This is a genomic window from Streptomyces sp. NPDC001351 (assembly GCF_042896045.1).
Lineage (GTDB): Bacteria > Actinomycetota > Actinomycetes > Streptomycetales > Streptomycetaceae > Streptomyces.
Genome location: NZ_JBIAWS010000009.1, coordinates 171,935 through 285,547 on the forward strand (window position 1 = coordinate 171,935; position 113,613 = coordinate 285,547).

The 113,613-nt window shown below is 71.4% G+C and carries 99 protein-coding genes, 2 pseudogenes and 1 riboswitch (2 of these 102 only partly in view); of the genes and pseudogenes, 56 read left to right on the forward strand and 45 right to left on the reverse strand.

All coding sequences use genetic code 11. The annotated features are described in order from the left end of the window. Together ACFY1U_RS31400 and ACFY1U_RS31405 are read right to left on the reverse strand one after the other, a co-directional pair. On the reverse strand, positions 1 to 740 hold the 5' portion of the coding sequence (locus ACFY1U_RS31400) for a YegS/Rv2252/BmrU family lipid kinase (protein WP_390697506.1). It extends 142 nt beyond the left edge of the window; 740 of the gene's 882 nt are visible here — the first part of the coding sequence; its start codon is at positions 738 to 740; its stop codon lies beyond the left edge, outside the window. Between the two features lie 51 nt (positions 741 to 791). Next, entirely contained in the window at positions 792 to 2,390 is a 1,599-nt protein-coding gene (locus ACFY1U_RS31405) for an FAD-binding oxidoreductase (RefSeq protein WP_390697766.1), read from the reverse strand. A 95-nt stretch (positions 2,391 to 2,485) separates the two neighbouring features. Between ACFY1U_RS31405 and ACFY1U_RS31410 the strand changes: the two genes are divergently transcribed. The 4 genes from ACFY1U_RS31410 (at position 2,486) to ACFY1U_RS31425 (ending at position 6,545) form a co-directional block, all read left to right on the forward strand. After that, positions 2,486 to 3,085: a TetR/AcrR family transcriptional regulator gene (locus tag ACFY1U_RS31410; protein ID WP_390697507.1), complete on the forward strand. Its 600-nt coding sequence runs from the start codon at positions 2,486 to 2,488 to the stop codon at positions 3,083 to 3,085. Further along, entirely contained in the window at positions 3,082 to 4,662 is a 1,581-nt protein-coding gene (locus tag ACFY1U_RS31415; RefSeq protein WP_390697508.1) for a glycerol-3-phosphate dehydrogenase/oxidase, read from the forward strand. Before ACFY1U_RS31410 ends, ACFY1U_RS31415 begins: the two co-directional genes overlap by 4 nt. 102 nt (positions 4,663 to 4,764) lie before the next feature. Further along, complete coding sequence (locus ACFY1U_RS31420) at positions 4,765 to 5,046, forward strand: hypothetical protein (RefSeq protein ID WP_390697509.1); 282 nt, start codon at positions 4,765 to 4,767, stop codon at positions 5,044 to 5,046. 227 nt (positions 5,047 to 5,273) lie between these two features. Beyond that, on the forward strand, positions 5,274 to 6,545 hold the full coding sequence (locus tag ACFY1U_RS31425; RefSeq protein WP_390697510.1) for an MFS transporter: 1,272 nt from the start codon (positions 5,274 to 5,276) through the stop codon (positions 6,543 to 6,545). 44 nt (positions 6,546 to 6,589) lie between these two features. Here ACFY1U_RS31425 and ACFY1U_RS31430 read toward each other — a convergent pair whose 3' ends face one another. After that, positions 6,590 to 8,698, reverse strand: a complete 2,109-nt coding sequence (locus tag ACFY1U_RS31430; protein ID WP_390697511.1) for a DUF1996 domain-containing protein — start codon at positions 8,696 to 8,698, stop codon at positions 6,590 to 6,592. Between the two features lie 171 nt (positions 8,699 to 8,869). Between ACFY1U_RS31430 and ACFY1U_RS31435 the strand changes: the two genes are divergently transcribed. Beyond that, on the forward strand, positions 8,870 to 9,307 hold the full coding sequence (locus tag ACFY1U_RS31435; protein WP_390697512.1) for a class I SAM-dependent methyltransferase: 438 nt from the start codon (positions 8,870 to 8,872) through the stop codon (positions 9,305 to 9,307). A gap of 459 nt (positions 9,308 to 9,766) precedes the next feature. Here ACFY1U_RS31435 and ACFY1U_RS31440 read toward each other — a convergent pair whose 3' ends face one another. Both ACFY1U_RS31440 and ACFY1U_RS31445 read right to left on the reverse strand, forming a co-directional pair. Further along, on the reverse strand, positions 9,767 to 11,128 hold the full coding sequence (locus ACFY1U_RS31440) for a cytochrome P450 (protein ID WP_390697513.1): 1,362 nt from the start codon (positions 11,126 to 11,128) through the stop codon (positions 9,767 to 9,769). Positions 11,129 to 11,243: 115 nt separating this feature from the next. Continuing rightward, positions 11,244 to 12,023: a maleylpyruvate isomerase family mycothiol-dependent enzyme gene (locus ACFY1U_RS31445; protein WP_390697514.1), complete on the reverse strand. Its 780-nt coding sequence runs from the start codon at positions 12,021 to 12,023 to the stop codon at positions 11,244 to 11,246. A 349-nt stretch (positions 12,024 to 12,372) separates the two neighbouring features. On the opposite strand from ACFY1U_RS31445, the pseudogene ACFY1U_RS31450 reads away from it, so the two are divergent. Both ACFY1U_RS31450 and ACFY1U_RS31455 read left to right on the forward strand, forming a co-directional pair. Further along, positions 12,373 to 13,248: pseudogene (locus ACFY1U_RS31450) on the forward strand (chitinase); the annotation flags it as partial. Between the two features lie 417 nt (positions 13,249 to 13,665). Continuing rightward, positions 13,666 to 15,396: a dolichyl-phosphate-mannose--protein mannosyltransferase gene (locus ACFY1U_RS31455; RefSeq protein ID WP_390697515.1), complete on the forward strand. Its 1,731-nt coding sequence runs from the start codon at positions 13,666 to 13,668 to the stop codon at positions 15,394 to 15,396. Positions 15,397 to 15,420: 24 nt separating this feature from the next. Here the strand turns inward: ACFY1U_RS31455 and ACFY1U_RS31460 are convergent, their stop codons facing one another. Beyond that, entirely contained in the window at positions 15,421 to 16,053 is a 633-nt protein-coding gene (locus tag ACFY1U_RS31460; RefSeq protein WP_390697516.1) for a GNAT family N-acetyltransferase, read from the reverse strand. Between the two features lie 218 nt (positions 16,054 to 16,271). On the opposite strand from ACFY1U_RS31460, the gene ACFY1U_RS31465 reads away from it, so the two are divergent. From ACFY1U_RS31465 to ACFY1U_RS31495, 7 genes and pseudogenes are all read left to right on the forward strand, one after another. Continuing rightward, a complete protein-coding gene (locus tag ACFY1U_RS31465; RefSeq protein WP_390697517.1) occupies positions 16,272 to 18,806 on the forward strand; it encodes a SpoIIE family protein phosphatase in 2,535 nt (844 codons plus the stop codon). 278 nt (positions 18,807 to 19,084) lie between these two features. Beyond that, positions 19,085 to 21,715 (forward strand): SpoIIE family protein phosphatase, encoded by a 2,631-nt coding sequence (locus tag ACFY1U_RS31470; protein WP_390697518.1) that lies wholly within the window; start codon positions 19,085 to 19,087, stop codon positions 21,713 to 21,715. Positions 21,716 to 21,865: 150 nt separating this feature from the next. Further along, the gene (locus ACFY1U_RS31475; protein WP_390697519.1) at positions 21,866 to 22,714 is read left to right on the forward strand and encodes a chitosanase; all 849 of its coding nucleotides are present in this window, start codon (positions 21,866 to 21,868) and stop codon (positions 22,712 to 22,714) included. Between the two features lie 261 nt (positions 22,715 to 22,975). After that, positions 22,976 to 24,340, forward strand: coding sequence for an FAD-dependent oxidoreductase (locus ACFY1U_RS31480; protein ID WP_390697520.1), 1,365 nt, complete (start codon positions 22,976 to 22,978; stop codon positions 24,338 to 24,340). A 144-nt stretch (positions 24,341 to 24,484) separates the two neighbouring features. Then, entirely contained in the window at positions 24,485 to 25,651 is a 1,167-nt protein-coding gene (locus ACFY1U_RS31485; RefSeq protein ID WP_390697521.1) for an FAD-dependent oxidoreductase, read from the forward strand. A 71-nt stretch (positions 25,652 to 25,722) separates the two neighbouring features. After that, complete coding sequence (locus ACFY1U_RS31490; protein WP_390697522.1) at positions 25,723 to 26,688, forward strand: DUF1152 domain-containing protein; 966 nt, start codon at positions 25,723 to 25,725, stop codon at positions 26,686 to 26,688. A gap of 25 nt (positions 26,689 to 26,713) precedes the next feature. Beyond that, positions 26,714 to 26,957 (forward strand): annotated as a pseudogene (locus ACFY1U_RS31495) (hypothetical protein). Positions 26,958 to 27,006: 49 nt separating this feature from the next. On the opposite strand, the gene ACFY1U_RS31500 reads toward ACFY1U_RS31495, so the two are convergent. Both ACFY1U_RS31500 and ACFY1U_RS31505 read right to left on the reverse strand, forming a co-directional pair. Next, positions 27,007 to 28,008, reverse strand: coding sequence for a hypothetical protein (locus ACFY1U_RS31500; RefSeq protein ID WP_390697523.1), 1,002 nt, complete (start codon positions 28,006 to 28,008; stop codon positions 27,007 to 27,009). Beyond that, entirely contained in the window at positions 28,005 to 28,373 is a 369-nt protein-coding gene (locus ACFY1U_RS31505) for a PadR family transcriptional regulator (RefSeq protein ID WP_390697524.1), read from the reverse strand. The genes ACFY1U_RS31500 and ACFY1U_RS31505 overlap by 4 nt, the downstream gene beginning before the upstream one ends. A 305-nt stretch (positions 28,374 to 28,678) precedes the next feature. Between ACFY1U_RS31505 and ACFY1U_RS31510 the strand changes: the two genes are divergently transcribed. Further along, positions 28,679 to 29,848 (forward strand): hypothetical protein, encoded by a 1,170-nt coding sequence (locus ACFY1U_RS31510; protein ID WP_390697525.1) that lies wholly within the window; start codon positions 28,679 to 28,681, stop codon positions 29,846 to 29,848. 117 nt (positions 29,849 to 29,965) lie between these two features. Here the strand turns inward: ACFY1U_RS31510 and ACFY1U_RS31515 are convergent, their stop codons facing one another. Then, positions 29,966 to 31,003: a hypothetical protein gene (locus tag ACFY1U_RS31515; protein ID WP_390697526.1), complete on the reverse strand. Its 1,038-nt coding sequence runs from the start codon at positions 31,001 to 31,003 to the stop codon at positions 29,966 to 29,968. Positions 31,004 to 31,242: 239 nt separating this feature from the next. On the opposite strand from ACFY1U_RS31515, the gene ACFY1U_RS31520 reads away from it, so the two are divergent. The 3 genes from ACFY1U_RS31520 to tgmB all read left to right on the forward strand — a co-directional run bounded on the left by ACFY1U_RS31520 (position 31,243) and on the right by tgmB (position 32,867). Beyond that, positions 31,243 to 31,533, forward strand: a complete 291-nt coding sequence (locus ACFY1U_RS31520; RefSeq protein ID WP_390697527.1) for a YkvA family protein — start codon at positions 31,243 to 31,245, stop codon at positions 31,531 to 31,533. Between the two features lie 132 nt (positions 31,534 to 31,665). Further along, positions 31,666 to 31,857 (forward strand): putative ATP-grasp-modified RiPP, encoded by a 192-nt coding sequence (gene tgmA, locus ACFY1U_RS31525; protein ID WP_099933570.1) that lies wholly within the window; start codon positions 31,666 to 31,668, stop codon positions 31,855 to 31,857. A 17-nt stretch (positions 31,858 to 31,874) separates the two neighbouring features. Continuing rightward, entirely contained in the window at positions 31,875 to 32,867 is a 993-nt protein-coding gene (gene tgmB, locus ACFY1U_RS31530; RefSeq protein WP_390697528.1) for an ATP-grasp ribosomal peptide maturase, read from the forward strand. A gap of 11 nt (positions 32,868 to 32,878) precedes the next feature. On the opposite strand, the gene ACFY1U_RS31535 is transcribed toward tgmB, so the two are convergent. Further along, positions 32,879 to 33,097 (reverse strand): hypothetical protein, encoded by a 219-nt coding sequence (locus tag ACFY1U_RS31535; protein WP_390697767.1) that lies wholly within the window; start codon positions 33,095 to 33,097, stop codon positions 32,879 to 32,881. A 162-nt stretch (positions 33,098 to 33,259) separates the two neighbouring features. Further along, positions 33,260 to 33,499 carry a DUF5133 domain-containing protein gene (locus tag ACFY1U_RS31540; RefSeq protein ID WP_390697529.1) on the reverse strand — a complete coding sequence of 80 codons (240 nt, stop codon included), beginning with the start codon at positions 33,497 to 33,499 and terminating at the stop codon, positions 33,260 to 33,262. Between the two features lie 170 nt (positions 33,500 to 33,669). Between ACFY1U_RS31540 and ACFY1U_RS31545 the strand changes: the two genes are divergently transcribed. Beyond that, positions 33,670 to 34,005, forward strand: a complete 336-nt coding sequence (locus ACFY1U_RS31545) for a hypothetical protein (RefSeq protein WP_390697530.1) — start codon at positions 33,670 to 33,672, stop codon at positions 34,003 to 34,005. Between the two features lie 343 nt (positions 34,006 to 34,348). Here the strand turns inward: ACFY1U_RS31545 and ACFY1U_RS31550 are convergent, their stop codons facing one another. Further along, positions 34,349 to 35,206 carry an aldo/keto reductase gene (locus ACFY1U_RS31550; RefSeq protein WP_390697531.1) on the reverse strand — a complete coding sequence of 286 codons (858 nt, stop codon included), beginning with the start codon at positions 35,204 to 35,206 and terminating at the stop codon, positions 34,349 to 34,351. Positions 35,207 to 35,466: 260 nt separating this feature from the next. On the opposite strand from ACFY1U_RS31550, the gene ACFY1U_RS31555 reads away from it, so the two are divergent. Then, entirely contained in the window at positions 35,467 to 36,360 is an 894-nt protein-coding gene (locus ACFY1U_RS31555) for a Gfo/Idh/MocA family protein (RefSeq protein ID WP_390697532.1), read from the forward strand. Between the two features lie 84 nt (positions 36,361 to 36,444). On the opposite strand, the gene ACFY1U_RS31560 is transcribed toward ACFY1U_RS31555, so the two are convergent. Both ACFY1U_RS31560 and ACFY1U_RS31565 read right to left on the reverse strand, forming a co-directional pair. Beyond that, complete coding sequence (locus tag ACFY1U_RS31560) at positions 36,445 to 37,089, reverse strand: AAA family ATPase (protein WP_390697533.1); 645 nt, start codon at positions 37,087 to 37,089, stop codon at positions 36,445 to 36,447. Beyond that, on the reverse strand, positions 37,082 to 37,411 hold the full coding sequence (locus ACFY1U_RS31565) for a hypothetical protein (protein WP_390697534.1): 330 nt from the start codon (positions 37,409 to 37,411) through the stop codon (positions 37,082 to 37,084). The genes ACFY1U_RS31560 and ACFY1U_RS31565 overlap by 8 nt, the downstream gene beginning before the upstream one ends. 109 nt (positions 37,412 to 37,520) lie before the next feature. On the opposite strand from ACFY1U_RS31565, the gene ACFY1U_RS31570 reads away from it, so the two are divergent. Continuing rightward, the gene (locus ACFY1U_RS31570; RefSeq protein ID WP_390697535.1) at positions 37,521 to 38,633 is read left to right on the forward strand and encodes a PP2C family protein-serine/threonine phosphatase; all 1,113 of its coding nucleotides are present in this window, start codon (positions 37,521 to 37,523) and stop codon (positions 38,631 to 38,633) included. 686 nt (positions 38,634 to 39,319) lie between these two features. Continuing rightward, positions 39,320 to 39,526, forward strand: coding sequence for a hypothetical protein (locus ACFY1U_RS31575; RefSeq protein ID WP_390697536.1), 207 nt, complete (start codon positions 39,320 to 39,322; stop codon positions 39,524 to 39,526). A gap of 51 nt (positions 39,527 to 39,577) precedes the next feature. On the opposite strand, the gene ACFY1U_RS31580 is transcribed toward ACFY1U_RS31575, so the two are convergent. Continuing rightward, on the reverse strand, positions 39,578 to 40,708 hold the full coding sequence (locus tag ACFY1U_RS31580) for a sulfite oxidase (protein WP_390697537.1): 1,131 nt from the start codon (positions 40,706 to 40,708) through the stop codon (positions 39,578 to 39,580). Between the two features lie 261 nt (positions 40,709 to 40,969). Here ACFY1U_RS31580 and sthA point away from each other — a divergent pair, with 261 nt between their 5' ends. Next, on the forward strand, positions 40,970 to 42,373 hold the full coding sequence (gene sthA, locus ACFY1U_RS31585; protein ID WP_390697538.1) for a Si-specific NAD(P)(+) transhydrogenase: 1,404 nt from the start codon (positions 40,970 to 40,972) through the stop codon (positions 42,371 to 42,373). Positions 42,374 to 42,383: 10 nt separating this feature from the next. Here the strand turns inward: sthA and ACFY1U_RS31590 are convergent, their stop codons facing one another. Next, positions 42,384 to 42,887, reverse strand: coding sequence for a DUF5709 domain-containing protein (locus ACFY1U_RS31590; protein ID WP_390697539.1), 504 nt, complete (start codon positions 42,885 to 42,887; stop codon positions 42,384 to 42,386). A gap of 346 nt (positions 42,888 to 43,233) precedes the next feature. Here ACFY1U_RS31590 and ACFY1U_RS31595 point away from each other — a divergent pair, with 346 nt between their 5' ends. Together ACFY1U_RS31595 and ACFY1U_RS31600 are read left to right on the forward strand one after the other, a co-directional pair. Then, entirely contained in the window at positions 43,234 to 44,706 is a 1,473-nt protein-coding gene (locus ACFY1U_RS31595; protein WP_390697540.1) for an APC family permease, read from the forward strand. A gap of 11 nt (positions 44,707 to 44,717) precedes the next feature. After that, positions 44,718 to 45,680, forward strand: coding sequence for a hypothetical protein (locus ACFY1U_RS31600; RefSeq protein WP_390697541.1), 963 nt, complete (start codon positions 44,718 to 44,720; stop codon positions 45,678 to 45,680). A 13-nt stretch (positions 45,681 to 45,693) separates the two neighbouring features. Here the strand turns inward: ACFY1U_RS31600 and ACFY1U_RS31605 are convergent, their stop codons facing one another. The 5 genes from ACFY1U_RS31605 to ACFY1U_RS31625 form a co-directional block, all read right to left on the reverse strand. Next, positions 45,694 to 46,842 carry a HoxN/HupN/NixA family nickel/cobalt transporter gene (locus ACFY1U_RS31605; protein WP_390697542.1) on the reverse strand — a complete coding sequence of 383 codons (1,149 nt, stop codon included), beginning with the start codon at positions 46,840 to 46,842 and terminating at the stop codon, positions 45,694 to 45,696. Between the two features lie 142 nt (positions 46,843 to 46,984). After that, on the reverse strand, positions 46,985 to 47,839 hold the full coding sequence (gene prcB / locus ACFY1U_RS31610; protein ID WP_390697543.1) for a proteasome subunit beta: 855 nt from the start codon (positions 47,837 to 47,839) through the stop codon (positions 46,985 to 46,987). Positions 47,840 to 47,971: 132 nt separating this feature from the next. Continuing rightward, a complete protein-coding gene (locus ACFY1U_RS31615) occupies positions 47,972 to 50,308 on the reverse strand; it encodes a glycoside hydrolase family 65 protein (RefSeq protein WP_390697544.1) in 2,337 nt (778 codons plus the stop codon). Next, on the reverse strand, positions 50,305 to 51,057 hold the full coding sequence (locus tag ACFY1U_RS31620; protein ID WP_390697545.1) for an HAD family hydrolase: 753 nt from the start codon (positions 51,055 to 51,057) through the stop codon (positions 50,305 to 50,307). The genes ACFY1U_RS31615 and ACFY1U_RS31620 overlap by 4 nt, the downstream gene beginning before the upstream one ends. A 54-nt stretch (positions 51,058 to 51,111) precedes the next feature. Further along, positions 51,112 to 51,507, reverse strand: a complete 396-nt coding sequence (locus ACFY1U_RS31625; protein WP_390697546.1) for a YybH family protein — start codon at positions 51,505 to 51,507, stop codon at positions 51,112 to 51,114. Positions 51,508 to 51,613: 106 nt separating this feature from the next. Here ACFY1U_RS31625 and ACFY1U_RS31630 point away from each other — a divergent pair, with 106 nt between their 5' ends. Continuing rightward, complete coding sequence (locus ACFY1U_RS31630; RefSeq protein ID WP_390697547.1) at positions 51,614 to 52,270, forward strand: nucleoside/nucleotide kinase family protein; 657 nt, start codon at positions 51,614 to 51,616, stop codon at positions 52,268 to 52,270. Here the strand turns inward: ACFY1U_RS31630 and ACFY1U_RS31635 are convergent. The 6 genes from ACFY1U_RS31635 to ACFY1U_RS31660 form a co-directional block, all read right to left on the reverse strand. Then, positions 52,260 to 54,083, reverse strand: a complete 1,824-nt coding sequence (locus ACFY1U_RS31635; RefSeq protein ID WP_390697548.1) for a hypothetical protein — start codon at positions 54,081 to 54,083, stop codon at positions 52,260 to 52,262. The two genes, ACFY1U_RS31630 and ACFY1U_RS31635, sit on opposite strands and share 11 nt — an antisense overlap. Before the next feature lie 13 nt (positions 54,084 to 54,096). Further along, positions 54,097 to 55,803 carry a hypothetical protein gene (locus ACFY1U_RS31640; RefSeq protein WP_390697549.1) on the reverse strand — a complete coding sequence of 569 codons (1,707 nt, stop codon included), beginning with the start codon at positions 55,801 to 55,803 and terminating at the stop codon, positions 54,097 to 54,099. A 2-nt stretch (positions 55,804 to 55,805) separates the two neighbouring features. Further along, positions 55,806 to 56,708 (reverse strand): carbohydrate ABC transporter permease, encoded by a 903-nt coding sequence (locus tag ACFY1U_RS31645; RefSeq protein ID WP_390697550.1) that lies wholly within the window; start codon positions 56,706 to 56,708, stop codon positions 55,806 to 55,808. Beyond that, complete coding sequence (locus ACFY1U_RS31650) at positions 56,705 to 57,616, reverse strand: carbohydrate ABC transporter permease (protein ID WP_390697551.1); 912 nt, start codon at positions 57,614 to 57,616, stop codon at positions 56,705 to 56,707. Before ACFY1U_RS31650 ends, ACFY1U_RS31645 begins: the two co-directional genes overlap by 4 nt. Before the next feature lie 117 nt (positions 57,617 to 57,733). Continuing rightward, positions 57,734 to 59,065, reverse strand: a complete 1,332-nt coding sequence (locus tag ACFY1U_RS31655; protein WP_390697552.1) for an ABC transporter substrate-binding protein — start codon at positions 59,063 to 59,065, stop codon at positions 57,734 to 57,736. A 274-nt stretch (positions 59,066 to 59,339) separates the two neighbouring features. Further along, the gene (locus ACFY1U_RS31660) at positions 59,340 to 60,473 is read right to left on the reverse strand and encodes an ROK family transcriptional regulator (protein ID WP_390697553.1); all 1,134 of its coding nucleotides are present in this window, start codon (positions 60,471 to 60,473) and stop codon (positions 59,340 to 59,342) included. Positions 60,474 to 60,701: 228 nt separating this feature from the next. Between ACFY1U_RS31660 and ACFY1U_RS31665 the strand changes: the two genes are divergently transcribed. The 7 genes from ACFY1U_RS31665 to ACFY1U_RS31695 all read left to right on the forward strand — a co-directional run bounded on the left by ACFY1U_RS31665 (position 60,702) and on the right by ACFY1U_RS31695 (position 70,465). Then, on the forward strand, positions 60,702 to 61,601 hold the full coding sequence (locus ACFY1U_RS31665; protein WP_390697554.1) for an N-acetylglucosamine kinase: 900 nt from the start codon (positions 60,702 to 60,704) through the stop codon (positions 61,599 to 61,601). Between the two features lie 198 nt (positions 61,602 to 61,799). Beyond that, the gene (locus ACFY1U_RS31670) at positions 61,800 to 63,725 is read left to right on the forward strand and encodes a phosphatase PAP2 family protein (protein ID WP_390697555.1); all 1,926 of its coding nucleotides are present in this window, start codon (positions 61,800 to 61,802) and stop codon (positions 63,723 to 63,725) included. A gap of 42 nt (positions 63,726 to 63,767) precedes the next feature. After that, positions 63,768 to 65,510 (forward strand): ArnT family glycosyltransferase, encoded by a 1,743-nt coding sequence (locus tag ACFY1U_RS31675; protein ID WP_390697556.1) that lies wholly within the window; start codon positions 63,768 to 63,770, stop codon positions 65,508 to 65,510. Positions 65,511 to 65,609: 99 nt separating this feature from the next. Continuing rightward, positions 65,610 to 66,533, forward strand: coding sequence for a MurR/RpiR family transcriptional regulator (locus tag ACFY1U_RS31680; protein WP_390697557.1), 924 nt, complete (start codon positions 65,610 to 65,612; stop codon positions 66,531 to 66,533). Positions 66,534 to 66,970: 437 nt separating this feature from the next. After that, a complete protein-coding gene (locus tag ACFY1U_RS31685) occupies positions 66,971 to 67,342 on the forward strand; it encodes a hypothetical protein (RefSeq protein WP_390697558.1) in 372 nt (123 codons plus the stop codon). 59 nt (positions 67,343 to 67,401) lie between these two features. After that, positions 67,402 to 67,968 carry an antibiotic biosynthesis monooxygenase gene (locus ACFY1U_RS31690; RefSeq protein WP_390697559.1) on the forward strand — a complete coding sequence of 189 codons (567 nt, stop codon included), beginning with the start codon at positions 67,402 to 67,404 and terminating at the stop codon, positions 67,966 to 67,968. Positions 67,969 to 68,170: 202 nt separating this feature from the next. After that, positions 68,171 to 70,465, forward strand: coding sequence for a SpoIIE family protein phosphatase (locus ACFY1U_RS31695; protein WP_390697768.1), 2,295 nt, complete (start codon positions 68,171 to 68,173; stop codon positions 70,463 to 70,465). Between the two features lie 20 nt (positions 70,466 to 70,485). Here the strand turns inward: ACFY1U_RS31695 and ACFY1U_RS31700 are convergent, their stop codons facing one another. Continuing rightward, complete coding sequence (locus ACFY1U_RS31700) at positions 70,486 to 71,181, reverse strand: peptidoglycan-binding protein (RefSeq protein ID WP_390697560.1); 696 nt, start codon at positions 71,179 to 71,181, stop codon at positions 70,486 to 70,488. 194 nt (positions 71,182 to 71,375) lie between these two features. On the opposite strand from ACFY1U_RS31700, the gene ACFY1U_RS31705 reads away from it, so the two are divergent. After that, entirely contained in the window at positions 71,376 to 72,041 is a 666-nt protein-coding gene (locus tag ACFY1U_RS31705; protein ID WP_390697769.1) for a TetR family transcriptional regulator, read from the forward strand. Between the two features lie 154 nt (positions 72,042 to 72,195). Next, the gene (locus ACFY1U_RS31710; RefSeq protein ID WP_390697561.1) at positions 72,196 to 72,609 is read left to right on the forward strand and encodes a Zn-ribbon domain-containing OB-fold protein; all 414 of its coding nucleotides are present in this window, start codon (positions 72,196 to 72,198) and stop codon (positions 72,607 to 72,609) included. A gap of 7 nt (positions 72,610 to 72,616) precedes the next feature. On the opposite strand, the gene ACFY1U_RS31715 is transcribed toward ACFY1U_RS31710, so the two are convergent. Next, positions 72,617 to 73,960: a Gfo/Idh/MocA family protein gene (locus ACFY1U_RS31715; RefSeq protein WP_390697562.1), complete on the reverse strand. Its 1,344-nt coding sequence runs from the start codon at positions 73,958 to 73,960 to the stop codon at positions 72,617 to 72,619. Positions 73,961 to 74,146: 186 nt separating this feature from the next. On the opposite strand from ACFY1U_RS31715, the gene ACFY1U_RS31720 reads away from it, so the two are divergent. Then, positions 74,147 to 76,924, forward strand: a complete 2,778-nt coding sequence (locus ACFY1U_RS31720; RefSeq protein WP_390697563.1) for a hypothetical protein — start codon at positions 74,147 to 74,149, stop codon at positions 76,922 to 76,924. A gap of 64 nt (positions 76,925 to 76,988) precedes the next feature. Here ACFY1U_RS31720 and ACFY1U_RS31725 read toward each other — a convergent pair whose 3' ends face one another. From ACFY1U_RS31725 to ACFY1U_RS31735, 3 genes are read right to left on the reverse strand one after another with little or no spacing between them, the layout of a single operon-like run. After that, positions 76,989 to 77,375 (reverse strand): PPOX class F420-dependent oxidoreductase, encoded by a 387-nt coding sequence (locus ACFY1U_RS31725; RefSeq protein WP_390697564.1) that lies wholly within the window; start codon positions 77,373 to 77,375, stop codon positions 76,989 to 76,991. 35 nt (positions 77,376 to 77,410) lie between these two features. After that, entirely contained in the window at positions 77,411 to 78,154 is a 744-nt protein-coding gene (locus ACFY1U_RS31730) for a type 1 glutamine amidotransferase domain-containing protein (protein ID WP_390697565.1), read from the reverse strand. Between the two features lie 55 nt (positions 78,155 to 78,209). After that, entirely contained in the window at positions 78,210 to 79,388 is a 1,179-nt protein-coding gene (locus ACFY1U_RS31735; protein WP_390697566.1) for a MalY/PatB family protein, read from the reverse strand. 158 nt (positions 79,389 to 79,546) lie between these two features. Between ACFY1U_RS31735 and ACFY1U_RS31740 the strand changes: the two genes are divergently transcribed. After that, positions 79,547 to 80,377, forward strand: coding sequence for an SAM-dependent methyltransferase (locus tag ACFY1U_RS31740; protein ID WP_390697567.1), 831 nt, complete (start codon positions 79,547 to 79,549; stop codon positions 80,375 to 80,377). A 115-nt stretch (positions 80,378 to 80,492) separates the two neighbouring features. Beyond that, a complete protein-coding gene (locus ACFY1U_RS31745; RefSeq protein ID WP_390697568.1) occupies positions 80,493 to 81,875 on the forward strand; it encodes a S1 family peptidase in 1,383 nt (460 codons plus the stop codon). Positions 81,876 to 81,879: 4 nt separating this feature from the next. Here the strand turns inward: ACFY1U_RS31745 and ACFY1U_RS31750 are convergent, their stop codons facing one another. The 3 genes from ACFY1U_RS31750 to ACFY1U_RS31760 all read right to left on the reverse strand — a co-directional run bounded on the left by ACFY1U_RS31750 (position 81,880) and on the right by ACFY1U_RS31760 (position 84,257). Continuing rightward, positions 81,880 to 82,752: an EamA family transporter gene (locus ACFY1U_RS31750; protein WP_390697569.1), complete on the reverse strand. Its 873-nt coding sequence runs from the start codon at positions 82,750 to 82,752 to the stop codon at positions 81,880 to 81,882. 59 nt (positions 82,753 to 82,811) lie between these two features. Then, positions 82,812 to 82,997, reverse strand: a complete 186-nt coding sequence (locus ACFY1U_RS31755; protein ID WP_390697570.1) for a hypothetical protein — start codon at positions 82,995 to 82,997, stop codon at positions 82,812 to 82,814. A 99-nt stretch (positions 82,998 to 83,096) separates the two neighbouring features. Next, a complete protein-coding gene (locus tag ACFY1U_RS31760; RefSeq protein WP_390697571.1) occupies positions 83,097 to 84,257 on the reverse strand; it encodes an ROK family protein in 1,161 nt (386 codons plus the stop codon). Between the two features lie 168 nt (positions 84,258 to 84,425). Between ACFY1U_RS31760 and ACFY1U_RS31765 the strand changes: the two genes are divergently transcribed. From ACFY1U_RS31765 to ACFY1U_RS31780, 4 genes are read left to right on the forward strand one after another with little or no spacing between them, the layout of a single operon-like run. Then, complete coding sequence (locus ACFY1U_RS31765; RefSeq protein WP_390697572.1) at positions 84,426 to 85,391, forward strand: carbohydrate ABC transporter permease; 966 nt, start codon at positions 84,426 to 84,428, stop codon at positions 85,389 to 85,391. A gap of 19 nt (positions 85,392 to 85,410) precedes the next feature. Continuing rightward, positions 85,411 to 86,328: a carbohydrate ABC transporter permease gene (locus ACFY1U_RS31770; RefSeq protein WP_390697573.1), complete on the forward strand. Its 918-nt coding sequence runs from the start codon at positions 85,411 to 85,413 to the stop codon at positions 86,326 to 86,328. Positions 86,329 to 86,338: 10 nt separating this feature from the next. Further along, the gene (locus ACFY1U_RS31775; RefSeq protein ID WP_390697574.1) at positions 86,339 to 87,688 is read left to right on the forward strand and encodes an ABC transporter substrate-binding protein; all 1,350 of its coding nucleotides are present in this window, start codon (positions 86,339 to 86,341) and stop codon (positions 87,686 to 87,688) included. 44 nt (positions 87,689 to 87,732) lie between these two features. Continuing rightward, positions 87,733 to 88,932 carry a Gfo/Idh/MocA family protein gene (locus ACFY1U_RS31780; RefSeq protein WP_390697575.1) on the forward strand — a complete coding sequence of 400 codons (1,200 nt, stop codon included), beginning with the start codon at positions 87,733 to 87,735 and terminating at the stop codon, positions 88,930 to 88,932. A 25-nt stretch (positions 88,933 to 88,957) separates the two neighbouring features. On the opposite strand, the gene ACFY1U_RS31785 is transcribed toward ACFY1U_RS31780, so the two are convergent. Both ACFY1U_RS31785 and ACFY1U_RS31790 read right to left on the reverse strand, forming a co-directional pair. Next, positions 88,958 to 89,656, reverse strand: coding sequence for a L,D-transpeptidase family protein (locus ACFY1U_RS31785; protein ID WP_390697576.1), 699 nt, complete (start codon positions 89,654 to 89,656; stop codon positions 88,958 to 88,960). Between the two features lie 201 nt (positions 89,657 to 89,857). Further along, positions 89,858 to 90,655: an SDR family NAD(P)-dependent oxidoreductase gene (locus ACFY1U_RS31790; protein WP_390697577.1), complete on the reverse strand. Its 798-nt coding sequence runs from the start codon at positions 90,653 to 90,655 to the stop codon at positions 89,858 to 89,860. Positions 90,656 to 90,704: 49 nt separating this feature from the next. On the opposite strand from ACFY1U_RS31790, the gene ACFY1U_RS31795 reads away from it, so the two are divergent. Continuing rightward, a complete protein-coding gene (locus ACFY1U_RS31795) occupies positions 90,705 to 91,253 on the forward strand; it encodes a hypothetical protein (protein ID WP_390697578.1) in 549 nt (182 codons plus the stop codon). Here ACFY1U_RS31795 and ACFY1U_RS31800 read toward each other — a convergent pair. The 4 genes from ACFY1U_RS31800 to ACFY1U_RS31815 form a co-directional block, all read right to left on the reverse strand. After that, positions 91,244 to 92,158, reverse strand: coding sequence for an SDR family oxidoreductase (locus ACFY1U_RS31800; protein ID WP_390697579.1), 915 nt, complete (start codon positions 92,156 to 92,158; stop codon positions 91,244 to 91,246). The two genes, ACFY1U_RS31795 and ACFY1U_RS31800, sit on opposite strands and share 10 nt — an antisense overlap. A gap of 104 nt (positions 92,159 to 92,262) precedes the next feature. After that, entirely contained in the window at positions 92,263 to 92,670 is a 408-nt protein-coding gene (locus ACFY1U_RS31805; RefSeq protein WP_390697580.1) for a hypothetical protein, read from the reverse strand. 154 nt (positions 92,671 to 92,824) lie between these two features. After that, entirely contained in the window at positions 92,825 to 93,454 is a 630-nt protein-coding gene (locus tag ACFY1U_RS31810) for an MBL fold metallo-hydrolase (RefSeq protein ID WP_390697581.1), read from the reverse strand. Continuing rightward, positions 93,454 to 94,539 (reverse strand): S-(hydroxymethyl)mycothiol dehydrogenase, encoded by a 1,086-nt coding sequence (locus tag ACFY1U_RS31815; RefSeq protein ID WP_390697582.1) that lies wholly within the window; start codon positions 94,537 to 94,539, stop codon positions 93,454 to 93,456. Before ACFY1U_RS31815 ends, ACFY1U_RS31810 begins: the two co-directional genes overlap by 1 nt. A 171-nt stretch (positions 94,540 to 94,710) precedes the next feature. Here ACFY1U_RS31815 and ACFY1U_RS31820 point away from each other — a divergent pair, with 171 nt between their 5' ends. Continuing rightward, on the forward strand, positions 94,711 to 96,462 hold the full coding sequence (locus ACFY1U_RS31820; RefSeq protein ID WP_390697583.1) for an ABC transporter ATP-binding protein: 1,752 nt from the start codon (positions 94,711 to 94,713) through the stop codon (positions 96,460 to 96,462). 86 nt (positions 96,463 to 96,548) lie between these two features. On the opposite strand, the gene ACFY1U_RS31825 is transcribed toward ACFY1U_RS31820, so the two are convergent. Further along, positions 96,549 to 97,391 (reverse strand): (2Fe-2S)-binding protein, encoded by an 843-nt coding sequence (locus ACFY1U_RS31825; RefSeq protein ID WP_390697584.1) that lies wholly within the window; start codon positions 97,389 to 97,391, stop codon positions 96,549 to 96,551. Between the two features lie 209 nt (positions 97,392 to 97,600). Between ACFY1U_RS31825 and ACFY1U_RS31830 the strand changes: the two genes are divergently transcribed. From ACFY1U_RS31830 to ACFY1U_RS31870, 9 genes are all read left to right on the forward strand, one after another. Further along, positions 97,601 to 98,593, forward strand: a complete 993-nt coding sequence (locus tag ACFY1U_RS31830) for a FecCD family ABC transporter permease (RefSeq protein WP_390697771.1) — start codon at positions 97,601 to 97,603, stop codon at positions 98,591 to 98,593. Further along, the gene (locus ACFY1U_RS31835) at positions 98,590 to 99,639 is read left to right on the forward strand and encodes a FecCD family ABC transporter permease (protein WP_390697585.1); all 1,050 of its coding nucleotides are present in this window, start codon (positions 98,590 to 98,592) and stop codon (positions 99,637 to 99,639) included. The genes ACFY1U_RS31830 and ACFY1U_RS31835 overlap by 4 nt, the downstream gene beginning before the upstream one ends. Continuing rightward, positions 99,636 to 100,445 (forward strand): ABC transporter ATP-binding protein, encoded by an 810-nt coding sequence (locus ACFY1U_RS31840; RefSeq protein WP_390697586.1) that lies wholly within the window; start codon positions 99,636 to 99,638, stop codon positions 100,443 to 100,445. Before ACFY1U_RS31835 ends, ACFY1U_RS31840 begins: the two co-directional genes overlap by 4 nt. A gap of 34 nt (positions 100,446 to 100,479) precedes the next feature. After that, on the forward strand, positions 100,480 to 101,499 hold the full coding sequence (locus ACFY1U_RS31845) for an ABC transporter substrate-binding protein (protein WP_390697587.1): 1,020 nt from the start codon (positions 100,480 to 100,482) through the stop codon (positions 101,497 to 101,499). Positions 101,500 to 101,581: 82 nt separating this feature from the next. Next, positions 101,582 to 102,757, forward strand: a complete 1,176-nt coding sequence (locus ACFY1U_RS31850) for an acetyl-CoA carboxylase biotin carboxylase subunit family protein (protein WP_390697588.1) — start codon at positions 101,582 to 101,584, stop codon at positions 102,755 to 102,757. Continuing rightward, positions 102,754 to 104,457 (forward strand): IucA/IucC family protein, encoded by a 1,704-nt coding sequence (locus ACFY1U_RS31855; RefSeq protein WP_390697589.1) that lies wholly within the window; start codon positions 102,754 to 102,756, stop codon positions 104,455 to 104,457. Before ACFY1U_RS31850 ends, ACFY1U_RS31855 begins: the two co-directional genes overlap by 4 nt. Continuing rightward, positions 104,454 to 105,656, forward strand: coding sequence for an MFS transporter (locus tag ACFY1U_RS31860; RefSeq protein WP_390697590.1), 1,203 nt, complete (start codon positions 104,454 to 104,456; stop codon positions 105,654 to 105,656). The genes ACFY1U_RS31855 and ACFY1U_RS31860 overlap by 4 nt, the downstream gene beginning before the upstream one ends. Continuing rightward, positions 105,656 to 107,428: an IucA/IucC family protein gene (locus tag ACFY1U_RS31865; protein ID WP_390697591.1), complete on the forward strand. Its 1,773-nt coding sequence runs from the start codon at positions 105,656 to 105,658 to the stop codon at positions 107,426 to 107,428. The genes ACFY1U_RS31860 and ACFY1U_RS31865 overlap by 1 nt, the downstream gene beginning before the upstream one ends. Further along, entirely contained in the window at positions 107,425 to 108,633 is a 1,209-nt protein-coding gene (locus ACFY1U_RS31870; protein ID WP_390697592.1) for a type III PLP-dependent enzyme, read from the forward strand. The genes ACFY1U_RS31865 and ACFY1U_RS31870 overlap by 4 nt, the downstream gene beginning before the upstream one ends. Before the next feature lie 84 nt (positions 108,634 to 108,717). On the opposite strand, the gene ACFY1U_RS31875 is transcribed toward ACFY1U_RS31870, so the two are convergent. Beyond that, positions 108,718 to 109,011, reverse strand: a complete 294-nt coding sequence (locus ACFY1U_RS31875; protein ID WP_344401393.1) for a hypothetical protein — start codon at positions 109,009 to 109,011, stop codon at positions 108,718 to 108,720. Between the two features lie 172 nt (positions 109,012 to 109,183). On the opposite strand from ACFY1U_RS31875, the gene ACFY1U_RS31880 reads away from it, so the two are divergent. Further along, positions 109,184 to 109,549, forward strand: coding sequence for a nuclear transport factor 2 family protein (locus ACFY1U_RS31880; RefSeq protein WP_390697593.1), 366 nt, complete (start codon positions 109,184 to 109,186; stop codon positions 109,547 to 109,549). 244 nt (positions 109,550 to 109,793) lie between these two features. Next, a riboswitch (ZMP/ZTP riboswitch) is annotated at positions 109,794 to 109,877 on the forward strand. A 23-nt stretch (positions 109,878 to 109,900) separates the two neighbouring features. Next, the gene (locus ACFY1U_RS31885; protein ID WP_390697594.1) at positions 109,901 to 110,749 is read left to right on the forward strand and encodes a bifunctional 5,10-methylenetetrahydrofolate dehydrogenase/5,10-methenyltetrahydrofolate cyclohydrolase; all 849 of its coding nucleotides are present in this window, start codon (positions 109,901 to 109,903) and stop codon (positions 110,747 to 110,749) included. Here ACFY1U_RS31885 and ACFY1U_RS31890 read toward each other — a convergent pair whose 3' ends face one another. Together ACFY1U_RS31890 and ACFY1U_RS31895 are read right to left on the reverse strand one after the other, a co-directional pair. Continuing rightward, positions 110,750 to 111,724 (reverse strand): CU044_5270 family protein, encoded by a 975-nt coding sequence (locus tag ACFY1U_RS31890; protein ID WP_390697595.1) that lies wholly within the window; start codon positions 111,722 to 111,724, stop codon positions 110,750 to 110,752. After that, positions 111,717 to 112,277 (reverse strand): RNA polymerase sigma factor, encoded by a 561-nt coding sequence (locus ACFY1U_RS31895; RefSeq protein WP_390697596.1) that lies wholly within the window; start codon positions 112,275 to 112,277, stop codon positions 111,717 to 111,719. The genes ACFY1U_RS31890 and ACFY1U_RS31895 overlap by 8 nt, the downstream gene beginning before the upstream one ends. A gap of 105 nt (positions 112,278 to 112,382) precedes the next feature. On the opposite strand from ACFY1U_RS31895, the gene ctaD reads away from it, so the two are divergent. Next, on the forward strand, positions 112,383 to 113,613 hold the 5' portion of the coding sequence (gene ctaD, locus ACFY1U_RS31900) for a cytochrome c oxidase subunit I (RefSeq protein WP_390697597.1). Its footprint extends 377 nt past the window's final position; the window shows 1,231 of its 1,608 coding nt (coding positions 1-1,231); the start codon lies at positions 112,383 to 112,385; its stop codon lies off the right edge, out of view.

Sequence of the window (113,613 nt, forward strand, 5' to 3'; positions counted from 1 at the left end):
CGGTTGACATGGCTGCCCGTCTTCAGTTCGTTCATCAGGGCGAAGAAGAGCCGCCGGGGCGCCTCGCTGATCATCACCACGTCCAGGAGGCCGTCGTCCACGCGGGCGTCGGGGGCGATGAGGCGGCCGGAGCCGTAGTAGCCGGAGTTGGCGGCCACCACGGTGTAGCCGGTGTGGTGGTGTTCCTTGCCGTCGACGGTGACCCGGTAGCGGGCGGGGCGCCAGCTGGTGACCGCGCGGAGGCCGCCGGCGTAGTAGGAGGCCGCGCCGCGCAGGAGTTTCGCGTGGTTGGCGTGGCGGTTGGCGAGGGCGTCGACGCCCGCGTACACGCTGCCGAGGACGACGGTGCGGTCGTGTACGGCGGACGCGACCTCGATGGTGTCGACCGCGCGCGGCTCACGGTGGAGCAGCACCTCGGCCAACTCCTTTGGCTGCGTGGGAAGTTCGAGTGCCCGGGCGAAGTCGTTGCCGCGGCCGGCCGGGACCAGGCCGAGTACGGCTCCGGTACCGCTGAGGGCGCCGCCGATGCCGCCGGCCATGCCGTCCCCGCCGACGGCGAGCACCACCCGGCCCTGGCCGCCCGCCTGCCTGGCGAGTTCCTGGGCGTGGGCCAGGCTGCGGCTGTACTCGGTCCGCAGCTCGGCGCCCGCCTCCCGCAGCGGCCTGGCCACGGCGAGCAGCGCGGCGGCCGAGGTGGATCCGCCCGCGGTGGGGTTGACGACGGCGGTGAACTGTCGCATCGGTGTGCCTCCGAGGACGGACGGGTCGGTACGGCCGGACAGGGGTGACGGTCAGTCGTCGAGGGGAAGCAGGATCCCGGGGTTGAGGAGTCCGGCCGGGTCCAGTCGCCGCTTCACGGCGCGCAGGGCCTCGACGGCCAGCGGGCCGGCCTCGCGGACGTACCAGTCCCGGTGGTCGGTGCCCACGCCGTGGTGGTGGGTGATGGTGCCGCCGGCGGCGAGGATCGCCTCGTTGGCGGCGTGCTTGGCGCGGGTCCAGTGCGCGAGGGGGTCCTCGCCCTGGGCGGAGACGACGGTGAAGTACAGCGAGGCGCCGTTCTCGTAGACGTGCGAGATGTGGCACATGACCAGAGGCGGTGTGCCGGCCTCGGTGAGGGTGGTGGTGAGCGCGTCTCGTACGGCCGAGTAGAGCTCGGGGACGCGGGACCAGAAGGTCGCCGTCTCGAGCGTTTCGGCGAAGGCGCCGGCGTCGAGGAGGGCGTCGCGCAGATAGGGCGCCGAGTAGCGGCCGTGCGCCCAGCACTCGCCGGGCTCCTCGCCGAGCGGCGTGCCACCGCACTCGCGCAGCACGGCCCCAGCACGCTGCCGACGGTACGAGACGTCCTCATCCGTGCCCTCGTATCCGGCGATCGCCGTGCATCCGGCGGCCGCCTGGGCGTCAAAGGAGCCGATCGCGTCCGGCTGGGCGAGACCGATGAGGGTCTCGGTCTCGTCGGACAGGCGCAGCACGGTCGGGCGCGGCCCGTCCTGGGCGAGGCGGCGCAGTGCGGCGGCGCCCTCCTCGAAGGAGGGGAAGCGCCAGCCTTCGTGGACGCGGGTCTGCGGGACGGGGCGGATGCGGACCGTCACGGACGTGATCACGCCGAACGCTCCCTCCGAGCCGAGGACGAGCTGGCGCAGGTCGGGTCCGGCGGCGGAACGCGGGGCGCGGCCCGTGTCGATGGTGCCCTCGGGGGTGGCCAGGGTGAGGCCGAGGACCATCTCGTCGAAGCGGCCGTAGCCTGCCGAGGCCTGGCCGCTGGAGCGGGTGGCGGCGAAACCGCCGACGGTGGCCCATTCGTAGGACTGCGGGAAGTGGCCGAGGGTGAAGCCGTGTTCGGCGAGCAGCGCCTCGGCCTGCGGGGCGCGCAGGCCCGGTTGCAGGGTGGCGGTGCGGGAGACGGGGTCGAGGGCGAGCAGGCCGTCCATGCGCCGCAGGTCCAGGGCTACGAAGGTGCCCTGCTGCCGGGGGGCGAGTCCGCCGACGACTGAGGTGCCGCCGCCGAACGGGACGAGCGCCAGGCCGTGTTCGGCACACGCGCGCAGCACGGCGAGTACCTCGTCGTGGCCGGCCGGGAGCAGCACGGCCGCCGGGGTGTCCTCGACGTCGCCCTCCCGGATGCGCAGCAGATCGGGGGTGGACTTGCCGCGGGTGTGCCGGATGCGGGTCTCCGCGTCCGTGCGCACGTACTCCTCACCGCCCACGGCCGCCACCAGGGCCTGGTGCACCGCAGGCTCCAACTGCCCTTCCGGCACGGCGATGTCCGCCAGGCCGACCGGCTCCGCGCTGCGCGGCTTGACGCCGAGCAGATCGCGCAACAGCCCGATCACCGTGCCGGGCAGCGGCGTCGCCCTGGCCGGGTCGCCCCAGCCGCTCCACAGCATGTCCATGACTGTCGTCCTCACCGGTCGATTCGAGCGATTCCGTTCGAGCTGTTCCGTCTTCCGACGACCCTGCGGGGCGCCGAGGCGTTACACTGTGACACATGACGCCTATTCGTCACAACAGCTCGGACAGTGATGCGGTGCTCGACGCGGTGCGGGACTGCGTGCTGGCCGTCGGGGTCCGCCGTACGACACTCACCGACGTGGCCCGCCGCGCGGGCGTCTCCCGGATGACGCTGTACCGGCGCTGGCCCGATGTGCGCACCCTGGTCGGAGACCTGATGACCCGGGAGTGGGTCGACGTGGCCACGCGGGCGATACCCGAGCGCAGACCGGAGGCGAACGCGCGCGGCCTGCTGGTGGAGGGACTGGTGGCGGGAGTGGAGTCCTTCCGCGCCCATCCCCTCTTCCGCAAGATCGTCGACGTCGATCCCGAACTGCTTCTGCCCTATGTCCTGGACCGTCGCGGCGCCAGCCAGATCGCGCTCCTGGAACTGCTGGCCGACGGCCTGAAGCAGGGGCACGCCGACGGGTCGGTCCGCGTCGGCCATCCCGAGCGCCAGGCCCGCTCGCTGCTGCTGATCGTCCAGTCCTTCACCCTGTCCCTGCGGACCATGACCGACGAGGACGACGCCGAGCTGTCCTCCGCGGCCTTCCTCACGGAGCTGCGCTCCATCCTGGAGAGGACCCTCACACCATGAGCCCCAGCCCCGCAGCTCCCGAATCGTCCCTGTCCGCCGCCCGGCGCTCGCGCGAACTGGCCGAGACCGTCGGCGGCCCCGCCGTGGACGTCCTCGTCGTCGGGCTCGGCGCCACCGGTGCCGGAGCCGCCCTGGACGCCGCGGCGCGCGGCCTGAGCGTCGCCGCCGTCGACGCCCACGACCTGGCCTTCGGCACCTCCCGCTGGAGCAGCAAGCTCATCCATGGCGGGCTGCGCTATCTGGCCTCGGGCCAGCTCGACGTCGCCCACGAGAGCGCGGTCGAGCGGGATGTGCTGATGGAGCGCACGGCACCCCACCTGGTCCGCGCGCAGCCGTTCGTCCTGCCTCTGACCCCGCTGGTCTCCCGCGGTCAGGCGGCGCTCGCCTGGGCCGGCTTCCGGGCCGGCGACACCCTGCGCCTGACGGCCCGCACCGCCCGGGCCACGCTGCCCGCGCCCCGCCGGCTCTCCGCCCTGGAGACCCGCCATCTGGCCCCCGCCCTGCGCACCGACGGACTGCGCGGCGGCCTGCTGTCCTGGGACGGCCGCCTCGTCGACGACGCCCGCCTGGTGACCGCCGTCGCCCGCACCGCGGCCGCCCACGGGGCACGCGTCCTGACCCGCGTCAGGGCGCTGGAACTCACCGCCTCCGGTGCCCGCGTCCGCGACGAACTCACCGGTGAGGAGGGCGAGATCAGGGCCCGCGCGGTGATCAACGCCTCCGGTGTCTGGGCGGGCGGCCTGGTGGAGGGCATCCGCATCCGCCCCTCCCGCGGCACCCACCTGATCCTGCGCTCGGACCACCTCGGCCCCCTCCCGGCCGGCCTGCACATCCCCATCCCCGGGGAGACGAACCGCTTCGTCCTCGTCCTGCCGCAGGACGACGGCCGCGTCTACGTCGGCCTCACCGACGAACCCGTCGAGGGCGACATCCCCGACGTGCCCGAGGCGCCCGAGAGCGACATCGGCTTCCTCCTCGACGTCCTGGGCTCGGTCCTCGACGTCCCGGTCCGGCGCGAGGACGTCGTCGGGGCCTTCGCGGGGCTGCGCCCCCTGCTGGACACCGCACCGCAGGCCGGGTCCGGCGCCGTGGCCAGGACCGCCGACATCTCCCGCCGGCACGCGGTGCTCACCTCGTCCGAGGGCGTCATCACCGTGGTCGGCGGCAAGCTCACCACCTACCGGCGCATGGCCGAGGACGCCGTGGACGCCGCCGTCGCCGCCCGCCGCCTCCCCGCCGGCCCCTCGACCACGGCCGTCCTCCCGCTCGTCGGCGCCGCGTCCCCCCGGACGCTCGACGCGGTGCGGGCACCTCGCCATCTGGTACGGCGCTACGGCATCGAGGCACCAGCCGTCCTCGCACTCGGCGCGGACGCCCCCCGGCTCGGCGAGCAAGTGCTGCCTGGGCATCCGGTGACTGCCGCCGAACTTGTGTGGGCGGTGCGCCACGAGGGCGCCCTCGACGAGTCCGACATCCTCGACCGCCGCACCCGGATCGGCATGGTGCCGGCAGACCGTGCCGCGGCGCTGGACACCGCGCGGGAACTGCTCGGGGAGGCCTTGTCCCGGAAGGGCTGAGAGCCCGCGGCCCGCCCGCCGATCCACTCGGCTCGGCGGCGCCGGCTCGGCTCCCCGGGCTCGGCGCGCGGCATGGCAAATGTGCGCCTATGCTCCATTTGCGTGACACATACCTTCGACGAGCTGGTCGAGAAACAGCGCGCAGCCGACGAGGCGCACCTCCGGGTCGAGGAGCTGCAGCACTCGTACGGCCCGGTGACCCAGCCCGGTGGCTGGAGCGGACAGCAGGCCGACACCTATGAGACCGCCCGCCGCGCCTGGCGCGACCTGGCCCGCGAGGCGCGGACGTCGGTGACCGAGTATGCGAAGGAGTCCGGCAAGTCTCGGAACGAGGTCGAGGCGGAGGTCGAGCGGGCGGTACGGCAGTCCAAACAGAGGAGCTGACCGGCCGCCGCCTGCTATGATCTTGCGGGTTTCCGGAACCCCCTCGCTCACACTCCGCCTCCGCGGACGTCGCGGGCCGCCATCGGAGCGGCCGGTTCCGTCTCGAAACGCACCGCACTCCATGTGACACCCCATCAGCACCCTGCTGATGGGGTGTCACGCGTTTTACGCCCGGTTCCCGTTCCAGGCGCCGGACGACACCTCACCGAAAGGACCCTCCGACCGCGATGACCTCCCTGCCCCGCAAGGACACAGGCGAACCGACACCCGAAGCACCGGACATCCCGCTGCGCCGGATCCCCGACTTCCGCTGGTTCTGGCTCTCTCGCGTGGTCTCCGGGCTGGGATCCGCCGTCACCACGGTGGCCCTGCCCGTGCTGGCCTTCCAGGAGACCGGCTCGCCGCTGATCGTCTCGCTGGTGGCGGCCTCGGCGACCCTGCCCTACGTGGTCTTCGGGCTGATCGCGGGCACCGTCGCGGACCGGACCGACCGTCGCCGCCTGATGATCCTCACCGACTGGCTCAACGCCGCCTGCATCGCCTCCGTACCGGCCGCCTCCGCCCTGGGCATCCTGACCGGCGGCCAGGTTCTCGTCGTGGCCTTCGCCTCGGCCGCTCTCGGCCTCTTCTTCGACGCGGGGGTGTACGGCTTCGTCCCCGACATCGTCGGCAAGGACAAGCTCACCGAGGCCAACAGCGCCGTGTACGGGGCCGAGACCGTCGTACGCATCGCAGGGAACGCGGTGGCGGGAGGTCTGATCGTCCTGTTCCGCCCGGCCGGCACTCTGGCGCTGGACGCCCTGTCCTTCGCCGCCTCCGCCCTGCTCATCAAGGCGGTCACGTACACCTCCCTGTCCGACAGGCCGGCGGTGAAGCGGCCGGGATTCAGGGAGTCCGTCCGGGAAGGAGTCCGCTTCCTCCGCAACCACTCGACGCTGCGCCTGATGACGGTGGTCGGCACCCTGCAGTCCTTCTCCGGCGGGGCCGTCATCGGCCAGCTCGTCGTCTTCGCCGACCGCGTGCTGTCCATCCACGGCTCCGACGGGCGGATCGGCCTGCTGTACATGGGATGGAGTGCCGGAGGCATCGGCGGATCCTTCCTGCTGCCCCGGCTGCGGCACCGTTTCGAGGCGTTCCCCCTTCTCCTGGGGGTGCTTCCCGCCGGGGCCCTGCTCGGCCTGTTGGTCGTCCTCAGTTCGGACTGGCGGGTCACGCTGGTCGCCCTGACCGTATGGGGGTCGGCCTACCTCGTGGTCCTGGTGAACACGATGACCTACTCCCAGGAGGTGACGCCGCCCGAGCTCCAGGGCCGGGTCAACACCACGCGCCGGATGCTCTCCTCAGGTCTGGGTGTTCCGCTCGGCGCCCTGGTGGCCGGCACCCTCACCGTGCGGATCGGCGTCCGGGCCGGGATGTCGACGGCCGTCGTCTCGATCGCCCTGGCGGCCCTGCTGGTCTGGGGTGTCCAGGCGCGCAGGCGGCTGCGGGCAGCGGCGTAGCAGCGGTGCCGGGGCCCCTGGAACGGCACCAGGGGCCCCAGGTGTCAGCGCAGGTAACTGCGCCGTGTACGGGTGAGCAGGAACAGCCCTGCGAGCAGCAGCACGGTGCCGACCGTGGCCGGCCACAAGGTCGTGCCGGTCTCGGCCAGCGCGCCGCTCCGGGTCGCCTGCGGTTCGGTCTGATTGCCGGCGGCGGGGACGTTCCCGCCTGTGGCCTGGGGCTGGGTGGAGTTGTCGCCGGTGTTGGTGCCGCCGTTCGCCGGGGCGGCAGCGGCGCTGTGGGAGGCCTTGGACGTCGCGTAGACCCTCGGTTCCGACGTGCTGGAGATCGTGGGCTCGTCGCCGTTCGCCGGCTGCCCGGTTTCCGGAGCCGTGGTCGTGGGCTGCCCGTTCTGGTCACCGGATCCGCTGCCGGAGTTCCCCTTGCCGGACCCGTCGCCCGAGTTGCCGTTGTCGTTCCCGGCGGGCGGCGTGGTCGGGTCGTCGGTGGGCTGGGCGGTCGGCTCCTGGGTGGGCTGGGCGGTGGCAGTCGGCTGGTCGGTGGCAGTCGGCTGGTCCGTGGGCTGCCCGCTGGGCTGGTCCGTCGGATTCCCGGTCGGCGGCTGGGTCGCTCCCCCGCCGGAGCCCGGGTCCTCGCCGGTGCCCGCACCGCACTCACGGCCGCCGTTGATGCAGGACACGACCTCCTTCATGAGGCCCTCGTCGAAGACGTTGATGAAGTCGCCGTGGTCGGTGACCGGCTTGTGGAGCTGCTCGGGGAAGGAGTCCACCGCGAACAGCGGGGTCGTACGGCCGCCGTCCTGCAGGCTCGGTGCCTTCACGTCGTAGACGATGCGCTGGACCAGTTGCGGGATGGCCTTGAAGCCGTTCGGGCAGTTGCCGGAGGCGTCGGCGAACGCCACGTGGGTGCGGTGGTTGGCGCTGTCGATGTTGCGCCCGTCCCAGCAGCTCTGGAACCGGAAGGTGCGGACCACGTCGCTGCCCTGCGGGCACAGCGGGTACTTGTCCTTCAGCTGCCGGTCCTCGAACCCGGTGCAGCTCCAGGAGGCGTTGGCGTTGGCCGGTCCGTTGACGAACGCCTTGGCGTCGCCGGTGATGATGCGCAGCAGCCGGGGCATCTCCGTGACCTGGCTGCGCGGGCTGCCGATGAACGTCATCGTGACCTGCTTGGGCGTCACGATCTGGCCCGCGTTGCCCTCGATGCCGCCGCCGGGCGAGTTCGCGTCCTTGTCCTGGGTGCCGTTCTGCAGCCGCAGCACCGGCCAGTAGTACGTGGACTTGTCGCCGGGGTTCTCGCAGCTGGTCTGGGCGTTCGCGAGGTCGTTGTCGCTGGCGAAGGCGTTGTTGGACTGGTTGCCGACGTAGTCGTGGAAGTGGTGGGCGCCGTTGGTGACGCCCGGGGCGACGATCACGTTGTCGGAGTTGCGCAGGCCGTTCTCATTCACCCCGCAACTGGTGGTGAAGGTGCCCTTGGAGACGAAGGACTTGAGGTCCGGCGCCGGGGCGTTGGGCTGAACCGAGTTGATGTCCTGGTAGTCCGCTGGGACCGGTCCGTTGCCGGCCTGGCCCCCGTTGCCGCCCTGCTGACCGCCGCCGTTCTGCTGGCCGCCGTTCTGCTGGCCGCCGTTCTGCTGGTCTCCCTGCCCCTGCTGCTGGCCGCCCTGCGAACCCTGGCCGCCGTTCTGGTCGTTCCAGGTGCGCATCGAGCAGTCCGCCATGGAGTCGAGCCCGTCGGGACGCCGCCCGGCCTGGTCCATGGCGTTGCCGATGCGGTCGAGGGACCCGCTCCGCTTCTCCTCCAGCGGCTTCATGACCTGGTCGTCGGTGTAGCCGCTGTCCTGGCGCTGTTCCGGCGTCGCCGCCTGCAGCCGCTGGTAGGCCTCCGCTATCTGCTGGTCCATCGAGGCGAGTTCCTTGTCGACCTCACCCCGCGCCCGGTCCGGCACCTGCGTCAACTTGCTGCCGACGTCCGGGCAGTCGATCGTGCCGGCCGCGGCACTGCGCGTCTGCGCCCCGTCCGTGCCCGAACCGCCTTCCGTCGCGGAGGCGTAGACATTGACCGCCACCAGCCCGCCCCCGCCCAGCATCAGCGCGAATGCCGCAAAGGTTGCGCGGCGCGGGCCGGTTGGACGTCTGCGCGTGTTGCGTCCCACGAGAGTTCTCCTACGGATCACGGCGGTCGGGCATGGAAATCCCTCGCCACATACGGACGGCGGAACCAGCGTGTTCAAGCACCCCACGGATTCATACGAACCTCTCAGAAAGCGCGTGCCCCCACATCCCCACACGTGGCGCAAACCGGGACAGCACGGCACCGTGGAAACGTGGCCGGGCAGGACTTCGACGTGTGGAGCGCCGGGGACGCGTACGAGCGGTACATGGGGCGCTGGAGCCGTCTGGTGGCCGACGAGTTCGTGGCCCGGCCGGCGTGTGCGCCCGGAGCCCGGTGGCTGGACGTGGGCTGCGGTTCGGGGGCGCCTGCGTCGGCCGTGGCGCGCAGGTGCCGGCCCCGGACGCTGCTCGGGGTCGAGCCGTCTGCCGGGTTCGTGGCCGCGGCCCGGGCACACGGGCCCCCTCCCGCGCTCTTCCCCAGGGACGACGCGCGGGCCCTTCCCGTGGGCGACGCCGCGGTGGACGTAGCCATCAGCGGACTGGTCCTCAACTTCCTCGCCGAGCCCGGTGCCGCGGTCGCCGAAGCCGCGCGCGTGTCACGCCGGGCGGGCTGGTCGCCGCGTATGTGTGGGACTAAGCCGAAGGCATAGGGTTTCTGGGGTTTCTACGGCGCTTCTGGGAGGCCGTGGCCGCCGTCGATCCCGGGTCGGCGGCCCAGCTGGACGAGGGCCGCCGTTCCCGCTGTGCCGGCCGGCCCCACTGCGGCGGCTGTGGAGCGAGGCCGCGCTGGTCGAGGTGGAGGTCGTATCCCTCGAAGTCCCCACTCTCTTCGCCGACTTCGCCGACCTGTGGGACCCGTTCCGGGCCGGGCAGGGGCCCGCCCCCGGTTACGTCGCCTAGCTCGCTCCGGCCGCCGAGGAGCATCTGGGCAGGGGCCGACAGCTGACAGCCGGCCCGCGATACCGCAGATCGCCGCGCGGCTCAGTGACCCGCACGCCGTGGCCCCGCAGAGCCCCGACCAGGGGTACGGCCACGGAGGCGGATCGGCGACGCGTGAACGGCGTGTCAGGCACGCGCAGGGTACGGCCTGACCGCGGTGGTCCGTCGCCTCAGTCGGCCGCGAACTCCCCGCGTTCCCGCACGGTCATCAGCATCTTCCCGGGCCGTGCGGTGGCCCGGCCGACGGGGCGGACGACCTGGCCCGGGGCCAGCTCCAACCGCACCCGGCGCAGAATGGTGGCCAGGCTCGTGGTGAGCTCCGTCATCGCGAACCTGTCCCCCATGCACTTGTGCTTGCCCGCGCCAAAGGGGAGGAACCCGCCCGGCGGAGGCTTCTGCTTGTCGTCCAGCCACCGGTCCGGATCGAACTTCAGTGGTTCCGGGTAGTACTCCGGGTCACGGTGCAGGGCGTGCTGGCAGTACGCGAGTTCGGTGTCGGCGGGCAGGGTCCACTCCCCGAGCCGGGTCTCGGTGAGCGTGCGCCGGGTGACGATCCACCCCATGTGATGCAGCCTCAGGACCTCCGTGACGACCCGGTTCAGGTACGGCAGGCCGGTGATGTCGTCGAAGGTGATGGGCCGGTCGCCGAGCACCTCGTGGAGTTCGGCGAGGACGCGGGCCTCGATGTCCGGGTTCCTGGCGAGTTCGTACATGGCCCAGGCCAGGACGGTGGCCGTGGTCTCCGTGCCGGCCACTGCGAGCGTGAGGATCTCGGAGCAGATCTGCTGGTCGGTCAGCGGAAGGCCGGTGTTCTCGTCCTTCGCCTCCATCAGCATGGAGAGCATGTCGCCGGTGTTGTGCCCGGTGGCGCGAAGGTCGGTGACCGCCTTGCTGACGGTGGCGTGCACGGCGTCACGAGCCCGCATGAAGCGGCGGTTGTACGGCAGCGGCAGGCGCTCGACCCAGTCGGGCAGGATGAGGCGCACGCCCACGCCGTCCATCACCACGACGATGTTCTGCTGCAGCCGGCGGAAGGTGTCAGCGTCGAGGCTGCCGGAGAAGATGGTCTGGGTGAGCATGTCCAGCGACAGTTTGACCATCGTCTCGCGGACTTCGATGCGTTGCCCCGGCTGCCAGCTGTCGACGGCCTCGGTCGCCTGCCCACGCATCACGTCGACGTAGCCGGCGATCTCGGCGCGCCCCAGGGCGGGTTGGAGCTGACGGCGCTTGCGTACGTGTTCCTGCCCGGCGACGGTGATCACCGATTCGCCCAGGAGTTGGCCCATCTTGTCGAACAGACGGCCCTTGTCGAGTGTGGGGGCCAGATCGGTGAGCATCGTCCTGATGAGGGCGGGTTCCTGCACGACCAGCGTGCGGGTGCCGGGTTGCAGGGTGATCTCGACGAGCGGGCCGTATCGCCGGCGAAGCGAGGTGGTGAAGGCGAGGTTGTCGCGCAAGAGCTGTATCGCGTGACCGAGCAACGGGAGTGATCCCGCCGCGCGTGGTATGGGGGGAGGCGCTACAAGCGTCACGAGGCGTCATGCTCCCTTCAAGGTGATCAATTCGCCTTTATGTCTGCCCAGGCGCGCACCTGGGGCAATCCGACGTGCCGCGTGTCCTCCGCCACGCCCGTCCTGCCCGTCCCTTTCACGCCTCCAGCCAGAACCCGGTGCGTTCCAGCCACAGTTCGAGCAGTTCCGCATCGCCTTCGGTGGCGACGGCGGGTGAGGGGCGGCGGTAGAGGAACAGGAGCAGGTCCGTCACAGGCCCCTTTACGGTCGCCGCGGCCGCCGCGCGCCCGCTGTGCCACACGGGCCGGTCGCCGCCGAGGTCGACGTGCCACTGTCCGGCACCGGTCGCCTCGAACTGGAGCGTACGACCGGGGCCGAGCAGGCCGGGCGCTCCCGGCCGGGGCTCGTACGCCTCGGGGACCGTCGCGAACTCCATCCACTCCTGCACCGCGTCCGCGGCCAGCTCGTCGTCGAGCGTGAAGGCGGCGCCGGTCGCCAGTGCGGCGTCGGCCCGGTGCACGACGGTCTCGTGCGTCATCCTCCTGGCCCAGAAAGAGGTTGTGTTCCGCTCGTGGGCCGGCGTCCACACCCGCGCATCGGGGCCGGCATCGCGCAGGGCGCCACCGAGTTGCGCGGCTCCCTCGGCGAGCCAGTCGTCCAGTGCACCGTCGTCCAGGTGGGCGTATGCGGCCGGGTCGTCGACGGGATCGCCGGGAACGGGTTCGACGGCTCGCGTGCGGACCACCTCCTCCGCCCAGCGATGGTCCCCGCCAACGTGCCGCAGCAGTCGGCCGAGATCCCAGCCGGGGCACGTGGACACCGGGGTGCTCGTGTCCGCCCCTCTGATCTGTGTTCGGAGCAGGTCGGTCTGGACGACGATTTCGCGACAACAGCGGTCGAAGGTCAGCGAAGTCATCCGCTCATCATGGGCGAACCGGCCCGTCCACCGCACTCGGATTCGGCGTGCACGCATTTCTTGAAGAGACGAAGCGGACTCGTGTCACCGAGACTTCACCTCTTGACGCCTTTGGTTCAGACCTTTAGGTTCCCGGTCACACAGCTTCACGAGTACGCCCAGCGTTCATCCACATGAACCACCCCGCGCTACCCCCACCCTCCGCCCTTCCCTGCCGGCGAAAGGCTGTGCCCCACCGATGAACCCCCAACCCCCCACCCACGGCGCCGCGTTGCGCGCCTGTCTGGCCCTGGCCCTGTCCGCCCTCTCCGCCGGAGCCCTCACCGCCGCGCCCGCCGACGCCGCCCCGGCCGCAGCCCCCATGGCCGTCGCGCCGTACCTCTACAACGGCTGGGGCAGCCCGCCCGACCCGTCCACCATCGCCAACGCCACCGGCGTCAAGTGGTTCACCCTCGCCTTCGTCCTCAGCAACGGACACTGCAATCCGCAGTGGGACGGCAGCCGCCCGCTCACCGGTGGCGTCGACCAGCGGACCGTCAACTCCGTGCGCGCCGGCGGCGGTGACGTCATCCTCTCTTTCGGCGGCTACAGCGGCAACAAGCTGGAGAGCTCCTGCTCAAACGCCGGGGAGCTGGCAGCCGCGTACCAGAAGGTCATAGGCGCCTACCGGCTCAAAGCGATCGACATCGACATCGAGGCCGACGCCTACAGCAACCCGGCCGTGCAGCAGCGCACGGTGGATGCGCTGAAGACCGTGAAGGCGAACAACCCGGGCCTGAAGGTGTACGTCACCATCGGCACCGACCAGAGCGGGCCCGACACCAGCCTGATCAAACGGGCGGCCGCGTCCCGGCTGTCGGTGGACGCCTGGGCCATCATGCCGTTCGACTTCGGGGGCGCCGGCCAGAACATGGGGACGCTCACCCTGAAGGCGGCCGAGGGCCTCAAGTCCGCGCTGAAGAGCGCCTACGGCTACGGCGACGACCAGGCCTACCGGACCATGGGCATCTCCTCCATGAACGGGATCACGGACCAGAACGAGAAGGTCACCGTCGCCGACTTCCGCGCCATCCTCGGCTACGCCCGGCAGCACCACCTCGCCCGGCTCACCTTCTGGTCCGCCAACCGCGACCGCCCCTGCACCGGCGGCGGCGCGGACAGCTGTTCCGGCGTCGCCCAGCAGGCCTGGGACTACACGCGCGTCTTCGCCCAGTACACCGGCTGAACTCCCCCGCACCCGTGCCTGCAGGCCATCCGAACCGGCGCTGTACGCATCCTCGTGCCCAGGCGCCCCCGCCCCGCATGTAGCGCCCGGATCCGGTGCGTTGGGCGGCGGACTGCAGCAGGTCGTCGTGGAAGCCGCCGACATCGAGATCCTCGCCTCGGTCGACCCGAGCAGCTTCCCGCTCGGCACCGATCCCGGCCGGCGCTGGTAGAGAGGTTCGCGAGCGAGACGCAGAACCGCTCCCCGCTCGACGGCCTGAAGTGGCTGGGCGGTACCGCGAGTTCACCCCCGCACGCGCACTCCTGAGCCGGTGCGCGACGGGGCCCCGACCGCCGCGCGGGTGCGGTCGGGGCCCCGCACCCCGCCCCGTCACCGGCTCCGAACCCGAACCGCACTGGCGTTCCCTACGATGACCCGGTGACGAGTGACACCCCCACACGGTCCGACGTCGACGAAGACGCCCGCGCGACCGCCGCGCCCGAGGCGACCCCCTGGGCGCAGCGGCTGCGGCGGTTCGGCTACCCGGCAGCCCCCCGCACCGACGTCCGTGCCCGGCTGGTGCCGCCCTTTCCCGAACCGGCCACGAGAATCTGGGAGTTGGTGGGCCTCGGCCCCCGAACGGCACGCCGCCTCGCGCGCTCCATGGGCTGGCTGGGACCGGTACTCGTCGCCGTGCTGGCGGGCGTGCTCAGGTTCTGGCGGCTGGGCCAACCACGGGCCGTCGTTTTCGACGAGACGTACTACGCCAAGGACGCCTGGGCGATGCTGCGGCTGGGCTACGAGGGCAGCTGGCCGGACCGCAAGATCGCCGACCCGCAGATCCTGGCGCACCCCCAGGTGATCCCGCTCTCCGACACGGGCAGCTTCGTCGCGCATCCGCCGATGGGCAAGTGGGTCATCGCCCTCGGGGAGGGTGTGTTCGGACTCGACCCGTTCGGCTGGCGGTTCATGACGGCGGCGCTCGGCACCCTGTCCGTGCTCATGCTGTGCCGAATAGGGCGCCGGCTGTTCCGTTCGACAGTGCTCGGCTGCCTCGCCGGTGCGCTGCTGGCGGTGGACGGTCTGCACTTCGTGATGAGCCGCACCGCCCTGCTGGACCTTGTGGTGATGTTCTTCGCGCTGGCGGCGTTCGGCTGCCTGCTGGTCGACCGGGACAAGGCGCGGGCCCGGCTGGCGGCCGCCCTGCCCGTCGGCGACGACGGCTTCGCGCGTCCCGATGCGCACATCGGCGAACAGGTCGGCACAGGCCTGCGTCCGTGGCGGCTCGCGGCCGGTGTCCTGCTTGGACTGGCCGCCGCGAGCAAGTGGAACGGCCTCTACTTCCTCGTCTTCTTCACCGCCCTGACTCTCCTGTGGGACGTCGGTGCCCGCCGCGTGGTCGGCGCGGGCCACCCGTACCGGGCGGTGCTGCGCAAGGACCTCGGCTGGTCGGCGCTCTCCCTGGTACCGGTCGCCGTAGTGACGTACCTGGCGACCTGGACCGGATGGTTCCTGTCCGACAACGGCTACAACCGGCACTGGGCGGACGGCCACGGCGGCACCTGGTCCTGGATCCCGGCTCCGCTGCGCAGCCTGTGGCACTACGAACACGCCGTCTACCAGTTCAACATCGGTCTCCACGCCCCGCACCGCTACCAGTCCAACCCGTGGAGCTGGCTGGTCCAGGGGCGCCCCGTGGCGTTCTACTACCAGTCGCCGAAGGCCGGGCAGCAGGGCTGTCATGCCGCCACCGGCTGCTCGCAGGAGATCCTCGGTCTGGGCACCCCGCTGCTGTGGTGGGCGGCCTGCGGCGCGCTGCTCTACCTGCTGTTCCGGTGGGCGCTGCGCCGCGACTGGCGCGCGGGCGCGGTCCTGTGCGCGGTCGGCGCCGGATATCTTCCGTGGTTCAACTACCAGGACCGTACGATCTTTTCCTTCTACGCCGTGGCGTTCGTGCCCTACCTGTGCCTGGCCGTCGCCATGATGGTCGGCGCCCTGCTCGGACCCTCGGGAGCGGACGAGCGGCGCCGGCTGGTCGGCGCGGTGAGCGCGGGCGTGCTGGTGCTGCTCATCGCATGGAACTTCATCTACTTCTATCCGCTCTATACGGGCACGACGATCCCGTACGGCGACTGGCGGGCCCGGATGTGGCTGGACACCTGGATTTGAAGCCGGAGTTGACGTGCCCGGCCGTCACAGGGTGTCCGATTCGCCTGTCGAGCGGCCGAGATACGTGACCGGTCCCGCATCGGGCACGTCGATCCGGTGGAAGCCCAGCCGGTCGTAGAAGGCTCTGGCCGGGGTGTTGACCGTGACCATGGAGAGGTGTACGGCGGTGACGCCCCGCTCGTGCAGGGCCCGCAGGAAGGTGCGCATCAGCGCGCGGCCGTGGCCACGGCCCTGCCACGCGGGGAGCAGGTCGATGTGCAGATGGGCGGGGTACGCGGCGACCTCGGGGACCAGCATCCGTTCCGGGTGGTGCAGCAGGGGGATCATGTGTTCGTCCGGGGTCCTCGGCGGCCCTGCGGGCTCCGGGTGGCGGTCGGCGACCAGCGGCAGCCACTTGGTGCGGAAGGCTTCGACGAAGCGGGGGGTGTCCGCGGTGCCGAGGATGTAGCCGACCGCCCGGCCGTGCCCGTCGTCCAGGACGAAGGCCAGCTCCGGCTCCAGCACGACGTAGGGCACCGCGAAGATCGTCGGGAAGATGCTGGGGTCCGCGTAGACAGGGCGGCTGTCCTGGCCGTTGTGCGCGGTGCGGATGCAGATGTCCTCGAGGCCTTCGCGGTCCTCGAAGCGATACGGGCGGATGGCGGGCGTGGAGGTCACCGCAGCATCCTGCACATCTGGGAGCGCTCCCACAAGGTTCTGTGCGACTCCGTGCCGTCCTCCCAGGCGCCGAGGAAGCGCGAGGGCCGTCGTGCATGCGACACCCGGGAGTCGTGATTCGTCTGCGGAGACTGGGACCGCCCAGGTGCGCCACACGCCCGTCGTGGCGCATTCTTGCTGTGTCGCCCGCTGGACGGCGTACGGACGAGGTAGGGCCGATGACTCGCGCGGAGTACGCACACCGGACGCCCGGGCAGCTGGCCGCACTGCTGATCGACGCCTCGACGGAGGCGATCGGCGCGGCCGGCGGGCACTCGGGAGGGGTCTATCTGCGCTCCGGCACGCCCGGACTGTTGCGGCTTGCGGTGCTCGCGGGGCTGCCCGGCCCGCTGTTCCGGCCCTGGTGGCGCCTGCATGTGGACCGCCCTTTCCCGGTGGCCGACGCCTTCCGGCTCGGCGTACAGGTGGTCCTGCCGAACGCCGCGGAGACGATGCGCCGCTATCCCCAGTTCGCGGCCGGGCTGCCCTTCCAGTTCGGGTCGATGTACGTACCGATCGGGTGCGGGTCGACGACCTTCGGTGTGCTCACGGTGCTGCGGCCCTCCACCGCGGACGCCACCGAACTGCTCCATCACCGCGATCGCATGGTGCGGCTGGCCGAGGACCTTGGCTGGGCCCTGCGGCGGCTGGAGGACGGCGGCAGGTCGTCGGTCGCCTGGGACGGGGAGCCCGTGTGCGTACGGCCGCCCGGCGCGCGCCCGCCCGCCGGACGTGCCGGGGGTTTCGCCTGGGATCCGGTGACGGACGTCGTGACCGTGGACGAACGCCTCCCCGCCCTGCTGGGGGTGCCGATCGACGCGTTCGCCACGTCCGTGGAAGCGCTGGCGGAGGCCGTGGCCCCGGCCGAGACACCGCGGGTCCTGGCCGCGCTGCGGGAGACGGCCGCGGGCAGACCGCCGCCCCTGCCGCTGTACGTGCGGGCCGAGGACGGCGCACTGCGCCTGGTGGAGCTGTGGAGCCCGTACGCGGCCCCCGCGCCGCCCGGCACTCCGTCCGGCGCGCATCCGGTCCGTGGATTCATCGTCGATCCCGGTCCCGGCGCGGCGGCCGACGCCGCCGCCGACCTGCTGCCCGACGGGGTGCTCTGCCTGGACCGGCTGGGGCTGGTCCTGTACGCCAACCCGCGCGCCGAACAGCTGCTGGGCTGCTCCCGGCGGAAGTTGCTCAGCCGTCCCCTGTGGGAAGGCATGCCGTGGCTGAACCAGCCCGCCGTCGAGGACCATCTGCGCAGCGCGCTGCTGTCCCCGGACCCGGTGCGCTTCCATGTCGCACGGCCCGCCACGGACGGCGCGCAGGACGAGGACCCCTCGTACGAGGGTGCCTGGCTCGACGTCTGTGTCTATCCCGGCCCGGATGTGCTGACCTGCACGTTCCGCCCGGCGAACCGGGTGGCGGACGCGGCCGCCGACCTCACGCGGGACCCCGCCACCGCCGCCTCGCCCGGGATCCCGTCGATGGCTCCGCTGTACCGCCCCATCGTGCTCGCCATCGCGCTGACGGAGGCGGTCACCGCACGGCAGGTGGCAGCCGTGGTCATGCGGGAACTGCTGCCCGCGTTCGGCGGTCGCCGCCTCGCCATCTATCTGCTGCAGGACCGGCACCTGTATCTGGCCTGGGAGAGCGGCTTTCCCAAAGGGTTTCTCAGCCCCTTCGAGGGGGTGGGTCTGGACGCCCATCTGCCCGGGGTCGAGACGCTGACCAGCGGCCGGCCGATCTTCTTCGACTCGATGGAGCAGCTGGCCGCCGCCTACCCGGGCATCCCGCTGGACGCGGACGAGGGGGCCCGCGCCTTCCTGCCGCTGATCGCCTCCGGGCGTCCGGTGGGCTCCTGCATCCTGGGCTTCGACCGTTCGCGCAGCTTCAGCACCGAGGAACGCACGGCACTCACCGCGCTCGCCGGGCTGATCGCCCACGCCATGGAGAAGGCCAAGCGCTACGAGAGCGAGGCGGCGCTCGCCCGCGGCCTGCAGCAGGCCCTGCTCCCCCGCCGGCTGTCGGCCCACCCGCAGGTGGACACGACGGGGCGCTATCTGCCCGGCACGCAGGGGATGGAGGTGGGCGGCGACTGGTACGACGTCGTGGAGGCGGGGGACGGTCTGGCGCTGGTGATCGGCGATGTGCAGGGGCACGGCGTGCAGGCGGCGGCCACCATGGGTCAACTGCGCAGTGCGGTAAGGGCGTTCGCGCTCGGTGACCGGCCGCCCGACGAGGTGATGAGCGGCACGAACCATCTGCTGATCGACCTCGATCCCGGACAGTTCGCGAGCTGCTGCTACATCCGGCTGGACCCGGCCTCGGGCCTGGCGCGGGCGGCCCGCGCGGGGCATCCGCCGCCGCTGCTGCGTCACCCGGACGGCCACACCGAGGTGCTGGATCTGCCCGGCGGTGTGGTGCTCGGCGTGGATCCGCACGCTCACTACCCCGTCGCCGAGCTGCACATCGAGCCCGGTGCCGTCCTCGCGCTGTACACGGACGGTCTGGTCGAGCGGCCCGGTGTCGACATCGACGAGGGCATCACCGCTCTGCGGGTGGCCTTGGCGAAGGTCGGCGCGCCTGCCACCCGCCCGGGCCGCCGTCCGCTGGCCGGGGTCGCCGACCGCCTCACCGCGACGGCCCGGCACTCCGCCGACCGTCCCGACGACATCGCGCTGCTTCTCGCCACGCGCCGTGCGGCGCAAGGGAACCAGCAGTGAACCCGACCACCGCCCGTGACATCGGCACGCGGACAGGGGGCGATCTCTGTCACCCGCTGTGACGCCTCTCGCCTCACGCGGCCCGGCAGTGTAGACATGGGCACATGGTCCGACTTCCGGACCGTTCCGGGACCCGGTCGCACCGCCGTCCCGGCGGTCCCCGTGCCCGCCGCGCGAGCGATCGTGCCCACGCAGCGCACGGGCGGCGCACGACGCGGACGCCGCACAGTGCGCACACCCGCCGAAGTGGACATCCGAGCGAGCCGGAACCGGGCCGCATGAGCGCGTTGCGGTCGGCGCTGACCGGGCGCAGCATCGCCCGGCAGGTGTTCGTCCTGCAGGTGGTGATCGTGCTGCTGCTGGTGGTCGCCGCGGTGGTGGCGCTGTATCTGCAGGTCCGGCGCGACAGCACTCAGGAGGCCCGCAACCGGTCGGTCGCCGTCGCCCAGGCGTTCGCCAATGCGCCGGGCACCCGCGAGGCGCTCGACAGCCCCCATCCCACGAAGATCCTGCAGCCGCGGGCCGAGGCCGCCCGCAAGGCGACCGGCGTCGACTTCATCGTCGTCATGAACACCGACGGCATCCGCTACACCCACCCCAAACCGAACCGCATCGGCAAGAAGTTCGTCGGGACCATCGAGCCCGCGCTGGCCGGCGGGACGGTGGTCGAGGAGATCAACGGGACGATCGGACGGCTGGTGCAGGCCGTCGTACCGATCAAGGACCCCCACGGCAAGGTCGTGGGGCTGGTCTCGGCGGGCATCACGACCGCGACCGTGGGCGGCACCGCCGACCGGCAGCTGCCCCTCGTCCTGTTCGCCGCGGCCGGGGGACTCGCCCTGGCCACCGGCGGCACCGCCCTGGTGAGCAGACGGCTGCTGCGCCAGACGCACGGCCTGGGCCCGCACGAGATGACCCGTATGTACGAGCACCACGACGCGGTGCTGCATGCCGTGCGCGAGGGCGTGCTCATCGTCAGCGGCGAGGGCCGGCTGCTGCTCGCCAACGACGAGGCGCACCGTCTGCTCGACCTGCCCGCGGACGCCGAGGGCCGGCACGCCCTCGACCTGGGCCTCGCCCCGGACACGGCCGAGCTGCTGGCCTCCGGGCGCGTCGCCACCGACGAGGTGCACCTGGTCAAGGACCGGCTCCTGGCGGTCAACCAGCGGCCCACGGATGTCCAGGGCGGCCCGCCGGGCAGTGTCGCCACGCTGCGCGACTCGACGGAGCTGCGTGCCCTGTCCGGCCGCGCGGAGACGGCACGGGAACGCCTCAACATGCTGTACGACGCCGGGGTGGGCATCGGCACCAGCCTGGACGTCACCCGCACCGCGGAGGAGCTGGCGGAACTCGCCGTGCCGCGGTTCGCCGATTTCGCGACCGTCGACCTGTTCGACGCGGTGCTGGGCGGGGGCCAGCCGGAGGCGGTGACCTCCTTGCGCCGCACCGCGTCGAGCGGGATCCGCGAGGACGCCCCGCTGTACAAGGTGGGCCGGCAGATCAAGTTCGTCGACTCCTCCCCGCACGCCCGCAGCCTGCGCTCCGGGCAGGCCGTGCTGGAGCCGGACCTCGGCGCGGCGCCGGGCTGGCACGCGCAGGATCTGGAGCGCACCGCGCAGGTCGTCGAGTACGGCATCCACTCGCTGATCACCGTGCCGCTGCGCGCCGGTTCGCTGGTGCTCGGGGTGGTCAGCTTCTGGCGCTCGGAGAAGCCCGAGCCCTTCGACCTGGACGAACTGGCTCTCGCCGAGGAGCTGGTGGCCCGCGCCGCGGTCTCCATCGACAACGCCCGCCGCTACACGCGCGAGCACAGCATGGCCGTGACCCTGCAGCGCAGCCTGCTGCCCCGCCGCCTGCCCGAGCAGACCGCCCTGGACATCGCCTACCGGTATCTGCCCGCGCAGGCCGGAGTCGGCGGGGACTGGTTCGACGTACTGCCGCTGTCGGGTGCCCGTGTCGCCCTCGTGGTCGGCGACGTCGTCGGGCACGGGCTGCATGCCGCAGCCACCATGGGGCGGCTGCGCACGGCGGTCCACAACTTCTCCGCGCTGGACCTGCCGCCCGACGAACTGCTCGCGCTGCTCGACGAGTTGGTCGGCCGCATCGACCAGGACGAGACGGCGGACGGCGGCAGCGCCCCCGTCACCGGCGCCACCTGTCTGTACGCGATCTACGACCCGGTGTCGCGCAGGTGCGCCATCGCCCGGGCCGGACATCCGCCGCCGGCACTCGTCCGGCCCGACGGCGAAGTGGAGTTCCCCGACGTGCCCGCCGGTCCCCCGCTCGGCCTCGGCGGCCTGCCGTTCGAGACAGCCGATCTTGTGCTGGAGGAGGGCAGCCGTCTCGTCCTGTACACGGACGGACTGGTCGAGGACCGGGAGCGGGACATCGACGAGGGGCTCGCCCTCCTGCGGGGCGCACTGGAGCGCGCGGGTGAGTCGCCGGAGGACACCTGCCGGGTGGTGCTCGAATCACAGCTGCCGGCCCGGCCGAGCGACGACGTCGCGCTGCTCGTGGCCCGTACCCGGGCACTGGACGCCGACCGGATCGCCGACTGGCAGGTGCCCAACGACCCGGCGGCCGTCGGGGAGGTTCGTGCCTCCGTCAGCCGCAGGCTCGCCGGGTGGGGGCTCGACGAGCTGACGTTCACCACGGAGCTCATCCTGAGCGAACTGGTCACCAACGCGATCCGGTACGGCGCCGACCCCATCCATGTGCGCGTGCTGTTCGACCGCACCCTGATCTGCGAGGTCTTCGACAGCAGCAACACCTCGCCGCACCTTCGGTATGCGGCGATGACGGACGAGGGCGGCCGCGGGCTGTTCCTGGTGGCTCAGCTCGCCGATCGCTGGGGCACCCGGTACACCCCCGCGGGCAAGGTCATCTGGGCGGAACAGCCGCTGCCCTGACTCACCCCCTTTTGGTCCGTACCTGATTCGTGCGTCCCTACGAACTTCTGCCGTGACGGGTGTGCGCCACACCCCTCCTCTGATAGGAAACCTTCCTATCAGTACCACCCACGGCCAACTCCCCACCCCCCACCACCACTTGGAGCCCTCGTGAGGCATCCCTCCAGCGACCCCGCACATCCCGCACGCATCGCACGCCGCACCGTCCTCGTGGCGGCCGGCGCATCCCTGGCCGCAGCTCCCTTCCTGCGGCCCTCCCACGCCTCGGCCACCCCGGCCGCGGCGGGCTGCGTGGACCTCGACGACCCGGCGAAGAAGGAGATCGCCATGAAGCTGGTGTCGAGCGCGGAGAACTCCTCGCTCGACTGGAAGGCCCAGTACAAGTACATCGAGGACATCGGCGACGGCCGCGGCTACACCGCCGGGATCATCGGCTTCTGCTCGGGCACCGGAGACATGCTCGACCTCGTCCAGCTCTACACCGACCGCAAGCCCGGCAACGTCCTTGCCAAATACCTCCCGGCCCTGCGCGCGGTGAACGGCTCCGACTCGCACGAGGGCCTGGACCCGAACTTCCCCCGCGACTGGCGCAAGGCGGCCCAGGACACCGCGTTCCAGCAGGCACAGAACGACGAGCGCGACCGCGTGTACTTCAACCCGGCCGTCCAGCAGGGCAAGGCGGACCGCATCGGGACGCTGGGCCAGTTCGCGTACTACGACGCCATCGTCATGCACGGCAACGGCGACGATCCCACCAGTTTCCGCAACATACGCAAGCGCGCCCTCAACAAGGCCAAGCCGCCGGCGCAGGGCGGCGACGAGGTGGCCTACCTGAACGCCTTCCTCGACGCCCGGGTGTGGGCCATGAAGCAGGAGGAGGCGCACAGCGACACCAGCCGGGTCGACACGGAGCAGCGGGTCTTCCTGCGCAACGGCAACCTGTGCCTCGACACCCCGCTCAACTGGAAGGTGTACGGGGACAGTTACCACATCGGCTGACCGGTGCGCCGGACTGCCGTACCGCCCCCCTCGCGGTACGGCAGCCGCCGGTGCGAGGGGCGGCCGCGATGCCGCGGCGGCCGAGGGCGTCCACCTCGTGGCGGCCTCCAGGCCGGGTGGCATGACCCGCGACCCCGTCATCAGCTTCTGTCATAAAGTTGATTTATGAGCTCATAGAGCGGACCCGCGTACCGACTTAGGCTTGCCTTAGCTTAGGCTTCCCGTTCGAGTCGCCTGTCATCGCTCGAAGGGAACCTGATCATGCCGCGCCCCCTGCGGGTAGCCATCGTCGGAGCCGGCCCCGCCGGGATCTACGCCGCCGACGCCCTGCTCAAGTCCGAGGTGGCCGCCGACCCCGGTGTGTCCATCGACCTCTTCGAGCGGATGCCCGCCCCGTTCGGCCTGATCCGCTACGGCGTCGCCCCCGACCACCCCCGCATCAAGGGCATCATCACGGCCCTGCACCAGGTGCTCGACAAGCCCCAGATACGCCTCTTCGGCAACGTCGACTACCCGACCGACATCAGCCTGGACGATCTGCGCGCCTTCTACGACGCCGTGATCTTCTCCACGGGAGCGACCGCCGACCGCGCGCTGCCGATCCCCGGCATCGACCTCGACGGCTCGTACGGCGCCGCCGACTTCGTCTCCTGGTACGACGGCCACCCGGACGTGCCGCGCACCTGGCCACTCGGGGCCGAGAAGGTCGCCGTCCTCGGTGTCGGCAACGTCGCCCTGGACGTCGCGCGCATCCTCGCCAAGACGGCGGACGAGCTGCTGCCGACGGAGATCCCGCCGAACGTCTACGACGGCCTGAAGGCCAACAAGGCGCTGGAGGTCCACGTCTTCGGCCGGCGCGGCCCGGCGCAGGCGAAGTTCTCCCCCATGGAACTGCGGGAGCTGGACCACTCCCCCAACATCGAGGTCATCGTCGACCCCGAGGACATCGACTACGACGCGGGCTCGATCGAGACCCGGCGCGGCAACAAGCAGGCCGACATGGTCGCCAAGACCCTGGAGAACTGGGCGATCCGCGACGTCGGCGACCGCCCGCACAAGCTGTTCCTGCACTTCTTCGAGTCGCCCACCGAGATCCTCGGCGAGGACGGCAAGGTCGTCGGCCTGCGCACCGAGCGCACCACCCTGGACGGCACCGGCAACGTCAAGGGCACCGGCGAGTTCAAGGACTGGGACGTCACCGCCGTCTACCGCGCGGTGGGCTACCTGTCGGACAAGCTGCCCAAGCTGCCCTGGGACCTCGACTCCGGCACCGTCCCGGACGAGGGCGGACGGGTCGTCCAGGAGTCCGGCGAGTACCTGCAGTCGACGTATGTCACCGGCTGGATCCGGCGCGGTCCGGTGGGCCTGATCGGCCACACCAAGGGCGATGCCAACGAGACCGTGGCCAACCTGCTGGACGACCACGCGAACGGCCGTCTGCAGACGCCGGGTTCACCCGAGCCCGAGGCCGTGGACGCGTTCCTCGCCGAGCGGGGCGTCCGCTTCACCACCTGGGAGGGCTGGTACAAGCTGGACGCCGCGGAGAAGGCGCTGGGCGAGCCGCAGGGCCGTGAGCGCGTGAAGATCGTCGAGCGTGTGGACATGCTCGGGGCGAGTGGCGCCTGACACGGACGAACGCCCGTCGTGCCACAGCCCGCAAGGGCCTGGCACGACGGGCTTCGCCTTCGCACGGAACCCCTGATGCCGCTCATGCGTTCCCCCTGAGTGCGTGCGACCGCGGGGGCCGTGCGGAGACGAGCGGGGTGGGGCGTGGCACGCGTACTGGTCATCGGCGGCGGAATAGCCGGCACGGCGGCGGCTCTGGCCCTGCGCAAGGCGGGCTTCGAGGTGACCGTGCACGAGGCGCATCCGGGATCGGCCGAGGACCTGGGCGCGTTCCTCACCCTCGCGAGCAACGGCATGCGCGCCCTCGCGCAGATCGACGCCTCAGCCGCGGTCACGGAGCTCGGCTTCCCGCTGACCTCGATGCGGGTCCTGGACGACGCGGGCGCCGAGCTTGCAGAAGTACCCCTCGGTGAAGCCGCCGATCCGCTCCTGCAGTTCCGCTGCCTGCGCCGCGGGGACCTCACCGCGGCCCTGCAGGCGGAGGCAGCACGCCGGGGAATCCCTGTCCGGCACGGCGCCCGCCTCGCCTCCGTCCAGGACGGCGCGGACGGCGTCACCGCGCACTTCACCGACGGCAGCACCGCAACCGGCGACCTGCTGCTCGGCGCCGACGGCCTGAACTCCGCGGTCCGCCGGCAGATCACCCCGCAAACCCAGCCGTGCTACGCCGGTCAGCGGGTCTTCTACGGCTACACCGGCGCCGCAGCGGGATCCGGACCGCAGGCGCGCATCACCATGGTGCGCGGCAGCGCGGCAGCCTTCGGCTACGCCGTCTCGCCCGGCGGGGAGACGTACTGGTTCGCGCGCGTGAGCGGCGAGCCCCTGGACGCCGACGAGATCGCGGACGGCTCGCCCGCCCACTGGTGTGAACTGCTCGTTCCGCTGCTGCGCAAGGACGCCACACCCGCCGCGGACATCGTCGAGGCAGCAGGCGAGGACCTCATGGTCACCAACGCCACCGAGATACCCGTCGGCACACCCTGGCGCTCCGGCCGGCTCATCCTCATCGGCGACGCCGCCCACGCGGCCTCTCCGGTGACCGGCCAGGGCGCGTCCATGGCGCTGGAGGACGCGGTGATCCTCGCGAAGTGCCTGCGCGACGCACCGGACACCGACACAGCGCTCGGCCTGTACGAGGACCTGCGCCGCCCGCGCGTCGAACACAACATCACGGTGAGCGGGAACATCTCCCGGGGTGCGCCCGCCGGACGTCCGGGCGCTTCTCCCGCACGGCCGGGCGAGGACGGACTGATACGTCTGTTGGAGTGGGAGCCCGACATCCTGGAAGAACAGTCGGCCGGGAACGCGTGAGTACGCCGGGCGCCGGCCGGCTGCCGGAAAAGGCCCGCCCTGACACCCTCTCAGCCTGTTACCGTCCCCCGGTGTTCTCCCTGACAGAGCCCCCTTTCTTCACCCGTCTCCGCGATGCCCGGCGGGTTCTCGTCGCAGGTGCGGGCGGCGGCTTCGACGTGTACGCCGGCCTTCCGCTGGCCCTCGCGCTGCGCTCGGCGGGCAAGGAGGTCCATCTGGCCAACCTGTCCTTCGCCGACCTCTACGGGCTGGACATGGACGTGTGGCTGGAGGCGGACGTCGCGGCCATCGGGCCGGACACCGCGGCGCGCGGCGACTACTTCCCGGAGCGCACGCTCGCCCGGTGGCTGGAAGAGCAGGGCCTGCCGGCCACGGTGTACGCGTTCCCGCAGACCGGGGTGCGACCGCTGCGCGCCGCGTATCGCGCGCTCGTCGACCATCTCGGCGGCGTGGACGCCGTGGTGCTGGTGGACGGCGGGACCGACATCCTCATGCGGGGTGACGAGCACGGCCTGGGCACACCGGAGGAGGACATGGCGAGCCTGGCCGCCGTGAACGGGCTGAACGAGATACCCCAACGGCTCGTCGCCTGCCTGGGTTTCGGGGTGGACGCCCACCACGGGGTCAGCCACTCCCTGGTGCTGGAGAACCTGGCCGCGCTGGACCGGGACGGCGCCTATCTGGGCACGTTCTCGCTGCCGCGCGAGAGCCGGGAAGGCGCCCTCTACCTCGACGCGATCGCCCACGCCCAGCGCGGCACACCGGAGTACCCGAGCATCGTCAACGGCTCCGTGGCGGCCGCCGTACGCGGCAACTTCGGCGATGTCCGCTTCACTCGGCGTACCAAGGACAGCGAACTGTTCATCAACCCGCTGATGGCCCTGTACTTCTGCGTGGACGCACCCGGCCTCGCCCGCCAGAACCTCTACCTGGACCGGCTGGAGAACACCGCGCTCATGCGCCAGATCAGCTCCGTCATCGAGGACTTCCGTGCCGGGCAGGCGCGCCAGCGGCCCCCGCGCGCCTACCCGCACTGAGCACAGACGGGCGACCGGACGGCGTATACGCCTCGTCGCCGCCACCGCCGCCGCGGGCACGCTCGCCGTGCTGGCCGCTGTCCCGGCCCACGCCACCGAGTACCGGTCCGCGCTGAAGATCAAGGGCGGCGGCCACGGCACCGACTCCGGCAGAAACAGCGTCGTCTACCGCAACAACTGCAACTTCATGTGGAACAACGACAAGGACACGATGTATCTATACAAGCAACGTCCCCGACGGCAACGGCTACATCACGTTCCACGGCTGACGACGCACGTCGGGGCCGGCGGACGTGCCGACCCCGGCCTCCGCTCGGGTCAGCGCCCGGCGAGGTCCCGCCTGGCCACCACCGTCAGCACCAGGGTCAGCAGCAGGAGCGCGGCCGTCTGGCCCAGCGCGGCACCGACGAAGGCGGCGGGGACGGGAAGGCCCAGCCACGGATACAGCGTGGCGATCCGCACCGCCAGGAGCAGCAGCCCCAGCGCGGCCAGGGCCATGGCGCCACAGGCAGGGCTCGCATCCGTGCGGCGACGGCGCAGCAGCAGCCAGCCGAGCGCCCCGAGGACGAAGCAGGTGGCCGGCGCCCTCACCGCGTCGGGCAGCGCGGGCGGCACGACCTCGGAGGCACCCATCACCACACCGCAGGCCGCGAAGACGAGGCCGGGTGTGCCGACGGGCAGCACGGCCGCGGGGGCGTCGCGGTGGTGGGCCGCGCACAGGGCGAGCGCCGGCAGCCAGGCGAAGAGCGCGCCGGCGGTGGCGAACCACGGGTCCCACGGCGCCAGTTCACTCACCAGCGGACCGGCGAACGGCCACAGCGTGGGCAGCGCGGCGAGCAGCACCGACACCTGGGCCAGGCGCCGGCGCTCGTGGACCAGAGCGAAGAATCCGACCGTCCACAGCAGCGGCAGCGTCCACTGGGCGGCCTCGACGATGCTCATGAGCCGACCGCGGCCGGTGAATCCCGTCCGGAACATGTCCCACTCACGTGCTCCGTGCGTGCCCGCCCAGGTCAGCTCCAGAACCCGGTCGACGACCGCTGCTGCGGCCTGCAGCAGCACGGCGAACAGGGCGAAGCGACGGATCGCCGACCCGAGCAGGACGTACGGCCGGGGCGCCCCGGTGGCGGCGAGCCTGCTGCGCACGGCGAGGGCGGCGATGCTCGCCACCTCACCCAGGGTGGGCCTGCTCTGATCCTGCATCTCCTGGTCGACGTCCCACAGGTAGACCTCGACCATCTCCTCCTCCCGGTTGCGCCGGTAGTAGGCGGGCAGCAGGCGCAGTACCGTGCGATAGCGCGTCTCGAGCAGCGTCGTCATGCCACGCCTCCTGCGAGTCCGGGGCCCGCGGACGGTTTCGCGACGGCGCCGGGGGCCCTGCGTCCCTCGGCGATGCGCGACTTGGCGGCGCTGGCGCCGGCCGCCATGCGCTCCGCCTCCGCGTCGAGGGCCTGCGTTCCCTCGTCGGTCAGGCGGTAGTAGCGCCGCAGCCGGCCGTCGTGCACCTCCTCGCGGTCCAGGACGATCAGCCCGTCCGCGGTGAGCCGGTCCAGGACGCCGTACAGAGTGCCGACGCGCAACTGCACGGCGCCGTCGGAGAGTTCCTCGACCTCCCGCAGAATCCCGTAGCCGTGCCGGGGCTGGTCGGCCAGGGCGGTGAGGACGAAGAACGCTGCCTGAGTCATGCTCCTCGATGCCATGCAGCCATGATATCTCGGCTTCCGATATATAACGCAAGGGCGAGTCATACGGCGTGGTGGGACACGAACAGGACCCGCCCCTAAGCGGATGGTGGGCGGGCCCTGTTCGCGGGCGCCATTGTGGCGGGCCCGGTACGCCGGGGATACGGGTGAACCGGGTGGCCTGGAGTGCACTCCTCGCACCCCGAGTGCACCGCGCGCCTCCCGTGCGAGCACCCCCCGGGGGCACCCCGCCGGCGCGCGGCGACGATACTGGTGGGATACACGTGCCCCCGCCCTCAGATGGACTCATGCGTACTTCGCCCTCCGTCCGACCGACCCCGTCCCCCACCCTGTGGCTGGCCCGCGGCCGCCATACCGGACCCGATGCCGAAGACGTCGTACGCCGGACGCTGCACCGGCTCAAGGACGAGGGGACCATCGACGACCATCTCGAGGTGGCCGCCTCCGAGGCCTCCGCAGGCAGTTCGGACTGCGTTTTCGAGGCGCGGTGGACGGTCGCCGAGTCGGTGACCGTGCGGGCCCGGCTGACCCTGACGCACGATGCCGACACCGGCGTGGAATGGGTGCTGGCGGCGGAGGCGGAACGCCCGTGGGAGCAGGGGTGGCCCTCCCCCGCCACCATGTTCTGGCCCGGGGAGCCGGACGCGTCCTGGGACCACCAGCCCGGCACGGGGTTGCGCCTGCGGGAGGTCAACCGTCTGCCCGCGGACGACAAGGACATCCGGCGTCTGCTCCGCAACTCCGTGCGCGGAGGCTGGCACATCAACCTCGTCGTGCACGAGGCGATGACGCCCGACGAGCGCGGCCGGCTGCCGCTCGGCCCGCTGCTGCCGCCGAGCCTGCGCCATCGCGTGCTGGAGCACCGTGCCGCACCGGACCAGCTGCGCATCGTCAACCGGGTGCTGCGCGAGTTCGGGGTGCAGGTCCCGCGCGGCGGCGCGGTCCTGCTGCCCACCACGCCGGCCCCGGAGGGCTTCGACGCGGACGACTTCTCCGTACGCACCGTCTTCCTCGACGGCTCACGGCCCGCGCAACTCGTCGACGCCCTCACCCGTTTCGCCGCACTGCCGCTTCCGCTGCCGGACGGCGCCGAGGAGGTCGTCACCGCCCTGCGGGACGACTGGCAGCTGAGGACGATCGAAGAGGAACTCGCCCATGCGCGGGGACTCGTGGCCATGTACGCCGAGGCGCTCGAGGCCATGACCAAGTCGCGGGATCTGTACCGCGAGGCCGCCGAGCGCGCGCACGAGGCGCTGGCCGTCTACCGCGAGAACGGCGACGGGCTGCCGGCCCGGCCGCAGCCGCCCGCCACGCCCCAGGGCTCGCCCTTCCAGCAGCTGACCCGGAGGCTGGAGCGGCTGAAGGACACCGCCAAGGCGCTGCGCCCTACATCCGCTCCGGGCAGCGGGCGGGAGGCGGACGGCGCGGTCGAGCAGCCGGACTCCTCCGGCCGCTGAGCACCTGGGCACAGGCCCGCCTGCGCGGGATCTGTCCACCGGCACCGAAGCGCCCGCGGTCCGGAGAACCGCGGGCGCGGGGCCACGACGCCGTGCGGGCGTCGGGGAGGCGGCGCATCAGTCCAGACGCCGCGCCGTGGCCAGAGGCCGGGCAGGAGCACCCCCCAGGGCGGGAGGGCGCGCTGCTGCGCGCAGGACCAGGGCCGTCACTGCCGTCAGTGCCGCGATCACGGCGACCAGGCCGGCGAGCCAGCCCGGGGCGAGCGTGAGGTCGAGCGCCCGGAACAGCGACCGCGAGCGGTACCCGCGGTACAGCTCGGCCCCGGCGAGCAGCGCCGGCAGCACGGCCGCGACCACGAGCACGGCCCGGACGGGACGCAGGGTCACCAGGACGGCCAGCAGGGCGTACAGGATCGACACCGCGATGCCGGAGGCGTACACCTGGACCGACGTGCCCGACTTGTACGTCGGGAACCAGAGCAGCGCGCACAGGAAGAGTGCGGCTGCGACGAGGAGGCCCGCCCACGGCGGGCGCTCGGCGGCGCGACGCGGCGCGCCCAGGGGTTGCCTCGGCATGGTGTCCCCGCCGTAGGAGGGCAGGACCGTCGGGAACGGTGGAAGGCCGGTGCCGGTACCTTCCGGGCGCCAGTCCGCCTCTCCGGCCTGCGGAAGCGACGGCTCCGTCTTCGGCGGGGCGGGGTGGGCACCGCGATCCGTGCTCAGCCGCCCGATGAGTTCCACGAGGTCCTCCACGGACCGTGCGGCAGCGACCGCCTTTGCGGCCTCCTGTCCGAAGCGGCGCTCCGTCGACGGCAGGTGCAGCAGCGCCATCAGCCGGGTCACTTCCTCCACCGGACGGTTCTCGGCCGCCGCCCGGATGACCTCGTCCGCACTGGAAGGGTCACGCGGAGGTTGGGTCAGCAGGGTGACCAGTCGGGTGACGTCCTCCACGGAGCGGTCCGTGCCGACCGCGCGCAGCGCGTCGATGGTGGCTCTCGCATACTCCGGGGACTGCTCCAGCATGGTGATCAGATTGGCGACTTCCTCCAGTGGCCGGTCCGCGATGGCGGCGTGCACCAGTGCGCTGGCCGGGTCGTCGTGCGCGCCGACTATGGAGGGGTCGTAGGGACGGGGTGATGAAGAGCGGATGCTCATGACTCTCCTCCATGGATACAGACGGAACGGTTCACCTGCTCTCGCATCTCCCGGCGCGTATCACGACGTTGCGATGCAGTGCCATTACTAGGTGCCGCTTCCGGTCCGTGCCAGTCGGGATGGGCCACAGGTGTGAGGCCCCGTCGCGCTTCTGACGGGGCGACGGAGGACGTACGAACGCCGGAAGGGGGAATCCAAGACAGGGGCGCGCCGTTCGGCACGCCGGATGGAGGAGGACCGTGAAATGGACCACAACGGTGATCGTGGTCGCCGTTGCCCTCGCGGCGCTCACCCTCGCCGTGGCCGTCGCCCTGCTGGTGCGGCTGGTGCGGGCGCGGCGCGACCTCAGACGTGCCGGCCTTCCGACCGGGCGGCGCTGGGTCTTCTGGGGTGCCGTCCTGTACTTCCTGCTGCCGACCGACCTGCTGCCCGACCCGGTCTACCTGGACGACATCGGCGTCCTTCTCCTCGCTCTGCGCAGCATGCGCGGCCCTTTGGACGGGCCGAATCGTCACGAATCCTCCCTGTGACTACGCAGAGTAAGGAAACCAATCACTCGTTCGATTCGTATAAGTGACTGGAAGGGCAATGCAGTCGGCGGACCGGGCGGGGCCGCGGGGAGCGGACCGCCGGGTCGGTGCTGCACTGACGAGGGAGACACGATGCAACCGTTCGCGCTCAACTACGCACGTCCGGCGGTGGAGTTGGAAGCCACGACTCCGTACGTCTACGACTCCGGGCTGCAGTTGAACGTGCTCATGGACGGCCGGGTCGCCGCCGGTGACCTCGCGCTGCTCAGGGAGTTGGGGACGACCACGTCCACCGCGGGCTCCAAGACACACTTCGACGACTGAACGCGGATCCGCCCACTATGACCGTGCTGATCCTGACTTGTGAAGAGGACGTGACCGCCGACATGGTGGTCGTGCACCTGAACGCGTCCGGGGTACCGGTGGTCCGCCTGGACCCCGCCGACCTGCCCGGCGGTGTCGCGCTGTCCGGTGAGTACGTGCACGGCCGCTTCCGCGGCCACCTCCAGTCCGCGGGCCGACTGGTGAGCATCGCCGGGCTGCGGTCGGTCTGGGTGCGCAGGCCGGGGGATGCGGCCGCGCGGGCGGCCCAGCCGTCCGCCTGGCTGACCGAGGAGTCCGCCCAGGCGCTCTACGGCATGCTGCGCGGCTCGGACGCCCGCTGGATGAACCATCCCGACGCGGCCCGCCGGGCCCGGCACAAGCCGTGGCAGCTGCGGCTCGCCCAGCGCTGCGGACTGCCCGTGCCGGCCACGTTGATCACGACGTTTCCGCAGGCGGCCCGGGAGTTCGCCGACCGCTATCCGGATCTGGTGGTCAAGCCGGTCTCCGGGGCGCATCCGCAGGATCCGCCCCGCGCGGTGCCGACCAGCAGGGTGGCGCCGGAGACGGACTTCTCCGCCGTGGCGTTCGGGCCGACGCTGCTGCAGCGGCGGGTCGGCAAGCGGGCCGACATCCGGCTGACCGTGGTGGGAGAGCGGCTGCTGGCGGCCCGCAAGGCGACCGCCGACGATGCGGATCCGGACGATCCCGGCGCGGTGGACGTGCGCTTCGCCTCGGGCGACATACCGTGGCGTGCGACCGACGTCCCGCCGCGCATCGCCGACGCGGTCCGCTCGTATCTGCGTGAGGCCGAACTGGCCTACGGTGCCTTCGACTTCGCCGAGGACGCGGACGGGACCTGGTGGTTCCTGGAGTGCAATCAGTCGGGGCAGTTCGGCTTCGTCGAGGTGGAGACAGGTCTGCCGATCGCCCGGACCATTGCGGAGTGGCTGGCCCATCCCGGGCCGGAGCCGCAGACACGAGTCAACGGCTCCAGCACCACGGTGTGTTGAGGACGGCGCGGTCAGTGGGGCAGCGAGCCGGGCAGCAGGGCGGTCCGCTGCCATCCGGCCCCCGGGGAGGAGTGACGGTCGGGGGCGGCGGGTACGGAGCCGAAGGACTGCAGCGGCCGCATGGCGTACTCCAGTTCCCGGCTCACGCGCTCGGCCTCCCGGCGAGCCTGAGTGGGGACGTCGCCGCGCTCGGCGACGAGTCGGTCGTAGATCGGGGAATCCTGGAACACCGACGCGCCTTTCGTGTGGTGGCCCATGCGCATGGGCACGGCTGTCGAGTGTATGCGCCCCGGGATACCAGGGTGTGAATTCTCCAGGAGCACTTGACGCCGGCACGGCGGTTGTGACTGTCCAGATGTTCCAGATGTACGTCATTCGAAGCTGTCGTCGCGTCAGACGGCCAGTGACAGGCCGCCGTCCCCGCCTGCGGCCCCTCGCGAGGCGATGAGCAGGGCGTCCGCCTCAGCGATCGCGTCCTCGACGCTCGCGGCTCCCATGGTGGCGCACAGCGCGCGGCTGACGTCCGCCAACTCCCGTGCCGCCTGCGGTTTCTCACGCTCCGCCTGCGCGATGCGCAGCGACGCGTATCTGGTGAGCAACGTTCTGACGACCTTCGGGTCCGCAACGAGCACGAAGTGCCCCTCTCTGTGGTTTGCGCCTCGCCTTCCCGGTCAGGCCCGGACCAATCGCATCTTCCGCGCCGCGGGCCTCAATTGACGCAAAACCGCCGTCCGACCCGATTCCCAGCGCGCCGCGAGGCGTTGAACAGAGGGTAACCCCCCCAGCACGAACGGTGAAGCACATGAACCGCTCCGGCCGCCTCCTCTGTACCCTCTACCTCACCACCAGCGCCGAACTCGCCTGGACCACGGTCCTCGAATTCCTCCAGGGCCCGCGGTGGGCCGCATGTCTGTTCGCCGCGGCGAGCCTGGTCCCGGTCATCGCCGTCGTCCGCGAGACCCTGATCCGCGACCTGCGCAGGGCCGCGGTCGTGGCACGCCACCCCGCGCGCACGGCCACCGACGAGATCGTGCGCGGTGAGCTGGACGCCGCGTGCTGCGAACGGTGGTGGACCAGCCTCGGCATCCACCATGACTCGACCTGCCCGCACGGCATGCGCCGCAGCAGCGCCGCCTGAGGAGGCGGTCGGTGTGAGCACCGCCCGGCTCCGCCCGGAGAAGGCCTCGCGATGCCGCGGGATCCTCCGTGGTGACCGGGGGGCCAGTCCAGGCTGCGGCCGTCGCCCGTCGCTGTGTCCAGGATCAGCCCCTTGGAGTCGCGGATCAGGGCGCGGGCGAACGGCCAGCCGCTGGCGCCGCCCGCCGGAGAGACGGGCGGCGCGCGCACCGAGCGTGAAATCGCGTACGGCGGGCCGGCCGCTGTCGTCGTACGCGTGGCCGACGCCGCAGAACCGGCCGGTGTGAGCCCCCGGGGAAGCCCTCGCGACGCCGCGGGATCCTCCGTGGTGGGCGGGGGGTCTGTCAGACGGCGTCGAGTTGCGCGAGTTCCTCGGCTTCGAGGGTGAGTTCGGTCGCGGCCAGGGAGTCGAGGATGGTCTCCGGGCGGCTGGCGCCGGGGATGGGGACGACCACCGGCGACTTGGCGAGCATCCAGGCCAGACACACGCGCTGCGGGCTGACCCCGTGGGCCTCGGCGATCCGCGCGAACGGCGCGTAGGCGGAGCCCAGTTCACGGGCCCTGGAGATGCCGCCGAGCGGGCTCCAGGGCAGGAAGGCGATGCCGAGTTCGTCGCACAGTTCGAGCTCCGGCTCGCTGGAGCGGAAGGCCGGGGAGAACTGGTTCTGCACGGAGACCAGCCGGCCGCCGAGGATCTCGTTCGCCTGCCTGATCTGGTCGGGGTCGGCGTTGGAGATGCCCGCCAGCCGGATCTTGCCCTCGTCCAGCAGGTCCCGGATCGCACCGACGGACTCGGCGTACGGCACCCTCGGGTCGGGGCGGTGGAACTGGTAGAGCCCGATGGCTTCCACGCCGAGCCGGCGCAGGGACGCCTCGCAGGCCTCCTTGAGGTGACGGGGGCTGCCGTCGAGGGTCCAGCTGCCGTCGCCGGGGCGCAGATGGCCACCCTTGGTGGCGACCAGGACGTCACGGCCGCGGTCGTGGGAGGAGAGGGCCTTGGCGATCAGGGTCTCGTTGTGGCCGACCTCGTGGGCGTCCCGGTGGTAGGCGTCCGCGGTGTCGATCAGGGTCACGCCGGCGTCGAGGGCGGCGTGGATCGTGGCGAGGGAGCGCGCCTCGTCCGGCCGTCCCTCGATCGACATGGGCATCCCGCCCAGGCCGATCGCGCTGACTTCGACGTCACCGATGCGGCGGGTCTGCATGTGCTCGTGCCCTCTTCCGGTTGTCGCGCGGTAGCGAATGATGTTCGGCCGGCCGCACATGGAGTGCGGGAAAGCCCAACCACATTCCACCCTGACCCGCCCACGGGCCGCAGGTCCAATAGAGGAAAGAGAACGCATTCAGCAGCCGCGCCACTGAATCGCCGCCTCCGCCGAATCTGCTTGCGCGACCGGCCGGCCGGTGTGCGAGGCTCGCTGGCGACCGATCGCCACAACGGGCGACGGAGTGGAGAGGCGGCGGCATGCGCATAGGACTTCTCGGTACCGGCCCCTGGGCGGAGCTGGCGCACGCTCCCGCCCTGCGCGGGCACGCGGAGCTGGAGTTCGTGGGCGTGTGGGGCCGCCGTACGGAGGCCGCGAAGCAGCTCGCCGACCGGTTCGGCACGCGTGCCTACGACGACGTCGACGCACTGTTCGCCGACGTGGACGCGGTCGCGGTCGCCCTGCCGCCGGCCGTGCAGGCGCAGCTCGCGGTGCGGGCGGCGCGGGCGGGGTGCCATCTGCTGCTGGACAAGCCTCTCGCCACGACGGTCGGGCAGGGGAGGGCCGTGGTCGACGCGGTCCAGGAGGCCGGCGTCGCCTCGGTCGTCTTCTTCACCAGCCGCTTCCTGCCCGAGACCGAGGCATGGATCACCGAACAGGCGGAAGCGGGGGGCTGGTTCACGGCTCACGCCCAGTGGCTGGGGGCGCTGTTCGGGGGTGACAGCGACAGCCCGTTCGCCAACTCGCCGTGGCGGCGGGAGAAGGGCGCCCTGTGGGACGTGGGCCCGCATGCCCTGTCCGTGCTGCTGCCGGTCCTCGGTGACGCCCGCCGTGTGGCGGCCGCGGCACCCGGGCCCGGGGACACGGTCCATCTGGTCCTCGACCATGCCGACGGCGCGTCGAGCACCCTGACCCTCAGTCTGTCGGCCCCGTCCGCGGCGTCGGGCGCCGCTGCCGAACTCCGGGGCACGGCAGGCGTGTCGGTGCTGCCCCAGAGCGCCGAGGGAGCCGTCACCGCGCTCGGGCACGCCGCCGACGCGCTGCTCGCCTCCGCCCGCACCGGGCGACCGCACGCCTGCGACGCCGCGTTCGGCCAGCGGGTCACCGAGATCCTCGTCGAGGCCCAGGCCCTGCTGGACAGTGCGGCTGGCTGACGTGGCGTCACACTCTGTCGCGCAGGGCCAATTTGGCCACGCCATCAAGGGGACCGACTCTACCGGCGCACCACTGACGCAGCGTCATCGTCTGCCCGGTGCAGTCTGCTTCGCCACCGTGGCGAGGACGGACTCGACCAGTGCGGGGACGGTCTGCCCGGCTCCGGCGTCGATGCGGTCGAGGCCCAGCCCGTCGAGGGCCGCGACCATGAGGCTCTGGTAGCGCTCCGTGCGGGCGAGGAAGCGGTCCATCAGCGTCCGTTCCTCGTCCGTCGCCGCCTCGTACCGTCCGCCCGCGTGCACCCGGGCGCGCAGCACGGCTTCGTCGGCCGTCAGCCACACGGCGCCCGTGTGCGGCACGTCCAGTCCGGCGACGCGGACGGGCCAGAGCGCCGAGCCCTCCAGGACGAGGCCCGTGCCGGCCCCGTCCTGCGCCGCATGGGTCGCGATCAGTGTGCGGATGCGGGGCCACAGCCGTTCGTAGTGGGCAAGAACAGAGGTGATCAGTTCGTCGACCGTGAGCGACGCATAGTGCTCGGCGACATGTGCGGGCACCTCCCGCTCCGGGGTTCTCCAGGGCCGCCCGGGGTGACGGGCCAGCAGGTCCGTCGACCGATACTCGAACCCGAGACGCTCCGCCACCGCTCGTGCGACCGTCGACTTGCCCACGTTCGACGTGCCCCCGATCAACACCACCCGCACTCCGGGCACCCCCGCGCCCCTACGCATGCTCGAACGGTTCGTCGCTCCAGCGGAACCAGGCGCGGTCGCCCTCGATGTGCAGCAGGAACTCGGGAACGGGTCCGTCCGGCGACGACAGGGACACCCGTCTGGTGATCTCGTCGTAGGCCGCTTCCCACTCCTGCCGGTGCTTCTCGTCGTCCCGCTCGACCAGGGCGAGCTCACGGGCGAACAGATCCCGGACCGCCCCGAAGGCCGGGCCGGCGGTGAAACGGCCGGACAGCCACGGAAAGTCCGCGTCGTCGATCAGGATCTCCCCGACCGGCTCCGCACCCGTGCGCACCTGCCAGACCTCGCCCTCGAACCCCACGCCGCATCCCCCGTCAGCCGCCGCCGATCACCGCCATGGACCAGCATGCCACCCGGCACCGACAGCGGCCCGGCGTGCGGGCCGCGGCCCGCCGTAGGAGCGTGGTGCTGTGGGAAAGGTGCACCTCCTGTCAGCGCGCCGGCAGGTCCACGACCGGCGGGGCTGGCTGCGGGGCGCGCCACCGCCCCGGCTGGTGCGGCTGCTCCCGCTCGGCCTGATCATGGCCGTCTGCGCGGCCACCCTGGCCAGCCACGAACCCCTCGACATCGGTTTTCTGCTGGGCGCCATCCCACCCCTCGCCGTCCTGTCGTACGGGCCGCTGGCGACCGCGGTCCTCGGCGGAGTCGTCGTCGCCGTGCTGAACACCCCGGCCTTCCAGCTCAACCACCCCGGCAACACCGACCTGTTGACGATCACCTTCGTCTGCGTGCTGAGCGTGTTCGTGTCCTATGTGCGCAGCCGCCGCGACGCCCAGCTGCATCTGGAGCGCACGGTCGCCGAGGCCGCGCAGCGCGCCGTCGTCCCCCCGCTGCCCGAGCGGGTCGGTCCGGTCCGCTGCGTGGGCCTGTACCGGGCCGCTCAGCGCGGCACGCTGGTGGGCGGCGACTTCTTCGACGTACGCGAGGGGCCGCACGGGGTCCGGGCCGTGATGGGCGACGTCCAGGGGCACGGGCTGGCGGCGGTCGCCACCGTCGCCTCGCTGCTGGGCGCTTTCCGGGAGGCGGTGCTGGACCAGCCGGACCTGGAGTCGGTCGCCGCCCGGCTCGACCGCAGGCTGGAGCTGGATTCGGCGTCGTCCCGGTACGCCGAGCTGTTCGCGACCGCCGTACTGCTGGAGTTCTCGCCCGATGCCCGGTCGGTGCGGATCGTGTCCTGCGGGCATCCGGCGCCCGTGCTGCTGCGCGGCCGGCAGGCCACCGAGATCGCGCTCGCCTCGTGGACGCCGCTCGGTCTCGGCCTGTCCGACGGCGGCCCGCACGCCGGGCTCACGCTGCGGCTGGAGCCCGGCCACAGCCTGTTCCTGGCCTCGGACGGCGTGAGCGAGGCACGCGACTCCTCCGGCGCCTTCTACCCCCTGACCGCCCGCCTCTCCGCCCTGGCCGACGACGACCCGGCCGTACTCGCGGACCGCGTGTGGGCGGATCTCGTACGGTACTGCCCTGCCGTCGACGACGACGTGACGATGCTCGTCCTCACGCCCGCGTCACCGGACGCCGACTGACGTCCGACGCGGGGCCTGCCACCTGCTCACCCTCGGCGTCGGCGTCGGCGTGCGGCATGATTCGGTCCAGCCAGCGGGGCGTCCAGCAGGCGTGCGGGCCCGGCAGCGTCACCGCGGCCGGAACCATCAGCGGTCGTACGACGGTCGTGACGCCCCCCTCTCGGCGTCGGTCTCGGCGACGGGACGCCGCAGTCCGAGCATGGCCGGGACCAGTGTCAGGGCGCCGATGAACGCCGAGACGACCGTCGTGGCGGCGGCCAGGCCGACCGGCGGCGATCACGCTGCCGACCGTCCTGCAGGACGATCCAGGCCCTGCTGGGAGTGCACGCCGGGCAGGGAGAAGTGGTCGGAGTGCTCCCCGCCGAGGGACCGATTGAGGGTCTACAGCGCCACGAGCGCCACCAGCCAGACCAGACCAGGCCAGGACGACGATCACGAAGTGCCTGGCGGACCTCCTCCAGCCGTCGCGGTATCCCTGCGGTGACAGCCCCCGCGCCCCCTCGCCAGTGTGGGTCGGTGACATGCTCTCGGTCTTCTCTGCCGGTCGAGACGGTCGTCGTTTCCCATTAGACGCCCGCCCTGTCACTTGGGCATCTCGGGTCACTCGCGTGTGCTTCCGGATGCACGCCGGGCTCCCGCGATGAATGGTGTTAGCAGTAGCGATCCGGACTCGAGGAGCAGAGATCATGCCGACGTCACAGCCCGACGTGTCCGGGCCGTCCGAGGACCGCGTCACCCCGGACGACCTGCTCCACACCCGCACCGGCACCGATGTGTCGCCGGAGGACCTGGTCCTTGCCACGGGCAGGGACATCACCCCGCACAACCTCGAATGGGCCAGGCGCAAGCTGGAGACGGAGGGCCCCGCCGCCCTGGAGAAACTGCTGCCGTAGAGCCGTACCCGTACCCGTTCCCGTACGCCCGCCTGGGGTCCCGGTGCCGGTTCAGTCCGTGTCGCCGGGCTCCAGGCACAGCACCGGCACCCGCTGGACCAGGTTGTTGGTGAAGCCGCCGCGGTTCCAGTGCTGCTCCAGCGGCTGGGTGTGTCCTTCGGCGTCGGTGGCCCGAGCGCTCAGCACATGCTCGCCGGGGGTCGCCGTCCAGTCGAGGTGCCAGCGGCGCCACGCCCACCGGCGCCCCCCGTCGGGCTCCAGTTCCGCCTTGTGCCAAGTGCGCCCGCCGTCCGTGCTCACCTCGGCCCCCGCGAGCGGTGCCCGCCCCGACCAGGCGCGGCCCTCCAGGGTCACCGGGCCCGGACGCACCACACGGGCGCGGGACATGAAGTCCGGGAAGCCGGGCGGGATCAGCAGGGCGCGCGGCTCGATCCGGGTGACCGGTCGGCCCTCGTCGGCGGGGTCCTGCCGGAGCCGGTAGGCCACGGCCTGCTGGAAACCCGTGAACGGCGCGTCGGTGACGGTGATCTCGCGCAGCCACTTCACGTGGGCCATGCCGTACCAGCCGGGCACGATCAGGCGCAACGGACGGCCGTGCTGGGGCAGCAGCGGGGCGCCGTTCATGGCGTACGCCACCAGTACCTCGGGCTCGGTGCCCATGGCCACGTCCACCGGAAGGGACCGCTGGTAGTCCTGTTCGACGCCACGTTCCACGCCGTGGTCGGCGCCGGTGAAGACCACCTCGACGGCGTCCGGTTCCACCCCGGCCTCTGCGAGCAGCAGCCGCAGCGGTACGCCCGTCCACTCGGCGGTGCCGACCGCCTCGACGAGCCAGGGCTGGCTGACCGGACGGGGCGTCAGCAGGGCCCGCCCGTTGCCCGCGCACTCCATGGTCACGCGCGTGGTGACCTGGGGGCGGGTCCGCAGTTCGGCCAGGTCCAGCTGCAGCGGACGGCGGACCCGGCCCCCGACGCTCAGTGGCCAGGGCGTGTCGTCGGGGACGTACGGGATGTCGTAGTGCGTGAGCAGGTAGTGCAGGCCCGGCGGGGTGACGTCGTAGCGCAGTGCCTCGAGCGGGAGGCCGTGGTTGCGGGTGGCGAGCGCCAGTTCGTCCCGGCCGATGCCCTCGTCGGGGGCGGCCAGCCGGGCGGGGGTGCTCGCGTCGGCGAGTCGGTGGCCCATGCCGGCATTATCGCTCCGCTGGGTCGTGCCGGGTGCGGCTTCGCCGCGGGCCGCGACATGCCGTCTGCCGGCTGCGGCGCCATCGTGGCTGGGCGCTCCCCCACTCTCGGCTTCGCTCGAGCGGGGGGACCCCCATCGCGGCGCAGCCGCACATCGATGCAGCCCCGCGCCCCTCACAGGGCTTGCGCCCCGTCACTTCGTGGACGGTTGTTGTCCGTTCAGTCTTTCGAAGCGGGGTCCGGGGCTGACAGACTCCGGAGGGTGCCCGACTTCGACATGCTTGTCATCGGATCCGGCCCGGGTGGCCAGAAGGCCGCCATCGCCGCGGCCAAGCTCGGCCGCCGGGTCGCCGTCGTCGACCGCCCCGACATGGTCGGCGGGGTCTCCATCCATACCGGCACCATCCCCTCCAAGACCCTGCGCGAGGCGGTGCTGTACCTGACCGGTCTCACGCAGCGGGATCTGTACGGGCAGAGCTACCGGCTGAAGGAGGACATCACCGTCTCCGACCTGACCTCGCGCACCGAGCACGTGGTCGGCCGGGAGGTCGACGTCATCCGCAACCAGCTCTCCCGCAACCACGTCTCCCTCTTCGCCGGCACCGGCAGTTTCGTCGACCCGCACACCATCGCGCTGCGCGAGGTCACCGGCAACGAACGGCTGCTCAGCGCGGATCACATCGTCATCGCCACCGGTACCCGGCCGGCCCGGCCGGACAGCGTCGAGTTCGACGGCCGTACGATCATGGACTCCGACAATGTGCTGGCGCTGGAACGCGTCCCGCGTTCCATGGTCATCGTCGGCGCGGGGGTCATCGGCATGGAGTACGCCTCCATGTTCGCGGCGCTCGGCAGCAAGGTGACGGTCGTCGAGAAGCGTGCCGGGATGCTCGACATGTGCGACGTCGAGGTCATCGAGTCGCTCAAGTACCACCTGCGGGACCTCGCCGTGACGTTCCGGTTCGGCGAGACCGTCGCCGCGGTGGAGCGGCATCCGCGGGGCACGCTGACCATCCTGGAGAGCGGCAAGAAGATACCGGCCGACGCCGTGATGTACTCCGCGGGCCGGCAGGGCCTGACCGACGAACTCGACCTGGACAAGGCCGGACTGTCCGCGGACAAGCGCGGCCGGATCACCGTGGACGAGCACTACCGCACGCAGGTGCCGCACATCTACGCCGTCGGCGACGTGATCGGCTTCCCCGCGCTGGCCGCGACCTCCATGGAGCAGGGGCGGGCGGCCGCCTACCACGCCTTCGGCGAACCGGTCGGCCAGATGCACAACCTCCAGCCCATCGGCATCTACACCATCCCGGAGATCAGCTTCGTCGGCCGGACCGAGGATCAACTCACCGAGGACTGCGTGCCGTTCGAGGTCGGCATCTCCCGATACCGCGAACTGGCCCGGGGCCAGATCATCGGCGACTCGCACGGCATGCTGAAGCTGCTGGTCTCCCCGGAGGACCGCACCCTCCTCGGCGTGCACTGCTTCGGCACCGGCGCCACCGAACTCATCCACATCGGCCAGTCGGTGATGGGCTGCGGCGGCACCGTCGACTATCTGGTCGACGCGGTCTTCAACTACCCGACGCTGGCGGAGTCCTACAAGGTCGCCGCCCTCGACGCCACCAACAAGCTGCGGCAGATCGACCGGATCGGCGACTGAGGGGCCGGCGTCAGCGGTCGTGCTCGGCATCGGGCAGCTGCGTGGTGTCCTCGACGACGTGGACGGCGGCCTCCTCGGCGCCGGCGGCACCACCGTCGATGCCCGCGTCGTCGGCGACCGTCTCCTTGGTCCTGTCGGGGTGGGCGCCCTCGTCCGGAGCGACCAGGCGGCCCGCGCGCTCCGTGCCGGCCTCCGGGTCGACGGGTTCGCCCTCACCTCCGGGGAGGTCGCCGACCTCGTCACCGGCGGGCACGGCCGCGTCGGGGACCTCCTCGGCGAGCCGTTCGTCGAGGCTCTCGCCGCTGTGCTGCTCAGCGGCCGTCGTGCCGTGTTTAGTGACGCCGAGCGGCTTCTCCGGTGGGGAGTAGCCCTCGTCGAGGGTGTCGTCGTAGGTGCGTTCGTCGACGGCGTCCTGCAGGTCGAGCGGCGCCGCGTCCTCCTGCTCCTCGTTGGTCCCGGTGGGCTGGTAGGCGTCGTCGGCCATCGGTTCGGGGCTCGTGTGTTCGCTGCCCATGAGTGCCTCCCTCGCGCGCTGCGGCGGGTCGTCTGTACGGTGTCCCGATCCGCGTTTCCCGTTGCGCGCCGTCCAACCACGGCCGTCGCCGGTGGCGCAGGAGGTTACTTCTTGGTCAATCTTGAAAGGTCAAGGAGTAGGGCTATCATCACTCGCACACACGGTGTGACCGAACGACAACGCAGGCAGCCGTGCGCCATCCACCACCCCATTTGTTTTTCGCTGCCCTTGATCTGCTCCGAGGCCAACCCTCGGGGATCCGGGGCGGGTTCCTCACCCCCCACCTCCCCCTACGCCGTCGGGGCGGGTCGCCCTCGCGTCGTGCAAGACGGAAAGCAGCGCAACCATGAGCAACAGCAGGGGCAGAGGGCTGCAGGCCAATGCCCTCGGTACGTTCGACACCGTGGTGATGGCCGTCGCGGGCAGCGCCCCGGCGTACTCGATCGCCGCGACCACCGCCGTCCTCGTCGGCGCGGTGGGCCTGGCCAGCCCGGCCGCGCTGCTGTACTGCGCGATACCCATGCTGGGCATCGCGCTGGCGTTCAGCTATCTCGGCCGTATCGACGTGAACGCGGGGGCCAGCTACTCCTGGGTGGGGCGCACCCTGCATCCCTTTCTCGGGTTCATCAGCGGCTGGGCGCTGGTCATCTCGGCGACCATCTTCATGGTGGCCGGCTCGCTGCCCGCGGGGTCGATGACGCTGGCCCTGTTCGACAGCGGCCTCGCCGACAACACCGCGCTGTCGACGGTGGTCGGCGCGGCCTGGTTCATCATCATGCTGCTCGTGGTGCTCGGCGGCGCCCGGCTCACGGTCCGCGCCCAGCTCGTCATGTCCGGCGTCGAGCTGGCGATACTGGCGCTGTTCGCGGTCCTCGCCCTCTTCCACACCGGCAACGCCCGCGTGTTCGACTGGTCCTGGCTCGGCTTCTCGCACTTCGACGGCGTGTCGGGTTTTGCCTCGGGCGCACTCGTCGCCGCCTTCTACTACTGGGGCTGGGACGTCACCAGCAACCTGAGCGAGGAGACCCGCAACAGCCGCCGTACGACGGGACTCGCCGGGCTGATCGGGGTGGGGATCGTCTTCCTGCTCTTCGAGGTGTTCACCATCGCGGTGAACGTCATCCTGTCCTCGAAGCAGATCGAGGCGAACGACGCCAACGTGCTGGGTGCCCTCGGTGAGGAGATCTGGCCGGGCTGGGGCGGCAAGCTGCTGATCGTGGCGGTGATGCTGTCGACCATCGCCACCCTGGAGACCACTCTCATCCAGGTCACGCGCTCGCTGTTCGCGATGGGCCGGGACCGTACGATGCCCTCCGCGCTCGGCCGGGTGCACCGCACCTGGAACACCCCGTGGGTGGCGATCACGGTGGTCGGCGCGGTGGCACTGGCGATGTTCATCGCCTCCAACGCGCTGGGCTCGGTCGGTGAGATCCTCTCCGACGCGATCTCGGCGATCGGTCTGCAGATCGCCGTGTACTACGGCCTCGCGGGCCTCGCGGTGGTCGTGGCGTACCGCAGGATGCTGCTGAAGTCGCCCGCCAACTTCCTGCTCGGCGGGCTGTGGCCGCTGTTCGGCGCCCTGTTCATGTTCTGGATCTTCGCCGAGTCGCTGAGCGAGCTCGACAGCGCGGCGGTCGCGATCGGCATCGGCGGGCTCGCCGTCGGGCTGGTCCCGATGCTCTGGTACTGGAGGCAGGGCAGCGACTACTACCGGCCCGCCCGCCTGGACGCCAGCCGCACCGTCGAGGCGGAGTACGTCCCCGACGACCTGCCCACCGCGAACTCCCGTGTCCACGAAGGTCTCTCCACCGACTTCTGAGGCAGACCCCGATGGCGAGAGACCGATTCACTCCCGACTACGACCCCGACTGCGGGGACGCGCCCCTGACCAACGCACGTCACGACATCGTCATCGGCCGCTGGCAGGGCCTGAGAGAACTGCTGCGGGACACCGGTCCGGACTGGCTCGCGCGCGGCCACCGCATCCGGCTGCTCGCCCAGGCCTGCGCGGGCAGTTCGACCGTGGAGTCCTGGCTGGCGGCCGAACCCCACAGCGGTGACGCGCTGGTGCTGCGGGCCGCGACGGAGACGGCCCGCGCGTTCAACCTGGCGATCGCCGCGGGCCGGGGGGTGCCGATCGACCCGCACCGCATCGACACCGCGGTGACGGCGTGTCTGCACGCCTCGGAGGCATATCTGGACGACCCGACGCCCTGGATCTCCCTGATCTCGGTGGCCCGGCTGTACTCCTCGGGGGTGCGCCGGCAGGAACTGTCGCGCTGGTGGGACGAGCTGCACCAGCGCGACCCGTACAGCGTGGAGGGCCACCTGCAGGTCCTGCACTACTACTCGGCCCGCTGGCACGGCAGCCACGGCCTCATGTACGACTTCGCCCGCGACGCGGCCGGAGTGGCACCCACGGGCTGCGCACTGCCGGTTCTGGTGCAGTACGCGCGGGTGGAGGAGTACCGCTACGCCCTCGACGTGGCGCAGGGCAGCCAGTCCGCGGTGGGCCTCGGGCAGCACTGGAACCACGACGGCGCGGTCAGCGACGTACGCCGCACCTGGCAGCGGTGGATCATGGGCCGCACGAACAGCGGCATCGCCCCCGGCGAACTGCGCGACCTCAACTACCTGGCACACGCCGCCTGCAACGCACACGTCCCGGAGGTCGCCGCCACCCTGCTGCGGATGCTGGGGCGCCGCGCCACACGGACTCCCTGGTCCTACACGGGGGATCCGGACCAGCAGTTCGTGAGGTGGCGCAAGGAGCTGAAGCTGCGGGGAGCCTGAACGGACGGCGGGTCTAGTCCGCGGGCCGCTGCGCGGGACGGGACAGGCCCGCCGTCCACTTCTCCTCGATGCGGCCCAGCTTCCACACCAGCAGCGCCACGATCCAGGTGGCGAAGAACAGGCCGACGATGGCGAAGCCGACGGTGTTGAGGTCGAGGCCGGCGATCCAGTCCCAGAAAGCGCCGTGCAGACCGAGCTTCTGGGCCAGCAGGCCGAGGAGTTCGACCGTGCCGATGAGCAGGGCGACGGCGACCGAGAGGCCGGTGATGGTGAGGTTGTAGTAGACCTTGCGGACCGGCTTGGAGAACGCCCAGTCGTAGGCGAAGTTCATGAACGAGCCGTCGATGGTGTCCAGGAGCGACATGCCCGCGGCGAACAGGACGGGCAGGCACAGGATCGCGTACCAGGGAAGTCCCGAGGCGGCTCCGGAGCCGGCCAGCACGAGCAGCGCGATCTCGGTGGCGGTGTCGAAGCCGAGGCCGAAGAGCAGGCCCAGCGGGTACATGTGCCAGGGCTTGGTGACCGACTTCATCACGCGGCCCAGCAGGCGGTTCATGAAGCCGCGGTTGCCCAGCTGCTCCTCCAGGGCCGCCTCGTCGAAGTCGCCGGATCGCATGCGCCGGAACACCTTCCAGATTCCCTCCATGATCACGAGGTTGATGATCGCGATGAGGTAGAGGAAGGTTCCGGAGACGGTCGTGCCGATCAGGCCGGTGATGTCGTGCAGCCGGGAGTTGTCGTCGCGGACCGGTCCGGCCACGGCCTTGACGCCGAAGGAGAGCAGCAGCGCCAGGGCGAAGACGACGCTGGAGTGCCCGAGCGAGAACCAGAAGCCGACCGACAGGGGCCGCTGCCCCTCGCCCATCAGCTTGCGGGTGGTGTTGTCGATCGCGGCGATGTGGTCCGCGTCGAAGGCGTGCCGCATGCCGAGCGTGTAGGCGGTGACGCCGATGCCGACACCGAAGGACTGCGTGCCGACGCTGTAGTGCTCGGGTGCCACGATCCCGACGAGCGTGAACCAGCCGATGAGGTGCAGGGCGAGGACGAAGGCGGCCATCCAGCCGATCCTGGTCCACTCCTCCCGTGTCATCGAGGTGCGGACACGGTGCCAGGCGGAGGCCTTGGCGGGGAGTGGCGGAGCGGTTTCGGGGGCGGCCGTCATACGGGGAGGTCTTCCTTCGGGTGCACAGCGGCTGCGGTCCGCAACCTTGTGCCATCCTCCTGCACTTGCAAACAATGTGCAGCAAAGGTCGCGACAGCTCTTCCCCATGGAAGGGGAAAGAACGCGAGTGCGGGACCCGCGGTCAGGGAGTGGCGGTCGGGCCGTCCGGCCGGCTGCGGCGCTGCTCCACCATCTCGCGGCTCAGCGCCTCCGTCTCGGGCTCCGACAGCCGCTCGAAGCCCTCCTCGGTGATCACCGACACGATGGGGAAGATACGGCGGTTGATGTCCGGGCCGCCGGTCGCGGAGTCGTCGTCGGCCGCGTCGTAGAGGGCCTGCAGGGCGGCCAGCGCCGCCTCGCGCCGGTCCATGCCCTTGCGGAACAGCTTCTTGAGCGCGCCCCGGGCGTACGGCGATCCGGAGCCCTCGGCGTGGAAGTCCGTCTTCTCGTACAGGCCGCCGGCGACGTCGAAGCTGAAGATGCGGCCCTTCTCGCCGTCCGGGGCCGTCTCGTCGTAGCCGGTCAGGAGCGGTACGACGGCGAGGCCCTGCATGGCCTGGCCGAGGTTCTGCCGGATCATGCCGGCCAGGCGCCTCGCCTTGGCGTTGAGGGTCATCGGGATGCCCTCGATCTTCTCGAAGTGCGTCAGCTCGACCTGGTACAGCTTCACCATGTCCAGGGCGAGTCCGACGGAGCCGGCGAAGGCCACGGCGGTGTAGTCGTCCGCGGGGTGCACCTTCTCCAGGTCGCGCTGGGCGATGAGGTTGCCCATCGTGGCACGGCGGTCGCCGGCGATCAGCACGCCGTCGCGGTAGGCGAGGGCCAGCACGGTGGTGCCGTGCGGGAACCGTCCGGGTTCGGCGCGGACGCCGTCGGGGAAGGGCGGCCGGGTGGGCAGCAGTTCGGGGCGGTGGGCGGCCAGGAACTCGGTGAAGGACGCGGCTCCCGGAGTGAAGAACTCCTCCCCCAGCTGGCCGCCGGTGTCGCTCGCTGTCATGCCACTCCCCCTTCTCGTCGGCCGGACATCCGACTCCTACCTGAACCGGGGGCCCGGGAAACGCCCGTCCCGCCACCGCGGCGCCGGTTCGGATGAACCTGCCGCCCGGCATGCGGCCGGATGGCTGACGCCCTAGCGCGGGCTGCGGTGCGGCGGCTGCTGCGGGGCCGGGCGGGCCGGGAGTGGGGGGATCGCGCGGACGACGGGGCCGTCGGCGCGCAGGGTCACGGGGGTTTCGTGGTGGCGGATGGTCAGGGTCGGGCCGGACAGCAGGGTGTACGTGGCCTTGTCGGGGCCGACCTCCACGCGCAGGCGGCGGCCGAGGAACTGGAGGGAGAAGGCCAGGCGGCTGAACCTCTCGGGCAGGCGCGGGGCGAAGCGCAGCGAGTCGCCGTCGCGGCGCAGTCCGCCGAAACCGGCCACCAGGGCCGTCCAGGTGCCGGCGAGGGACGCGATGTGCAACCCGTCGCGCGTGTTGTGCTGCAGGTCCGCCAGATCCATCAGCGCCGACTCGGCCGCGTAGGCGTAGGCGAGGTCCAGATGGCCGGCCTGGGCGGCGATCACGGCCTGGACGCTCGCCGACAGCGAGGAGTCCCGGACGGTGAGGGGCTCGTAGTAGGCGAAGTTGCGGGCTATGTGCTCGTCGTCGAAGTGGCTGCCGCAGGTGTACATCGCGAGCACCAGGTCGGCCTGTTTGACGACCTGTTTGCGGTACAGGTCGAAATAGGGGAAGTGCAGCATCAGCGGGTACTGGTCCGGGCGGGTGCGGGCGAAGTCCCAGCGCTGGTAGCGGGTGAAGCCGGCGTGCTGCTCGTGCACGCCGAGTTCGTGGTTGTACGGGATGTGCATGGCCTCGGCGGCGTCCCGCCAGGCCGCGCTCTCCTCGTCGTCGACTCCCAGCCGCGCGGCCCGATCCGGGTACCGCTTGCAGGCGTCCGCGGCCTCCAGCAGGTTCGCGCGCGCCATGAGGTTGGTGTACGTGTTGTCGTCGGCGACCGCGCTGTACTCGTCGGGGCCGGTGACGCCGTCGATGTGGAAGGCGCCCTCGTGGTCGTGATGCCCCAGCGAGCGCCACAGGCGGGCCGTCTCCACCAGCAGCTCGGTACCGGCGTCCCGCTCGAACTGCTCGTCCCCGCTCGCCGCCGCGTACCGTACGACGGCGTCGGCGACGGCGGCGTTGACGTGGAAGGCGGCGGTGCCGGCCGGCCAGTACGCCGAGCCTTCCGAGCCCTCGATGGTGCGCCAGGGGAACGCGGCGCCGTTCAGGCCGAGCTGGGCCGCTCGCTCGCGGGCGGCGTCCAGTGTGCTGTGCCGCCAGCGCAGCGCCTCGGCCACGGCCTCGGGCGCGGTGTAGGTGAGCAGAGGCAGCACGAAGGCCTCGGTGTCCCAGAAGGCGTGGCCGTCGTAGCCGGAGCCGGTCAGGCCCTTGGCGGGGATCGCGCGCTGTTCGGCGCGGGCGCCGGCCTGCAGGACGTGGAAGAGGGCGAAGCGGACGGCCTGCTGGATCTCCTCGTCGCCGTCGACCTCGACGTCGGCGCGCGCCCAGAAGTCGTCGAGATACGCGCGCTGTTCCTTTGCGAGGCCCGCCCAGCCGCCGACCGCGGCCGCCGCGAGGGCCGCGTCGACCTGGTCGCCCATCGCCGGTTTGGAGCGGGTGGCGGACCAGCCGTGGGCGACGAGCTTCTCCACACGCAGCCGCTCGCCCGGTTCGAGGACGGAGGTGACGGTGAGACGGGCGACGTCCTCCTTGCTCTCGCTGCCGGTGGTGGTCGCGTCCGGGCCGGTCACGACGTGGTCGGCGCCCACGGCGACGCGCTGACCGGTGCGCCGGGTGCGGTGCACGAGGCGCAGCCGGGACCCCTCGGCGAAGGCCTCCTCCGCCTCCAGGGGCGACTGCAGGGCCATGGCCGCCCGGGGGTCGCCCTTGCGCTCGGGCAGCTGCTCGTTGGCGACGAGCTCCGACTGGAGGACCACACGCGTGCGCGTGCCGACGGCCTCCACCTCGTAGGCCACAGCGGCGATCGCCCGCTGGGTGAGGGAGACGAGCCGGGTCGAGCGCACACGGATCGTCGTACCGGCCGGCGAGACCCACTCGCAGACCCGCTCCAGCACTCCCCTGCGCAGGTCGAGGGTGCGCTCGTGGGAGACGAGGCGGCCGTAGCGCAGGTCGAAGGGCTCGTCGTCGACCAGCAGGCGCAGGACCTTGCCGTTGGTGACGTTGATGACGGTCTGGCCGGACTCCGGGTATCCGTACCCGGCCTCCGCGTAGGGCAGCGGGTGCAGTTCGTGGACGCCGCCGAGGTAGGAGCCGGGCAGGCCGTGCGGTTCTCCCTCGTCGAGGTTGCCGCGCCAGCCGACGTGGCCGTTGGACAGCGCGAAGACGGACTCGCTCTGCGCCAGGACGTCGAGATTGAGCGCCGTCTCGCGCACGGCCCAGGGTTCGACGGTGTACGACCGGTCGGTGATCACGCCCGGCCTCCCAGTTCGGCGAGGTCCTTCACGACCACGTCCGCGCCGTGTGCGTACAGCGCGTCGGTCTGTCCCACGCGGTCGACGCCGACGACGTATCCGAAGTGGCCGGACCGGCCGGCGTCCATGCCGGCGAGGGCGTCCTCGAAGACGGCCGCTCGCGACGGCTCGACCCCGAGGTCATGGGCGGCCTCGAGGAAGGTGTCGGGGTGCGGTTTGCCGGGCAGTTTGCGCTCGGCCGCGACGACACCGTCGATGCGGACCTCGAAGAGGTCCTCTGCGTGGATCGAGCGCAACACGTCACGGGTGTTGGCGCTGGAGGAGACGATCGCGGTGCGCAGACCATGGGCTCGTACGGCCTCGATGTAGCGCAGGGTGCCCTCGTAGGCCTCGACGCCCTGGGTGCGGATCCTCTCCAGGAGCAGGACGTTCTTGCGGTTGCCGAGCCCGTGGACGGTGGCCTTCTCGGGCGGGTCGTCGGGGGATCCCTCGGGCAGTTCGATGCCCCGGGAGGCGAGAAAGGTGCGGACCCCGTCGGCGCGGGGGCGCCCGTCGACGTACTCGTCGTAGTCGGCCACGGCGTCGAAGGGCCGGAACTGCTCGCCGTCCCGCCCGCGCAGGAAGGCGTCGAAGGTCTCCTTCCAAGCGGCGGCGTGCACGACGGCCGTCCGGGTCACGACCCCGTCGAGGTCGAAGAGGCAGGCCTGGATGTCTTCGGGGAGACCGAGGGGCGGACCGAGCTGCGTCATACGGGTCCGGTTCCCCGTTCGGGGACATCCAGCTTGTGGCGCACGCCACACCGGTCAGTCGTGCGGGAACGAGTGGTGCTCGTGCGCCACCAGCCAGCGGTCGTGCTCCTTGCGCAGACCCAGCGTCAACCGCAGGCGGAGCGTGGGGTGTTCGGCCAGCTCCTGAAGCGTTCCACAGCGCAGGAGCGCATGCGCGTAGGCGACGTCGCTGCCGGCCGTGACGTCCAGGGACTCGATGTCGAAGCAGGCGCCCTGGGCCTGCCAGGCGAAGAACGGCGGCCAGGTCGCGCGATAGGCGGCGAGGCCGCGCAGGCCCTCGTGCGGCGGCGGGACGTCGTACATCACGATGTCCTCGGCGTGGTCGGCCAGGACGCCGTCCAGATCGCCGCGGTGGACGGCCTCGGCCCATTTCTCGATCAGTGTGCGGATCTGCGCTGCGTCGTCGGTCACGGCACCGGCCCCCTGCCTCGTCACGGACGTGTCCCCCGTACTCGGAGACGACTCCCCGCGCCGCCATAGTTCATCGCGCCGCCGCCCGGGTGACAGACTCTGCCGTGTGCCGCCGACTTTCGACGATCTGCTGACCCGTGCGCGCGCTCTGCCCCGCGGCGGGCGTCGCGCCGTCCTGGGCATCACCGGCAGCCCGGGCGCGGGCAAGTCGACCCTCGCGGAGAACCTCGTGCGGGAGCTGAACGCAGCGGCGGGAGAGCCGTGGGTCGCGCACGTGCCCATGGACGGCTTCCATCTCGCCGACGTCGAGCTGGAGCGGCTGGGCCGCCGGGACCGCAAGGGAGCGCCCGACACCTTCGACGCGGCCGGGTATGCGGCGTTGCTGGACCGCCTGCGCGAGAGCGAGGAAGGCGACGTGGTGTACGCGCCGGGGTTCGAGCGGGTGCTGGAGCAGCCCATCGCAGGCGCCGTACCGGTACCGCCGACGGCCCGGCTGGTGGTGACCGAGGGCAACTACCTGCTGCTGGACACGGGAGCCTGGCCCCGCGTGCGCAGCCGGCTCGACGAGGTGTGGTTCTGCGAACTGGACGAAGAAGAGCGCCTGCGCCGGCTGATCGCCCGGCACGAGGAGTTCGGCAAGGGGCACGACGAGGCGATGGCCTGGGTGCTGCGCAGCGACCAGCACAACGCGGAGCTGGTCGCCGCGACCCGCGACCGGGCGGACCTGGTGGTACCGGTGGGTGAACTCGACCTCAAGCAGTGAGCGTCAGCTGCGGCTCCCCGCGCCCGTCCGCCTCCCCGATCACCGCGGTGAAGGCGTCCGTCCGTACGGTCAGCCCCTGCTCATCCCACGTGGCAACGGCCCTGAAGGGCTCGGCGGAGCCGTACCGTACGGCGAACACATGCAGATCGTCCGGTGCACCTGGGATCGGCCCCGCCTCCAGGGCGGTGGAGCTCACCAGGTGGCGCCAGCCGTCGTCGGGGTTGCCGTAGCCGCGCGGGTCGGCGGCGAGTGCGAACGCCGCCTGTTCCTGGGTGAGTTCCGCGCGGGCGTCGAAGTGCTCCGGTCCCTGCGCCTGCGGGTGGGTCAGACGGAGGGTGCCGGCCGACGCCACCGCGCCCCCGGCCGTCCGGCGCACCCGGTCGCCGTCGTCGGCCGCGTAGGGCAGTCCCGCGAGCAGATACGGCTCGTTGGGCAGGCGTTCCACGGCGACGGTCGTCCACAGGCTCGTGCCGTCGGTGACGTAGAGGGACCGCACGTGCCGCAGGACGTGGTCGCGGCCGACCACCGGCTTGGTGACCAGCTTCGCCGCCAGGGCGCCGGTGCGCACGTCCCGCACCCGGACCTCGCCCATGGGACGGCAGAACACGAATCCGTCCAGCACCGGGCCGAAGCCGTGCTGGCGGTTCACGACCGCCGGCAGGTAGTAGGTGCCGCCCGCCTCGACGACCGACGGGGTCATACGGTCGTCGAAGGCCACCGAGACGGTGCCCGACCGCAGTTGGTGGCGGGCGGGCTCGGGCGAGGGCGTGCGGTGCCAGCGGGTGGGGTCCTGGATCTGCCAGACCAGCATCCAGGCGAAGTGCCCGTCGACGCCGCCGTCGGGCCCCGCCGCGTGCCGCCCCCAGCGGGTGTCGCCCCGGTAGCGGCCCAGGTCGGCGCCGATGCGGGCACCGAAGTAGCGCAGGCCCAGGACCGATTCGAAGGCGGAGTGCTGCTCGCTGTAGCGGGGGCCGCCGTTGTCGAAGCCGCCGTTCGTCAGCCGGGCGTCGATGTAGCGGGCGAGCGCGTCGCCGTCCTCGGCGAACATCTCCTCCCCGCTGACACGATGGGCCTGGGCGAGGAAGGACAGGGAGATCGGGCCGTAGTTGTTGTCGTAGGCGCCGCCGTGTTCCGGGGGCAGCAGGGCGCCCCGGTCGCGTACCCGGTGCGCACGGATCTTCTCGGTGTACAGGCCGATCGCCCGGGCGCGAACCAACTCCCCTTCGTCCGGCGGGAGATGGCGTGCCAGCATCAGGCCGCCGACGACGCAGCCGATGGCCTGGTTGCCGGCCTCCTGCGGGTTGAAGAAGGTCGCCTCGGTCAGCCAGCGCCAGTAACCCCGTGCCACGTCGAGCAGTTGGGCGCGCTGGTCGGCATCGACCAGGCCGTCCGGTGCGGCGAGGAGGTTGACCGCCTGGAGCAGCGCCCACACCGTGCTCGGCCAGTCGCCGATGGGGTGGGCGCCCGCCTCCAGGACGTAACGGGCGTACGGGAAGCCGGAGTTGCGGATCCTCAGGTTCGGGTAGCCGGGGTTGTCGTCGACGTAGACCCGCTCGCGCAGATGGAAGGCGAGGCTGCGGCGGACCGCCTCGGGCAGTCGGTCGTCCTTGGTGCGCTGCCAGGCGAAGGCGAGCAGGGACGTGATGCCGAGGGAGGTGTCGCCGATGTCGTCGACGCAGTCGGGGTGTTCGAGGTTGCCCTCGGGGGTGAGGCGCGCGAGGGCCTGCTCGGTGATGTCGGCGAGGACGGCGTCGTATGCCTCCGGGGTGTCCGGCAGGTCGTGCAGCGGCCCGAGCTGGCGTGGGAGGTGCAAGGAGATCAGCCCTTCATGCCCGAGATGTGGCGCGCAGTGTGAGGGTCAGTGTCTGCGGTCCGTGTCCGCCGAGGTAGACGCGGTTCCCGGTCGTCGCGTCGGTGCCGCCGGCCACGGTGTAGTCCTGCCCCGGGTCGTAGCGCAGTACGTCGCTGCGGTCCGGTCCGGCGAGCGGTTCGCCCGTCTCGACGGCGGCCTCGACCCGGATCTCGTCGTCGCCGACGCGGTAGGTCAACGGCTCGGTCGTCAGGCACCAGCGTCCGTCGCCGAGCGGTACGGCGCCCTGCGGCTCGCCACCCGGCCGGAAGGTCAGTTCGAGGGCCCAGGGCACCGATGGGCCGCTGATGTCGATCCGCAGGTCGGCCCCGTCCTCCCGCAGGTCGACCTCGACTCGGGTCGTGTGGGAGACCTCGTCCTGAGGACGGTCGGGGAACGCCATCGCCGCGGAGAAGCGGCCCTCGTCCACCAGACGGTAGGCGCCGTCGTCGCTCCTGAGGTCCTTCGGGAGCGGCTGGTAGTAGGCGGTGGTGAGGGTTTGGGTGAGCCGGTACCGGTTGTCGGCGAGCCGTTCCATGTCGGCGGCGCGGAACGGGCCCAGGTCGAAGAACACCCGTGAGAGGCGGACCGCGTCGAGGACTGCGGCACCGGCGAACAGGCGCAGGAAGGTGGGGTTGCAGGCGAGGCCCGAGCGGATGCGCCGGTGCTCGGGCACGTCGGAGCCGCCGTACACCACGGTGTGGGCGGTGGCCGAGGCATGTACGGCGAGGCGTGCGGTGGGGAGGTACCGGTCTCGCGGGAGCTTCTCCGCGTCCGGGGCCGGCAGGGCGCGGCACAGATCCGGGGTGAGGAGGGTCTGGGCGAGCAGGTCGGGGTCGTTGATGCCGTCGGCGGCCGCCAGGCGGGCCGCGCGGGCGAAGTCGCCCCGGCCGGTGCGGATCGCGAGCAGCCGGTAGTGCGGCAGGTAGGGCCACAGCGCGAACGACTGGCTCTGGTCCTGGCGGCGCGAGTGGACGGTCTCCACCGTGCCGTCCGGCCTGATCAGGTCCAGGGTCGCGGCGAGGTTGCGTTCGACGGCGTCCCGCAGGTCGCTGCGCCCGAGCACCTCGGCCAGCAACAGCAGCGACGGGTTGGTGACGATGGACGCGTAGACGGCGCTGCGTTCCGAGTACAGGCCGTCCGCGTCGATGTCGACGCCCTCGGCGAGCCACTCCTCGACACGGGCGAGCAGCCGGTCGTCCGGGAACGAACGGTGCAGCCGGGCCAGCGCCGCGGACAGCTCCCAGCGGTGGTTCGGGGTGTGGACCCCGCCGGTCAGGAGAGGGCCGGTGGCGGCGCCGGCGATCTCGGCGAGCGCCGCCGTGACGTCGTCCAGTTCCGGCCCCGCGCCCGCGGCGAGGACGTGCGCGTCGCACACGTCGTTGACGGTGAACGCGGAGTCCGGCGGCGACTGCACGTTGTCGCCGCCCGCAAAGAGGCCGGAGGCCGTCTGCAGGGACCGCAGGGCACGGAGGTGGGTCAGCGCGGCGGCGACGGCGCGCTCGCTGCCGTGCAGGGCCGACTCCGGCGAGCGGTACGCCGCGACCAGGGTCTTCACCCGCCGGGCCAGGGCGCGGTGCGGCCCGATGAATTCCGCCGACGGTTCCTCCGCGAGCAGGGCGGCCGACCCGTCGGCGGCGACCGCCGCTGCGCGGACGAACTCGTGGTCGAGCGGGGCGGTCAAGGTCAGTCCTTCAGTCCGGCGTTGATGTCGGCGCCCATGACGTAGCGCTGGAAGACCAGGAAGATCACGATCAGCGGGATCATGGAGATGACCGAGGCGCCGAGCAGGACCGACCAGTTGATGTTCTGTGCGCCGACGATGCTCTGGATGCCGATCTGCACGGTGAACTTGTTGGGGTCGTTGAGCATCAGCAGCGGCCAGATGTAGTCGTTCCAGCGCCACTGGAAGGACAGGATGGCGAGGGTCAGCATGATGGGCCGGGAGAGCGGCACCATGATCCGCAGGAAGATCGACAGTTCGCGGGCACCGTCGATGCGGGCGGCTTCCACGAGTTCGTCGGGAACGGTCAGGAAGAACTGGCGGAACATGAAGCATCCGGTCGCGGTGAGCACGGCCGGGAGGATGATGCCGGCGAACGAGTTGTAGAGGCCGAGGTTGCGGACCACCAGGAACTCCGGGGCCAGCATGACCTCGCCCGGCAGCATCGTGGTGGCCAGGATGCAGAGGAAGAACGCCTTCAGCCATCTGTTGTCGTACTTGGCCAGCGCGTACCCGGTGCAGCAGCTCACTCCCACCGTGAGGATCGTCGTGATCACACACACGATGGTCGTGTTGATGAAGAACTGGGAGAAGTTGGCACTGCGCCACGCCGTCAGGTACCCGGACAGGGTGGGGTGGTGCGGAACCAGTGTCAGCGGATAGGAGAACAGGTCGCTGGCCGGCTTGAGGGAGCTGAGGATGAACCACAGCACCGGCAGCCCGTAGAGGCACGCGAGGATCCACAGCAGGGTCGTCGCGGACACCGCCTGCCGGATCCCGCCGCTCGTCGCGCCGCGGGTCCGCTTCCTGGAAACAGTCCGTCCGGGACCGGTGTCGACCTTGCGGGGCATGTCTGTGGTTGTCATCGGTTCTCCACCCGCCGGTTGACGATCAGCTGGATGATCGCGACGGCCATCAGGATGAGCATGAGCACGAATGACGCGGCGCTCGCGTAGCCGATCTGGCCCCGTTGGAAGCCGGTCTGGTAGATGTACTGGACAAGAAGGTTGTTCGACGTTCCGGGTCCGCCGTTGTTGAGGGCGACGAACACCGGGTATTCCTTCATCGCGTTGATCGTGTTGAGCAGAATGACGATGAACGAGGTGGGCGCGATGCTCGGCAGTGTGATGCTGAAGAACTGGCGCCACGGTCCGGCGCCGTCGAGCGAGGCCGCCTCGTAGTACGACACCGGTACGTTCTTGATCGCCGCGATGAACAGCAGCATCGTGAATCCCGTCCACATCCAGGACGCCGCCATCACCACCACGAGCAGCGACAGGTCCGCGTCCGACTGCCACGGGACGGCACTGCCGCCGAGCTTCTCGATGACGTAGTTGACCAGTCCGAAGTTCTCGCCGAACAGCCACCGCCACAGGACACCCACGACGATGGGCGACAGCAGCCACGGGATGAAGAAGATGACGCGCGCGACCGACGCACCCTTGGCGTGCTTGTTCACCACCAGGTTGGCGGCGAGCAGCGAGAGCGCGAAGTTCAGCGGTACGAAGAGCACGGTGTACAGGAGCGTCCGGGTCAGCGCGTCGTAGAACGTGGAGTCCCCGAACAGGTTGTGGTAGTTGTCCAGTCCGATGAACTGGAACGCCCCCACGCCCGTGTAGTTCGTGAAGGAGTAGACGAGCCCGATCACCGCCGGCCAGACGAAGAACAGCGAGAAGAGCACGACATTGGCCGCGATGAGGACGAGCGGCGCAAGGGTGTACTTACTGCGTCTCCTGGGCGGGCTCGCGGACACGACCGAGGCGCGTTTTGTCATCTTCCTGACTCCGTGCTGGTGGAATGGGTTGCGGTGGGCTCACGCCGTGAGCCCGGCATCGTGTGGGCGTAAAGGGCCGGGGGGCGCTGTCGAGACACCGCCCCCCGGCCCTGTGGCCTACGATCCGCCGCCGACCTGCTGGTTGTAGCCGGCCACGATGTTCTCCAGGGCCTTGTCGGACGACTGCTGGCCGTTGACCGCCTTACCGAGCTCCGTCTTGGTCGGGTCGGTGGTGATGCTCTTGCCCTTCAGCGCCCATTCCGTCTGCGCACCGTTGAAGTAGCCGGAGATCGGGGCGTAGAGCGGGATCTCCTCGTTGTACAGCTTGAACGCCGACTGCGCCGCGTCGGACTTGAAGGGGTAGTTCGGGGTCAGACCGCTCTCGACGGGGAGGAACCCGGAGCTCTCGACCAGTTCGGTGTACTGCTTCGGGTCGTACACCCAGGTCATGAACTTCTTCGCGGCGGTGGCCGCGGCGCCGTTGTTGTTGAAGCCCACCATCAGGCCGCCGGCGTTGACGTCGCTGGCCTGCACGGGCTGGGCGGGGGTCGGGACGCTGGCCCAGTCGAACTTCTTGATGCTGTCCGCGAACGCTGCGACCTGCCACACGCCGGACCAGTAGGCGACCACGTCACCGCTCTGGAACATCGCGGACGGGTCGGCGCCGCTGGTCCACACCGACTTCGGCATGGTCTTGTCGTCGTTCCAACCGACGAAGGTCTTCACGGCCTTCTTGGTCGCGGCGTCCACGGAGAACTTGCCGGAGGAGTCCGCGTGGACGTACTTTCCGCCCATCTCGTACACCATGGCGCGCAGTCGCGACGGCGACTGGTCGAAGGTCAGGGAGTACTTGGCGCCGGTCTTCTCCCGGACCTTGTTCGCGGCCGCGATGAAGTCGGTCCAGGTCCAGGTCTTCGAGGGCGAGGTGGGGAAGGAGACGCCGGCCTTCTTGAAGAGCGTCTTGTTGATGTACAGGCCGGACGCGGTGACGTCCGAGGGGATGGCCAGCACCTTGCCGGAGGAGTCCTTCGCCAGGAAGTTGGCGTTGATGTTGTAGCTCTTGTTGCCGGCGATGGAGCTCAGGTCGATCAGCTTGTTCGACCAGATCGGGTCCAGCGACGGCACGGCCGCCACGTCGGGCAGAGCATTCGCCTGCGCCGAGTTGTGCAGCTTCGTGGTGTAGCCGTCGTAGGGGATGTTGACGAGCTTGACGGAGACGCCGTTTTCCTTCTTGTACTGCGCCACCAGCTTCTTCCAGCCCGCGTCCTGCCCGGGAACCGTGGAGATCCAGAACGTCAGCGACTTGGAGTTCCCGCCCGAGCCGGACCCCGACCCACCGCAGGCGGTGAGCAGAAGGGCACCTGCCGTGGCCACGGCAGCGAGGGGAACCACACGACGTATACCGCCGCGGCCGAGTCGGCGGGAGCGCCGCACACCCACACTGGTCATTTTCTTCCCTTTTCGTCGTACTGGACGGAGCACGGCGCCAGCCGAGGCGGCACGGGTGCATTTTGCAGGAAATTTCGCTTTCCGGGGCACGGCCTCGCCCGGCCGCGTCGCCTGGAGCGGGTGGAGTCCCCGGCCAATGAGGGCCGTCGTCGCACAAGCACGCCCTCGTGCGACTGCCGTACTTCGCGTACGGGCGGGAGGCTCACCCGGAGTCGGTATCCCGACCGACTTAGAAAGCGCTTGTCCGGACATTGGCACGTCGAGTCGGAGGCCGTCAATCCTTAGCCCCCGCGGCCTCGGTCACGGTTTGGACTCCTCGCGAAACCGCGAGCCGGGCGGCACCCACGACCGTGCCGAGATCGCCGACCGTGCTGCTGACGACTTCGGTCGGCCAGCTCAGCCGGGCCAGTTCCGCCCGTACACCGGGCAGTACCTGCGGGTCCGCGCCGGTGCTGCCGCCCAGGACGATCAGTCCCGGGTCCAGTACGGCGGTCACGGCGGCGGCGAGACGGCCGACGTCGGTGGCATGGCGGCCGATCACGGCGCGGGCCGCCGCCCGGCCCTCACCGGCCAGGGCGAAGAGCTGCTCGGCGGTGCGCGGGCGGGGCCCGTCCTCGTCCTGCCAGGCCTCGGCCGCCCGCCGCAGCAGCGAGCGGGCGCCGATGTACTCCTCCAGGGCCTCGTGGCGCGGCTCGCGGCCGTCGTCCCAGGGGTAGGGCAGCCGGGCCAGCTCACCGGCGGCGCCGTTGGCTCCGCGCAGCACCTGCCCGCCGACCACGATGCCGAGGCCGATACCGACGCCGATCCGCAGATAGCCGAAGGTGTGCCGGCCGCGCGCGGCGCCCTCGTGCAGTTCGGCGAGCGCGGCGCAGTTGACGTTGTTCTCGAGATGGACGGGGACGCCCGGCGGCAGGGCGACGGCCATGGCGTCGAAGACGGGGCCGGCCTTGGCCGTGGCGGGGCGCATGCGGGCGCCCTCCTTCTCGCGTGCGGTGACGTCGCCGACGGCGACGACGACGGCGCGCAGCGGGGCGCCTGCGGGGAGCGCGACGAGGGCCTCGCGCACCACGTCGGCGGCCTCGTCCCGGGTCCCGGTGGCCTGGGCGAGCAGGGTGCCGTCCAGGGCGCAGCCGCGCACCCGGGTCAGCGCGGGGCCGAGGTCGACGGCGAGCACGGCCCCGGCTGCCGGGCCGAGACCGTAGACGGCGGCGGAACGGCCCGTGCCGCCGGAGGCGGTGCCGGAGTGGGCCGCCAGCCGTGCGCTCTCCAGCTCCGCCACGGCGGAGGACACGGTGGGTTTGGACAGGCCCGCCAGGCTGGCGAGCTGCGGCCGGGTCGCGCTGCCCGCCGCGGCGAGCACGGCGAATACCGCGCTTGCGCTCTCGGTCAGACGGGGGGCTTCCGCCACGTCGTGTATCACAGTTCTCCCACGGGTCACGGGCCGCTCAGTGGTCGAGTGCGCGATGCCTCTTGACGCACTGTACTTCGTTAGTTAACTTCCTAACGAACTTCACGGTACTCGCCTGCCGTGTCCGTCTGAAGCCCGTCCCGGGGCTTCCCTAGTTCACCAACTCCCGTAATCTCAGGCACGGTTCGCCCAACCGTCGCGCCCCGCGCAACGACAAGAAGAGGTTCCGTGCAGGACTCCACGCCCCTCGTGGTCGGCATCGACGTGGGTGGCACCAAGACACAACTGCGTGCCTACGCCCATACGGAGCTCGTCGCCGACCACGTCCGGCCGAGCAGCGGCTGGCGGCCGCACGAGCCCGTGGCCGCCGCCGGCTGGCTGGCCGCGCTGGTCGCCGACGCGCTGCCGACGGGCGCACGCCCGGCGGCCGTCGCCGTGGGCGGCCACGCCTGTGAGACTCCGCGCCAGTGCGCCGAGATTCGTACCGCCCTGCAACAGCACTTCGACGCGCCCGCGCTGGTCGTGGGCGACGCCGAGCTGCTCGTGCCCGCCGCCGGACTGGACAAGGGGGTCGGCCTGGTCGCCGGCACCGGTTCCGTCGCGGTGGGCCGGCTCTCCGACGGGACCTGCCTCCAGGTCGGCGGCTGGGGCGCGGTCCTCGGCGACGAGGGCGGCGCGGCCGGCCTGGTGCGCGAGGCCGCACGGGCCGCATGGGCGGCGCACGATCGCGGGGAGGAGCCCGACGCACTCGCCCGGGGACTGCTCGCATCCTTCGGCGTCTCCGAAGTACCGGCGCTCGGCGCCGCGTTGGAGAGCGCCACGGACGTCTCCGCCCAGTGGGGCCGGCACGCTCCGGTCGTGTTCGCGGCCGCCGAGGCGGGCTCGTCGCTCGCCCGTGCGGTGATCACCGAGGCCGGCCGTTCGCTGGCCGCGCTCGTGGAACGGCTCGCCGCGCGCGGGGTCGTGGTCGACGACGTGGTGGTCGCCGGCAGCACCGTCCTCGCCCAGGCCTCCCTGTACGGCGCGTTCGCGACGGCGCTCGCGAGGTCCGTGCCGGGAGCACGCCCGCAGCCCCTGCGCGCCCCGCCCGTGGCGGGTGCGGTGGCACTGGCCCGTTCGATCCTGTGAACCGGTCGGCCCCCGTTCACGCACACGACACGTCACGGCCGCCGGGCCCTCGCCGACGGGACAGGACCCGGCCGTAGATCTTCGCTCAAAGCTTCACGGGACGCACCGGATTCGCACATCTCATGCGTCCCGTGGGACATCTCTGATCGCACGATCTCTCCCGGCCGCAGGGCCGCAGAACTGAAAAGAGGCACACGCATGCCGTCACCCGCCGGGCACCGCTCCTCGAACGCCGGTCGACCCACCGTCAACAGGCGGGGGTTCCTCAAGACCTCCCTGGGCGCCTCGGCCGGTGTGCTGGCCGCGCCCACCTTCGTGACGTGGCTGGGCGCCGCCGACGCCAAGGCCGCCACGGCGCCCGCGGCGTTCGTCGACGACTACAGGACCAACCTCCCGACGAACCTCACGCCCGAGACCAACGCGGTCGTCCGCGTGCTCGGCGGGTTCGCGCAGATATGGAAGACCGGCGGCGCCTGGAACACCGGCACGCCCCTGCGGCCCGAGATACTGCGCGCCAACATGCGCTACTGCGCCCGTATCACCGCCGCGCGCACGGACGCGCAGGCGAAGGAGGCGTTCCTCTACGACCGCCAGCACCAGAGCTACGCGATGATCGCGGGCCTGGGGCCGCTGTCCGACCTCTACAAGGCGGGCGCCAAGGCGGTCACGTCGATCACCAGCGCCCCCGACGGCACACCGCCCGCCAAGATCGACGACGCGGTCCCCGCGGACGCCCCGGCCGGCTCCGCGCTCGGCGCCGGCTCGCACGACTCCGCGCTCGGCAAGGTGGCCGAACTGGTCGACACCCTGCGGGGCAACTGGGCCTCGGGCAACCCGTCCAAGTACGCCTACCTGTACCCGCGGCCGTGGCGCATGAACGAGGACAGCGAGGTCGTCGACACAGGGCAGACGGACGCCCTCGGCTTCCCCGTCTACGACTCGAAGGTGGTCGTCGCCCCGCAGCTGCTGCGCCAGCGCAGCACCTCCCCGGCGGACGACGGCGGCTTCCCCAGCGGCCACACCAACGCCTTCCACCTGGCGGGCCTGGCGTACGCGTACGCCGTACCGGAGCGTTTCCAGGAGCTGGTGACGCGGGCCCTCGAACTCGGCCACACCCGGATCATGGCCGGCATGCACTCCACGGTCGACGTCATCGGCGGCCGCATCATGGCCACCGCGCTGGCCGCCGCCACCCTGGCCGACCCCGCGAACGCCGCCCTCAAGGCCGCGGCCCGCGCCCAGGCCCTCGCCTACTTCGAGGCACAGACCGGCACCACCGCCGACACCCTCTACGCCTACGCACACTCGGACACCACCGACCCCTACGCGGACCGGGAAGCCAACGCCCGTGCGGTGCGGCACCAGTTGACGTACGTGCTGACCCGCCACGGCCGCAGCGAGCCGCTGACCGTGCCGAAGGGCGCGGAGGTGCTGCTGGAGACACGGCTGCCGTACCTGGACGCGGAGCAGCGGCGCGAGGTGCTGCGCACGACCGCGCTGCCCTCCGGGTATGTGCTGCTGGACGGCTTCGAGCAGTGGGGGCGGCTGAACCTGTTCGCCGCGGCGGACGGTTACGGCGCCTTCGACTACGACGTGACCGTCACCCTCGACGCGGCGGCGGGCGGCTTCGGCGCGGCCGACAGCTGGCGCAACGACATCAGCGGCGACGGCGGTCTGACCAAGCGCGGCAGCGGCACGCTCACCCTGACCGGCCACAACAAGTACACGGGCGGCACCGTGGTGCAGGACGGCGTACTGGTCGCCGCCTCGTCCCACGCGCTGGGCCACGGCGAGGTCCGGGTGTCGGGCGGCACGCTGCGGCTGCAGCGGCCCGTGCGGGTGCACGGCGTCTACGCGCAGGAGTCGGGCGCGCTGGAGCTGACCCTGCGCTCGGGCCACGGACCCGCCCTCGAGGTCATGCGCCGGGCGGTGCTGGGCACGGGGAGCGTCCTGACGCTGCACCTCGACGCCGACAAGCCGCCGGCCGCGGGCAGCACCGTGCGCGTCCTGTCCGCTGCGGGGCTGCGCGGCCAGTTCGACCGCATCGAGCTGAACTCCGACCGGCTGCGGGCCGTACCCGTCTACACGACGGAAGGTCTGTCGGTACGACTCCTGAAGCGGTAACGCCCGGGAGGCGGGAGCTGATGAGAAAGTAGGGTCCATGGGATGGGCCCGGATCGCTCCCGCCCCCTCGCGGTCCGTGTCACCGCGGGGCGGATGATGGCGCACGAACAGCACTCGGTCCTCGAACCGGGCACCCACGACGACGAGGAACACCCGCCACCGGTGACGGCCCCCGAGCGGTCGCCCCGCCCGCGCGGGCGGTGGTTGCCGCCGCTCCTCGTCGTCGTGCTGCTGGCCCAGATGGCCGCGGCGATGGTCACCACCGCCGTGCAGCAGACCCCGACGATCGACGAGCCCGTCTACGTCGCCACGGCCGCCGACTATCTGCACGAGCACCGGGTGCGTCTCAACCCCGAGCATCCGCCGCTCGGCAAGCTGGTCATCGCCGTCGGGGTGGCCATCGCCGCTCCGCACGTCGACACCTCGTACCAAGGTGATCAGGGGCAGTTCGGGCGGCATCTGCTCTACGAGTCCGGAAACGATCCATGGCGGCTGATGTTCTGGGCGCGCCTCCCGATGATCGTGCTCACGCTGCTGTTCGGGCTCGTCGTGTTCGCCTTCGCCCGTGAACTCGCGGGCACGGTCGCAGGGTTGGCGGCGCTCGCCCTGTACGCCTTCTCCCCCGACGTGATCGCACACGGTTCGCTGGCCACCCTCGACGTGCCGGCGGCCGGGTTCGTGCTGACCTCGGCCTGGCTGCTGTGGCGGGCGCGCCGGCGGCCCCGGCTGTATGTGCCACTGGCCGGAGTCGCTCTCGGGGCGGGCCTTGCGACCAAGATGAGCGTGCTCCCGGCGGTTCCCGTGCTGCTGGCGCTGGGTGCGTGGTCGGTGTGGCGGGCGAGGCCCGGGGACCGGCGCGGGGCGGCTGCGCGAGCGGCACTCGGCGCCGGCGTGGTGGCGGTGGCCGCCGTCGCCGTCGTATGGGCGTCGTATCTGGTGGTCGACCCAAGGCTGCGGTGGACGCCGGAGCAGCCGGTGCCCGCGGTGGACGGGGTGAAGGGGCTGCTGGTGCGGCTGCTGCCGTTGCCGGCGTCGTACCGGGACGGGATGCGCATTCAGTTCGGTCTGGAGAACTACCCGTGGCAGGGCTTCCTGTTCGGGCATCTGTACACCGGCTCCCGCTGGTACTACCTGCCGGCCGCGCTGCTGGTGAAGACGCCGCTCGGCATGCTCGCCCTGTGGGTGGCCGGGGCGGCGGTGCTGGTGGCGGTGCGGCGGCTGCGGCCCGCGGCGCCGTATGTGCTGGTGCCCGCCGGAGTGCTGCTGGCCGCGGCCATGACCGGGTCGCGGGACTTCGGGACGCGGTACGCGATTTTCGTGCCGATGTTCCTGGCGGTGGCCGCGGGCTGTGTGCTCGCCGTGCGGTGGCGGTGGGCGCCGCTCGTGACGGGAGCGCTGGTGCTGTTCATCGCGGTCGGTTCGCTGCTGACGTATCCGTACTATCTGCCCTACTCCAACGAGGCGTTCGGCGGTCCCGCCAAGACCCATCTGCGGCTGCACGACTCCAACGTGGACTGGGGCCAGGACCTGGGCCGGCTCGCCGACCGGCTGCGCGAGCGGTACCGGGGCGAGCGGGTCTGGCTGGTGTACAAGGGCAGCGGAGTGCCGTCGTACTACGGCATCGACGCCTCCGATCCGCGCCAGGTGCCCCAGCGTCAGGTGCGCGGGCTGCTGGTCGTGTCGGACTCGGCGGCGGCCAAGGCGCGGGGACGGCTGGCCGCGTTGATCCGCAGCAGTCGTCCGGTCGACGACGTCGGGCATTCGATCACGATCTACCGCCGGTGACGGGGGCGTCCGGCGGCGCCGGATGCCCCCGTACAAGCCCTGGTCACGACGGTGTGTGGGCTATGTTGAAACACTGTGGGAGACAAAGGAGGCGCACCGGTGTCATCGCCGCAGCAGGCACGCGCACAGGCGTCCGCGATCACCTCGGGCAAGACGGCTCCGGAAGCCGAGGCCGCCCCGGCCTCCCAGCTCAGGACACTCTTCGACCGGCCCCGACTCTCCCCCGGCCAGCGGCGCATCGCCCAGTACCTCATCGAGCACATCACCGAGGCGGCCTTCCTGTCCATCACCGACCTCGCCGAACGCGTCGGCGTGAGCCAGCCCTCGGTGACGCGGTTCGCCGCGGCGGTCGGCTTCAGCGGCTACCCCGCGCTGCGCGAGAAGCTCCAGTCGATCGCCCTCGGCACCCTGGCCGGCGGCCCCGCCGCGACCGAGGAGAACGGCAGCAACGAACTGCAGGCGGCCGTCGACGCCGAGATCGAGAACCTGGAGAACCTCCGGCGCGACTTCGCCGACCCCGACCAGCTGATCGACCTCGGCCGCAAACTGTCGGCGTCCACACCCTTGACCGTCCTGGGACTGCGCATCTCGGTCTCGCTCGCGGAGTACTTCGCCTACGCCGCGCGCCGTATCCACCCGGACGTGCGGCTGGTGACGCGGGGCGGCAGCGTCGCCTACGACGCGCTGTTGCAGTCGCGTGAGGCGGGCGGCACCTGGGTGCTGGCCTTCTCGATGCCCCGGCACGCCCAGGAGACGCTCACGGCCGTACGGGTCGCACGCAGCGCCGGGCTGAAGGTCGCCCTGGTCACGGACCTGGCGCTGGGGCTCGTGGCCGACGAGGCGGACGTCGTCTTCGCCACCGGCACCGGCTCCCGCCTGGTCTTCGACTCCTACGCGGCGCCCGGCGTGATCGCCGCCGCGCTGCTGCAGGCCATGACCGACGCCGATCCCGAGCGCACCCAGGCGCGGCTGGAGGAGTACGAGCAGATCTCCGACCAGCACCAGTTCTTCCTGCGCGACTGATCCGGCGCGACCGCGACCCGCCCCGTACTCCCGGCCGATCCGGCGTTACAGCCAAATTACAAAAGGACCTTTCACAACAGACTGGGCATGAATGTTTTCATGCTTCTTGCAAACCGGACGGCATATATAAATACTTCTCACGGATCGCGCACCGGCCCACTCCGGGACACGTTCCGCACCCCCGTCCCCACCCGCATCGCCCGGAGAAAGCCGACGGTCCGCCCATGCGCCTGCACCATCCGCCGCGCCGGCGCCGTCTGCTCTCCCGGGCTCCTGCACGGACACCCGAAGCCGCCGTCCCCTACCCGCGTCGGCGCCCAGGGTGTTCGGTCGGGCCTCGCCTCTGCGAGCGCCCTTGGCGGCCCCGGTCATCCCCTAGACCGGGGCCGCCCGCCCACGTCGGACCACCCCCACACGACGCCGCACACCCGGAAGCGATGATCATGCAACTGACGACCACGCGTATCAGCCCGGACTGGCCGTGCCAGGTCAAGACGCCCGGCTCCTACGACTGGGAGCGCTCGGCGGCCAAGTGGCTGCGCGAACTGGTGCCGGCCCGCTACGGCAGCTACCCGGCCCTGATCCGCCACCCCGTGCTGCTGGCCCGCCATGCGCAGATACAGGTGCAGCACGAGATCCGGGTCGCGCGCACCGCGCTGCAGACAGCACGCGCCGATCTGCCCGCGCTCGGCATGCCCGAGTCGGTCATCGAGCACACGATCAAGCTGTACGCGGCGGAGGTGCTGCAGCTCCAGCACATCGCGCGCAGCGTCCGGGCGGTCGCCCGGGCCCTGGTCGACTCACGCTGACCGCGGCGGCCGGGGCTCGCACCGCATGATTCGCGCCACGCGTGGCACACGTGATGAACATGAGCACCGCCCAGTTGCGCAGGCGCGATCCGGTCACCACGGTGCTGACCTGGCAGGTGCGTCCCGGCCGGGAAGCGGAGTTCGAGAAGTGGACCCGTGGGATCACCCGCTGCGCCAGCCGGTTCCCCGGCAACGAGGGCGTCTCCTGGCTGCGGCCCGAGGACGGCCCCCGGTACCACGCGGTGCTGCGCTGGTCCGATCCGCAGCGGCTGGCGCGGTGGCTGGAGTCCGCTGAACGGGCCGAGTGGCATGCGCGGATCGAGGGGATCGCCACGGAGGTGGGCGACGAGCGCCAGTCGACCACCGGGATGGAGACCTGGTTCTCGCTGCCGGGGACCACGACGCGGTCCCCGCCCCGCTGGAAGATGGTGCTGACCACGTTCGTCGGCGCCTATCCCTTCACCCTGCTCATCCAGTGGCTGGTGACGCCCCGCACCACGGCCTGGCCCCTGCCGCTGAGGGCGGCCGTGTTCCCCGTCGTGCTGCTGCCCGTGCTGACGTATCTGGTCATGCCGCTGCTCAGCCGGTTGTTCCGGTTGTGGCTGTACCCGCCGCCGGACGACTGACGGGCCGGGCGGACCCGGCGTCCACTTCGACACGCCGGCTCTTCTCCTTTCGAGTGAAGCCAGGGCCGGATGGACCACGATCGCACCCGCCCTGTTGTGCGATGCTCGACGCGTGACGAGTAAGCCCGCCACGCCGACGGAGTCCAGCACCGCCGCCGACACCGTCGCCCTGGCCCAGGTCGTCGCCAGGCAGCGCGCCGAGATGGACCGGCTGCGCCACCTGGCGGCCATGTCGGCCGTCCTGGAGCAGGCCAAGGGCGTGATCATGGCACTCACCGGCTGCTCCGCCGGTGCCGCTGAGGAGGAGCTGCAGCGGCGGGCCGAGACAGCCGGCCGCACCGTGCTGGAGGAGTGCTGGATCACCCTCGGCAGCCTGCCGCCGCCGGGCGGTGCCGCTCCCGCCCCGGAGCCCGCCGTCCTGACCGAGTCCGCCGTGTCGCCCTCGCGGGACGCGGCCGCCGACTGGGGTGCCGCGGCGCTCGCCGCTCTCGGCAGGGAGCTCGTCCGTGTCACCGCACCGCAGGACCTCGCCTCCTGTCTGCTGGACCAACTGGCGCCCGAGGTGGGCGCCGACGCGGTCATGATCTATGCGCGACCGCCCGCCGGCGGGCTTGAGCTGGTCAGCCACGCCGGCATCGAAGCCACCCTCGCCGCCCAGTGGCAGCAGATCCCGCCGCTGAAGGGGTTCCCTGCCCTCGAGGCCCTGCGGGCGGGCGAGCCGCGCTGGCTGGAGGCCGCCGCCGAGGACCGGAAGCGTTACGTGCTGATCGGCGACCCTTCCGAACGCTGGGCGTCCCGCGCCTGGCTGCCGGTGCCGACCGGTGCCTCACCGAGCGTCTGCATCGGGATCCTGCGCACCCGCAGCGGGCCGTTCAGCGCGAGCGAGCGGGCTCATCTGCAGGCCGCCGCCCGGCTGTGTGCCGGACGTCTGCGGGACTTCTCCACCGGTCCGCAGGCCGCCGTCGACGCCACCGAGACCGTTCAGGCCATGCAGGCCGTCTTCGAAGCGCTGCCCGGCGCCGCCATGCTGCTCACTCCGCTGCCCGCCGCCTCGGGCGTGATCGACGACTACCGCATCGACGCCGCCACCGCACAGGCCGCCGACGTCGTCGGCGGCGCGTCCGACCTGGTCGGCCGACGCTTCCAGGAGGCCTGCCCGGCCCTGGCGGGCGAGCCGCTGTGGCAGGGCCTGCGCAGCGCACTGGCCACCGGAAAGCCGTATGAGAGCGCGCCGTTCGCCTACCAGGAGGTCGTGGACGGTGTCACGGAGCTGTCCACCTACACGGTGCGGGCGGCCCGGCTGGGCGACGGGCTGTTCGTGACATGGTTGCGGCACGGCTCCTCGGACCGGCAGGAACAGCGCCTCGCGGACGTGCAGCGGCTGGGGAGTCTCGGCTGGGCGAGCTGGAGCCTGGTCACGCACGAGGCCACCTGGTCCTCGCAGGTCTTCGAGCTCCTCGGCCGTGCCCCCGGCAAAGGCCCGGTCGGCCTCACCGACCTGCCCGGCCTTGCCCTGCCCGAGGACGCGCCCGTGCTGGCCCGTGCCATCGGCGAACTCCTGGGCACCGGCCGCCCCTTCGACGTCCCGTTCCGCATCAGGACGGCGGATGGGCTACGGCATCTGCGGGCCGTCGCCGAGGCGGTGCCGGACGCTGCAGGTAGGCCCGTCGAGGTGCACGGCGTCGTACAGGACCTCACCGCGCAGCGCAGCGCGGAGCTCGCCCTCGTCGAGAGCGAGCGGGCCGTCCTCACCCAGCACGACGTGCTGCGCGCCGAGCGGGCACTGGCCGGCCGGCTGCAGCATGCCCTGCTCCCCCTGCCCACCAGGCCCGTGCGCCTGGCGGGGCTGCGTGTCGAAGTGGCCTATCTGCCCGCCCAGTCGGGCACCTATGTCGGCGGCGACTGGTTCAGCGCCATCGAACTGCCGGACGGGGACGCCCTCTTCGTCGTCGGCGACGTGGCCGGCCACGGCATAGACGCGGTCGCCACGATGGCCCAGCTCCGCTTCACCGCCAAGGGCATGGTCATCACCGGGTCCTCGCTGACGGGAGCGCTCGCGCGCCTCAACACGCTGCTGCTGCACTCCCGCGGACCCCACGGCACCGCGACCATGGTCCTCGCCCGCTACGCCCCCGCCGAGCGCCGGCTGATCTGGGCGCAGGCCGGCCACCCGCCGCCCCTGCTGCTGCGCGACGGCCAGGCGCACTATCTCGACCGCCCTAGCGGCATCCTGCTCGGCGCGAGCACGGCGCCGGACTTCGCGGAGGCGGAGTTGCCCCTCGCACCCGGCGACCGCGTCCTCCTGTACACGGACGGCCTGGTCGAGCGGCCCACGGAGGACCTCGACCGAGGCTTCAAACGGCTCTCCGAGGCCGTCCTCAGCCGCCACAGTGACGAGCCCGGCGCCCTGGCGCCCATGCTCGCCGCCATGCTGGAGGGTGAGCGGCGGGATGACGTCTGTGTGCTCGACATCCGGGTGCCTGCGGATCCGCAGTAGACGGCGGGACCTCCCCGGTGTCAGCCGGTGCCGGAGGCCGTCCGGGACTCCAGTGCGACGCGGGTGTCATTGCCGTAGACGCCGGTCTCGTCGCCCCTGATGCCGTACCAGAGCTGGAAGCGCGCCACCGCGGCCTTGAGGGTGGCGTCGTAGGTGCCGCCGGTGGAGCCGCCCGTGTAGACGTCCGGGATGCGCAGCAGGCGTTGCTGCAGATCGGTCACGGCCGGGCCGCTGTCGCCCTCGCGGAGGGTGCCCGGGCCGTCGGGGTCCGACGCGGCGGAGGCGGAGGCGGTCGGCTCGGCGGTCGCGGTCGGCTCAGCTGACACGGTCGGCTCGGCGGACACGGTGGGGCGGGGTTCCGGCACGGCGGCGGCCTCGTTCCTGTCGTGCAGCAGCAGGGCGCCGCCGAAGCCGACCAGGGCGGCCGCGGCGACAGCGATCGTCACGGCGGCGCGGCGCAGTCCCGGCCCGAACCCGAAACGGCCGCCACCGTGCGGTGCGCTGACGTGGCCGGTGCGCACGGGCGGGAGTTCCTGTGTCTCGCCCTCGTCCCAGGACCGCGGGTCCCGCACGGCGACGGGCTCGAGATCACCGGTGCCCTGCTCCATCTCCTTGAAGAGCTGCGCCAGGGCGTCGGTGCGGCGCGGGCGCAGGACCCGGATGGGCTCCAGCGGCAAACGGTCCTGCGGTGACCCGGATGCGGGCGGTATGGGCACTGCGCTCTCCTTCCGTCCCCGTTGCGGGGCCTCCGCGGTTCCCCGGGGAGTGATACGCGCCCTGCACCGCGAGAGTTCAGCAGCCCCACAGGAGGACACTCAGTTCCCTTTGGCAGCGCACTGAGTGCCGTCTGTGCCGTCCGGATGCTACTTTCCCGTTCATGAAGACGGAGCCGACTGCCGCGCGGCCACCCATGCGGGACGCCCTGGTCGCGGCGGCCTTCCACCTGTTCCTCGAGCGGGGATACGAGCAGACCACGGTGGACGACATCGTGGCGCTCGCCGGCGTCGGGCGGCGGTCGTTCTTCCGCTACTTCCCCTCCAAGGAGGACGTGGTCTTCCCCGACCACGAGCGGTGCCTGGCCGAGATGACGGCGTTCCTCGCCGACAGCGGCGACGAGGACGAACCGGTGCAGCGGGTCTGTGACGCGGTGCGGATCGTGCTGCGCATGTACACCGAGAACCCGACCTTCTCCGTGCAGCGCTACCGCCTCACCAAGAAGGTGCCGGGACTGCGCGCGTACGAACTCTCGGTGGTGTGGCGATACGAGCGCGCCTTCGCCGACCATCTGCGCGGCCGCCTCGCGGGCCGTCCGGACGGGACGCTGCAGGCCGACGTGATCGCGGCGGCGGTGGCCGCGGCGCACAACAACGCGCTGCGCTCCTGGCTGCGCTCGGACGGGCAGGGGGACGCGAGCGCCGCTCTCGACCACGCCCTGGGGTACGTGCAGCAGGCCTTCACCACTCCCCCGGCGCACGACGACGAGGAACCCGAGGACGTGGTGGTGGTCGTCTCCCGGCGTGGCGCGCCGTTGTGGCGGGTGGTCCAGGAGATCGAGAGCGCTCTGGAGCAGGACTGACCGGAGCCCCACATTGAGGGTACGCAGTGTCTTTACGTATGACACTCAGTGCCATACATTGATGCCGTGCACGGTGGCACGGCGACCGGGCACGTGCGTGCGCGGTTGACCCGCGCACGCGGGATTCCGGGCCGAGCGCAGGGAGTTGACCAGCGTGTACCACCACTCAGGAAACGTTGCTCGTCAGGCGGCCGGCTCCGCGGCAGGCCTGCTCGATCCCGGGACGCACGACGCGGACACCATCCTCTTCCAGCGGTGCACCTGGTGCGGCACGGCCATGTACCACCGGCTGCTGTGTCCGGTCTGCCAGGGCGGCGACCTGCGCACGGAGCGCAGCGAGGGCGTGGGCACGGTCCGCCATGCGACGATCGTGCACCGCAACACCCCCGCCGCCCGCAATGTCTCGCTCGTGGAGATGGCCGAGGGGTTCGTGGTGCGCGGCAGGGTCATGGGCCCGCTGATCGGCATTCACAGCGGTGACCGGGTCCGGCTGTCGACGGCCAAGGACCCGGTCCGCGGCGAGCCGGTCTTTCAGTTGGTCGACGAGCCCTACCGCGCCTGGTCCTGACACCTCCTCAGCTCCGCCACACTCCGGGGACCAGGTCCCGCACGGACACGGGCCGTCCCGTCTCGAAGCACCGGTTGGCGGCGAGCCCCACGGCGAGAGCGAGGGCGCCGTCGCGCTGGGTGGCGGTGGGATGCGCTGCCGCACCCTGATCCGGCGCAGCGGAGTCCAGGGGTCCGAAGAGCGCGTCGAGCATACGGGGGTCTCCCCCGCCGTGGGCCTCGTGGGCGGCGTCCAGCGGCACCTCGACCGGAGGCCGCCACAACGGACGCCAGGTGAGCCGTGCACCGCCCGCGTGCTCGGCAGCCGTGTCGCCGTGCAGCGCGCCGCTGTCGGAGGCGACCGGGGTCCGCGGCTGCGCCCAGCGGCTCTCCTCCACCTCCAGCTCGAGACGGCCGCCGCTGCCGTTGAACATGACGCGGTAGCCCTCCCAGGGGGAGTACGCGGTGAGGTGGTAGGTCATCGACGCCCCGCGCGCGTAACGGACGAGGACCGCCATGTCGTCCTCGATGGTGACCGGGCCGCCGAAGACATTGCGGTCGCGGAGGTAACCGTCGTCCCCCTCTGCGGCCAGATACAGGGCTCGCAGGGTCTCGTTGCCGGCCAGGTCCAGGGCGAAGGGGTCGTCGGCGGCCGGGGCGGACCCGTGGGCGCGGTCGTAGTCCCGGCGCAGTCCATGGCGTTCGCCCGCCTCGGGGCCGTAGAAACCGAGCCGGCCGTAGCCGAAGACCTCGTGCGGCTCGTCGGCGAGCCACCAGTTGACCAGGTCGAAGTGGTGGCTCGACTTGTGCACCATCAGGCCGCCGCTGTGGTGCTTCTCGCGGTGCCAGCGGCGGAAGTAGTCGGCGCCGTGCCGTACGTCGAGGACCCACTCGAAGTGCACGGAGAGGATCTCGCCGATCGCGCCGTCGGCCAGCAGCGCCCGCACCTTCTCGTGCACCGGGTTGAAGCGGTAGTTGAAGGCGACAGTGAGGGGATTGCCGGTGGACTGCACCGCGTCGAGGATGCGTGCGCAGCGGTCCGCGTCGACGGTCATCGGCTTCTCGGTGACGACGCGGCAGCCCGCCCGCAGCGCCGGCACGATGTAGCGGTCGTGCGCGGCGTCGACGGTGGTGACGACGACCTCGTCGATGGCCTCCTCGGCGAGCATGTCGGTGAAACGGTCCGGTTCCCACTCGGTGGCTGCCGGTTCCCCGGCGGCGGCCAGCGCCCGGTTGTGGAAGGCCATCCGCGTCGGGCTCGGGTCGCACAGGGCTGCCACGCGGTGGCCGGGGCGGGCGGCGAGTCCCCGCACGAAGGTCTGGGCGCGATGGCCGGTGCCGACGACGGCGGCGCGCAACGGTGTTCGGCTCATTGGGGGGTCCTGTCCCGCAGGCCCGGCGTCCATGCCTGGTCGTCGGGGTCGGCCTGATCGCATCACCGGGCACCAGCCGAATCGGCAGTCACAGGCAACCCACAGGTCCCTCCTGCCGTCCTCTGAAACGCGTGACGCCCCGGCTGACCAACGGGGTGCTTCTGCTTGGTACTTGAGGAGGGGACCTTGTTCCGTGCCCGGCGAATATGGGTGACCGCTGCGGCGGTGCTCGCGGTGGCGGGGGGATCGCCAGGACTGGCGCAGGCGGCACCGCCGCCCGACGCCAGACCGTCAAGCACAGCCACCGACCAGGACGGTGGCCTGCCACCCGGCTGGCGAATCGCCGGCAAGGGTGACGCCCGGCAGCTCGTCTGGCGCTCGACCGCTCCCGTGCCGATGGGAGACGCGCGGGTCGAGTTCTACTCCGGGGGCCGGATGCTGGGCGTCCCGCAGCCGGACAGGGACGGCCGCACGTTCCGGCTCGGCCTCGGGCGAGGCGCGGCGGCAACCGGGCTGTCGGGTCTTCATGTGCGGGCCGGAGGGCGGGAGTTGGACGCCGCAGGCCGTAGCGAGACTCCGAGCGGACGGCGCTCCGCGGCGGCTCTGCCTCCCGCCCGGCTTCCCGCGAACTCCGTGGACCCCGGGAAGCCGGGCCAGTACGCCACGACCACCGGCGAGTACGACCTCGCCCCCGTGAAGTTGCCCGGCTTCCCCCAGCCGGTCGAGATGCGCGCCGTGGTGGTCGCCCCGAAGGGCGCCACCGGCCACCGGCCGCTCGCCCTGTTCCTGCACGGCCGCCACTCCACCTGCTACACCCGTACGAACGTGACCGGCGACTGGCCCTGCCCGCAGGGCACCAAGCCGATCCCGAGCTACCGGGGCTATCTGCGCGACCAGCGGCTGCTGGCCTCGCAGGGCTATGTGACGGTGTCGATCTCGGCCAACGGCATCAACGCCCAGGACGACGCGGCCGAGGACGGCGGCGCACAGGCCCGCTCCTCACTGGTCCGCGAGCACCTGGCGCGGTGGGCCGGATGGGCCGCCGACCCGGCCTCGGCCCCCGCGGCCGTACGCACCGCACCGCCGGCCGACCTCTCGCGCGTGCTGCTCGTCGGCCACTCCCGCGGCGGCGAGGGCGTCAACCGTGCGGCGATGGACAGCCTCAACCCTCCGCCCGCCGCGCAGGACGGCTACCACGGGCCGGTGCGCTGGCACATCCGCGGCACCGTCCTCATCGGACCGACGATCTTCGGCCAGAATCCGGTCGCGGACGTGCAGTCGGCGACGATCCTGCCGGGCTGCGACGGCGACGTGTCCGACCTGCAGGGCGAGGTCTATGTCGACGGCACCCGGTCGGTCAGCCGGGGTGCCGCGCTGCACAGCGCGGTGTACGTGGTGGGCGCCGACCACAACTTCTTCAACACCGAGTGGACCCCGGGACAGGCGCAGGCGCCCGCCGAGGACGACTTCTACGACGACCCGGACCACCGCGACCCGGTGTGCTCGCCGGGTACCGCGACCCGGCTCACCGCGAACCAGCAGCACCAGGCGGGCAGCACCTACATCGCGGCGGCGGCCCGGCTGTTCGTGGCCGGGGACGACCGGGTACGGCCCCTGCTCGACGGCTCGGGCCGACGGGCCCCGTCGGCCGATCCCGCGCGGGTGCTCACGCATGCGGTCGGGGCGAACCGTGAGGGCGGGTTCCTGCCGGACGGCAAGGTCACGGTGACCGGCGGGCGGCTGTGCTCGGCCGCCGATCCGGACGACCACGTGGCCTGTCTGGGATCCCGTGTGAAGGGTGCTTCGCCGCACTTCGCACGGTGGGAGACGGACCGAGAGGCCGGCCGGCGCGCGGTCGCGCTGCGTTGGTCGGCGGCCGGCTCGGCGACCCGGGTGCGCCCCGATGCGCCGGTGTCGCTGGGCGGTGCCAAGGACCTCGCCCTGCGCGTGATCGTGCCGCCCGACTCGACCGGCACCAAGCTCGACGTCTCCCTCACCGACACCCGTGGCAAGCGGGCCAACCTCGGCCGCACGGCTGTCGACGGCCTGCCGGGCACGGAACGGACCGCTTCCTACTGGGCGCGCGAGGTCCGCGTCCCGCTGTCGGCGGCGTCCCGGGCCGGTCTCGACCTCAAGCACATCAAGTCCCTTGACCTGACCCCGCGTTCGCGCTCCGGACAGGCCTGGCTGATGGACGCCTGGGGCTGGCGGCCGGGCACCCCTGCGGTTCAGCAGGCCCCGCTGGCACGCGTCGACATCGGCCGCACGACCGTCAAGGAGGGCGACTCGGGCGTCCGCACGTACCGGGTGCCTGTCGAGGTGTCCGGGCAGGGCAGCGGGCAGGTGCGGGTGTACGTCGTCGACCCCGTCACCGGCAGGGCCACGGCACGCCTGGTCACGGTGCATCCCGGCGGCCACGACATCGACGTACCGGTGGAGGTGAAGGGCAACACGCGCTACGCGTACGACGTGGACCACACGGTGATCGTGAAGGCCGTGCGGGGCGCTGTCATCGGCTCGTACCGCGGTGGCGTGACGGTGCAGAACGACGACCCGATGCCCACCATCACCGTGACGCCGGTGGCGGACCGGGTGACCGAGGGGAACCCGCTGAAGTGGAAGGTGTCCCTCTCGGAGGCCGCGGACGTGGACCTGAGCCCGATGTTCGTCGTCACCCCGGTCACGGGCGGACCGGAGCTGTCCACCAAGGACGTCGACCCGGCGTGGCTGGCCGGCGCCTCGGGCGAGTCGCCGGATCCGGAGCGTCCCCTGTCGCAGATCAAGTACCTCTACCTGGCGGCGAACGTGCCCAGGGGGAAGCTGAGTGCGGACGTGTCCCTGCCGACGGTCAAGGACCGGGTGACGGAGCCGGCCGAGTCCGTGCGCTTCCAGCTGACGAACGACAACGGTGATCCGCAGCCCGGCGGGCCGGTGCTGACCGGCACGGTGCTGGACGGCTCGTAGAGCGCGGTTCGCCGTCGTGACGGCCGTGTGGTCCTCCCGGGAGGAGCACGCGGCCGTACGCGTTCTACGGCTTCAGCGTCACGCGGATGCCGATGGTGCCCTTCAGCCCTCGGCGCAGCCGGCTGCCGAGCAGGGTGAGCCGGCCGACGATGCCGTACTTGCGGGCGATGAGCTCTCGATAGCGGGCAACGGTCGCCTCGTCGCCGATCTCCGCGGTGGCCGGGAGCTGCGCGCCGGTGGGGTTGCCGCGCAGGTCGCAGGGGCCGACGAGGATGTCGCCGCGAGCGCGGATCCGCTTCACCTTCCAGGAGTCGGCCGCCGTCCACACCCCGAGCGTGTCACCGTCCCGCACCACCCACACCGGGGTGGCCACCGGCGTGCCGTTCTTGCGGTAACTGGTGACCAGCACGTACTTCCCCGCCCCGAGCCGCTCCAGCGCCGTGTCGTCCATACCGAAAAGTCTAAGCAGGCTGACCCGCAGACACCTCACTCGAGAAGCTGGAGAAACCGACGCGCGAAAAGATACGCGTCCCCCGGCCACCGCGCCGACAGATAACGGCCGTCCTGCACGACAAAGGCGTACGTGTCGTCGTCCGCGGTACCGCGCTGGGTCAGAACCCGAGGGCCACGCTCGAACTGTTCAGCCGGCTCGGCGAGAGCAGAACGCACCTCGTCCTCCACATACGCCGGGTAGGTCCGGTAGTACCGCCCGAGCCGCCACGCGGTGGTCAGGTAGGCGGTGCGCTCCATGTACTTGGGCAGGCACGTCGTGCGCCGGTCGGCGAGGACACTGCGTCCCGTTCCGGCGTCCCGGGTGCGAGCCAGGACGAGCACCCCGTGGCAGATCGCACCGACCGGTCGCTCCAGCCCCCAGAACCGGGCGGCCTGCCGTTGCAGCGAGGCCGAGCCGAGGTACTGCCGCATACCGGGCGCGTGGCCGCCCGGCAGCAGCAGCCCGTCGTACTCGGTCACGTCCAGGTCGGCCCAGGCGGCCGTGGCGGTGAACTCCGGTGCCGCGGTGAGCTGTTCGTAGAACCGCTTCGGTTCGTCCTCCGCGCCGAGCTGCCCGAAGAGCACACCGGTCAGCAGCCGTGGATCGGCCGCGGGCCGGGTCCCGGCGCGCTCGGTGGCGAAGACGACCTCGTGCCCGGCGTCGGTGAGCAGTCGCCAGGGCACGGCGACCTCGGTGACGTCGAAGTCCTGGTCAGGGAGGGGGATCAGCACGCGCATGGGGCCATCATGCAGGGCTGTCACGTGTCCATGACACCCCCGCCCGGGTGTCGGTTCAGGCGAGTGCCGCCGCCATCCGCCGGACGCCCTCCGTGATCACCTCGGGCGAGGTCGCCAGGTTCAGGCGTACGTGCCCCCTCCCGCCGGTGCCGAAGGGGATCCCCGAGTTCAGGGCCACCCTCCCCCGCTCCAGGAACACCTGCGCCGGATCCTCGCCGAGGCCGAGTCCGCGGCAGTCGAGCCAGGCCAGGTAGGTGGCCTGGCCCGGACGGTAGGAGAGCGCGGGGAGGTGTTCGGCGAGCAGGCCGGTGAGCAGGCGCCGGTTGTCGTCGAGGCCGCTGAGCAGCGCGTCCAGCCAGGCGGTGCCCTCGGTCAGGGCGGCCGTGTGGGCGATGACGCCGACGTGGCTGGGGCCGTGGCCGACCTCCTCGGGCAGGCGGGCGAGGTCGGCGGCGGCCGCGGGTCCGGCGATCGCGAGCGCGGCTTTCAGCCCCGCCAGGTTCCACGCCTTGGACGCGGACATGAGGGACAGGCCGCTCTCCCCGCCGGGAACGCTCAGGTACGGCACGAAGTCGGCTCCGGAGAAGGCCAGCGGGGCGTGGATCTCGTCGGCGACCACGCGGACGCCGTACCGGTCGGCGAGCGCGGCCACGGCGGTCAGTTCCCCGGCGGTGTGCACGGTGCCGGTCGGATTGTGGGGGCTGCACAGCAGGTAGGCGGCCCGGCGTCCGCCGGCGACCGCCTGCCGGAAGGCCTCTTCCAGGGCGTCGAGGTCGATGCGCAGGTCCGCCCCGAGGGGAGCCTCCCGCACCTGCCGGTCCATGTGCTCGATGAACTGGTAGAAGGGCGGGTACACCGGCGAGTTGACGACCACCGGGTCCCCGTGCCCGGTGACCAGCTTGAGCATCTCGACGACGCCGAGCATGACGTCGGGCACGATCGCGGTGCGCTCCACGGCGAGGCCGTCCCATCCCCAGCGCTTCTCGGCGAACCCGGCGAGCGCCTCGGCGTAGGCGGTACCCGCCGGGTAGCCGGTGTCCCCGAGCGCAAGCGCCTCCGTGACCGCGCGGACGACGGGTCCGGCGAGGGGCACGTCCATCTCGGCCACCCACAGCGGCAGCACGTCGGCCGGGTAGGTGCGCCATTTCATGCTCGTACGACATCGCAGGGTCTCGAGGGAGAGTGCGCGCAGTGGGTTCGGTTCGCCGGACGTGTCATGCGGGGTGCTGGCCATGGGGCACAAGATAGGGGCTGCGGTGTGACCTGGCACGATCTGGAATCGCCCGCGGGGAAAAGATCCGCACCGCGCTCTCGGCAGACATCAACATGGCCGTCTAGATTGCCGTTTGACGTCCTGCACAGCGCACCATCAGGCACCCAGGAGCAGAGCCCGTGACGGAGAACCCGGCAACCACCGAAGATCCCGCCGCGGCGCTGCGCAGCCGCATCCACACGCTGCGCCCGCACACCGCCCGGATCTGGAACTACTGGCTGGGCGGCAGCGACTACTACGAGGTCGACCGCATCGCCGGCGACCGGATCCGTGAACTCCATCCGGCCATCGGCGAGTACGCCCGCGCGGACCGCCTCTTCCTGGGTCGTGCCGTGCGTCATCTGGTGGCTGACGCGGGGATCCGGCAGTTCCTCGACATAGGCACCGGCCTGCCCACCGCCGACAACACGCACGAGGTCGCCCAGCGTCTGGCCCCGGACGCGCGGATCGTCTACGTCGACAACGACCCGCTCGTCCTGGCGCACGCCCGCGCCCTGCTCACCAGCTCGCCCGAGGGCCGCACGGACCACCTGGACGAGGACCTGCGCAACGTCGACTCGATCCTGGAGCGCGCCGCCGACACCCTGGACTTCACCCGGCCGGTCGCGCTGATGCTGCTCGGGGTGGTCATCTTCATCGGCGACGACGAGGACCCGTACGGCTTGGTGCGGCGGCTCATGGACGCGCTGCCCTCCGGCAGCCATCTCGTCCTGTCCCACACCATCACGGGTCCCGCGCTGTCGGAGGTGGACGAGGCGGTGCGGTTCTGGAACGAGCACGGCATCCCGGCACTGACCCAGCGCACCCCCGAGGCCGTGGCCCGTTTCTTCGACGGTCTGGAGCTTCTGGAGCCGGGCGTGGTCTCGTGCTCGCGCTGGCGGCCCGAGCCCGCGGAGGCGGGGGAACCGCAGGAAGTGGCCCTGTACGGCGGGGTGGGCCGCAAGCGGTGAGAAGATCGCCCGCGCGCTGAACGCGACCGTCCCGGGCCACGTATGGAGGGAGGGCGCTCAACGACCGGAGGGCCCCGCGGTGTTCGCGCCGCGCGTTCGGGTTCGGGAGCCATGCATGAGGCACGCACGACGACGGATCGTCCGGCGAGTGACGCGGCTGGCGGCCGTCGGCGGACTCCTCCTGGGAGGAGCGATGGTGACGCAGGCCGCCATGGCGAGCGGGACTCCCGGCACCTCCGCCCTCCCGCTCAAGGCCTCGGGGACCTCGCCCAACCCCGGCGTCGCGCTCGTGTCCAAGCTCGGCACCTCCCGTACGGCGGGCACCTGGATCGGCGCGGACGGCCGTCCGGTCGTCGCGGTCACCGACGACGCGGCGGCGGCCGAGGTCAAGCGTGCGGGCGCCGAGGCGAAGATGGTGTCGCACAGCATGAACGAGCTGAAGGCGGCGGCGTCGACGCTGCGTGCCGCGCCCCGGGTCGCGGGCACGGCATGGGTCATGGACTACAAGACGAACCAGGTGGTGGTGCAGGCCGACAGCACCGTCTCGCCGACGGACTGGTCGAACCTGACCAAGGTCGCGGGCGGCATCGGCAGCTTCGTCCGCATGGAGCGCACCCAGGGCACCTTCACCACCCGTCTCAACGGGGCCTCCCCGATCCTGTCCACCGGCGGACGCTGCTCGGCGGGCTTCAACGTGACCAACGGGCAGAGCGACTTCATTCTCACCGCCGGGCACTGCGGGCCGACCGGGTCCGTCTGGTTCGCGGACAACCAAGGCAACCAGCAGCTGGGCAGGACCGTGCAGCAGAACTTCCCCGGCAGTGACTTCTCACTGGTCCAGTACGCGACCGGCGCGGCGGGAGCCGGGGCCGACATCGTGGCCATCGGCAACGGCAACGGGGTGCGCATCACGGGAGTGGGCGATCCGGCCGTCGGGGAACGGGTGTTCCGCAGCGGCAGCACCAGCGGTCTGCACGACGGCGAGGTCAAGGGGCTCGACGCGACGGTCAACTACCCGGAGGGCACCGTCACCGGCCTCATCGAGACGAACGTGTGCGCCGAGCCCGGGGACAGCGGCGGCCCGTTGTTCTCCGAGGGCATCGCGCTGGGCGTGACCTCGGGCGGCAGCGGTGACTGCACGTCGGGCGGTACGACGTTCTTCCAGCCGGTGACCAAGGCGATGCAGGCGCTCGGCGTCCAGCTGATCGTGTCGAAGCAGGCCGCCGCGGGGCAGGGCTCCTCGCCGTCCTCCGCGCCCTCGTCCGCGGCCACGCACAGCGCGATCGCACCCAACGCGGCCTCACCCGGTTCCTCGACTCCCGTGACGGGCAGCGCGGACGGTTCGACGCTGCTGACCCGGCTCTCGGACCCCCAGAACATCGGTCCCGGAATGCTGGTGATCGGAGGCAGCCTGCTCGCCCTGGTGGCCACCCGCTGGATCCGCGCCGAACAGGACCGCAAGGCGTACCGGCGCTACTACTCGGCGACGTGGGGCTGACGGTTCAGCCGAGGGTCAGCAGGACCGTGGCGGCCGCTGCGCCCAGCAGGCCGGCTGTCTGGCGTGGGGTGACGCGTTCGTGCAGCAGGGCCAGGCCGAGGACGACGGGAAGTGCCGGGTAGAGGGAGGCGAGGACCACGGCGACGGCGAGCAGCTGCCGCTGGGCGGCGAGCAGATAGAGGATCAGCCCGAGGGCGGCCCCGGCGCCGACGAGGAGGGCCTGTGCGGTGAGGCGTATCGGCAGCCGCAGCCGGTGTGGGTGCCGGCTCGCGGTGGGCAGCAGCAGGAGCACGGCGGCGACGCGGCCCGCGGCCACCGGCCACAGTCCGGCGGAGGATCCCGCCAGTCCGAGCGCGACGTACTGCACGGCGACCCCCGCGCTCGCCAGCAGACCGTCTGCCACCTGCCCGCTCGCGCCCCGGCCGCCTGCTCCCCCGCCGGCGACGAGCCAGAGCGCGGGGACGGTCACCGCGATGCCGGTCCAGGCCAGGGCGCCGGGGCGGTCACCGAGGGCGAGCACCCCGCACAGCACGGACAGGGCGACGCCGGTCACCGCGCTCACGGGCACGACGACGCTCTCCCCCAGCTCTCGGCTTCGCTCGAGCCGGGCGGTGCCCCCATCACCGCGGCTCAGTCCCCGGTTGAGGAAGTGCATGGCGATGCCACTGCCGACGCCGGACAGGGCACCCCAGAGGAGGTCGGCGGGGCGGACGGCGCCGGCCGGCACGAAGAGGGCGGCCATGCTCGCAAGGAGCAGGCCGCCCAGCTGGCCGAGGAAGGTGATGGCGGTGAAGGGGGCACGGCGGGACAGAAGCCCGCCGGTGAAGTCGACGATGCCGTAGCAGACCGCCGAGGCCAGTGCGAGGAGAGGGCCCATCCGATGGGGGGTGCCCCGGTCGGGGGCCCCGATGCGCGGCGGGCCTCAGCGGGTGGTGCTCAGGCCGCCCGCGCCGGTTGCGGGGCCGCGGCGGCCCACTCCAGGACGAGGCGCTGGTACTCCTCGCGCTGCTCGCCGCTCAGTGTCCCGCCCGACCGGCGCCACAGGGCCCGGATCTCCTCGTTGACCTCGGCTGCCGAGCGCTCGGAGACGGGTTCAACAGTGGTGGACATGCTGTGAAGCATACGGCTCCGGAGGTGAAGGCGCTGTGAGTAAGGCGACATCAAGGGGGCATATCGGACGTGTTGCTGATCACGTCCATCTGACAACGTGAGTCGCCGAGTTCAGGCTTCCGCCGCCCCCAGCACCAGCACCTGGATCGCCAGGACGGCCGCACCGCGGGCCCAGTCGTGGAAGTCGGACACCTTGGTCTCCAGGGGGACCGGGCCGGCCATCGGATGCCGGTGGGCGGCGATCGTCTGCCGCACTGTGTCTCCGGCCACATCCATCAGGCCGACACCCTCGCCCGCAAGAAGGATCTTCTGCGGCATGACGAAGTTGGCGATCTGGGCGACCAGGGCGCCGAGGGCGCGCGCCGCCTCGTCGATGACGCGGGCGGGCATGGGTTCACCGGCGGCGGCGAGGGCGAGGATCTCCTCGTAGGTCCGGTCGCGACCGGTGGCGGCCCGGACCTGGTAGCGGATGCTGGAGATGGTCAGCAGTGAGACGGCGCTGCCGCGTTCGCCGTCGGGGGTGAGCGGCCCGTTGGTGTTGATGATCCAGTGGCGGCCGAAGCCGCGGTCCTCCTCCGCGCAGGAGACCCGTTTGCCGCCCAGGACCAGCCCGTAGCCGATGCCGGCGCCGATGGTGAGGACGACGAAGCGCTCCAGGCCGCGCCCGGCTCCGAACCAGGTCTCGGCCTCGACGAGGGCGGCGACGTCGTTCTCGACGACGACGGGCAGTCCGGTGCGCTCCTCGACCAGCCCCGCCAGCGGGACGTCCCGCCAGTGCAGGAACGGCGACTCCCCCACCACGGCCCGGTCCTCGACCAGACCGCCCACGCCGATTCCGATGCCGGCCAGTCGCGGATGGATGCGGGCGAGCTCGTCCGTCATCTCGGCGAGCACGTCGGCGACTTCGGCCGGCTCATGGGTGGTGAGCGGGCGGTCACAGCGGGCGACGATGTCGCTGCGGAGGGTGGTCACGACGCCGTAGACCATGTCCTCGGTGATCTTGAAGCCGATGAAGGAGCGGGACTCGGCGACGACGGCCAACGGCTGTGAGGGGCGCCCCTGGCGCACCTCCGCCGGGGCTCCGGCCTCGGCGACCTCGATCAGCAGGCCCGACTCGATCAGCGGTTTGGTCAGCCGGGTGAGGCTGCCCGCGGAGAGGTCGAGCCGCCGGGCGAGTTCGGTACGCGACAGCGGGCCGTTCACGAGCACCTCGATCGCCACCGAGCGCTCACCGGGGCTCAGCGGAAGCCAGCTGTCGGCAACTGTGGTCATGAAGGTCAGACTCCCACATGATTCTTTTCGTTATGGAAGTAACCAGGTCAGGTTAGCGCGCTCGATCCCCTCGGAAAAAGATACGAGCAGGCCCCTTGACGCATTGATTCTTTCGTACCAAAAGTAAGTGGCCCGAGGACGAGCCGCCGCAGACGAGGGAGTCTCCCGATGACCATCGCCTCCAGCAGCCCTCCGTCGCGCCTGCCACTGCGCGGCCGGGAGAGGGCAGTGACCGAACAGAGGACGGGACGGGCCAGGGCCCGCGAGGACGGGGGCGACGGACGGCTGGCCGCGGTGTTCATCGCGCCGGCGCTGCTGGGCTTCACGGTCTTCCTGCTCTGGCCGACGCTGCGCGGCATCTATCTGAGCTTCACGCGCTTCAACCTGCTCACTCCGGCCAGGTGGGTCGGCCTGGACAACTACATACGGATGGTCCACGACCCGATCTTCTGGGACTCGCTCAAGGTCACCGTCGAGTACGTGGTCATCAACATCGGTGTCCAGACGGTGGCGGCGCTCGCCGTCGCGGTGCTGCTGCAGCGGCTGACGCAGTCGGCGGTGCTGCGCGGGATCGTGCTGACCCCGTACCTGATGTCGAACGTCGTGGCGGGCGTCGTCTGGCTGTGGATCCTGGACACCCAGCTCGGCATCGGCAACCAGCTCATCGGGGCGCTCGGCTTCGACCACATCCCGTTCCTCGCCGACGAGCACTGGGCGATCCCCACGATCGCGCTGATCAACGTGTGGCGGCACGTCGGCTACACCGCGCTGCTGCTGTTCGCCGGGCTCATGGCCATCCCGAACGACATGTACGAGGCGGCCCGGGTGGACGGCGCGAGCGAGTGGCGGATGTTCTGGCGGATCACGCTCCCGCTGCTGCGGCCGGTACTGGCGGTCGTGCTGATCATGACGGTGATCGGCTCGTTCCAGGTGTTCGACACCGTCGCCGTGACCACCATGGGCGGCCCGGCCGACGCCACCAACGTGCTTCAGTACTACATCTACGGCGCCGCCTTCGGCCGCTTCCAGTTCGGCTACGCCTCGGCCATGTCCGTGGCCCTGCTCCTCGTGCTGAGCGCGATCACGTTCCTGCAGTACCGGCTCACCCGGGCCGGCCAGAGCGATCTCGGCTGACGGAAGGGAGACGAACCACATGGCTGCCGTGGCAACCACGACGACCGTACGGCCCACCAGGCGCCGGCCCTCCTTCGGCCGGATCGCCGCCTGGGCGGTGATGGCCGCGATCCTGCTCATCACGCTGCTGCCGTTCTACTGGATCCTGCGCACCGCGCTGTCCACCAACACCGCCCTCGCCGCCCATCCCGGCGACCCCCTGCCGGTCGACCTGACGGCCGGCGGCTTCGAGCGGGCGCTGGGCCTGCAGTCGGCGAAGGAGGCGATCGCGCAGGGCGGTGCGGGCGGCGGACTGAGGTTCTGGCGCTATCTGCTCAACTCGGTGATCGTCTCGACGCTGATCACCGTCTGCCAGCTCTTCTTCTCCGCCATGGCCGCGTACGCCTTCGCGCGCCTGAGGTGGCGCGGCCGGGACCAGGTGTTCGGGCTGTTCCTCGCCGGGCTGATGGTGCCCGCGATCTTCACGCTGCTGCCGAACTTCGTGCTCATCAAGCAACTCCACCTGGTGGACACGCTGTTGGGCATCGCCCTGCCGACGATGTTCATGACGCCGTTCGCGGTGTTCTTCCTGCGCCAGTTCTTCCTGAACGTCCCGCGGGAGGTCGAGGAGGCCGCCCTGCTGGACGGGGCGGGGAAGGTGCGGGTCTTCTTCCGGGTGCTGCTGCCGATGGCGTCGACGCCCATCCTCACCCTGGGCGTGCTGACGTACATCACCTCGTGGAACGACTACTTCTGGCCGCTGATGGTGTCCTACAGCGACAGCTCGCGGGTGCTGACGGTGGCGCTGGCCATCTTCCGGGCGCAGACCCCGCAGACCGGCTACGACTGGTCCGGTCTGATGGCCGCGACCCTCATCGCCGCGCTTCCGATGCTCGTGCTCTTCGGGTTCTTCGCGCGCCGCATCGTCAGCACCATCAGCTTCACCGGGATCAAGTAAGGGGACCGACATGCGAGTTCGGATGCGAAGCGCCCTGGCGCTGACCGGTGCGCTGGCGCTGTCCCTGGTCGCCGGGTGTGCGAAGGGCAGCGGCGCGGGAGGGGACGCGAACACGGTGACGTACTGGCTGTGGGACTCCAACCAGCTGCCCGCCTACCAGGCCTGCGCGAAGGAGTTCGAGAAGGAGAATCCCGGGCTGAACGTGAAGATCAGTCAGATGGGCTGGGACGACTACTGGACCAAGCTGACCGCCAGTTTCATCGCGGGCACTCAGCCGGACGTCTTCACCGACCACGTCCAGAAGTTCGGCCAGTTCGCCGATCTGAAGGTGCTCGAACCGCTGGACGACCTGGGCATCGACCCGGCCGACTACCAGTCGGGACTGGCCGACAACTGGCTCGGAAAGGACGGCCACCGCTACGGCGCCCCCAAGGACTGGGACACGGTCGCCCTCTTCTACAACACGAAGATGACGAAGGCGGCCGGGATCACCCCTCAGCAGCTCAACTCCCTGGCATGGAACCCGAAGGACGGCGGTAGCTTCGAGAAGGCCATCGCCCACCTGACGATCGACGTCCACGGCAGGCGCGGCGACCAACCCGGTTTCGACAGGAAGCACGTCAAGGTGTACGGCCTCGCGACCGGCGGTGGCGGCGACGGCGACGGTCAGACGCAGTGGAGCAACTTCGCCGCGTCCGCCGGCTGGAGCTACACCGACAGGAAGCGCTGGGGCACCAAGTACGACTACGACAGCAAGACCTTCCAGTCAGTGATCAAGTGGTACTTCGGGCTGGCGAAGAAGGGTTATCTGGCGCCCCTGACGGACTACAGCGCGGGCGCCAACCCCGCCAACGCCCAGGTGGCCGCGGGCAAGGCGGCGACCGCTTTCGACGGCGCCTGGATGATCTCCACGTACTACGCGATGAAGGGCATCAAGGTCGCCACCGCCTCCACACCCGTCGGCCCGACCGGCAAGCGGGCCACCATGATGAACGGCCTCGCCGACTCCATCACCAAGAATGCCCACAACAAGCAGGGCGCCAAGAAGTGGGTGCGGTATCTGTCCTGGGACGCCTGCCAGAAGATCGTCGGCCGGTACGGCATCGTCTTCCCGGCGACCCTCGCGGGGACGAAGGCAGCGGTTGCCGCCTACGGGAAGAAGGGCATCGACGTCACGGCGTTCACCAAGCCGGTCGCCGACAAGAGGGACTTCAGGACCTTCACCTTCCCGATCACCAACAACGCGGCGGACGTGTTCGCCCTCATGCACCCGGCCATGCAGGGAATCTTCGGCGGTGACAGGTCCGTCACCAGCCTCGACCAGACCAACGACCAGATCAATCTGATCCTCTCCCAGTGATCTCCCGACCAGTGATCTCTCCACCAGTGAAGGGCACGCCTCACATGACGTTCTCGCTCGGCATCGTCGGTGCCGGCCAGTTCTCCGGCCAGTTCGCCACCCTCTTCCAAGCCCATCCCGGGGTGAGCGACGTCTACGTCACCGACCTCCTTCCCGAACGGGCCGAACAGCTCGCCGCGGCACAGCAGTTGGCGGGCACCTTCCCCTCGTACCAGGCCATGCTGGAGTCGGAGGCAGTCGACGCGGTCGCCATCTTCACCCAGCGCTGGACCCACGGACCGCTGGTCCTGCAGGGCCTGGCCGCCGGCAAGCACGTGTACTCCGCGGTCCCGATGGCGATCGCCACGGAGGAGATCGCCGCCATCATCGACGCGGTCAAGGCGACCGGGCTGACGTACATGATGGGCGAGACCAGCCAGTACAACCCGGCGACCGTGCACGCCCGCAACCAGATCGCCGAGGGCGCCTTCGGACGCATCTTCTACGCCGAGGGCGACTACGTCCACGACATGGATCTGGGGTTCTACGAGGCCTACCAGTACAGCGGCGGCGAGAACTGGAAGCAGACCGCCAGCTATCCCCCGCTGCTCTACCCCACGCACTCGGTGGGCGGGGTGCTCGGCGCCTGGCAGACGCACGCGGTGAGCGTGTCGGCGATCGGAGTGGTCGACGAGCGCGGCGACGGCGTCTTCGACAAGGACGTCAGCCAGTTCGGCAACGACTTCTCCAACGCGACCGCGCTCTTCGAGGTGGCCGGCGGCGGCTCGTTCCGTACGAACGAGTTCCGGCGGGTCGGCTATCCCTCGCACATCCGGGAGTCGCGTTTCCGCTTCTTCGGGACGGAGGCGAGCATGGAGCAGCTGGCCACGGTGGCCCTGTGGCAGGACAAGAAGGGCGTGAAGGACATCAGCGAGCTGCTCGAGCCCAAGCCCACCCTGTCCCCTGACGACCCGTCACTTCAGCACATCGCGCCGGATCTGCGGGCCGCTTTCACCTCGGGTTCGGCGCCGGTGCACGACCGGGCGCGGCTGCCGCGGGAGTTCGACAACCTGCACAACGGGCACGAGGGCAGCCACCACTTCCTGGTCGACGACTTCGTGACCGCCGTGAACACACGGTCGGTGCCGTCGGTCAACGCGTGGGTGGCCGCCCGCTACACCCTGCCGGGCATCGTGGCGCACGAGTCGGCGCGGCAGGGCGGGGTCAGGCTGGAGATCCCGGACTTCGGGGACGCCCCGCAGTAGACGGGACGCCGGGCCGGGCACCTGCTCAGGTGCCCGGCTTGCGGCCGTAGACGAAGACGTCGTCGCCGGTCTTCAGCAGGTCCCAGTACTTCTTGGCCGTGGTGGGGGTCATGTTGACGCAGCCGTGCGAGCCGGGCGGGTTCCACATGCTGAGGTTGACCGAGTGGAAGGCCTGGCCGCCGTCGAAGAACTGGCTGTAGGGCATGGGCACGTTGTAGATGTTCGAGACGTGGTTCTTGTCCCGCCAGTAGATCTTCTTCAGGCCGGTGCGGGTCTCGTAGCCGTCGCGGCCGGCGCGGACCGGAACGGGGCCGTAGACGAGCCTGCTGCCGTCCTGGATCCAGCTGAGCTGGAGGGTGAGGTTCACACAGGCGATGCGGCCCTTGTTGGTCGGGCAGGCGCCGTCCCGGTTGGGGTTGGTACCGACGGCCTTCTGCTTGTTCATGAGGTCCATCACGCCCCAGGTGACGGAACCCGCGTAGCCGATGTTCGGGGTGATGCCGTGCTTGGTCTGGAAGGCCTTGATGGCCTTGCAGTCGGTAGCGGACTGCTTGCCGTCGACGGTCAGGCCGAGGAACTTCTCGACCTGCTTCTGGTAGGGCCCGGTCTGTGTGGTGCAGCTCGTGGCCGCCTGTGCGGGCGCCGTCCCCAGCGCGAGTGCGAGCGGTGCCACCAGTCCGGTGAGCCCGAGTGCGACGGCACCCCATCTGCGTATGTCCCCCATGGCCTGCCTTGCCTTTCGTGCGGTCGGATTCGGTCGGATCTGCGATCTCTGCCAGCTAGACCGGCGACCGGCGCGATCGGTTGCAAGGCCTCCTCACGATGCGACGAAACGGTGACATTCGCAGTGCCGCAGGTCACAGCGTGATGCACGCCCCAGGGGCGGGCCGCCTACGTCCCTGGGTTCTCACCTGTCCCGGGAGTCTCAGAGGTCCCGGTGCTGTCGTGTCGTCCTGAGGAATCCCGTGTTCACCGCGGTGACGCCGCCGTCGACCGTGAGCGAGGTGCCGGTGATCCAGGACGCCTCGCGGGAGGCGAGGAAGGCGACGGCGGCCGCGATGTCGTCCGGCTCCCCGACCCTGCCGAGGGGGTACAGCGGACGCATGGCCTCGAGCTCGTCCTCGCGGCCCTCCCACGCCGAGGTGCGCACCGTGCCGGGCACCACGAGGTTGACGCGGACGCCGCGTGCGGCGACGTGCGCGGCCATGGTGCGGGTCAGGGAGACCAGAGCGGCCTTGGCCGCGCTGTAGGCGTGGTTGCCGAAGTCCTGAAGGGCGTTGACGGAACCGATGGTGACGACGGCGCCGCGGCCGGAGGCGGCCAGGTGCGGGAGGGCCGCACGGCAGCAGCGGTAGGTTCCCGTCAGGGTGATGTCGAGGTCGCGGTCCCAGGCCTCGTCCGGGCCGTCCTCGAACAGCGGGGTGTCGGGGGTGCAGCTCGCCGCGCTGTTGACCAGGACGTCCAGCGAGCCGAAGGCGTCCACGGCATGCGCGACAGCCGCCTCCACCGAGGACCGGTCGGCCACATCGCACCCCAACGCCTCGGCGGCCAGGCCCTGTTCGCGCAGGACTTCCGCCGTCCTGGCCGCCTCGGGTGCGTCCACGTCGGTCAGCAGCACCCGCGCCCCTTCCTCGGCCAGCCGCCGGGCGACGGCGGCTCCGATGCCGCGGGCGGCTCCGGTGACGAGAACTCCGTACCCCTCGAAACGCTTCGTGTCAGCCATGGGCCGAACCTACTCCCGGGGCGATCAAGAAGGCAGATAACGTGCGGCCATGTCCGCGTTCATACAGCAACTTCCCGCGCTCATCGGTGTGGTGATCGGCGCATTCGGTTCCTATCTGGCGGTCGTGCGGGGCGACCAGGTGAGGTTCCGACGCGAACAGGCGGCACGATGGGAGGAGAGACGGCTGGCGGTGTACTCCGACTACGCGCGGTCGGTGAAGCAGACGGTCACGGTGACGTACCGGGTCGCTTCCGAACTCGGCAACGGGAGCCACCCGGATCCCCTCACCCTGGAAGAGGCCAAGCCGCTGCTGGCCGCGGCGAACGCCGGACGAGACCCTGCGGGTGAGGCGCTGATCATGCTGGGCAGCCCCGAGGTGGTGACGAAGTCACGGGCCTGGGTCGTGACGGTGATGGAGATGGAACGGTTCGTGCGTGAGGGCACCAGGGATCCGGAGGCCTGGCGGTCGCTGCTGGATCAGCAGCGCGCCGGACGTACGGCCTACTACGCGGCGGTGCGGGAGGACCTCGGCCTTCCGCCGGGCCATTCGGCGCGCTGGTCCGTCCGCGCCGGGGACCCCGTGTCTCCTCAGCGGTAGCCGGTCGGGTCCGCCGGCTTCCCCGCGTCCTGCACCTCGACGAGATACCGCCAGGCGTCCGGGCGGCTGCCGTCGAGGTCCGTGAAGCCGTACTCCTGGGCGAGTGAGCCGCTGGAGAGGGACGCGCCGTTCCACCGGGCCACCTCGGGGTCGGCGGCGAGGACGGCGACGGCACGCCCCACGTAGTGCGGGGTCTCGGAGATCGCGAAGTGGGGGACGCGTTCGAGGGCGTCGCGCCAGTTGTCCTCGCGGACGCCGAACTGGTCGAGCATGATCTCCGAGCGCAGCCAGCCGGGCGTCAGCGCGAGGGCCGTCGCCCCGCGCGGTCCGAGTTCATGGGCCAGGGCGAAGGCCATGCGCAGCACGGACGCCTTGGCGAGGTCGTAGAAGAAGGAGACGCGGTAGGTGTCGCGGTTGTACTCGGCGGTTCCGTCGGTGACCTCCACGACCAGGCCGCCGGGGTGGCGCAGCAGGAGGGGCAGGGCGTGGTGGCTGGTGATCGCGTGGGTCTCGACGGCGAGCCGCAGCAGCCGGAGTCCGTCGTCGAGGTCGTGCTCCCAGAGGGGCCTGTCCCATGCGAAGAGGTTCTCGCCGCCCCAGATGTCGTTGACGAGGACGTCGAGTCGGCCCTGTTCGTCCGCGATCCGGTCCACGAGGGTGCGGACCTGCGCGGGGTCGAGGTGGTCGGTCGGTACGGCGATGCCCCGGCCGCCCGCTTCGGTGACGAGGTCGGCGGTGTCCTCGATGGTCTCGGGGCGGTCGTACTCCGAGCGCTGCGCACGGGTGGTGCGTCCGGTGACGTACACCGTGGCGCCGGTCGCGCCGAGTTCCACGGCGATGCCTCGCCCGGCCCCACGTGTCGCCCCGGCGACCAGCGCGACCTTGCCCTTCAGCGGCTGTGACATGTCCGGCCTCCCGTTGAACGCGTTCGTCGCCTTCACACTGCCGGGTAAGCCGGACATCCTCTGTCGTCTTTATGCCGAGTGTTGCGTCGTCCTCGGGACGCGCGTCACCTCGGCTGCACGACCGTCAGCGCCCACTGGATCGTCTGCTTCGAGGCATGGATGCCCACGCCGAAGGATCCCGACTGGACGACGCCCTGGTCCAAGGTCACCGAGCCGACGCCGGCGGACCTGGCCGGACAGCGGACGGAGAACTCTGCCACCTGCGTGTCCAGCGACTGCATCGTCACTTTCACGTGGCCGCCGCCTTTGCAGGCCACGGTCAGGACGGTCCGCCGATACTGGGTCGCACCGGCCGACACGGCGCCACCGTCGCCCGTCTGCCCCGTCACCCACAGCAGGCCGTCCTCCCCGGGATCCGGCAGCAGCACGTCGTCCGCCGCGGCGGATCCGGTTCCGGCCGCGATCGCTCCTAAGGCCACCAGCGCCGTCAGAGCCAGTCGGGTACGTCTCACGCTTACTCCCTGATGATCGATTACGGAGTCGTCAGTCTGCGTCGGCGGACGGCCGCGAGGCATGAGTACGCGTACTCATCCGGCAGGGCGCGGTTCCGCCGACCAGGGGTTCTCCGGCCCGATGGGTTTCGGCCCGGGTGGCCGCGATCCGGCCTCAGTGGCCGGGGGCGATCCACTCCTCCAGGTGGGGTGCTTCGGCTCCGATGGTGGTCGGATCGCCGTGGCCGGTGAGGACCTTGGTCTCCGGGGGGAGGGTGAGCAGACGGTCGCGGATGGAGTCGATGATCGTCGGGAAGTGGGAGTAGGAGCGGCCGGTCGCGCCGGGGCCGCCCTGGAAGAGGGTGTCCCCGGTGAAGACCGCGGCCAGGGCGGGGTCGTGGAGGCAGACGGCGCCCGGCGCGTGGCCGGGCGTGTGGATCACGGTGAGGTCGACCCCTGCCGCCTCGATGACCTGGCCGTCGGCCAGGTGGGCGTCGGGGTCGCGGTCGGGGTGGGTGAGCTTCCACAGCGGCAGGTCGTCGGGGTGCAGCCAGATGGTCGCGCCGGTGCGGTCGGCGAGCGCGGGCGCGGCGTCGATGTGGTCGTTGTGGGCGTGGGTGCACACGATGGCCGCCAGGCGGCGGTCCCCGACGGCCTCGGCGATGGCGTCGGCGTCATGGGCCGCGTCGATGACGATGACCTCGTGGTCGTCGCCGACGATCCAGACGTTGTTGTCGACCTCCCAGGTTCCGCCGTCGAGGCTGAAGGTGCCGGAGGTGACGAGACGTTCGATGCGTGCGGCCATCACAGCACCACCACCGAGCGCAGCACGTCGCCGTGGTGCATCCGCTCGAACGCCTTCTCCACGTCGGTGAGTTGGATGGTCTCCGTGACGAACTTGTCCAGCGGCAGGCGGCCCTGCAGGTGCAGGTCGATGAGCATCGGGAAGTCGCGGGAGGGCAGGCAGTCGCCGTACCAGGACGACTTCAGCGATCCGCCGCGCCCGAACACGTCCAGCAGGGGCAGTTCGAGCTTCATCTCGGGGGTGGGCACTCCGACGAGGACGACCGTGCCGGCGAGGTCGCGGGCGTAGAAGGCCTGCTGGTACGTCTCGGGGCGCCCGACCGCCTCGATGACGACATCGGCGCCGAAGCCGCCGGTCAGCTCGCGGATGGCGTCCACCGGGTCGCTGTCCTTGGAGTTGACCGTGTGCGTGGCGCCCATCTCGCGTGCCTTGGCGAGCTTGCGGTCGTCGATGTCCACCGCGATGATCTTCGCGGCGCCGGCCAGGTTCGCGCCCGCGATCGCCGCGTCACCCACGCCACCGCAGCCGATGACGGCGACCGTGTCGCCACGGCCGACGTTGCCGGTGTTGATGGCCGCGCCGATGCCGGCCATCACGCCGCAGCCCAGCAGCCCGGCCACCTGCGGCGCCACGCTCGCATCCACCTTCGTGCACTGCCCGGCCGCGACCAGCGTCTTCTCCGCGAACGCGCCGATGCCCAGCGCCGGGGACAGCTCGGTGCCGTCGGTGAGGGTCATCTTCTGCTCGGCGTTGTGGGTGTTGAAGCAGTACCAGGGCCGCCCCCGCAGACAGGCCCGGCAATTGCCGCACACCGCACGCCAGTTGAGGATCACGAAGTCACCGGGGGCGAGGTCCGTGACGCCCGCGCCGACCGACTCCACCACGCCGGCCGCCTCATGACCGAGCAGGAAGGGGAAGTCGTCACTGATTCCGCCCTGCTTGTAGTGCAGATCGGTATGACACACCCCGCACGCCTGGATCCGTACGACCGCCTCCCCCGGACCGGGGTCCGGCACGACGATCGTCTCCACCCGCACCGGCTCACCCTTGCCCGGTGCGATCACGCCGCGTACTTCCTGCGCCATGGCGTTGAAACCTTTCGTCTGCGGATGTCCGTGCTTCCGACCCTACGGGTAACTGATCAGTAACGGTGCCGGAGCCCGCCACGTTCGGGCCGTGGCCGTGCGGGAGCGACCGCACCTCGTGGGCGGGCGCCGACGTAGCCTGAATGCTCCGCACGACTCCCGAGGAGCGCCGTGAGCATCGCCGAGCCCGAGCCCCGACCGCCCGCCTGGCGGCTGCTCCTCGCCTATGTACGACCGCACCGGTGGGCCCTGCTGGCGGGCGCACTGTTGTCGCTGGTCACGGGGGCGACCGGGCTGCTGCTGCCGCTGGTCGCCAAGGGGCTGATCGACGATCTGTCGCACGACCGGGCCATCACGGGCGCGCTGCTCGCCATGTCGGGACTGGTGGTCACCAACGCCGCGCTGGGCGCGCTCGGTTCGTATGTGCTGCGGCGGACCGCGGAGTCGGTGGTGCTCGGCGCGCGGCGCGCCCTGTCCTCGTATCTGCTGCGGTTGCGGATCCCCGCGGTGGACCGCAGCGAACCGGGCGACCTGATGGCCCGCATCACCTCCGACACCACGCTGCTGCGCGAGGTCACCACCGATTCGCTGGTCGGCGTGGGCACGGGCGGGCTCACCCTTGTCGCGACGGTGGTGATGATGGGGCTGGTGGATCCGGTGCTGCTCGGCGTCACCCTGTGCGTGATCCTCGGGGCGGGCACGGTGCTCGGCGTGATCGTGCCGCGCATCAACCGGGCCAGCCGGCAGGCGCAGGACGCGGTCGGTGTGATGGGGGCCTCGCTGGAGCGGATTCTCGGCGCGCTGCGCACGGTGAAGGCGTCGGGCGCCGAGGACCGGGAGGAGCGGGCCCTGCACGAGGCCGCCGAGGAGTCGTGGCGGCAGAGCGTGCGCGCCGCCAAGTGGTCGGCGGCGGCGGGCAACACGGCCGGTCTCGCGATGCAGATCGCCTTCATCACGGTCCTCGCGGTGGGCGGGGCCCGGGTGGCGACCGGAGCCATCCAGGTGGGCACGCTGGTCGCGTTCCTGCTGTACGTCTTCTATCTGATGTCGCCGATCCAGCAGGTGGTCGGCGCGATCACGCAGTACCAGACGGGCGCCGCCGCCCTCGCCCGCATCCAGGAGGCGCTGAGCCTGCCCTCCGAACCGGCGGCCCGGCCCGCCCCGCTGCCCACCCCGGGCGCGGAACCGGCCGCGGTCGCCTTCGACGAGGTCCGCTTCCGGTACGCCGACGATCTGCCGTATGTCCATCACGGGGTGACGTTCTCCGTGCCGGCCCGTGGCATGACGGCGTTCGTCGGCCCGTCCGGCGCGGGCAAGACCACGGTGTTCTCGCTCATCGAGCGGTTCTACGATCCCGAGTCCGGGACCATCACGCTGGACGGAATCGGCCTGCGGGACTGGGAGTTGCCCAGGCTCCGGTCGGCGATCGGCTATGTGGAGCAGGACGCACCCGTGCTGTCGGGTTCACTGCGGGACAATCTGCTGCTGGGCGATCCGGATGCGGACGAGGACGCCGTCGCCCGGGTGCTGAAGACGACCCGGCTGGACGGCCTGGTCGCTCGGCTGCCCGGCGGCCTCGACACGCTGGTGGGGCACCGCGGCACCAAGCTGTCGGGCGGTGAGCGGCAGCGGGTCGCCATCGCCCGGGCACTGCTGCGCAGGCCACGGCTGCTGTTGCTCGACGAGGCGACCTCGCAGCTGGATGCGGTCAATGAGGCGGCGCTGCGGGATACGGTCGACGATGTCGCCCGGACTACTACCGTTCTCGTCGTTGCGCACCGGCTGTCCACCGTGGCGATGGCCGAGCGGATCGTGGTGATGGATGCGGGGCGGGTGCGGGCGGTTGGGACCCATCGGGAACTGGTTGCGGCGGATCCGCTGTACGCGGAGTTGGCGGCCACGCAGTTCCTTGCCACCAGCTGATGTGTTTTTGTTCGACTGCGGCGTCGTTGTGGCTGATCGCGCAGTTCCCCGCGCCCCTATGGGGCGCGCCCCCGGCCGTCTCCCTTTCAGCTCCCCAACCTGCGCAGGCGTTCCACGTCGCCGGTGCGAGGACAGGTCAGACATGCCTCGGCGGCGCGGATCGCGTAGAACATGCAGCAGCCGGTGCGGGTGCGGGTGATGTGCCGACGCCCGTCGGCGGCCGTCAGGTGGCGGAAGTCGGCTCCGTTCGGGTACGGGGACGCGGCGATCGGGAGGACTTCGGTGGCGGCCCGTACGGCGTCGGCCTCCTGGCCGAGCGTGCGGCCCAGGTACCAGATGCCGGACACGAGGTCGTCGGCGACCAGGCCCCAGAGGGAACGCGCGCCGCGTCGTGCGACCGGGCCGATCGCGGACATCAGCGGGCGCATGTGGTCGGCCATCGACATGCGCAACGCGGCCCGCAGCGGCTCCTCCTGAGAGGCCGTCAGCGCCCCCGGGAGCGAGGCGACAGGGTCGCCGGGCAGACAGACGAGTTCGGTTCCGGGCGTGATCTCGTACGAACCTGCGGCGAGGTCCAGCCGCAGGGCCTCGGGGCGGATGCGGGGTACGCGCCGTTCGAGGTACCAGGTCCCGCCCAGCAGGACGCCGAGGGTCCAGGCGTAGTCGTGCAGGGCCCGTGAGGCGGCGACGTCGCGGCGCGCGGTGATGCCGTATCGGGCGTGGATGCGGGCCGCCTCGGCGTCGACGAAGGCGTCGAGCACGCTGCGGTCGGACGCCAACTCGGCTGCCGCGACGGGGGCTTGAGGTTCATCCCCCGGCTCGACGACCCGTACGTGCAGCGTTTCGCAGATGTCGGTGAGTCTGCGGTAGGCACCGGCGAGGGCGTGCGTGACGGCGCCGGCGGGCGGGGTCTTCAGAGCCACGGACATGGGCGCTCCAGCACAGGACGTTCAAAGAAAACCGAGAAGGTAAGGCTCACCTTACTTCACAGCGAGGCAGGAGTGATCAGCAGGGCTTTCGCAAGTCCCGATCATGGAACCCCCACGTCAGCGTCACTTCACAGCCGATTGAAAAGTAAAGGAAGGCTAGCCTAAGCTCACGCCTTGTGACTGCGACCCAACGGGGCGCACCTGTCGGTGTGCCCTTCCATGCCCTCAGACACCTCCCCCTGTTCCTCGCCGGACTGGGCGCCCTGGTGCTCTGCACCGCGCTGAGCCTCGCGCTCGGCGCCCGGTCGGTGCCCCTGTCCACGGTGGCCGACGCGCTGTTCGGCCACGCCCAGGGCCGGGAGGCGCTCGTGGTCACCGGGCTGCGGCTGCCGCGTACCGTCATCGGTCTCGCGGTGGGCGCCGCGCTCGGGGTCGCCGGGGCCGTCGCGCAGGGCATCACGCGCAATCCGCTCGCGTCGCCGACCACCCTCGGCATCAACGCGGGCGCCGGTTTCGCGGTCGTCGTCGCGATCTTCGCGCTGAAGCTCAACGACCCCGTGCAGTACGTGTGGTTCGCGTTCGCCGGGGCCGCGGGCGCCGCCCTGTTCGCCCAGGCGCTGGCCCGCCGCGCCGGGGACATCGATCCCGTACGGCTCGCCCTCGGCGGCACGGTGCTCCAACTGGTGCTGCTGTCCTGGACGTCGGCGGTGATGCTGCTGAACCAGCGCACCCTCGACGAGGCCCGCTTCTGGCTGGCCGGATCCCTCTCCGGCAGGCCCCTCGCCGTGCTGTGGCCGGTGCTGCCGACCCTGCTGCTCGGCCTGGTGCTCGCCCTCGCCGTGTCACCCGCCCTCAACGCCCTTGCCCTGGGCGACGACTCGGCCCAGGCGCTCGGGGTACCGGTGGCCCGCATCCGGCTGGCGGGCGGCATCGCGGTGGTCCTGCTCGCCGGATCGGCGGTCGCCCTGGCCGGGCCGGTCGCCTTCATCGGCCTCGCCGCGCCTCATCTCGTACGTCCCCTGCTCGGCTCCGACCACCGGCTGCTGGTGCCCGGCTGTCTGATCGCAGGGCCGCTGCTGCTGCTCGCGGCCGATGTCCTCGGCCGGATGGTGATCCGCCCCTCGGAGCTGGAGGTCGGCATAGTGACGGCCTTCCTGGGCGCGCCCCTGCTGGCGCTGCTGGCCCGGAGGGTGGCCCGATGACCGTCACCGTCGCCGCCGTTCGTACGAAGTCCGCCTCCCGGGCCCGGGTGCGACGCCGTGTGTTGCTGTTCGCCGCCGGCGGCATCCTCGCACTGTTCGTCCTGCTCACCGTCTCCCTGACGACCGGTGAGATGCCCATGCCCGCGGGCACGGCGCTGCGGGCGCTGGTCGGGCTCGGGGATTCCGGGGACGTGCTGGTGGTGCAGCAGTTCCGGGCGCCCAGGGCGGTGGCGGCGGTCGTCGCCGGTGCCGGTCTGGGAGCGGCGGGCTGCGTGCTGCAGCGGCTGTTCCGCAACCCCCTGGCCTCTCCTGATGTCATGGGCGTGACAGGCGGGGCCTCGCTGGGAGCGGTGGCGCTGATCGCCGCCGGGGCCTCGCAGACGCTGATCCCGGTCGGCGCGCTGGGCGGCGGCCTGCTCGCGGCGCTGCTGCTGGGCGTGTTCGCCTGGCGGTCCGGGCTCGCCGTCACCCGGCTGGTGCTCACCGGGCTCGCCGTGCAGGCGGGGCTGGCCGCCGCCGTCAACCTGATGATCGTGCGCTTCCCGGCGGAGCTCGCCGGATCGGCCCTGCAGTGGACCACGGGCTCGGTGTACGGGCGGACGTGGCCGGAGGTGTGGGGAGCTGCCGGCGCCATGGTGCTCGCGCTCGCCGCCGCCCTCGTACTGCACCGGCGGCTGGCCCTGCTCGACCTCGGGGACGAGTCGGCCGGGGCCCTGGGCCTCGGAACGTCCGCCGCCCGCCTCCAACTTCTTTTCGTCGCCGTGGCGTTGGCGTCCCTCGCGGCCGCGCTCGCCGGTCCGGTGACCTTCGTCGCGCTCGCCGTACCGCACCTCGTGCGCCTGGTCACCGGTCCGCCGACGGCCGCGTCCCTGGGGCTGGCCGGTCTCACCGGAGCGGTGCTGCTGCTCGCCGCCGACCTGGTGGTGCAGCACCTGCTGCCGATCGAGGGGCTGCCGGTCGGGGCGGTCACCGCCACGCTGGGCGCGCCCTGGCTGCTGGTGCTGATGTTCCGGCAGAGCTCACCCGTGCAGAGGAGCCACGCATGACCAACCAGTTGCAGACCCAGGGCCTCGATCTGCGCTACGGCGACCGGCTCGTCGTCGGCGGGCTCGATCTGACGCTGCCGGGCGGCGCCGTCACCGCGATCGTCGGTCCCAACGCCTGTGGGAAGTCGACCCTGTTGCGGGGGCTGAGCCGGCTGCTCGCCCCGTCCGCGGGCACGGTCACGCTGGACGGCGCGGACATCCACCGTATGCCGGCGCGGACGCTCGCCCGCCGGATGGGACTGCTGCCCCAGCAGCCGGTCACCCCCGAGGCGATCACCGTCGAGGCGCTCGTACGCCTGGGCCGGTATCCGCATCAGCGGCTGCTGAGTCCCTGGTCGGCGGCGGACCAGCGGGCGGTGGACGAGGCACTGGAGCGCACCGGCACCGCGTCCCTGCGCGACCAGCCCGTCGACCGGCTCTCCGGCGGCCAGCGGCAACGCGCCTGGATCGCCCTGGCGTTGGCGCAGGACACCGAGCTGCTGCTGCTCGACGAGCCGACCACCTTCCTCGACCTGCGGCACCAGCTCGACGTCCTCGACCTGGTGGCCGCCCTGCACGCCGAGGCGGGCCGCACCGTGGTGATGGTGCTGCACGACCTCGGACAGGCCGCCCGCTACGCGGACCACATGGTGGTCCTCAAGGAGGGCCGCCTCGCCGCCGCCGGCACCCCGGCCGACGTCCTCGACGCGGATCTGGTCAGGTCCGTGTTCGACGTGGACTGCCGGGTGATCCCCGACCCGGAGACCGGCACTCCGCTGGTCGTCCCGAAAAGCAGCGCGGTCCGGCAACCGGCCGCATCCGCCTGACCCACGACTCCCCTACCAGAAGGACCCACCCCCCATGTTCAAGCGCTCTCCCCTGCGCGGAACCGACCGGCTGATCGCCGCGCTGCTCTCCGTCGTGCTCGGTACGGCCGTACTGGCCGCCTGCGGCAGCGAGAAGACCGACGCGGCCGACACCGCCAAGGCCTCCGGCGTGGCCTCGGCCGGCTTCCCGCGCACCCTGAAGACGGTGATGGGCGACGTCAAGATCCCCTCGCAGCCCAAGCGGGTCGTGGTGCTCGACACCGGTGAGCTGGACGACGTCACGCTGCTCGGCATCGACCCGGTCGGCGCGGTCGCCCCGCACTTCAAGAGCGAGGGCGGCTTCCCGACGTATCTGAGGGGCGAGCTGAGCGGCACCGCCGACGTCGGCCCGCTCCTGGAGCCCGACCTCGAGAAGATCGCCTCGCTGAAGCCGGATCTGATCCTGTCGTCGAAGGTCCGGCACGAGAAGATCTACGACAAGCTGAGCGCCATCGCCCCGACCGTCTTCACTCAGACCACCGGCGGTGTCTGGAAGCAGAACCTCAAGGTGCACGCCGAGGCGCTCGGCCTGGAGAAGGAGGCCGCCGCGCAGCTGAAGGAGTACGAGACACAGGCCAAGGCGCTGGGTGAGGCCATCAGGAAGAAGAACGGCGGCACCATGCCGACGGCGTCCGTGGTCCGCTTCATCGCCGGTCCGACCCGCCTGTACCAGACCAACTCCTACAGCGGTGTCGTGCTGAACGACATCGGCTTCAAGCGGCCCAGGTCCCAGGTGTCGAACGACCCCGCCGTCACCATGAAGGACGTCAGCCCGGAGGAGATCGACCAGGCCGACGCCGACCTGGTCTTCGTGACCACCGCCGACACCCCGGACAAGACCCAGGAGAAGCAGGTCACCTCCAACCCGGTCTGGAAGTCCCTCAAGGCCGTCAAGGACGGCAAGGTCTTCACCGTCCCGGACGAGACGTGGATGTCCGGCATCGGTGTCCAGGCCGCGGAGCAGATGCTGAAGGACGTGGCGAAGGCCACCGGTGTGGAGCTCCCGAAGAAGTAACTCCCGCTCTTTCGGGGCGGGTCGCAGCAGCGCCGCGTCCCGCCCCAACCCCCCACCCACCAGCGGAAGTTGTTCATCAGCCATGCGCCTGTATCTGCTCGCCCTCAATCCGACCGACTCCGTCTCCGAGGGCTTCCTGCCGGCCGCCGCCCGGCTGGGCCTGGACGTCACCGTCCTCACCGACCAGCCCGAGGCCCACCGACGCACCCACCCGGACACCGAGGTCCTGGAGTGCGACGTCCGTGACCACCGGGCGGTCATCACCCGGATCTCGACGCACCACCGCCCCGGCGCCGTCTTCACCAACAGCGACCACCTCCAGGGCCAGGCCGCCCTGGCCGCCGCCTACTTCCGCCTGCCCGCCAAGGACTGGCGCGCCGCTCTCGCCACCAAGGACAAGGCGGAGATGCGGCGCCGGCTCGCCGCCGCCGGCGTGGACACGGTGTGGTCGGCCGAGCTCACCGAGCCGGTCGCGCCCCACGACGCGCCGTATCCGTGCGTGCTCAAGCCCCGCGAGGGCGTGGCCAGCGAGGACGTCGTCCTGGTCGAGGACGCCGAGCAACTGACCACGCACGCCAAGGACATCCTTGAGCGCCGCCCCCGTGCGGTCCTGCTCGTGGAGGAGTTCCTCCAGGGCGAGCTGTACACCCTGGAGACGCTCGGTGACGGACACGTCCGCCATGTGCTGGGCGGCTTCCACACCGAACTGTCGCCCCCGCCGTACTTCATCGAGGAGCGCCTCACCTTCGTACCGGCCCATCCAGAGCCGGTCGTCGCGCAGGTGCTCGCCCAACTGGACGCGCTGGGTGTCGGGTTCGGCGCCTGTCACACCGAGTTCGTGGTGCACGCGGGGCGGGCCAGGATCATCGAGGTCAACTACCGTGCCATCGGCGACCAGTGCGATCTGCTGCTGGCCCGGTTGCTGGACATACCGCTCTTCGAGCTGATCCTCCACGCCCATCTGGGCGAGCGTCTCCCCGCCGACCTGGGAGCCCGCCGCAACGGCGCCGCCCGCCTGGACTACCCGTGCGCCGACCGCGCCGGAACCCTGACCGAGGCTCCCGCAGCGCAGGAACTGACCGTCGACGGCGTTCATCTGACGTATCGTCCGCTGCGATCGGTGGGCGAGCGGCACGAGCTGTACCGCACCAACCGTGACTACCTCGGTGTCCTGCGGGCCGTCGGCACCGACCAGGCGACGGTTGACCGGGTGTCGGTCGACTTCCTGGCCGCACAGCGCTGGGAGATCCAGCCGTGACCGCGCCGACCGTGAGGGACACCTGCGAGGCGGAGCTGCTCACCCGCGTGCTCAGCGCCCTGCTGCGGGAGGACGTGGTCGGGCTGCGCAGCCGCAGCACACTCGCGCACCGCCCGGACGGCGACTGGCTGCGGCTGCCCACCACCGAGGACGCCCTGCTGCTGCCCGTCGTCGAGGACGGCTACCAGTGCGAGCACCGCGCCCGGCTGCCCCTGCTCGTACGGGAGTCGAACGGCTCCGAGCTGACCTCGTACGAGACCGTGCTCGGTGCGCTGTGTGAGCTCGCCGAGCCCGTGGACCGCGCCGGCTTCGAGGCGTTCACCGAGGAGTGCCGTCAGACGCTGGACACGATGCGACTGCACGCGCGGACGCGGGAGGAGGTCGGCCAGCGGCTCCTCGACCGGTACGGGCACGATCCGGCCCGGTGGACGGGTCTGGCGTACGACACGCTGGCAGCACGAATCGACCATCCCGTCTATCCGACCGCGCGCGGCCGCGCAGGCTTGTCGGAGGAGCAACTTCGGGCGTACGCACCGGAGTTCCACCCCCGTTTCGCCCTGCGCTGGCTCGCTGTGCCGCGTGAGACGGTGACCCTGACCGGCGCGCTCCCGGAGCTGTGGCCCTCGCCGGCGCGGCTCGGTCTGCCCGAGGTGGAGCGGACCCATGTGGCGCTGCCCGTCCACCCGTTGACCATCGGCGCGCCGCTCGACGAGGCACTGTCGACCACCGGCCTCGCCGGTCGTGTCCTGCTCGCCGAGCAGGCCCACCTCGAAGTCGTGCCGACGCTCTCGATGCGCACGGTCGCGGTGGCCGCGGATCCGTCCCTGCACCTCAAACTCCCCCTGGCCACGGCCACCTTGGGCCTGCGCAACAAGCGCTCCATCAAGCCCGGCACGCTCGTCGACGGCGCGGCGGGGCAGCGGCTGGTGGAGGCGGTGATCGCGCGCGAACCCCGCTTCCGGGGCACGATCCTGCACGCCGACGAGACCACGTACGCGCACGCGGGCCATGAACTCCTCGCAGTCCTGTGCCGCCGCTTCCCGGCCGGTTCCGAGGAGTCCGTCGTCGTTCCCCTGGCGGCGCTCCTCGCCGAGGCGCCCGGCGGGCGACTGGTCCTCGACCACCTGGCCGACCGCTTCTACGGCGGCGATCCACTGGCCCTGCTGGACGCCTGCCTGTCCTTGCTGTTCGACTGGCAGACCACCCTGTTCGGCTACGGCATCGCGCTGGAGTCGCACCAGCAGAACGTCTCGCTGGTGCTGGCGCCGGGCAGGGTGCGGCTGCTGTTCAAGGACAACGACGGGCCCCGCATCAACGCCTCGCGACTGGCGGACGTGCTGCCCGGGCCGTGGGGCTTCGACGACCCGCGGACCCTCACCGCCGGGGACGGACCGGTGGCCGACGTGTTCGCCACCATCACGGTCCATCTGTGTGCGGGGGCCTACGCATTCGGGCTCGCCGGGCAGCGGAAGGCACTGCTGGGGATCGTCCGCGACCGGCTGGCGGAGGCCGTCGAGCGGCTCGGTGGTGACGCGGGCGCGGTCCTGCGGGCGCATGTCCTCGATGCGCCGCGGCTGCCGGTCAAGGCCATGGTCACGGCCGGCACCCTGCTCAGCAAGGAGCGCTCGGGCGCCGCGGACGTCAACAAGTACTACACGAGCGGCCCCAACTACCTGCTGCCCGAGGGGGGTTCCGTATGAGCGCCGAGACTCTGCGGATGCCGGGTACGGCGTTCACCCGCGGTCATGTGCACGCGGTCGCGGGCTGCTACTTCGTGGCGTCGTTCGCGGCGCTCGGGCTGCCGCCGTATCTCACCGAGATCCTCCCGGAGCTGGGTGACCGCCACGCCCGCTGGGCGGGCGTGCTGTACGTCGTCCCGACCGTGTTCGGCGCGCTGGGCGCCCCGCTGTGGGGACGGCTCGCCGACCGCTACGGCCGTAAACGGCTGCTGCTGCGCGCCCAGTTGGGGCTGGCCCTCGCTTTCCTGCTCGCGGGCTGGGCGGACTCCCTGGCCACGTTCACGGTGGCGCTGGTACTGCAGGGCATTCTGGGCGGTACGTTCGCCGCCTCGAACGGGTACCTGGGCGCCGCGTTGGAGGGGCCCGCCCTGTCCAAGGCGCTCACCTTGATGCAGGGCAGCGCGCGGGCCGCGCTGGTCGTGGCCCCGATCGTGGTCGGCTCGCTGTCGGGCCGGCTCTCACCGCACCGCCAGTACGCCCTGCTCGCCGTACTGCCGCTGGCGGCCGCTCTGTTGCTGGCGGCGCTGCCCGAACCGGAGCCTGCCGCCCAGGAGTCGGAGTACGCCCCCGAGACGCCTGCCGCGCTCCAGCCGCCCGTGATCTCGCTCAAGGCCCTGTATGCCTTGGAGTTCGCCTTCGTCTTCTCCACGGTCATCTCCTTCCCCTATCTGATCGCCCTGGTCGACGACCGCCTGCCGGGCACCTCGCCGACCCTCTCCGGTGTGCTGTTCGCCCTCCCCCACCTGTGCTACCTGGTCTCGGCACTGGCCGTGCACTCCGCCTTCCACAGCCGTCCCCGCACCGGGATCGCGCTCGGCTTCGCCTGTATCGCACTCGGGCTCGCCGGGCACGGAGTCGCCGGCGACCTGCCCACCCTGATCGCCGTACGGCTGCTGCTGGGCGCGGGCCTCACCCTCGGCCTGGTGTGCCTGTCGGTGCTGGCCGCCGACTGCGCCAAGGGCCGCGCCCCGGGCGGGATGTTCGGCTCGCTGGAGTTCTTCTCCAAGGCCGGCGCGGTCGCCGCCGGAGTGGCCGCGGCGGCGGGCAGCGCCCGCTTCGGCCCGGCCGCACCCGTGCTGACCGGCAGCGCGGCCGCCGCCGTCACCGTACTGGTCACTGTCCTCCCTCCGCTGACCCTCCGCACCCGCAGGAGCCGCTGATGCCCTCGCTGATCCGTCCCCAGACCTCGTCCGGGGGGACCGCGGTCTCGCCCTGCCCGCCCGCCACCGCAGCCGCGCCCGCCGGGCTCCCCTCCGCCGACGACGCCGTGGCCCACACGCTCCTCAACTGCCTGCTGCGCGAGGTGTCGGGCCCCGAGCACCAGTCGGTCGTCGCCGACGGCCGGCTGCTGCTGCGGCTGCCCCGCCGCGGAGTGCTGCTGCGGGTCGCGCTGCGCCGCACCTCGCTGCTGGGCGCACACCGCTTCACCGGCCCCGTGAGCGAACAGGGCGAGGACGGCTGGTCGGAGGTGGACTGGCGGCGCCTGGCCGAGTACACGCACGACGAGCTGTCACTGCGCACCGGCGTGCGCAACGAGGAGTTCCTCGATCAGATCGCCTCCAGCCACGACGCCATCACCACCGCACTCGCCGCCACGCGCCCGGCCCGCCTCCCCGACGACCGGCTCTCCGCCTATCTGGCCTCCGAGCAGTCCCTGCTGTTCGGGCACCGCTTCCACCCCACACCCAAGGCCCGCACCGGCGACCCGCGTGCCTGGTCCGCGTACGCGCCCGAGGTCGGAGCCTCCTTCCCGCTGCGGCATCTCGCCGTCCGCGCCCATCTGATCGCCGAGGAGTCCGCGGACCCGTCGGCGACCGCCCCGCTGGACGGACTGCGCACGGACGTCCCCGAGGGCTACCGGCTGCTGCCCGCCCACCCCTGGCAGTACGAGACGCTCCGGGCCCACCCGGCCCTGCGGGCCGCCCTCGACCGCGGTGACATCCTCGACCTGGGCCCGGGCGGACACCCCTTCGCGGCCACCGCGTCGGTGCGCACCCTCTACGACGGGGAGACGTTCCTCAAGTTCAGCCTGAACGTCCGGATCACCAACTGCCTGCGCAAGAACAGCAGTTACGAGCTGTCCGGCGCCGTCGCCCTGACCCGGCTGCTGGCCCCGGCACTCGCCGACCTGGCCGGCCGCTTCCCCGGCAGCGCCGTGCTGCGCGAGCCGGCCTACCGCACGCTGGCCCTGCCCGGCCCGGACGGCACCCCCGACCGCGACCTGTTCGAGGGCTTCGGCGTCATCGTCCGCGAGGGCCTGCCGCGCCGCCTCGCCCCGGGCACTGTTCCCCTGCTCGCGGCGGCCGTCGCCGACGAGCATCCGACCGGCGCCGCCCACATCTCACGCCTTCTCGACGGAGCGGACGTACGCACCACCCTCGCCTGGTGGTCGACGTATCTCGACCTGCTCGTCCCGCCCGTCCTGGCCGCCTACTTCGACCACGGCCTGGTCCTGGAACCCCACCTGCAGAACGTCCTGGTGTGTGTCGGCGCCGACGGCATGCCCGCCCAGGTCCTCTTCCGCGACCTGGAGGGCGCCAAGCTCGTCCCCGAGCACCACGCCGGGACGCTGGCCGCGCTGCCGCCCGATGTCGCGGGCCCGATGACGTACGACGCGCAGCGCGGCTGGGACCGGGTCGTCTACTGCCTGCTCGTCAATCACATCGCCGAGCTGCTCGCCGCCCTCGCCGACCTGCACCCGCAGGCGGAGGCGGCCCTGTGGGCCCGGGTGCGCGCCACACTCCAGGCGTACGCCGACGGCCATGGCTGTCCGCCGAGGCTCGCCGCCCTGCTCGCCGGGGTGCCGCTGCCCGCCAAGGCCAATCTGCTCACCCGCTGGGAGCGCAAGGCGGACCGGGACGCCGGGTATGTCCGGCTGCCGTCCCCGCTCGCCGAGGACATCCTGCGGGACACCTCCGGGAGCGCCCGATGACCGACCCGACGCCTGCGGTCCGCGACCGCGTCCTGTCCCTGCCCGCCACCGAACTGCCCGCGTACGTCTACGACTTGGCGGCGCTGCGTGCCCATGCCGCCGCGGTGCGGGCCGCACTGCCCGAGCGGGTCGAGGTCTACTACGCCGCCAAGGCCAACCCGGAGCCGGAGATCCTCGGCGCGCTCGGCCCGTACGTGGACGGCTACGAGGTCTCCTCGGGCGGTGAACTCGCCCATGTGGCCGAGGCGGTGCCGGACCGGCCGCTCGCCTTCGGTGGTCCCGGCAAGACGCCGGACGAGGTGCGGGCCGCGCTGGAGCTCGGCGTCGAGCGATTCCATGTGGAGAGCGAGTACGAGCTGCGCATGCTGGCCGAGCTGGCGCGGACGTCCGCACCGGGACGACGGGTGGCGGTTCTGGTCCGAGTCAATCTTCCGGTCGCGGACGGGGCGCTTGCGGGCAGCTCACTGGCGATGGGGGGCCGTCCGACGCCTTTCGGTCTGGACCCGGCGCAGGCCGTCGGCATCGCCCGGGCGCTGGCCGACGGCATGTATCCGCACCTTGAACTACGGGGTGTTCACGCGCACCTGGCCAGTGGCCTGGAGGCGGCGGAACACCTGGCGGTGGCCGAATCCGTGGTGTCCTGGGCGAGGGGCCTCGGTGTACCGCTCGCCGAGGTCAACGTCGGCGGCGGCATGACCGTCGACTACACCGATCCGGAGCGCCGCTTCGACTGGGCCGCGTACGGCAGCGGGCTCGCCCGTCTCACCGAAGCGCACCCGGAGCTGACCCTGCGCATCGAACCGGGGCGGGCGCTGACGGCGTACTGCGGCTGGTACGCCACCGAGGTGCTGGACGTGAAGCGCAGCCACGGCGAGGAGTTCGCGGTGGTCCGTGGCGGCACCCATCATCTGCGGACTCCGGCGACGAAGGGGCACGACCAGCCCTGTTCCGTGCTGAAGGTGGACGCCTGGCCGCACCCGTGGCCGCGGTCGGCCGCCGAAGGCGACCGGGTCACTCTGGCGGGGCAGCTGTGCACGCCGAAGGACGTCCTGGCCCGCCGGGTGCCCGCGCCGGGGCTCAGGGCCGGCGACCGGGTGGTGTTCTCACTCGCGGGCGCCTACGCCTGGAACATCTCCCACCACGACTTCCTGATGCACCCCCGGCCCGGTTTCCACTTCCTTCACCCTTCAACCGCAGGGCTGTGATCAGGCCACCGGCACAGCGAAAGGGCCGCCCAAAGAGGGGCGGCCCTTTCGCTGTGCGCGGACGTTCGATGCGGCGTCGGTGTGTTACAAGGCCCCCGGGAACCCGCTTGCGGCTCCCATGCGGGCGACCCGGTCCAGCTGCTCGAGGTTGTTGAGGCGGTTCAGATGCTGCAGCTGCTCGGACGGGCGCGGCACCTCGGCCCTGCGCTCCGCCGGGATGCCGCTCTGGGCGAGCGAGTCGAGCGTGGAGATCGGGTTGAGCTCGCTCGCGTCCTTGTTCTGGATGGTCGCGTCGGACGCACAGGCAAGCGGCGCGGCAAGGGCGGTGATTCCTGCGGCGAGACCAACGGCGGCGACGATACGTCGTGTTGAGATCATGCTTCGCACAACGTCAGCGGGCCTGCGGCGGTCACGGCCGCGCCACGCCACTCACCCGTCAGGGGCAGTGCTCCGGCTGCGCTTGCCGAGGCTGCCACGGCGGAGGAGCCTCAAAGGAGAGGTCCTGCGCGGCCCGCACCTCCTCGGGTCGCGGCCCTCGAAGGAGGTCATCATGGGCACCACGGCAACTCCCGGCTTCAACGCGGACACCCTGCGCAAGGGGATCGAAGGACACACTGCGGCGGATCTTCTGTCGCTCTACGCGGACGACGCGCAGATACGCATCGTGGACCGCAACACCCAGCCCAGCCAGCCCAAGGTTCTACGCGGTCGCCAGGAGATCGGCGCGATGTTCGAGGACATCTACAGCCGTGACATGACGCACAAAGTGGACCAGTGCATCATTCAGGGCGACCACGCCGCCTACAGCCAGTCCTGCCAGTACGCGGACGGGACGCGTGTCCTGGCGGAGTCGATGATCACATTGCGCGACGGCAAGATCGCCGAAGAGGTCCTGATCCAGGCATGGGACGAGTAGGCGGCAGAACCGCGAGGGTCCAGGTCACCTCCCGCTTGACCTGGACCTTCTCGGCCCGTGCGGCGTTCGGGCGGATACGTCCGGCCCGGCCTCGGGCGAGGACGGCAGAACGGCTGGCGTCGGTGGCCCTGCTGCGGTCGGTGCTGAGAGCGAGGCGGTCCCGCCGGCTTCCCGCTGCGCGCAGACGCCGTGTCCTGCACCGGTGAGAGCGGCCCCTGACTGCCGTAGCGGCTCGGCTAGTCTGAGGGCGGGCCGTGACTGGCGCTGAGGTGGAGCACCACCGGGGAGCGGCCACGCAGAGCCGATGCCGTGCGCCTGGGCGATATCGTCACACCAGCCCAGGAGTGGATCATGCCCCAGGCCCGGCTCATCGACGGCACCTCCCTCGCCCGGCGCATCGTCGAGGAGACCGCCAAGCGGGCGGCCGACCTCACCGAACGGACCGGAACGGCGCCCTGTCTGGCCACGGTTCTGGTCGGCGAGGACCCCGCCTCCGTCACCTACGTCCGGATGAAGCGGAACCGCTGCCGCACGGCCGGTATCGAGTCGCGCCAGGTGGAGCTTCCCGCCGCCACGACCACCGAGGAACTCGTCGGCGCCCTGCACGCCCTGTCGGACGACCCCGGTGTGCACGGCATTCTGCTGCAGCACCCGATGGGCGAGCACATCGACGAGCGAGCCGCGTTCGAGGCGATCGCGCCCGAGAAGGACGTCGACGGCGTCACCTTCGCCTCGTTCGCGACGATGAGCTTCGGCCTGCCGGGCTTCGTGTCGTGCACGCCGGGCGGCATCATGCGGCTGCTCGACGAGTACGGCGTCGACCCGTCCGGGAAGCGGGCCGTGGTCGTGGGCCGCAGCGCCATCCTCGGCAAGCCGGTCGGCATGCTGCTGCTCGCCCGCGACGCGACGGTGACGTACTGCCACTCCCGTACCCGGGACCTGTCCTCGGTCGTGCGGGAGGCGGACATCGTGGTCGCCGCCGTGGGGCGGCCGCGGCTGATCCGGGGCGAGGACATCAAGCCCGGCGCCGTCGTGATCGACGCCGGCTACAACCCGGGAAACGTCGGTGACGTCGACTTCGACTCCGCCGTGGAGCGGGCCGGGCTGATCACTCCGGTGCCGGGCGGTGTCGGTCCGATGACGATCGCCACGCTGCTGGAGCAGACCGTGGATGCCGCCGCCCGGCAGCTCGGGGTGTGATCAGCGCATCCAGGCGCTGTAGTCCATGACGTCGCCTGCCTTGACGCCGTACTGCGGCTCCGCCTTGGTGAAGACGGTCTCCAGGCCGAGGACCGCACCGGTGGACGGCTGCATGATCAGCATCACGCGGTAGCCGGCGCCCTGGTACTCGTACGCCTGGCCGCGCCGCCCGAGCCGGTCCGTGACCTGGCCGACCGGCCGCAGCCCTTCGGTGCCCGCGAGAAGCCGGGCGAGCGTCGCGGACTCGCGGGCGCCGAGGGTCCAGTGGTCGAGCAACACCGCGACGCCGTCGAGGAGTTCGGGGGTGGTCAGCTCGGTGTGGGTGGACGTGGCCTCCTGGAGGTAGGCCCGCAGCCGCGCCGTGTCGTTGGGCGGCGGCGACTCGGGCGGCGCGTCGCTCCAGCTCGGCGGATAGGTCTGCCTGCTGATGACATGGCCGTCCTCGACCAGGTGCGGATCGCCGCCGTCGTCACGCAGGACCGGCCGGCCGGGGTGGCGCGGGTCGGTCGCCACCACGAGCTCGGTGTGGCTGTCGTCCGCCTTCCAGCGCACGACGCGCTCCTCCGGGAGCGTCACCGGGGGCTTGTCGTCGCTCATGCCCATGCTCCAGGACTGCACATGCGTGCCCTTGCGCAGCTTCGGCGCACCCTCCGCCGTGACCTGCCGCTGTGCCCGGTCGGCCAGTACCCGAAGGGGTACGGGGGTGGAGTCGGCCTCGACGACGAGCGGGCGGGGCGCGGCGATCGCGGGGGTGGTGCCGGGGCCGCTGAGCAGCAGTGTCAGCGCGGTCGCGGCGACGACGGCGGTGGCGGCGAGGCCCCAGACGAGCCGGGTGCGGCGGCGGCCCGTGGGGCGTTCGTGCAGCAGCCGGCTGAGCCGGCGTTCGGCGTGGTGGTCGAGGGGGCCGTCGCCGTAGTGGGGACCGTCGACCGGCACCGGGTTGGCGCGGCGCAGGAGTTCGAGTTCGTCAGCCATGGCCGTGTTCCTTCGAGGCGGTCGCGTCGGCGGAGGTCACGCTGGGGCGCAAAGGACCCATGCGGTCTATCTCGGCTCTCAGCCGGAGCCGGGCGCGGTGCAGCCGCATCGATGCGGCCCTCGTTCCGCAGCCGAGGGCGACGGCGACCTCGTCGATGCCCAGTTCCTCCCATGCCGTCAGGCGCAGCACCTCCTGGTCGGCCTCGGACAGCCGGGCCAGCGCCTCGTGCACCCAGCCGCCCGGGGTGTCGGCGTCGGGGCTCGCCACGATCTGCCGGCCGTGCGCGGTCTCGTCGTTGCCCAGGCGGTCGACCAGCCGGCGGCGCCGCCCGTAGCCCCGTACCGCGTTCGAAAGGCAGTTGCGGGCCACGCCGTACAGCCAGGGCAGGGGGGATCCCGGCAGGTCGGCCCGGCGTCGCCAGGCGACCGTGAACACCTCCGCCACCACTTCCTCCACCTCGCTGGTCCGCCCGTCCAGTCGCCGCGCGACATAGCGGCTGACCGCCCAGTAGTGCTCGCGATAGGCAGCGGCGAAGATCTCGTCGTTGCTCATGTCCCGTTCGTGTCCGGCACCGTCCGGATCGTCACACCCGTTTCCGTGATTCTCGTCGCGTCACTCGAGTGTGACCGGCGTGCCCGGATCGGACACAGGCGGGGCATGAGGCACCTCAAGTGGCTGACGGCCACTGATCACAAGACGATCGGAACGCTGTATCTGGTCACGTCGTTCGCGTTCTTCCTGATCGGCGGCGTGATGGCGCTGCTGATGCGCGCCGAGTTGGCCCGTCCGGGCCTGCAGATCATGACGAACGAGCAGTTCAACCAGGCGTTCACGATGCACGGCACGATCATGCTGCTGATGTTCGCGACGCCGCTGTTCGCGGGCTTCACCAACTGGATCATGCCGCTGCAGATCGGCGCGCCCGACGTGGCGTTCCCGCGGCTGAACATGTTCGCCTACTGGCTCTACCTGTTCGGCTCGACGATCGCGGTGGGCGGCTTCCTCACCCCGCAGGGTGCGGCCGACTTCGGCTGGTTCGCCTACTCCCCGCTGTCGGACGCGGTCCGCTCGCCGGGTGTCGGCGCCGACCTGTGGATCATGGGTCTGGCCTTCTCCGGCTTCGGCACGATCCTCGGTGCGGTCAACTTCATCACCACCATCATCTGCATGCGCGCGCCGGGCATGACCATGTTCCGTATGCCGATCTTCACGTGGAACGTGCTGCTGACGGGTGTTCTCGTGCTCCTGGCCTTCCCTGTGTTGGCCGCGGCGCTGTTCGCGCTGGAGGCGGACCGCAAGTTCGGTGCGCATGTCTTCGACGCGGCCAATGGCGGCGCCTTGCTGTGGCAACACCTCTTCTGGTTCTTCGGCCATCCGGAGGTGTACATCATCGCGCTGCCGTTCTTCGGCATCATCAGCGAAGTGATCCCGGTGTTCTCGCGCAAGCCGATGTTCGGCTACATGGGCCTGATCGGCGCGACGATCGCCATCGCGGGTCTGTCCGTGACCGTGTGGGCCCACCACATGTATGTCACCGGCGGTGTACTGCTCCCGTTCTTCTCCTTCATGACGTTCCTCATCGCCGTACCGACCGGCGTGAAGTTCTTCAACTGGATCGGAACGATGTGGAAGGGGTCCCTGTCCTTCGAGACCCCGATGCTCTGGGCGACCGGCTTTCTGATCACCTTCGTCTTCGGCGGTCTGACCGGTGTGATGCTCGCCTCGCCGCCGCTGGACTTCCCGACGTCCGACACATACTTCGTCGTCGCCCATTTCCATTACGTCATCTTCGGCACCGTCGTCTTCGCGATGTTCTCCGGATTCCATTTCTGGTGGCCCAAGTTCACCGGCAAGATGCTCGACGAGCGCCTGGGGAAGATCACCTTCT

Coding starts and splice junctions, on each gene's coding strand:
- ACFY1U_RS31575 (WP_390697536.1), top strand. CDS start 39,320: ATGCCGACGTCACAGCCCGACGTGTCCGGGCCGTCCGAGGACCGCGTC.
- ACFY1U_RS31735 (WP_390697566.1), bottom strand. CDS start 79,388: ATGGCCAGCACCCCGCATGACACGTCCGGCGAACCGAACCCACTGCGC.
- ACFY1U_RS31425 (WP_390697510.1), top strand. CDS start 5,274: ATGACCTCCCTGCCCCGCAAGGACACAGGCGAACCGACACCCGAAGCA.
- ACFY1U_RS31875 (WP_344401393.1), bottom strand. CDS start 109,011: ATGATCTCAACACGACGTATCGTCGCCGCCGTTGGTCTCGCCGCAGGA.
- ACFY1U_RS31890 (WP_390697595.1), bottom strand. CDS start 111,724: ATGGCTGACGAACTCGAACTCCTGCGCCGCGCCAACCCGGTGCCGGTC.
- ACFY1U_RS31410 (WP_390697507.1), top strand. CDS start 2,486: ATGACGCCTATTCGTCACAACAGCTCGGACAGTGATGCGGTGCTCGAC.
- ACFY1U_RS31770 (WP_390697573.1), top strand. CDS start 85,411: ATGGCTGCCGTGGCAACCACGACGACCGTACGGCCCACCAGGCGCCGG.
- ACFY1U_RS31835 (WP_390697585.1), top strand. CDS start 98,590: ATGACCGTCACCGTCGCCGCCGTTCGTACGAAGTCCGCCTCCCGGGCC.
- ACFY1U_RS31445 (WP_390697514.1), bottom strand. CDS start 12,023: ATGACTTCGCTGACCTTCGACCGCTGTTGTCGCGAAATCGTCGTCCAG.
- ACFY1U_RS31555 (WP_390697532.1), top strand. CDS start 35,467: ATGCGCATAGGACTTCTCGGTACCGGCCCCTGGGCGGAGCTGGCGCAC.
- ACFY1U_RS31470 (WP_390697518.1), top strand. CDS start 19,085: ATGAGCGCGTTGCGGTCGGCGCTGACCGGGCGCAGCATCGCCCGGCAG.
- ACFY1U_RS31580 (WP_390697537.1), bottom strand. CDS start 40,708: ATGGGCCACCGACTCGCCGACGCGAGCACCCCCGCCCGGCTGGCCGCC.
- ACFY1U_RS31780 (WP_390697575.1), top strand. CDS start 87,733: ATGACGTTCTCGCTCGGCATCGTCGGTGCCGGCCAGTTCTCCGGCCAG.
- ACFY1U_RS31755 (WP_390697570.1), bottom strand. CDS start 82,997: ATGCTTCACAGCATGTCCACCACTGTTGAACCCGTCTCCGAGCGCTCG.
- ACFY1U_RS31745 (WP_390697568.1), top strand. CDS start 80,493: ATGAGGCACGCACGACGACGGATCGTCCGGCGAGTGACGCGGCTGGCG.
- ACFY1U_RS31760 (WP_390697571.1), bottom strand. CDS start 84,257: ATGACCACAGTTGCCGACAGCTGGCTTCCGCTGAGCCCCGGTGAGCGC.
- tgmB (WP_390697528.1), top strand. CDS start 31,875: ATGACCGTGCTGATCCTGACTTGTGAAGAGGACGTGACCGCCGACATG.
- ACFY1U_RS31675 (WP_390697556.1), top strand. CDS start 63,768: ATGGGCCCGGATCGCTCCCGCCCCCTCGCGGTCCGTGTCACCGCGGGG.
- ACFY1U_RS31510 (WP_390697525.1), top strand. CDS start 28,679: ATGCGTACTTCGCCCTCCGTCCGACCGACCCCGTCCCCCACCCTGTGG.
- ACFY1U_RS31545 (WP_390697530.1), top strand. CDS start 33,670: ATGAACCGCTCCGGCCGCCTCCTCTGTACCCTCTACCTCACCACCAGC.
- ACFY1U_RS31725 (WP_390697564.1), bottom strand. CDS start 77,375: ATGGACGACACGGCGCTGGAGCGGCTCGGGGCGGGGAAGTACGTGCTG.
- ACFY1U_RS31405 (WP_390697766.1), bottom strand. CDS start 2,390: ATGGACATGCTGTGGAGCGGCTGGGGCGACCCGGCCAGGGCGACGCCG.
- ACFY1U_RS31860 (WP_390697590.1), top strand. CDS start 104,454: ATGAGCGCCGAGACTCTGCGGATGCCGGGTACGGCGTTCACCCGCGGT.
- ACFY1U_RS31690 (WP_390697559.1), top strand. CDS start 67,402: ATGAGCACCGCCCAGTTGCGCAGGCGCGATCCGGTCACCACGGTGCTG.
- ACFY1U_RS31840 (WP_390697586.1), top strand. CDS start 99,636: ATGACCAACCAGTTGCAGACCCAGGGCCTCGATCTGCGCTACGGCGAC.
- ACFY1U_RS31505 (WP_390697524.1), bottom strand. CDS start 28,373: ATGACTCAGGCAGCGTTCTTCGTCCTCACCGCCCTGGCCGACCAGCCC.
- ACFY1U_RS31765 (WP_390697572.1), top strand. CDS start 84,426: ATGACCATCGCCTCCAGCAGCCCTCCGTCGCGCCTGCCACTGCGCGGC.
- ACFY1U_RS31670 (WP_390697555.1), top strand. CDS start 61,800: ATGCCGTCACCCGCCGGGCACCGCTCCTCGAACGCCGGTCGACCCACC.
- ACFY1U_RS31590 (WP_390697539.1), bottom strand. CDS start 42,887: ATGGGCAGCGAACACACGAGCCCCGAACCGATGGCCGACGACGCCTAC.
- ACFY1U_RS31825 (WP_390697584.1), bottom strand. CDS start 97,391: ATGTCCGTGGCTCTGAAGACCCCGCCCGCCGGCGCCGTCACGCACGCC.
- ACFY1U_RS31415 (WP_390697508.1), top strand. CDS start 3,082: ATGAGCCCCAGCCCCGCAGCTCCCGAATCGTCCCTGTCCGCCGCCCGG.
- ACFY1U_RS31775 (WP_390697574.1), top strand. CDS start 86,339: ATGCGAGTTCGGATGCGAAGCGCCCTGGCGCTGACCGGTGCGCTGGCG.
- ACFY1U_RS31560 (WP_390697533.1), bottom strand. CDS start 37,089: ATGCGTAGGGGCGCGGGGGTGCCCGGAGTGCGGGTGGTGTTGATCGGG.
- ACFY1U_RS31885 (WP_390697594.1), top strand. CDS start 109,901: ATGCCCCAGGCCCGGCTCATCGACGGCACCTCCCTCGCCCGGCGCATC.
- ACFY1U_RS31500 (WP_390697523.1), bottom strand. CDS start 28,008: ATGACGACGCTGCTCGAGACGCGCTATCGCACGGTACTGCGCCTGCTG.
- ACFY1U_RS31620 (WP_390697545.1), bottom strand. CDS start 51,057: ATGACGCAGCTCGGTCCGCCCCTCGGTCTCCCCGAAGACATCCAGGCC.
- ACFY1U_RS31650 (WP_390697551.1), bottom strand. CDS start 57,616: ATGACAAAACGCGCCTCGGTCGTGTCCGCGAGCCCGCCCAGGAGACGC.
- ACFY1U_RS31795 (WP_390697578.1), top strand. CDS start 90,705: ATGTCCGCGTTCATACAGCAACTTCCCGCGCTCATCGGTGTGGTGATC.
- ACFY1U_RS31705 (WP_390697769.1), top strand. CDS start 71,376: ATGCGGGACGCCCTGGTCGCGGCGGCCTTCCACCTGTTCCTCGAGCGG.
- ACFY1U_RS31880 (WP_390697593.1), top strand. CDS start 109,184: ATGGGCACCACGGCAACTCCCGGCTTCAACGCGGACACCCTGCGCAAG.
- ACFY1U_RS31895 (WP_390697596.1), bottom strand. CDS start 112,277: ATGAGCAACGACGAGATCTTCGCCGCTGCCTATCGCGAGCACTACTGG.
- tgmA (WP_099933570.1), top strand. CDS start 31,666: ATGCAACCGTTCGCGCTCAACTACGCACGTCCGGCGGTGGAGTTGGAA.
- prcB (WP_390697543.1), bottom strand. CDS start 47,839: ATGACAGCGAGCGACACCGGCGGCCAGCTGGGGGAGGAGTTCTTCACT.
- ACFY1U_RS31515 (WP_390697526.1), bottom strand. CDS start 31,003: ATGAGCATCCGCTCTTCATCACCCCGTCCCTACGACCCCTCCATAGTC.
- ACFY1U_RS31655 (WP_390697552.1), bottom strand. CDS start 59,065: ATGACCAGTGTGGGTGTGCGGCGCTCCCGCCGACTCGGCCGCGGCGGT.
- ACFY1U_RS31870 (WP_390697592.1), top strand. CDS start 107,425: ATGACCGACCCGACGCCTGCGGTCCGCGACCGCGTCCTGTCCCTGCCC.
- ACFY1U_RS31815 (WP_390697582.1), bottom strand. CDS start 94,539: ATGGCGCAGGAAGTACGCGGCGTGATCGCACCGGGCAAGGGTGAGCCG.
- ACFY1U_RS31810 (WP_390697581.1), bottom strand. CDS start 93,454: ATGGCCGCACGCATCGAACGTCTCGTCACCTCCGGCACCTTCAGCCTC.
- ACFY1U_RS31845 (WP_390697587.1), top strand. CDS start 100,480: ATGTTCAAGCGCTCTCCCCTGCGCGGAACCGACCGGCTGATCGCCGCG.
- ACFY1U_RS31850 (WP_390697588.1), top strand. CDS start 101,582: ATGCGCCTGTATCTGCTCGCCCTCAATCCGACCGACTCCGTCTCCGAG.
- ACFY1U_RS31595 (WP_390697540.1), top strand. CDS start 43,234: ATGAGCAACAGCAGGGGCAGAGGGCTGCAGGCCAATGCCCTCGGTACG.
- ACFY1U_RS31605 (WP_390697542.1), bottom strand. CDS start 46,842: ATGACGGCCGCCCCCGAAACCGCTCCGCCACTCCCCGCCAAGGCCTCC.
- ACFY1U_RS31730 (WP_390697565.1), bottom strand. CDS start 78,154: ATGCGCGTGCTGATCCCCCTCCCTGACCAGGACTTCGACGTCACCGAG.
- ACFY1U_RS31695 (WP_390697768.1), top strand. CDS start 68,171: ATGGACCGGCTGCGCCACCTGGCGGCCATGTCGGCCGTCCTGGAGCAG.
- ACFY1U_RS31645 (WP_390697550.1), bottom strand. CDS start 56,708: ATGACAACCACAGACATGCCCCGCAAGGTCGACACCGGTCCCGGACGG.
- ACFY1U_RS31480 (WP_390697520.1), top strand. CDS start 22,976: ATGCCGCGCCCCCTGCGGGTAGCCATCGTCGGAGCCGGCCCCGCCGGG.
- ACFY1U_RS31785 (WP_390697576.1), bottom strand. CDS start 89,656: ATGGGGGACATACGCAGATGGGGTGCCGTCGCACTCGGGCTCACCGGA.
- ACFY1U_RS31790 (WP_390697577.1), bottom strand. CDS start 90,655: ATGGCTGACACGAAGCGTTTCGAGGGGTACGGAGTTCTCGTCACCGGA.
- ACFY1U_RS31685 (WP_390697558.1), top strand. CDS start 66,971: ATGATCATGCAACTGACGACCACGCGTATCAGCCCGGACTGGCCGTGC.
- ACFY1U_RS31865 (WP_390697591.1), top strand. CDS start 105,656: ATGCCCTCGCTGATCCGTCCCCAGACCTCGTCCGGGGGGACCGCGGTC.
- ACFY1U_RS31750 (WP_390697569.1), bottom strand. CDS start 82,752: ATGGGCCCTCTCCTCGCACTGGCCTCGGCGGTCTGCTACGGCATCGTC.
- ACFY1U_RS31715 (WP_390697562.1), bottom strand. CDS start 73,960: ATGAGCCGAACACCGTTGCGCGCCGCCGTCGTCGGCACCGGCCATCGC.
- ACFY1U_RS31465 (WP_390697517.1), top strand. CDS start 16,272: ATGACTCGCGCGGAGTACGCACACCGGACGCCCGGGCAGCTGGCCGCA.
- ACFY1U_RS31800 (WP_390697579.1), bottom strand. CDS start 92,158: ATGTCACAGCCGCTGAAGGGCAAGGTCGCGCTGGTCGCCGGGGCGACA.
- ACFY1U_RS31600 (WP_390697541.1), top strand. CDS start 44,718: ATGGCGAGAGACCGATTCACTCCCGACTACGACCCCGACTGCGGGGAC.
- ACFY1U_RS31550 (WP_390697531.1), bottom strand. CDS start 35,206: ATGCAGACCCGCCGCATCGGTGACGTCGAAGTCAGCGCGATCGGCCTG.